Origin of the sequence: Bacillus sp. RC251 (assembly GCF_044908765.1) — a bacterium.
Classification (GTDB): domain Bacteria; phylum Bacillota; class Bacilli; order Bacillales; family Bacillaceae_G; genus Bacillus_A; species Bacillus_A wiedmannii.
On record NZ_JBIYDP010000005.1, the window covers coordinates 1 to 115,343 of the forward strand.

A 115,343-nucleotide genomic window follows, 5' to 3' on the forward strand; every position below is an offset into this window, starting at 1 on the left:
CTTGAGGCGCTCTTTGCCTCTCGGGAAGAAGCGAAGCCGCCGAACATTCTAGCCACTGTAGCTGGATTCCAACAAAAAGCGAAAGTGGCTCGCTCTCAAGCCACCAATAAAAAAGAAAAAGCCCCGCTTTTCATCAAAGCGAAGCCCTCCTTTTCTTACTTACGCTTTTTCTTTTTCTTCTTGAATCCTGGTACATTTTCGAAGAATGCTTTTTTCTTCTTGCCGTTACCATCTTTTTTTCCTGGCTGACTAGCAGATGAGGATGCAGATGAGGACGCAGACGCTGATCCTCTTCCTTTTCCTTTGCCACCACGGTCGGATTTTCTACCTGTACCACGTTCTCCGCCGCGCTCATCACTACGCTCGCTACGTCCACCGCGTTTCTTTCTGCCTGTTCTTGGCTGTTCGATAACGACTGGGCGATCTTTAAACTTACGACGAGGCGTACCTTTCATGCCAACGATTTCAAAGTCGATTGCACGCTCGTCTTTGTTTACGTTAATAACGCGAATTGTGATTTCGTCTCCGATGCGGAATACGTTACCTGTACGTTCTCCGATCATTGCGAAATGTTTCTCGTCATAACGGTAGTAATCATCCGTTAAGTAGCTAACGTGTACAAGACCTTCAATCGTATTTGGAAGCTCTACGAATAAACCGAAGTTTGTTACAGAGCTAATCATACCGTCATACTCTTCGCCAATCTTATCAACCATATACTCTGCTTTTTTCATTTCGTCTGTTTCACGTTCTGCTTCAACAGCACGACGTTCCATATTAGAAGAATGCTCTGCAATTTCAGGTAAGTTTTCACGCCATTTTGCTTGTGTTTCGTTATCGACTTTACCGTTAATGATGTATTCACGAATTAATCTATGAACGATTGTATCTGGGTAACGACGAATTGGTGATGTGAAATGTGTGTAGAACTCAGTTGATAAACCGAAATGTCCTAAGCTATCCGCATCGTAACGCGCTTGCTTCATTGAACGAAGCATTACTGTTGAAATAACTACTTCTTCCGGCTGTCCTTGAACCATTTCAAGAATTTGTTGCAGCGCACGAGGATGTATTTCATTCGCACGTCCTTTTACTGCATATCCGAAGTTTGTTACAAACTCGAAGAAACGTTCCAGCTTATCTTCTTTCGGATCTTCATGGACACGGTACATGAATGGTACGTTCATCCAGTGGAAATGCTCTGCTACTGTTTCGTTCGCAACAAGCATAAATTCTTCAATTAGCTTCTCTGATACAGAACGATCACGCATGACAACATCTGTCGGTTTACCTTCTTCATCTACTAATACTTTCGCTTCTTTAAAGTCAAAGTCGATTGCACCGCGGCGCATACGTTTTTCACGTAAAATCTGTGCCAATTGACCCATCTCTTTAAACATCGGTACGAGCGGCTCATAGCGTTTGATTAACTCTTCGTCCTCATCTTCTAAAATGCTTCTTACGTCAGCATACGTCATACGCTCTGTCGTTTTAATCACACTTTGGAAAATCTCATGCTTTACAACATCACCTAAGTTGTTAATTTCCATTTCACAAGATAACGTCAAACGGTCTACTTTCGGGTTTAACGAACAAATACCGTTAGATAGACGATGCGGAATCATCGGAATTACACGGTCAACAAGATATACACTCGTTGCTCTTTCCGCTGCTTCTACATCAATTGGAGAACCTTCTTGAACGTAATGACTTACATCCGCAATATGAACGCCAAGCTTGTAGTTACCATTCTCGAGCTTCGTTACTGTAACAGCGTCATCTAAATCTTTCGCGTCTGCACCGTCAATCGTTACGATCATTTGGTCACGCAGGTCACGGCGATCTTTTAAATCTTCTTCTGAAATCGTTTCTGGTACACTGTTTGCATGCTCCATCACTTCTTCAGGGAATGCTAAAGGTAGATGATGTTTATGGATAACTGATAAAATATCTACTCCTGGATCATTTTTATGACCTAGAATTTGAATAACTTCACCTTCTGCACTTAAACGATTCTCTGGATAGCTCGTAATTTTCACAACTACTTTATGGCCTTCTACAGCACCCATTGATGCACTTTTCAAGATAAAGATATCACTCGTCCAGCGCTTATTGTCAGGTACAACAAATCCAAAGTTTTTCGATTCTGTATATGTACCAACTAGTTCTTTCGTGCCGCGCTCTAAAATACGTACAATTGAACCTTCTTGGCGTGATCCACTTGATTGTGCGCTAACACGCGCTAATACTGTATCGCCATGAAGTGCACCGTTTAACTCTGTAGGTGGGATGAAAAGATCATCGTCTCCGGTTTTCTTCTCTTCTGGTACAACGAATGCAAAGCCACGTGCATGTCCAATTAATTTACCGCGTACTAAATTCATCTTTTCAGGAAGACCGTAACGGTTACTACGTGTGCGAATAACAAGTCCCTTCTCTTCCATCGTTACAAGTGCCTTTACAAAATCTTTAAAGCCCTCAGAACCTTCAATTCCAAATGCCTCTTCTAACTCTTGTATCGTTAGCGGTTTATACGCTTCTTCTCTCATAAATAATAACAACTTATCAATATTTTCTTGTATGATTTCTTCCAAGCAGAAATACCTCCTTTAAACCCTTATATTATTTAGTGTATCCGAAAGACCGGGGATGTATAAAGCGAAACTTTAATACTCCCCTAATGATTTTTACAGTTTTCACAAAAAATTCCTTATGAAAAAAAGAGGCAACTAGATCTTACCAATCTAGTTGCTCCAAGAAGTTATATACATCCTCATGTAGCTCGTCACGCTCTTTATCAAGTGTAATGACATGCGTAGAGTCTTCATACCATTTAATGTCTTTTAACGTAGATTCTACACCGTTATAAATAATGTTAGCACTATCTGTATTAATCATTTCATCATGACGCGCTTGTACAACAAATGTTGGGGCATAAATCATATCCACATTGTTACGTACGTCAGCAATTAATTGTTGTAATGCTTTTAATGTATTCATCGGTGTCTTTTGGAATTCCAACATTTCTTGTTCAATTTGCTCTGGTGATTTTTGCTCACGTTTTTTATATTCGCGGGCATATGCCAATATACCTTGGTACATCGTTTCTTCACTCTTAATATACATTGGTGCACACATTGGCACTACACCTAAAACCGGTACTGTATAACCTAATTTTAAAGAAAATACGCCGCCAAGTGATAATCCAGCAACAGCAATTTTCTCAAAGCCTTTATCTTTTAAAAGCTGATATGCTTCCATTACGTCTTGCCACCAATCTTCAGGACCTGTATGAACAAGCTCTTCTGGTGGTACACCGTGCCCTTTAAAAATTGGCGCATGACAAGTATAGCCTTTCTTCTCTAAGAAACGCCCTAACATACGTACATCAGCTGAGTTTCCTGTGAAACCATGTAGTAATAAAACAGCGCGGTCTCCACCCTCAAATGTAAATGGTTTCGGAGATGCTAATTTCATCATGTACTTCTCCTCTTTCTCTTCTGTAATCTAGTCGTATTCTTTCTATATCTAGTGTACCATATTTATATTTCTATAATCTAATTAGAAACATCTTTCAAATGGCAAAATAAAAAAAAGAAGAACCATTAGTACATCTTACTAACGCTTCTTCTTTCAATTCTATAAATTGAAGTACGTAACACCAATTGTTAATACAAAGAACAATACAGCTAAAACAATTGTAATACGGTTTAATACCGCTTCAATTCCACGTGCTTTTTGCTTACCAAATAATTGCTCTGCACCGCCTGAAATTGCACCTGAAAGGCCTGAGCTATTACTAGACTGCATAAGTACCATAACAATCATTAAAATCGATACAATAATAAGTAAAACGGATAATAACGTATGCACTTGGCGTACCTCCTACAAAGATTCAGTTATTTTAACTGTAGCATAAATTCTATAGAAAAGCGAGAGCTATAGGGTTGCTCTCGCTTTTCTTCTATTACATAAACATCATTGCAAATAACGGCCCGAGCAAACATGTCAAAATTGCTGTTAATGTCATTGTTACCGATCCAATAACACCTTCATGTTCATTATTTTTCATCGCTCTCATTACACCCATAATATGAGAAGCACATCCAAATCCGATACCTTTACCAACTGAGTTTGTAACACGGCTCCATTTTAATAAAAGTGGGCCGGTAATCGTTCCAGTAATACCTGCGATAACAACGAAAGCTGCTGTTAATGACGGTACACCACCAACTTGCTCTGAAACACTCATCGCAACTGGCATTGTCACCGATTTTGGTAAAGAAGATAAAATTAAGCTTTTATCTGTTCCCATAAGTGATGCAATGGCAAAATCACTTGCGATTGCAACTGTTGTCCCTACTAATACGCCACCAGCAATCGGTACAACATATTTTTGTAGAACGTGACGTTGTTTATAAAGAGGAATTGCAAATGCTACAACACCGGGTCCGAGCAGTTTTGCAATCCAGCCACCACCGCTTTCCATATAATGTTGATATGGTATATCAAGCATGATAAATAAGAAAGCCATTAACCCTGTTGCTACAAGCATTGGAATGGTGAATGGTGTTGGAAATAATTTATAGATTTTTTTAGATAATTGGTATAATAGCACCGTAAAAAGAACCCAACCGATTCCGATTAATATTTGGCTCATCGCGACTCTCTTTCCTTTCTATTCGCAAGATATTGTCCTGTATGTCCTGCGACAATAATAATTAAAAATGTACTCGCTACAATTGTAATGAAAAGAGAAATTCCTTTACTCATAAAAAAAGCACCGTAATTCATTAGGCCAAGCGTTGGCGGAATTAATAAAAACGGCATAATAGCAACGAGTGTTTCTGCTCCTAAATCGAACCATTTCACTGGAAGGACTTTTAGGCTAAGTAAAACAAGTAAGAGGAACATTCCAATCAAACTTCCTGGAATCGGAATATTTAACACTTCTTGTACCCAATTTCCAACCATATAAAAAACGTAAAGAGCTGCAATTTGGACAAGAATCTTTGTAAATTTCATGTTCATCATCCCTCATGTTTATACGATCTTCTCTTAATATCTTTATCATAGTATAAATTGTAAAAAGCTGCAATTTATCAACTTGACAGCAAAAACAGCTTATGTTAGACGCTTACAACCTTGATATGACTGGATTTCCACATAGAAATTAAGTCAAAAACCTTGACCTAATATAAAAAGTTTTTATTTTCTGAATTTATAACGTTGTTATTTCAATAAAATAATCTTTTTATCCTTAAGCTTACATATATATAAAGTGAAACTTTCATTAGTGGTGGTTTTCTTCATCCCCACAATCGGACTTTTACGGGATAAACAAGATAGGTGGTGAACATATGCCAAAAAAAGTTCTTATTTTTTGTGATCCTGGCATTGATGATACGATGGCTCTCCTCTTAGCATTCTTTATTGATGAAATAGAAATCGTCGGCATCGTTGCTGATTACGGCAATGTTCCAAAAGAAATGGCCGTACAAAACGCTCATTTTCTTAAGAACGAAGCAAAGGATAGAAATATCAAGATATTTGGTGGATCAGAACGCCCACTTACTGGCGCCCCTCCTACTTTCTTTACGGAAGTACACGGGAAACAGGGGCTCGGGCCAATTATTCCCAAGGGACATGTGACTAACGGAGAAATGGAGAATTTTTTCGAAGTTATTCCTCTTATTGAACAGTATAAAGATGAATTAATCATTGTTAGTTTAGGCAGACTTACCTCCCTAGCAATTTTATTCATCTTATGTAAACAGCTCATGAAGCAAGTTAAATCTTACTACGTAATGGGCGGTGCCTTTTTACATCCTGGTAATGTTACCCCTATTTCCGAAGCAAACTTTTATGGCGATCCTACTGCTGCTAATATAGTCCTTCAATCCTCACCTAACATGTACATCTATCCATTAAACGTCACTCAGTATTCCATCATTACACCAGAAATGGCTGAATACATTGAAGCAAAAGGAAAAGCTCCACTCGTCAAACCGTTATTCAATCATTATTACTACGGATATTATAAAGACGCCTTACCGCATTTAAAGGGGAGCCCCTTCCATGACACAATGCCAATACTCGCTTTACTTGATAACTCTATGTTTACATATCACAAGTCACCTATCGTTGTCATGACAGAATCTTATGCACAAGGAACAAGCATAGGGGAATTTCGTTCTTTAGGAGAATCTAAGCCATTTATTGATTGGCCGAGTCATCAAATCGCAATTGATTTTGATTATAACCGCTTCTTTAAACATTTCATGTCACTTATGACGGGTGAGCAATTTTAACATAAAGTGAAACTTTAATCAGTGGGGGTTTTACTGTCCGTTAACGCGGGATAAAAAAAACAGACCGTGATTTCTCACGGTCTGTCGTTATTTTCTACAATTATCGTTTGATGTTGTAGAAAGATTTGATACCATCGTAAACAGCGATTTCGCCTAGTTCGTCTTCGATGCGTAATAATTGGTTGTACTTAGCAATACGGTCAGTACGGCTCATAGAACCAGTTTTGATTTGGCCAGCGTTAGTTGCAACTGCGATGTCAGCGATTGTAGCATCTTCAGTTTCACCAGAACGGTGAGATACAACTGCTGTGTAACCAGCACGTTTAGCCATTTCGATAGCTTCGAAAGTCTCAGTTAAAGTACCGATTTGGTTAACTTTAATTAAGATTGAGTTAGAGATACCTTTTTCGATACCTTCAGCAAGTTTTTGAGTGTTAGTTACGAATAAGTCGTCACCAACTAATTGTACTTTATCACCGATACGCTCAGTTAATAATTTGTGACCATCCCAGTCGTTTTCGTCTAAACCATCTTCGATAGAGATGATTGGGAAGTCTTTGCAAAGCTCTTCGTAGAAATCAACCATTTCTGCAGAAGTTAAGCCAGTACGGCCTTCGCCCGCAAGGTCATATTTACCAGTTTCTTTGTTGTAGAACTCAGAAGAAGCAACGTCCATTCCTAAGAATACGTTCTCGCCAGCTTTGTAACCAGCTTTTTCGATAGCTTCGATGATTACTTCTAATGCTTCACGGTTAGAACCAAGGTTTGGAGCGAATCCACCTTCGTCACCTACTGCAGTGTTAAGACCTTTGTCATGTAATACAGCTTTAAGTGCATGGAATACTTCAGCACCCATACGGATTGATTCTTTGAATGTTGGAGCACCAACTGGTAAGATCATGAACTCTTGGAAGTCTACGTTGTTATCAGCGTGAGAACCACCGTTGATGATGTTCATCATTGGAGTTGGTAATTGTTTTGCATTGAATCCACCAAGGTAACGGTATAATGGAAGACCTACGAAGTCAGCTGCTGCGTGAGCTACTGCCATAGATACACCAAGGATAGCGTTAGCGCCTAGTTTACCTTTGTTTGGAGTGCCATCTAATTCGATCATAGCACGGTCGATACCAGCTTGGTCAGTTACGTCGAAACCAACGATTTCTGGAGCGATTGCTTCGTTAACGTTGTTTACTGCATTTAGAACACCTTTACCAAGGTAACGAGATTTGTCACCGTCACGTAATTCTACTGCTTCGTGCTCACCAGTAGATGCACCACTTGGTACGATAGCGCGTCCGAAAGCGCCGCTTTCTGTGTAAACTTCTACTTCTACAGTTGGGTTACCACGAGAGTCAAGGACTTCGCGAGCATAAACATCAATAATTGTTGACATAATAAATTCTCTCCTTTTTATATAAGCAAATTATTTAATAATTGTTTTACCTGTCATTTCTTTCGGTTGTTCCACATTTAAAAGCGTAAGCATTGTTGGAGCGATATCTCCTAAAATACCACCTTCACGAAGCTCTACATCATTTTTTGTAACGATGAAAGGAACCGGGTTAGTTGTATGAGCTGTCATTGGTCCACCATCAGCAGTTAACTCCTGATCAGCATTACCATGGTCAGCAGTAATAAGTGCTACACCATCTTTTGCAAGAATCGCTTCTACAACTTTTCCTAAACATTCGTCAGTTGCTTCTACTGCTTTAATTGTTGGTTCCATCATCCCAGAATGGCCAACCATATCACAGTTTGCAAAGTTAAGAATGATAACATCATGTTTATCATTTTCGATTTCATTTACTAAAGCGTCCGTTACTTCGTAAATGCTCATTTCAGGTTTCAAGTCATACGTTGCAACCTTCGGTGAGTTAATTAAAATACGCTCTTCTCCTGGGAATTCAGCCTCACGACCACCGCTAAAGAAGAATGTAACGTGCGGATACTTTTCAGTTTCCGCGATGCGAAGTTGCTTTAATCCCGCTTGCGCAACAACTTCACCTAATGTGTTATCAAGGTTCATTGGCTTGAATGCCACGTAACCATCTACAGTTTCACTGAAATGTGTCATACAAACGAATTCAGGAATGTGAGGTACTTTTTCACCACGATCGAACTCACGGAAGTCTTCGTTTGTAAATACACGAGCAATTTGAATTGCACGGTCTGGACGGAAGTTATAGAAGATAACTGCATCATCATCATTGATTGTTGCAACTGGCGTGTTATCTTCGTTAACAATTACAGACGGCAATACGAATTCATCATAGATACCGTTCGCATAAGAGTCTTCTACACACTCTTCTGCTGATTTATAAGTAGGGCCTTCACCATTCACCATAGCACTGTAACATTTTTCTACGCGATCCCAACGCTTGTCACGGTCCATAGAGTAATAACGACCAGAGATAGTCGCGAATTGTCCTACTCCTGTTTCTTTAATTACTTCATTTGTTGCATCGATATAACCTTTTGCTGTTTGTGGTCCAACATCGCGGCCGTCTAAGAATGCATGGATATAAACTTTCTCCACGCCTTCTTTTGCTGCTAAGCGAAGAAGAGCAAACATATGGTTCATGTGACTGTGCACACCACCATCAGAAAGTAAACCGAATAAATGAAGAGCAGTACCTTTTTCTTTTACGCTTTTAATTGCATTTTGGAAAGTTTCGTTCTGATCGAACTCACCTTCACGAATTGCAACGTTTACGCGTGTTAAGCTTTGATATACAATGCGGCCAGCACCGATATTTAAGTGACCAACCTCAGAGTTACCCATTTGACCTTCTGGAAGACCTACTTCCTCACCACAAGCTGTAAGCGTTGTATGAGGGAATTTGTTCCAGTAACCATCAAAATTAGGTTTCTTAGCTTGTGCTACAGCATTCCCATGAGTTTCTTCACGTAGTCCGAAACCATCAAGAATGATTAAAGCTGTTGGCTTTCTCATTTTACCGCCCCCAGAAGACCTAAGAACGAAGCAGGCTCTAAGCTAGCACCGCCAACTAAAGCGCCGTCGATGTCAGATTGTGCCATATACTCTTTAATGTTTTCTGGTTTTACGCTACCGCCGTATTGAATACGAACAGCTTCTGCAGCTTCTGGAGAAACAGCTTCTGCAACAACTTTACGGATGTGCGCACATACTTCGTTTGCATCTGCAGAAGAAGAAGATTTACCTGTACCGATAGCCCAGATTGGCTCATAAGCGATAACAGTTGCTTTAACTTGCTCTTCTGTTAAACCTGCAAGTGCTTTTGTCACTTGACCTGCTACTAGATCAAATGTTTTTCCGCTTTCGCGCTCTTCTAAAGTCTCACCACAACATACAATTGGTGTTAAACCATGTTCAAATGCTGCAAGAGTCTTTTTGTTTACTGACTCGTCTGTTTCAGCAAACATTTCACGACGCTCAGAGTGGCCAAGTACTACGTAGCCTACTTTTAAGTCGCTAAGTGCTACTGGGCTAATTTCGCCAGTGAATGCACCATTTTTTTCGAAGTGCATGTTTTGTGCACCTACTTGTAAATCAGTTCCTTCAGTTGCTGCTACTAAACGCTCTAAGAATAGAGCTGGAGAGCAAACTACTGCATCAACAGCTGAAGCTGCTGGGATTTGACCTTTAACTTCCTCTACGAAGCTAACTGCTTCAGATAGAGTTTTATTCATTTTCCAGTTACCTGCGATAATTGGTTTACGCATGCTTTGCACCGTCCTTTTTCTTTGGCTGCTACTTATTTGTCGTTAAGACAAACTACACCTGGAAGCTCTTTACCTTCCATGAATTCTAATGACGCACCGCCGCCAGTAGAAATGTGGCTCATTTTATCAGCCATACCGAATTTTTCAACAGCTGCTGCAGAGTCACCACCGCCGATAACAGAGTATGTATCTTCTGCATCTGCTAATGCTTGTCCTACTGCTTTTGTACCTTCTGCGAATGGAGTCATTTCGAATACACCCATTGGTCCATTCCATACAACAAGCTTAGAATTTTTAATTACATCTGCATAAATTTCACGTGTTTTAGGACCGATGTCCACGCCTTCCCATGTAGAAGGAATAGAGTCGATACCTACGATTTGAGTTGTTGCAGTTTCAGAGAATTCCTCTGTGATTACAACATCAACTGGCATGTAGAAGTTTACGCCTTTTTCTTTTGCAAGTTGCATAAATTCTTTAGCTAGTTCAATTTTGTCGTTTTCACATAGAGATAGACCAATTTCATGACCTAAAGCTTTAACGAATGTGTAAGCAAGTCCGCCACCGATGATTAAGTTATCTACTTTGTCTAATAGATGACGAATTACACCGATTTTATCTTTTACTTTCGCACCACCGATGATAGCTGTGAATGGACGTTCTGGGTTAGAAAGTGCTTTTCCAAGTACATCTAACTCTTTTTCCATTAATAATCCAGATACTGCTGGTAGGTAGTCTGCGATACCTGCTGTAGAAGCGTGAGCACGGTGAGCTGCACCGAATGCATCGTTTACGAAGATATCAGCAAGAGCTGCAAATTCTTTCGCAAGTTCTGCATCGTTCTTTTCTTCGCCCGCATAGAAACGTACGTTTTCAAGAACTAATACGTCGCCTTCGTTCATTGCTGCAACCATTTCTTGTGCAACTGGTCCGAATGCTTCGTCTGCTTTTTTAACATCTTTACCAAGAAGCTCGCCTAAACGTGCTGCTACTGGAGTAAGACGTAATTCTTCTACTGCTTGACCTTTTGGACGGCCTAAGTGACTTGCTAAAATAACTTTCGCACCTTGCTCTACTAAATATTGAATTGTAGGAAGAGCTGCACGGATACGAGTTTCATCTGTAATTTTGCCTTCTTTCATAGGTACGTTGAAATCAACGCGGCAAAATACACGCTTACCTTTTAAATCTACGTCACGAATTGATTTTTTGTTCATTGGATTTCCCTCCGACTACTAGTTAGGATTGACAAAACCCACTCAAAAGCTTAACACATTTGCTTTTAAAACGAAAGAAGAGAGAGAGGGAACAAACCCTCTCCCTCGTTTTGTCATTGATTACTTATATAATTAAGAATTAAAGACCTTTAGAAGTCATGTATGCTGCTAGGTCTACTACGCGGTTAGAGTAACCAGTTTCGTTATCGTACCAAGAAAGTACTTTAACCATGTTACCTTCCATTACCATTGTAGATAATGCATCGATTGTAGAAGAAGCTGTACATCCGTTATAGTCGATAGATACTAATGGCTCTTCGCTGTATCCAAGGATACCTTTTAATTCGCCTTCAGCTGCTGCTTTGAATGCTGCGTTTACATCTTCAACTGTTACTTCTTTGTCAAGTTCAACAACTAAGTCAACAAGAGAAACGTTAGCAGTTGGAACACGTACAGCGCCACCGTTTAATTTACCTTTAAGTTCTGGTAATACTAATGCTACAGCTTTAGCTGCACCAGTAGATGTTGGGATCATGTTTTCAGCTGCTGCACGAGCACGACGTAAATCTTTGTGTGGTAAGTCTAAGATTTGTTGGTCGTTAGTGTAAGAGTGAATTGTTGTCATCATTCCGCGTTTTACGCCGAATTTTTCGTTTAATACTTTAGCGAATGGAGCTAGACAGTTTGTAGTACAAGAAGCGTTAGATACTACGTTGTGGTTAGCTGCATCATATTGTTCGTGGTTAACACCCATAACTACAGTGATATCTTCGTCAGAAGCTGGAGCTGAGATGATAACTTTCTTAACTGATCCACCTAAGTGTTTTTCAGCGTCTGATTTTTTAGTGAAACGGCCAGTAGATTCTACTACTACTTCTACTCCGTAGTCGCTCCATGGTAATTGAGCTGGGTCACGCTCAGCGATAACTTTAATTTCTTTACCGTTAACAACGATGCTGTTTTCGTTAGCAGATACTTCTGCATTTAAAGTTCCGTGAACTGTGTCATATTTTAAAAGGTGAGCTAATGTTTTAGCATCTGTTAAGTCGTTGATTGCTACTACTTCTACCTCAGAGTTGTTAAGAGCTGCGCGGAATACGTTACGTCCGATACGTCCAAATCCATTAATACCAATTTTAGTCATTTGAATTTCCTCCTTGGGGGATTATATTAAAGGGTAATACCCTTTGTTAACTGTTTTGCTGCACCTTCATCTGTAATTAGAATTGAAGTGTGCCCTTGTTTAATTACAGCCTGTATTGCCTTTGCCTTTGAAGAACCTCCAGCGACTGCAACAACGTGAGATACATGTTGTAAATCCTCAAGTTGCATACCAACTGTTCTTACTTTATGAACAACACTTCCTTGTTCATTAAAGTAGTAACCGAAAGCTTCGCCTACTGCTTCGCTTGCTTGAATCTTTAACCAATCTGCTTCTGAAGTATTTCTGCGACGTGCCATTGTTAACGCATCACCTATTCCATGAATGACGATATTGGAAGATCGAATCAACTCAAGAACTTCTTTCACGGAAGGCTCTGTCACAATAGACGCATATGCTTCGCTACTAACATGGTCTGGAACATACAATAAGCGATAATTACTCATCGTATTTTGTGCCATCTTGGCACAAATGGTATTGGCTTCTAATTCGACACCCTCTCCAATTCCACCACGCGCTGGGACAAATAGCATATGTAAATCTTTGCAATCAAGCTGCATCATGTCCGCAGCAGCAGCTAGCGTAGTTCCTCCAGCCACAGCAACGATATTATTCGCTGTCAGACGGTCTTTTATACAAGTCACACAAGCACGGCCCATCTCCAGTTTGACCCAAGGTGATTCATCACTATCACCAGGGACAACGAAAACTTCATCCAAGTCTAATGTTTCCTTAAGTTGCTTTTCTAAAACCTTTAACCCGGAAATTTCTTTCATAAAGTCTTCCAAAGCAAGAACTAAAGCTGTTCCTTCTTCTGTCAAAGTCATTCCAGAAGAAGCGACGTGAACTAAGTTTTGTTCTTTCAAAACTTGAACTTCACTTCGCAATACTCGTTCTGTCATACCGAGACTTGCTGACAAGTTTCTTCTTCCAATCGGCTGCATGAGCCTAATGTATTGAAGAATTTGCATTCTCGTTTGCATAACAGGTAGCAGATCAGGTAATAATTTTTTTGTGTTCTGAATCCATGAGCGCATATCTTTTCTCCTCACTACATTGGTTCATTTTTCCTCATGGTCACTTTACGTCCCATAGTGACATTTTGTGTCCCACATAGGTTAAAAAAATAATCCCTGCTACGTGTATTATTGTAACAGGAGATAGAAACTTATTCAACTCTTAACTGCATTCTTTATATAGTTTATTATGACACCTTTGTGAATGTTACCATATTCTACTTGTTTTCCGCCTATTTCTACCACCGGAATCATTAGGTGATATTTTTCTAAAAGGTCATTATCTTCATATATATTTATTTCCTCGATTTGAAAAGAATATTCACATTGTACTTCCTCTAAAACTTGTTTCGCCTGCACGCAAAGGCCACAATCTTTTTTTGTATACAGTACAACTTTCATATTCTTCACCTATCCGATCGTTTTTCGTAATGATGACGCTGGAATGTGCATTTGTTCTCTATACTTCGCCACTGTTCTTCGAGAAATAACGATTTCATGCTCTTCTTCTAATAATTTTGAAATCTTTTGATCTGAAAGTGGCTTTTTCTTATTCTCCGCCTCAACAAGCGTTTGGATAAATCGTTTCACACGCTTTGTAGAAACTGCTTCATCTTCAGTAGTCGAAATAGCATTACTAAAGAAAGATTTCATCTCAAATAAACCATGTGGTGTTTGCACATATTTATTTCGCGTTGCACGACTAATTGTAGATTCATGCACACTTAACTCTTCCGCTACCTCTTTTAAAGCAAGCGGTTTTAAATATTCTGGCCCTTCCCAGAAAAAATCACGTTGTTTTTCCATAATAATAGTCATCACTTGCAGAAGCGTTTGTTTTCTCTGTTTTAAACTGCGCATAATCCACTGCACATGCTGATACTTTTCTGATACATAAGATGCTACTTCACTTTCACTATTATTCAGAAGCGCACTATACTCAGAATGAATTTCAATTCTCGGCATATTTCTCTCGTTCATTTGTAAAACGAGACGATCACCATCTTTTTTCACCGCCATATCAGGCACAATATAAAGCGGTTTATCAGAAGAAAACGCAAGACCTGGTTTCGGCTGTAATGACGTAATACAGTTCACCGCCGATTGCAATTCTTCATTACTACACTTCAACACTTGAACGAGCTTTCGCCAATCTTTCTTCACGAAATAAGCGAAGTGATCCTCTATAACCTCTTCCGCTAATCCATTCCGTCTTTGTAAGCGCTTCAATTGTAAAGTTAGACATTCCTGAATATTACGCGCCCCTACCCCTGCTGGCTCGAGTGATTGGACAAGCTCTACAAAGCGGGCGACTTCATGAATCGGTGCGGAAAGGAGATCCGCTAACTCTTCGTTCGTTTCTTGTAAATACCCATTTCCATCCATGTTCATAATAATGAAAGAAGCTATTTTTCGCTCTTCTTCATCTATTTTATAATACTGTATTTGATTTAATAAATGTTGCTGAATCGTTGTTGAATCCACACTGTAGATTTCCATCTGATTCTCGACTTGTTTGCTGGTACTTTTACTGTTGTTAGAGCTCTTTTTCTTCTCCCTCTCAAAACCACCTAACTCAATAAGGGGATTCTCTAACGATTGCTCATACAAAAACTCCGATAATTCTTGTACATTATACTGGAGCATTGTAATCGCTTGCCTTAACTCTTGTGTCATTGCCAAACGTAAGCTTTGTTCTTGTAAAAGACTTGCCTTCAAACTAATCTCCCCCTTGTTTCTATTGTACAATAAGTTTGGTAAAAGGAGAATGCTATCACAGACACCCATTCCAAAATATTATTAATTTATATGTATTAATGAGATTTACAACTTACAACCGAAATTTGAATAATATTGAAAGAAAATAATAGCGCGATATAATTATTACCACATACTAATAGTAAATCTTATTATCAGATATAACAAGTGTTAATAAAAAAGGTCTGCACTTATATTTGTAAGTGCAGACCTTTTTATGCAGATAGATTCATTATGCTTCGTTAAATATAACATCCCCTTCTTCAGCAGGCCATTCACCTTCTAATTCCATGTCGTCTAACATCATTTCAGCCGTAAAGACAATCGCTATTAAATCCTTATGGTAGTCTCCGCTAGGCAAATAGTGACTAGGTCCAAAACAATCCCTATCAATTCCTTTATATTGCAATTCCATATTTAACATGAATTTCAACATTTCATCGCCTGTAATTTCACCAGAATCAGATACAGCAACGGTTCTACGTTCGTTATCCCCTAAAATACTTAAATATCCACTAATTTTACGCACCTGCAATCCCCTCATACTATAATTTTTAGATAATTTTAGTATAAACTCATTACAAAATTAACAGAAGTACCTTGTTGGACCATAACAAAAACCCCCTATACACGATTATTTCTAATCACATACAAGAGGTTGTTTTAAATTTACTATTTATTTTCAACACGTAACACCAACAATACATAACGCGCCCAGAGGGATTCGAACCCCCGGCAGACGTGGTACCGGAAACCACCGCTCTATCCGACTGAGCTATGGGCGCATGATTATAAAATATACTTCATTTTCTCTCCATAATAATAGCAATAAAAACCATTTAAATCAATAAAAACTCTTTGATAGCACATTGTATATACGATATTTTCTGCATAAAAATGCCCCCTATTTTCTACATTTAGGAGGCAATTCTTAACGGTCTTATTTATCTAGTTTCTCTTTAATCTCTTTTGGAATTTCATCCGGTTGTACTTCTTGGTACGTTTCGATATACTCACCTTTCGTTTTAACTTTTACATATGCTCCTTCTCTAAGCCCACGAGGTGCATAAAACTTAACATCTCTTCCTTCGCCCGAAGTGTAATAACCGGTAAGTTTATAGTCTCCAGCTACCTCTCCAACTGTAGATAGTCGGCCAGATTCTTTCGCTTTTACATATACAAAGTCTTCTTTCACAAGCGGATTATATCTATCAGTCACCTCATTATGAGAAAAGCTTGCCACACCAATAACTAATATAAAAAGTCCAATTAAACCTAATAATAATTTCTTCATTTTTCTCTCCTTCAAATGTCCTTTTGACTTGCTTTACTTTCTTTATTCTAGGAGAAAAAGTTTTTTTCCACTATCGCTTTTCCTTACATATTCATTACAAAATTGTAATCCACACATGTAACACTCCTAAATTTTCCAATCATAAATTCACCCCAACTCACAAATTATAATCTTTGAATTGATATTCCAAAGGGGGCTTCATTCAATGACTGTAATTACAAAATTAAAGCAAACTGTTTCTGGATTAAAAAGTGCACAAGCTAGCTTAGAGGGATTCGCTCTTGATACGGATAACCAACAAGCTAAGCAACTTTTCCAAACAGCTGCAGAGCAAACGCAAACGATTATCGATTCTTTAAATCCACGCGTTGAAGAAGTCCAACAAGAAGAACCACAATACTCACAGCAATAACGAATTAGTCATGCTGTGAAATAGAAAAAGGATGATATGCAGTCATCCTTTTTCTATCACATTACATATTGCAACAGAAATGGAATGATAATCATGCGAAAACTCGGCCTCATAACCGCGTTATTTGCCCTTCTATGTAGCTCTTTTGCCGGATGTGATAATAGTCCCTTAGATAAAAAAGTGAAAGAAGAAGCAAAACGAACGGAGAAAGAAAAAGGTCCCAAACTAACAAAGACGAGTACAGAATCCTTTAATCAATCTATATCACAAGGAGCCAAGAAAAGGGCTCTCGCTATGGATGAAATTACAAAAAGCACAGCGGTGAATTCAAATTTGGATCTCTACATAGCAGTTCTGCCTGAGCATCACGAAAGGTTTGGATTAAAGCCTCTGCGTAAGAAGCTTCAAAAGCAGCTAAGTGATGAGCATCCTACTTTCGATGTTCGTGTAAGTACTGATAAAAAAATCTTTATGTTACTCGAAAAGCTTGAGAACAAAATTAAGAAAAAAGAAGTATCTAAAGACGAGATCAATAAGCAATTAAAACTCATTGGGAAAAAAATGGAGTCTAACACTTAACGCTTTTTAATAGAAAAGGAAGGATCGCAATGTCTAGTAAAGATAAGAACTTAACCCCTGTGCAACAAGAGTATAAAAAATTCGAGCAAGAACGCGAACCGAAGCGCCCTGTCTTGAAAAATTGTATTAAAGCCTTTTTCGTCGGTGGTTTTATTTGCTTCATCGGACAACTCATTTCTACGTTTTATATCACATATTTTGACTTCACTGAGCGTTCAGCAGGAAATCCAACAGTCGCAACTCTCATTTTCATTTCCATGTTACTAACTGGTTTCGGTATATATGACCGTTTTGGGCAGTTTGCTGGAGCAGGCACAGCTGTACCCGTTACTGGATTTGGTAACTCTGTTATTGCCGCATGTATCGAACACCGAACAGAAGGGTTCGTACTCGGCGTTGGAGGAAATATGTTTAAATTAGCCGGCTCTGTTATTTTGTTTGGTGTATTTTCAGCTTTCGTCATCGCACTTATTAAAACGATTCTCGTTCAATGGGGAGGGCTATAAATGTTACAAGGACACCGAACGTGGGTATTTGAAAATAAACCCGTTATTATTTCGACAGGAGTCGTTGGTGGACCGTTTGAAGCAAAAGGAAACATTCCAGAAGACTTCGATATCCTCCATGAAGATTTATGGCTCGGCCAGGATTCCTATGAAAAAGCACATAAAATTTTATTCGAAGAAGCTTGTAGCCGCGCTACTGAAAAAGCCAAGCTTCGTAAAGACGATATTCAATTCGTACTTGCAGGAGATTTAATTAATCAAATCACTCCAACAAGCTTTGCCTGCCGTACACTCGGAACACCATATCTCGGATTATTCGGAGCATGTTCTACTTCCATGGAAGGATTAGCGCTCGGGGCAAGTATTGTAAATGCAAAAGGCGCAAAATATTTATTAACCGGGGCATCTAGTCATAACACCGCTGTAGAGAAGCAGTTCCGATATCCAACTGAATACGGCGGTCAAAAACCTCCTACCGCACAATGGACAGTAACTGGAGCTGGCGCAGCTATTTTAAGCGACACTGGACATGGTCCTAGAGTAACATCTGCAACAATCGGACGAGTGGTTGATATGGGACTAACGGATCCGTTTAATATGGGCGGTGCGATGGCTCCAGCTGCCGTCGATACAATTGAAGCCCACTTGCGCGAACGACAAATTGATGCCTCTTACTACGATTTAATCGTAACAGGCGACCTAGGACATGTCGGTCGCGAAATTGCTTATGACTTACTACATAAACACGGAACGAAAGTAACGAGCGAACAGTTTCAAGATTGCGGCATACTCATTTATAGAGAAGGGCAACCTGTCATAGCTGGTGCTAGCGGACCGGGATGTTCCGCAACAGTCGTGTACGGTCATTTATTAAACCGAATGAAAAGAGGAGAGTTCAAAAAAATACTTGTCGTTGCGACAGGCGCTTTACTATCTCCACTTACATTCCAACAAGAAGAAACGATTCCGTGTATCGCTCACGCCGTTTCGATTGAATTTGGAGGTGCAACGCAATGATTTTTTTCTGGGCTTTCGTCATCGGCGGACTCATATGTGTAATTGGCCAACTTATGTTTGATGTTGGCAAGCTAACACCCGCTCATACAATGGCAACACTTGTTGTTGCCGGTGCTATACTGGACGGATTCAACCTGTATGAACCATTAATCGATTTTGCTGGAGCCGGGGCAACTGTACCTATTACAAGTTTCGGTAATGCTCTCGTTCACGGCGCAATGGAAGAAGCTGCAAAACACGGCATCGTTGGCGTCATTACCGGAATGTTTAAAGTAACAAGCGCTGGTATTTCTGCTGCTATCATATTCGGATTCATTGGTGCATTACTATTCAAACCGAAAGGATAAGAGGTGTTTGTATGACAGTTATCGCTAGCGTTAAAACCTGCCTTGCTAGTGTAAGGGGCGCTCAAGCAAGTTTAAGCTCCCTTTCACTACATTCACAGGACGCGGAATCAAAACGCGTATTTCATGAATGTATGTTAGAAATGGACAGCATCATCGCTGATTTACAGAATAGAGTTTCATTATTAGAACGTGAAGAACCTCAATATAAAGGGTTTTAAGTAGACTGGAGGAAATGACTATGTCTCACCTGCCGGAATGGACACTTGTCATTCTTCGCTCTGTATTCATATTAATTATTTTATTCGCTATTACGAAATGGTTAGGGAAAAGACAAATCTCTCAGCTCTCCTTTTTTGAATACATAGCCGGAATGACAATCGGTGACATCGCTGCCCAAGTATCTACAGGGCTCGATTCAAAATTTTTCCACGGCGTCTTTGCGATACTCATTTTCGCTGTGGTACCTTTTTTCACAGGAATCCTCTCCTTAAAGAACAAAACAGCTCGCGACTTCTTTGAAGGGAAATCTACCGTATTAATAAAAGATGGAAAAATACTCGAAGATAACTTAAAGAAAGAAAAATATACAAGTGACGAATTACTGGAACTACTCCGTGGAAAAAATGCTTTCAGCGTAGCTGATGTTGAATTTGCCGTACTAGAACCGAGCGGAGAATTAAATGTATTATTGAAGAAAGATCGCCAACCACTTACAGCAAAAGACGTTGGCTTAAAAGTACCGAATGAAAAAGAACCACAAACTGTTATTATGGATGGCAATGTCTTAGATGAACCTCTATCCTCTAGTGGACATAACCGCGCTTGGTTACATTCTGAACTAGAAAAGCTCGGTGTTGTTATTGAAAATGTCTTTCTCGGTCAAGTGGATTCATACGGACAACTTACTATCGACATTTATAATGACAAACTACAAATGCCTTCTCCTCAAAACAAGCCTTTATTATTAGCATCTTTAAAAAAATGTCATGCTGATCTTGAACTATTTTCCCTAGAAACAAAGTCGAAATCAGCAAGCGAAATGTATAGTAAAAACGCGAAACACATCGAAAAGATTTTAAATAAAGTAACCTATCTTTTAAAAGAATAGATATCACAAGAACGCTTCAGTAAAAAGGCGTTCTTTTCTTTTTACTACAGATTTCATGACGTTTAAATTTATGTAATTCGGTTATGATGTTGAAGATACATAAGCAGGGAATTTCAAAAACATAGCGAATAATTCATGGTACAACTACATATTTTTTTGATTTAAAGTGGTTTCGTTTGACCTTTATTGACCATAATTGTATTATAAGACTAAGAAAGCTTTAGAAGGAGGAAATAACAGATGAATTTAATTCCTACAGTAATTGAACAAACAAATCGTGGAGAACGCGCTTACGATATTTACTCTCGACTATTAAAAGACCGCATCATTATGCTTGGTAGTGCAATTGATGACAACGTAGCTAACTCAATCGTTTCCCAGCTTTTATTCTTGGAATCTCAAGATCCAGAAAAAGATATTCACATCTACATCAATAGCCCTGGTGGTTCTATCACAGCAGGTATGGCAATTTACGATACAATGCAATTTATTAAACCACAAGTATCAACAATCTGTATCGGTATGGCTGCATCTATGGGTGCATTCTTACTTGCAGCAGGTGAAAAAGGAAAACGTTATGCACTTCCAAACAGTGAAGTAATGATTCACCAACCACTTGGCGGAGCACAAGGCCAAGCGACTGAAATCGAAATCGCTGCAAAACGTATCCTATTCTTACGTGAAAAACTAAACCAAATTCTTGCTGACCGCACAGGTCAACCACTTGAAGTACTACAACGCGACACAGACCGCGACAACTTCATGACAGCTGAAAGAGCTCTAGAATACGGCTTAATCGATAAGATCTTTACAAATCGTTAATAGATTTAAAGCGGAAGCGGCTCGTTTAGAATGGGAGGAGGATGGAGCTTCTGACAAAGAGGTGCTTTTTACCTCGTCGGAAGAAGCGAAGCCACCGACCATTCTAGCCGCTGGAGCTGGATAGATTTAAAGCGGAAGCGCCCTATAATTGGGCGCTTCTTTTATATATTGTCCCCCGCTCACATACCCCACCTAGTATACCCCTAAATATATCGGCGATTTTTCAAATATATCGACCGTAACTCCAATTATATCGGCGATTATTTTAATATATCGACGATTCGACACAACTTATCGACTTACCGACAACCCTCGACAAGCACGCGCCCCCTACATACCCGACTCCCAACACCAAATAACAAAACAAAAAAGCTATCGCACATGCGCGATAGCTTCTTATTGTATATATGCAGCTAATGCTTCTAAAGCTTCTTCTGCATCTGAACCTTCTGTTGTAATTGTTATCATGCTACCAGTTCCAATTGCTAAGCTCATAATCCCCATTATGCTCTTTGCATTCACTGTCTTTCCATCTTTCTCGATGAAGATATCTGCATGAAAGCGATTGGCCTCTTGTACAAACAACGCAGCCGGACGTGCTTGTAAACCGTTTTTTAATGAAACTTTAACTCGTTTTTGAACCACAGCTCCATTTCCCCTTTAACCTCTTATTTTTTTGCTACAGCTTCCCCCGCGCGTAATTTCTCTGCAATCTCATCGATTTTACGCAAACGATGATTAATACCCGATTTACTAATTTTCCCCCCGGATACCATCTCGCCTAACTCTTTCAATGTTACATCTTGATAATCTCTTCGTAATTGTGCAATTTCTCGCAGTTTATCTGGTAATATATCAAGACCAACTGTCTCATCAATATAACGGATATTTTCAATCTGCCTTAGCGCTGCACCAATTGTTTTATTTAAATTGGCTGTTTCGCAGTTCACTAAACGATTTACTGAATTACGCATATCGCGAACGATTCGAATGTCTTCAAATCTTAAAAGTGCATTATGAGCGCCTATAATATTTAAAAACTCCGTAATCTTTTCTGCTTCTTTCAAATACGTAATGTACCCTTTTCTTCTTTCCAACGTCTTACTATTTAAATCAAATCCGTTCATCAATTCACATATAGCATCATTATGTTCCTTATATAACGAAAAGACCTCTAAATGATAAGATGATGTTTCTGGGTTATTTACTGAACCACCTGCTAAAAATGCACCTCGTAAATACGATCGTTTACAACATTTCTTCTCGATTAATTCCTGGGATATATTTCGAATTAACGAAAAGTCGTCTCGAACAATATGAAGATCAGCTAATATTTCGCGAGACTTCTCAACAAGCCGCACAATATATACATTATTTTTCTTCAATCGCATTTTTTTACGAACAAGTAATTCTACCGTCACGTCATATCCTTTTTTCAAAAGCGTATAAATCCTTCTTGCAATTGCCGCATTCTCCGTTTGAATATCGATAGATAGACGACGGTTTGAAAAAGAAAGCGATCCGTTCATTCGAAGTAACGCTGATAATTCTGCTTTCTCACAGCATTCCTTCACCTCAAGATTCGTTAGCTCTTTCTTTGTTTCTGATGCAAATGACACAGTCAACACCTCCTTATACGATTACTTTGGAACAAAAATCTTGTCCTATATGAAATGATGAGCGTTACCTCAAAAGAGGCAACGCACATCTACAACAGTGAATATAAAATAGAAGCTAGTTTTAATGTATCGTGCCTTACAACACGATCATCATACTTCGCTAATTGATCTTGAATGACATCAATATTGCTCTCTGTAAAACGCTCTTCATCTACTACAACTGGTGCCGACATTTCTTCCTCATACAACTGACGTAATTCACAAGGAATATCACGGTTATTTACAATTGCAGTATCGATAAATGGTTTACCTAAATGATCATGTAACGCCTGCACATGGTCAAACGCAGTATATCCCATCGTTTCACCAGCTTGCGTCATAACATTACAGACATATACCTTCTTCGCTTTTGCAGCAAGAACAGCGTCCCCGATTTTGTTAACAACTAAATTCGGTAATATACTCGTATACAAACTTCCTGGACCAAAAACAAGTAAATCAGCTCGTTTAATCTCAGCCAACGTTTCATGTAAAGGCTCTACATCTTCTGGAGTTAAAAAGACGCGGTTAATCTTCTTCCCAGAATAAGGAATCTTTGATTCACCTGTTACAATTTCTCCATCTTCTAGTTCCGCATGAAGTACCGCACTTTGGTTCGCTGCAGGTAACACACGTCCTCTGACATTTAACACTTTACTCGTTTCCGTAATCGCATGGAAGAAGTCTCCTGTAATCGAGGTCATACCCGCTAATAATAAATTTCCTAACGCATGACCTTTCAGCCCGTCTCCCGTTGTGAAACGATGCTGAAATAAAGCTTCCACCAGCGGCTCTACATCTGATAATGCAACAAGTACGTTACGAATGTCACCTGGGGGTGGAATTTCGAGCTCATCACGTAATCTACCTGAACTGCCACCATCATCAGCGATTGTAACAACTGCTGTAATATCAACTGGATATTGTTTTAATCCTCTTAATAAAACAGAGAGTCCAGTACCGCCTCCCATGATAACAATTTTAGGTTTTCTCTCTTTTTTCATCCCTTAATGGCCCTTTCTCTTCTCCACATCACGATGAGATACATGAACGCTATACTCTGGTTTCAAATGTTTCCCAAGGTATTCTGTAAGCGTAACAGAACGATGCTGTCCACCTGTACATCCAATCGCAATTACAAGTTGACTCTTGCCTTCTCTTTTATAATGAGGCAGCATGAAAGTAATAAGATCCGTCAATTTTTCTAAAAACTTATGTGTCTCATTAAATTTCAGCACATACGATGAAACTTCTTCATCTAGTCCTGTTAATGGCTTCATATGTGGAATGTAATATGGATTTGGTAAAAAACGAACATCAAATACTAAATCTGCATCAATTGGAATACCGTACTTAAATCCAAACGACATAACATTTACACGAAATGCTTGCTCAGTTTCAGTTGAAAACAGGTGAACAATTTTTTCACGTAATTCTTTCGGTTTTAAATCCGATGTATCCAGCACAATATTCGCTCGTGCCTTCATATCAGTTAATAAGCCACGCTCCATCTCAATTCCCTTTAACGGTAAACCAGTTGGTGCAAGTGGATGCGAACGTCTCGTTTCTTTATAACGAGTTACAAGCGTGCCATCTTTCGCATCTAAGAATAAAATATGAGGAATAATCCATGTACGTTCTGATAAATCATCAAGTGCTCCCCATAAATGTTCGAAAAACTCTCGGCCACGTAAATCAACGCCAAGTGCCACTTTATTCATTTTCCCTTTTGAATCCGCCATAAGTTCAATAAACTTCGGCAATAACATCGGTGGTAAATTATCTACACAGAAATATCCTAAATCTTCAAAACTTTGTAAAGCTACTGTCTTTCCAGCTCCAGACATTCCTGTAATAATTACCATTTTTATATCATTATTCTCTGTCATCGTATCCTCTCCTTGACGGTTTAACTCGGATCTAATCGATATGAAAGCAACTCAAAATCTGGGGTATATACAAATGTACCGTAGATTATGCCATTTCCTTTAATTAAATAATCAATAATGTGATAATCTCCTGGTGCCATTGCTAAATCATCAATTTTGTCAAATGTATGCCAACCAATGATGCCTTCTTCGCTCTCTAGTTTGTTTTCTCCTGCAAAATCTGTCGCTAAAAAGGAGAACATCATCCATTCAGAAACAACTTTATCACCTTCTTGGATGACAAAGGTGAAGACCCCTTTTAACGCTGGGTTCTTTAAATAAATACCTGTTTCTTCACGATACTCGCGAACAACGGAATCTCTTACTGTCTCACCACGCTCCATTTTCCCGCCTGGTGCAACCCACCAATTTCGGCGAGGTTTTTGGAGTAAGAGTACTTCATTATCTCTAATTAACACACAGTTTGTCACTCTTTGCATGTTTCTTCACCTCAGCTACTTGCAGTAAATTTCTCACTGCATACTCATTTCATTATACTATCAAAAACAGTTTGCTACAACGAAGGAGCCAGTCCTCTTTCGCTAAGCACATGCCACTCAACAATTTTAAAAAAGCTTTCTAGAACAAGCAATGTAAATGCTTAGACTTTCAATGAATAGCATGAAAAATCCCCTTAACGATTTTTATCGCCAAGGGGATTAAAGTACTTATTTCTTACCGAAATAAGTAACAATCGCAAATCCTAAAATAAAGGTAATAATTGAACTTATAATTGAAAATCCTCCAGTTGGAATACCAGGGAACACAATTACAATCGAGCCGATAACAAGTCCAATAATTGCCGCAAATGTCATACTTTTATAACGATCTAACAAGAAACTAATTCCTTTACTACTTACAACAAACCCCGCCATAACACCAGCACCGATAACTACGATTAAAGGTAAGTTCAGTGTAGTTAAAGCATTAATTGCTGTCGGATACACACCAATAATTAATAAAATAAATGATCCGCTAATTCCAGGAAGCAACATAGCCATACTAGCCATCCAGCCCGCGAAAAATAAGCCAATTGCATTTAAAATTGTTAACGTCGTAATTGGATCTGCTGCCTTATCTGGTTTAAAGAAAGCTGTGATCGCAACAAGAATTGCTGCAACTATTAATAAAACAATGTGCTTACCTTTAAACGACGACTTTGCATCAGCTTCTCTCATTAACATCGGTAATATACTAATAATTAAACCGAGGAAGAAAAATTGAGTCGGTTCATAATGATTTGCAAGTAAATATTTAATAACGTGACTTAGCGTTAAAAACGCTGCTGCCACACCAGCTGCAAGGGGAATTAAAAACCCTAAATGTTTTTTCCATTCACGACTAAAGAATCCACTAATTGCCGCAAGCAATTGTTCATAAATCCCTAACACAACAGCGATTGTACCGCCGCTCACACCAGGAATTAAATCACTAACGCCCATACAAAACCCACGATATATATTACGCCATTCCATACTGAATAAATTCCTCATTTCTTATAGTGATTTTTCCGTAAAGTCCAGTATATCAATAAGAAAGCTTATAATCCCAATATTTTTTGACAAAACTTTGACATTTTCATAAAAAAAGAAAGCTCCTATCGGTAGCTTTCTTCTCAAAAGGCATATTATCCCTTATTTTTCTGATACTGTTTTTAGTTCTTCTAATAATTCTTCTACGTAATGTTGTGCACTTTGTGCTGCGATACTACCATCACCTGTTGCAGTTACAATTTGACGTAGCATTTTTTCACGAACATCTCCAGCTGCGAAAATACCAGGAACTTTCGTTTCCATACGCTCATTTGTTTCAAGGTAACCATTTTCATTTGTAATACCTAGTTCAACAAATGGTTTTGATAGTGGTAACATACCGATGTATATGAACACGCCATCAGTTTTGACTTCTTTCTCTTCTCCACTGTTTACGTCTACAAGTGTTACGCTTCCCACTTTACCATTTGCATCGTTAATTTCTTTTATAGTGTGATTCCAAATGAAATCAACTTTCTCGTTTTGGAAAGCACGATCTTGTAAAATTTTCTGTGCACGAAGAGTGTCACGACGGTGAACGATTGTTACCTTTGATGCGAAGCGTGTTAAGAATACACCCTCTTCAACAGCAGAATCTCCACCACCAATAACTACAAGTTCTTTTCCTTTAAAGAAAGCCCCATCACATACTGCACAATATGATACACCACGGCCGCCAAGTTCTGTTTCGCCTGGCACACCAATTTTTTTATATTCTGCACCGCTTGCAACGATAATTGCACGTGCTTTATATTCTTTTTTACCAGCAATAATTGTTTTGTATTCTTTACCATCGATGACTGCTTTCACATCACCGTATGCATATTCAGCACCAAATTTCTTCGCATGCTCGAACATTTTATTTGATAAGTCTGGTCCTAAAATAGACTCATAACCTGGGTAGTTCTCTACATCCTCTGTGTTTGCCATTTGGCCACCTGGGATACCACGCTCAAGCATTAATGTGCTTAAATTCGCACGAGATGTATATACTGCAGCTGTCATACCAGCTGGTCCTGCACCAATAATAATGACATCATAAATTTTTTCTTCTGACACACTATTCACTCCTATTCATTCCTACACAATTAAGTTACCCTCATTATACTGTTAGCATCATTTTTTTCCCAATGATTTGCTTACCCTATGTGTGCGTACGTTTAACAGCCTGCACATACTTTCGAACAGTCGCTACAGATACATTATATACATCCCCAAGCTCCGACTGTGTCATCTTATTTCCTTGTTCGCTGCGTACAATATATTCAACAGCAGCTGACCAGCCGTATACATTTGTAAAAACTGCCCCAGATGTATATAAACGTATGAACGTACAAAACCAAAATTGTAAACACTCTTCGATTAATTCATCATCTTTTTTCGTATAATTATATAAAGCATCCGCAATTTGCGCGCACTGTTCAAATTGCTGTAAATCAGCTGGAATGCTCTTATGGCTATTAAGTAAAAAGAAATACTTTGCAAGTTGCGATACGATTGGAACACCGTTCTTCGCCTGCGTTACATCAAAGAAGAATCCCACCTTCTCTGGCGTTGATAATTCATTCATTAAATATAAAGCTAGCATTTGTTCCTCTAGCGTCGCACTTTGTTGAAATGATTTTCGTAATTCTTCAAATAATACGTTTTGTCCTTCATCTGCTAAATTCAGCGCATTCCACGGTTCTTTTCCCTTTTTATCAGGGTGCAATTCTACAACATGCTGCCACATTTTTTCAGCTACTTGCTGATCTTTCACCATATAAGCAGAATATGCAAACCAATAATAAAAACTAACGTCTCCCTCATATCCTTGACGCTTTAATACTTTGAACCATTTATATGCAGGCTCAAAATGACCAATTGTTGCAAGTGTCGTTCCAAGTTTCAAACGATGCTCGAACGAAATCGGATATACTGAAACTAACTGCTCCGCTAACGCTTCTACTTGTTTATGCTCTCCAATTGAATATAGGAAAATAAGCGTATTACAAAGCGCATGTATATTACCAGGATTTTTCTCTAAAATCATTTCCGTTAACTTCAGAGCTTTATCTACATTACCAGATTGAAAATGTGCAATAGCTAAATTATTATGACCCGACCAAAATTCCGGATAATCTTTTGTAACAATTTCCAATGTAGCAATTGCTTCTTCCAATTGTCCGTTACGAATATAACGATTCGCTTCTTCTTGCATAACAATTAGATCGTCCTCATCCTCAATCTCTTCCTCACCCATCGCTTCTTCTTCCATAATTTCAAGTAATTCTAATGTATCTTCTACAAATTCCTTCTCTTCTGCAACTTCTAAATAGCGATCCGCATACTTTTTCGCCTGCTGAAATAGCCCCATATATGCATAATTATTTGCAATAAAATAATAGCATTGTTCAAGTTCTGGATTAGATCTAACAAGCTTAAAGAAGATTTGATTCGACTCTTGATATTCACCAGCCTCAGATAATACTGTTGCTAATTGGCATAAAATAAACGGCTCCTTCTCACTTTGTGCCGCTCTTCGAAAATATTTAATTGCATCTTGCAATTTCTGTCCTTTGTAAGCCCTCATCCCTTTTTTATAAAAGAAGTCCGATAATTGATTAAAAGAGATAACTTGTCCGTTCTCCTTATATATTCCTTGATTTTTCCCCATATATCCTCCAGTTTTTTGTTTTCTTCGTTCACACATTCTTCTATCTATAAGTATAAACGATTCCGTAAAAAACAAAACAGTATATTATACTCAATTATTTCCTTTTTATTCATTAAAAAAGAAGAGAAATGTTACATTTTTAGCATCAACCTTCTCTAGCATCCATTTCTTCTTTCGTATAAATAACACGCATTGGATTTCCACCCACGAAAGCACCACTTGGGACATCTCTATGAACAAGTGTGCCAGCTGAAACAATCGCGCCATCTCCAATTTTCACACCTGGTAATATAGTCGTATTTGCTCCAATCATCACTTCATTTCCTATGACGATCTCTCCAAGTCGATATTCGCGAATTAAATATTCATGTGCTAAAAGCGTTGTATTATAGCCAATAATTGAATTCTCTCCCACAGTTATCTTTTCTGGGAACATAATATCCGGCACTACCATAAGCGCAATTGATGTTTTCTTTCCGACTTTCATCCGTAAAAATGTACGGTACAACCAATTCTTGACGGATAAAAATGGTGTATAACGCGCAATTTGGATAATAATAAAGTTTTTCATTACCTTCCAAAAAGAAACTGTTTTATACACATTCCATAATGAATTTTCTCCCGAAACAGGATAGCGCGTTGTCCGTCGCACTTAACTCGCTCCTCTACTAAAAAGTGAAACTGTAAGTTAGTAGGGAAACAGACCCCTACTAACTTACTTGGACCTTTATGAACGGTTCATATCAGACAAAATCGGTAGCAAATCACTCATTTTATCTAACATAAAGTCCGGCTTGTAAGCCTCTAAATACGCTCTACCTTTCAACGTCCATGAGACAGCAGCTGTTTTCGTGCCCGCATTTTGTCCACCAACAATATCATGGTGATTATCCCCAACCATCAATGCTTCTTCCGGTTTCGCATCTAATAACTCAAGCGCTTTTTGAAGTGGTTCTGGATGTGGTTTCACATGCTCCACATCATCAATTGTCACGACCACATCAAAAAATTCATCAAGCTTTGACAACTTTAATCCCATCTCAACTGTTTGTCTCGCTTTCGTTGTAACAATACCAACTTTATAGCCTTGCTTCTTCAACTCTTGAACTGTTTCATATACAGTTTCATATTCTTCCACTAATTCATCGTGATGATCATGGTTAAATTGACGATAACATGTAATCATCTCTTCAACCTTGTTTTCATCAATCTTGCTGAAAGTATCATGTAAAGAAGGGCCAATAAATGACAATACATCTTCACGCTTATATTGACTTGGATAATATGTATGTAACGTATGTAAAAAAGAAGAAATAATAAGTTCGTTTGTATTAATTAAAGTTCCATCTAAATCAAATAACACTGTATTTATTCTCATTGCCTTAGTCCCTTCTCTTTCCTGAATATGAAAGAAGCAGCATCTTATAATAAGATGCTACTTTTCTCTAATTTTCCGAATATCTTTTATCAGCTTGCCCCATTTTTCGTCTCACGATAATGAAAATAATAGAAATAACAACAAGTCCAATTGACATTACTTGTGCGATACGAAGTGGTCCTAACATTAAACTATCTGTACGTAAGCCTTCTACGAAGAAGCGCCCTATTGAATACCAAATTAAATATGTGAAGAATAATTCCCCGCGTCGTAAATTCACTTTTCGTAATGCAAGTAATAAAATGACACCTGCAAAATTCCATAATGACTCATATAAAAACGTTGGGTGATAGTACACACCCTCAATATACATTTGATTAATAATGAAATCCGGTAAATGAAGTCCTTCTAAAAACTGTCTCGTTACTTCATCACCATGCGCCTCTTGGTTCATAAAGTTTCCCCATCGACCAATTGCTTGTCCTAGTAAAATACTTGGCGCAGCAATATCAGCCAACTTCCAGAATGAAACCCCGCGTCGTTTCGCAAAAAGAATCCCTGTAATAACAGCCCCGATTAAACCACCATGAATCGCCAAGCCACCTTGACGAATATTAATAATTTGACTCGGGTTTTGCGCGTAATATTCCCATTCAAAAATAACATAGTACATTCTCGCAAATAGAATAGCGATCGGTACTGCAATTAATACAAGGTCAACAAATGTATCTTTTGGAATACCTAGTCTTTCTCCCTCGCGAGTTGCTAGCCAAAGACCTAATAGCACGCCTGTACCGATAATAATCCCGTACCAATATACAGGAAACGGCCCAAGTTGGATCGCTACACGGTCAAGCTGTGGTACAGAACCTAACAGCATATGTATGACCTCCCTCTCCAAAGTTTACTCCTGATTTCCTAACTCAATCGCACTCATTAATCGTTCAGAGAACTGTTGTGCTGCATTGACTCCCATACGTTTTAAACGGAAGTTCATCGCTGCTACTTCAATAATAACAGCCAAGTTTCGACCAGGACGAACTGGAAGTGTAATCTTCGTAAGCTCTGTATCAATAATCTTCATCTTCTCTTCATCAAGACCTAAGCGATCGTAATTTTTCTTTTGATCCCAAATTTCAAGATTAATAACAAGTGTAATACGCTTATAATTTCGCACTGCCCCTGCACCGAATAACGTCATAACGTTAATGATACCTAGACCACGAATTTCTAATAAATGCTCAATTAAATCTGGTGAGCTTCCTACTAATGTGTCTTCATCTTCTTGGCGAATTTCTACACTATCATCCGCAACAAGACGGTGACCACGTTTTACAAGCTCAAGAGCTGTCTCACTTTTACCGACACCACTTTGACCTGTAATTAAAACACCAACACCGTAAATATCTACTAACACACCATGTACAGCTGTTGTTGGTGCTAACTTACCTTCTAAATAATTTGTTAAACGACTTGATAATCTTGTTGTCGTTTGAGCAGAACGTAATAAAGGCATGCCTGATTCACGCGATGCATGCAGTAACTCATCTGGTACATCTTGATTACGAGTTATAATAATACATGGCGTCTCCTCAGTACAAAGCGCTTTCATTCTCTCTTGTTTTTGCTCTGACGTTAACGTGTCAAAGAACGTAAGCTCCGTCTTTCCAAGAAGCTGCACACGATCAGCTGGATAATATGTGAAAAATCCTGCCATTTCAATTCCAGGTCGTGATAAATCACTTGTATCAATCGGACGATGAATTCCTTCTTCACCACTTATTAACTCCAATTGAAATTGTTCAATTAAATCTTTTGTCCTTACTTTCGGCATATGTATAAACCTCCACTCCGCTGCGGGTTCAGTCTCATTTGATGTAAAATTCCATTCTACCGGATATTGTACCATTTTTTTCTGGAAACAAGAAATACGGTTTCTAATAAATAGAAAAAAACATTTCATATACATCATGAAATGTTTTTCTTTTTGTCATTTTCTCTTTTTTTCATATAAAGGTTCCACAATTGCCTTTTCAATAATCATATTAAAAATTGAAATACAAATTGCCGCAACGATTGCTACGCCAAACCCTGATATATTAAACGCATCTCCTAATAATGAATCTGCTATTTTTAACGTAATCGCATTAATAACAATTAAGAAGAATCCGAAAGTTACAAGAGTAATCGGTAGCGTAATTAAAATTAAAAACGGTTTTACGAACACATTTAAAACAGCCAAGATAATACTCGCAATAATTGCAGTTTGTATATTTGCTACGTAAAACGCGTCTGGCGCAATCCCTTTTAAAAGTCCCGATACAGCGATTAACACAACGCTATTTACAAGAAGTGATACAATCCATCTCATTTCGTTACACATCCTTTTAAACATATATATTTCATCATACGCTAATAGATAAGAAACGCAAGTATCATGCAAACACTTATATCAACTTATTCTACTCTTCATGCTTGTATACCTACTAACATTTCTTTGTGAAATAGGGACCACACCATCTATGTTCATGAGTTTTTACAAAAGTCCAAGTGAACTCTTTATCTACAATATAGATATCGCCTTTATACATATCGTTCCGCTCACACAATATATCCTCCATATGTAACAACCTCGTATCTTTTATTAGCAGTACATCATCACAATTTTGATAGAATATATAGCAATCCCTTTTCACTACATTATGAAACGTGTTCTCCGCTTCTTCACCCTCTAAACACTTCTTTTTCTCATAACTAAATATGTGCCAAAGATACCCACATGCATACTTATCTCCATACAGAAAGATGTCTTCCTTTTCCTCATCACTTACATGGTTTGCAAAATGATCCTCCCAGCGCTTGCGAAAATAAACACCCCAACTTTGAAACTCTCTTACCTTCATGTTTTTCTTTCTTAAAACATCTGTAAACTCCATCTTTTCCCCCTATGAACGAAAAACCGAGTGTCATTTCCACTCGGTTTTTCGTAATACACTTATTGAGATAACTCTACTTCTTTTATTTTCTCTTTCATTCTTGCTTTATCGCGATTTAAAATCTCTTTTAAATACTTACCTGTATACGAGCGTTCTTCTTTTACTACTTGCTCTGGCGTTCCGGAAGCAACGATTTGCCCACCTTTATCTCCGCCCTCTGGTCCAAGGTCAACGATATAATCAGCTGTTTTAATTACATCTAAATTATGTTCAATAACAAGAACTGTCTCGCCACTTTCAACAAGGCGTTGCAGCACTTCTAGAAGACGCGCGATATCATGTGCATGCAAACCAGTCGTTGGCTCATCTAAAATATATAACGTACGCCCAGTAGAACGACGGTGTAATTCAGAAGCTAGCTTCACGCGCTGCGCTTCACCACCAGATAACGTCGTAGCTGGCTGTCCTAATTTCATATAACCAAGACCTACATCTACAAGCGTTTGAAGTTTACGCTTAATTTTTGGGATATTAGCGAAGAACTCTACTCCATCTTCAATTGTCATCCCTAACACTTCAGAAATGTTCTTATCTTTATACTTCACTTCTAACGTTTCGCGGTTATAACGTTTACCATGACAAACTTCACACGGAACGTATACGTCTGGTAAGAAGTGCATTTCGATTTTAATAATTCCATCACCACGGCACGCTTCACAACGTCCACCTTTTACATTAAAGCTGAAACGTCCTTTTTGATATCCACGCACTTTCGCTTCATTCGTTTGTGCAAACACATCACGAATATCATCGAATACACCTGTATACGTCGCTGGATTAGAACGTGGTGTACGCCCGATTGGCGATTGATCAATATCGATTACTTTATCTAAATGCTCAAGACCTTTAATTTCTTTATGCGTACCTGGCTTCGCTTTCGCTTTATATAACTTTTGCGCTAATGATTTATATAGTACTTCATTAATCATCGTACTTTTACCGGAACCAGATACACCAGTTATCGCTACAAACGTACCAAGCGGGAATGACATCTTTGCATTCTTTAAGTTATTCTCTTTTGCACCGACAATTTCCACTTTACGTCCGTCACCTTTACGTCTTTCAAGTGGAACTGGAATAAACTCTTTACCGCTTAAATACTTCCCTGTTAGCGAATTCTCATCTTGCATCACTTCAGCTGGCGTACCCGCTGATACAACTTGACCACCGTGAATACCTGCACCAGGTCCGATATCAAGTAAATAATCAGCAGCCATCATCGTATCTTCATCATGTTCAACGACAATTAACGTATTCCCTAAATCACGCATCTCTTGCAACGTACGAATAAGACGATCGTTATCGCGCTGATGCAAGCCGATTGAAGGCTCATCAAGAATGTAAAGTACGCCAGTAAGACGAGAACCGATTTGTGTCGCTAAACGAATACGCTGCGCCTCACCACCTGATAAAGTTCCTGCGGCACGACTTAACGTTAAATAATCTAAACCGACGTTCACTAAGAATCCAACGCGCTCCTGGATTTCTCTTAAAATTAAATGAGCAATTTTTTGTTGTTTCTCCGTTAGCTCCACATTCGAGAAGAATTCCTGTACTTCTTGAACAGAATACTTCGTTACATCAGCAATCGTTTTATCACCAACGAAAACAGCTAAACTCTCTGGCTTTAAGCGTCCACCTTTACACTTCGGACAAGCTTGCTCTGCCATATATTTCTCCATTTGCTCACGAACATAATCAGAACTCGTTTCACGATAACGACGTTCGATATTTGGAATAACACCTTCAAATAAAATCTCATTTTCCTTTACTTGACCAAATTCATTTACATAGCGGAAATAAACTTTTTCTTCTCCGCTTCCGTACAACACTTTATCAAATAAATCTTTCGGTATATCTTTCACAGGTATATCCATATCAACACCGTAATGATTACATACAGATTGTAAAAGCTGCGGGTAATATTGTGAGCTTGTCGGCTCCCAAGGCGCAATCGCATGTTCATTTAATGATAAATCCCAATTCGGAATGACAAGTTCTAAATCTACCTCTAACTTTGAACCAAGTCCATCACAAGAAGGACATGCCCCGAATGGACTGTTGAATGAGAACATGCGCGGCTCTAATTCTCCGATTGAAAAACCACAATGCGGACAAGCATGATGTTCACTAAATAGAAGTTCCTCTTCTCCCATTACATCAATTAACACTCGGCCCCCGCCAAGCTTTAATGCACTTTCAAGAGAATCCGCAAGACGGCTTGCAATCCCTTCTTTTACAACAATACGGTCAATTACAACTTCAATGGAATGCTTCTTATTTTTATCTAGCGCAATATCTTCAGATACATCTAACATTTCACCATCAACACGTACACGAACATACCCTTGCTTCTTAATATCTTCAAGCACTTTCACATGTGCACCTTTACGCCCAGAAACGATAGGAGCTAACACTTGTAATTTCGTACGTTCAGGATATTCAAGTACACGGTCTACCATCTGCTCTACTGTTTGTGATGTAATTTCAATACCATGATTCGGACAAATTGGCGTACCAATTCGCGCAAATAATAAACGTAAATAATCATAAATCTCCGTTACCGTTCCAACTGTTGAACGTGGATTACGACTTGTCGTTTTTTGATCGATTGAAATCGCTGGAGATAAACCTTCAATCGTATCCACGTCAGGTTTATCCATTTGTCCTAAAAACTGGCGCGCATACGCAGATAACGATTCTACGTATCTGCGTTGCCCTTCTGCATAAATCGTATCAAACGCTAATGATGATTTCCCTGAACCAGACAATCCCGTCACAACAACAAGCTGATTTCTCGGAATGGTTACATCAATATTTTTTAAGTTATGTGCTCTAGCACCTTTTACGACAATAAAATCCTTGCTTATGCTCACTCTGTTCACCCTTCCGCTTTTAATTCTAATAGTAAATCTCTTAATTCAGCTGCACGCTCGAAATCTAACGCTTTTGCTGCTTCTTTCATCTCTGCTTCCATCTTCGCAATTGTCTTTTCACGCTCTTTTTTCGTCATCTTCTTAGCTGGTGCCGCTTCATACATTTCCGGCTCTTCAGCAGCTGTCGTTGCACGGATAACATCACGCACGCCTTTTTGAATCGTTTTCGGCGTAATACCATGCTCTTTATTGTAAGCTTCTTGTATAGTACGACGACGCTGTGTTTCTTCAATTGCAATTCCCATTGATCTTGTTATACGATCTGCATACATAATAACGCGTCCGTTTTCATTACGTGCTGCACGACCGATTGTTTGAATTAATGAACGCTCTGAACGCAAGAACCCTTCCTTATCAGCATCTAAAATAGCTACAAGTGATACTTCTGGAATATCTAATCCTTCTCGTAATAAGTTAATACCGACAAGTACGTCAAACTTACCAAGGCGAAGGTCACGGATAATTTCAATACGTTCTAACGTTTTAATTTCAGAGTGGAGATAATTCACTTTAATTCCTACATCTTTTAAGTAGTCTGTTAAATCCTCTGACATTTTCTTCGTTAAAGTCGTAATTAATACACGTTCATTTTTGGCAATGCGATCTTGAATTTCTCCTAATAAATCATCAATTTGCCCTTCAATTGGTCGTATATCAATTGGTGGATCTAAAAGCCCTGTTGGACGAATAATTTGTTCTATTACTTCCGGTGCCTGCTCTAACTCGTACGGTCCTGGCGTTGCCGAAACGTAAATAACTTGATTCGTTTTTCCTTCAAACTCATCAAACGTAAGCGGTCTATTATCTAAAGCTGATGGCAAACGGAACCCATGATCCACAAGTACTTGCTTACGTGCTTGGTCCCCGTTATACATCGCTCTTACTTGTGGTACTGATACGTGTGACTCATCCATAACAATTAAGAAATCTTCCGGGAAATAGTCTATTAACGTATATGGCGTTGCACCCGCCGGACGAAGTGTTAAATGACGGGAATAATTTTCAATCCCTGAACAAAAGCCCATCTCACGCATCATTTCTAAATCATAACGTGTACGCTGTTCTATACGCTGCGCTTCTAACAACTTGCCATTATCATTTAATTCCTTTAAACGTTCTTCTAATTCTTTTTCTATATTTTCAATAGCGACCTTCATTTTTTCCTCACGTGTAACGAAGTGAGATGCTGGGAAGATTGCTACATGATCACGTTCTGCTAATACTTCACCTGTTAACGCATTTACTTCGCGAATACGATCGATTTCATCGCCAAAAAATTCAATTCGAATACAATGCTCATCAAGTGATGCTGGGAAGATTTCAACTACATCTCCGCGCACACGGAATGTACCACGCTTGAAATCAATGTCATTACGTCCATATTGTACATCAACAAGTTCACGAAGCAATTGATTGCGGTCCTTTTCCATACCAACTCTAAGTGAAACAACTAACTCGCGGTATTCTTCTGGAGAACCTAAACCATATATACACGAAACACTCGCAACAATAATCACATCATCCCGTTCAAATAGTGCAGATGTTGCTGAGTGACGCAATTTATCGATTTCATCATTAATCTGCGCATCTTTTTCAATAAACGTATCTGTTTGAGGCACATACGCTTCTGGCTGATAATAATCGTAATAACTAACAAAATATTCAACTGCATTATTCGGAAAAAAATCTTTCAGCTCACTATATAACTGTCCTGCTAACGTTTTATTATGAGCCATAACAAGTGTTGGCTTCTGCACTTCTTTAATGACATTTGAAATCGTAAATGTCTTACCCGTTCCTGTTGCTCCAAGCAACACTTGCTTTTTCTTCCCACTATTAATTCCCTCTACAAGCTTTTCTATAGCTACCGGCTGATCACCTTGCGGGGAATAAGCTGAGATAATTTCAAATTGATGTTCCAAACAAAACCGACCTCCTCGTAAAAAATCTGTATTCCCATTTTACCACGAATGCTCATAAAAAAACCAAGAAAACGAACAGATATTCGGTAAAATTTTCGACAATATATACATAGAAAAAGGAAGGAGTAAAAACTTCCTTCCTCTACTAACTCTATTTTTTAGGTACATATAATAAATCATATCCATTGCGCCCATTTTTACTCGTACAATCTATTAACCTATAAGTGATTTCTAATTCTCCCTGCTCTTTAACAATACTTTTGCAACTATCTTTATGTAATCCTTTATGCTCACCAGCAAATTGGTCTTTTCTATTATCTAACACATAAAGTATATCGTTCTCACTATGCTCTACCGTTTGAAAAATCGGATCACCTTCATGGGTATACTGCACAATTCTTATTTTATCAACTTTCCCTTGGTCAACATTCAAAACGAACTTTTCAAAATTATCTAGATTGGAAATTACTGCTCTCTTTACAATGACATCATTCTTCTTATCAATGTCAATGTTAGGTTGTGAGCATGCTACTAAACTAAAGAGAAATAAGCATATAAAACCTGTTTTTCCTATTGTTATCCTCTCCTATACAAACTATTGGTATACTAGAAAAAGCTACTTTCCTCTATGAAAGTAGCTTCTCTTTTTCTTTTTCCTTCTTCGGGAAAAGAACATATGAAAATGAAATAACTGTATCCACTAAAAGTATAATCGCCCAAACTTGGCTAACACGACTTGCTTTTTCATTTAAAACAATCCCCGTTTCTAACCAATTATGCCATTGTTCAAACGGGACAAAACCGTACAGAAAGAAAAAGAAAATATGCGCAACAACGAATAAAACAAGATGTAATAACCAATTTTTTATTTCCTGTTTCGCATAGGCCATACCTGTTAATTCTACGTGCTCTTCCATAGTTGGCGCTGGTTCATTCCGCCATTTCGCAACTAGCTTTTGCGCAAACATATCAAGCTTCTTCAAATCCTTTTTCCCGTAGAAAACTGCATACAATAAAATAATTACCGTAATGATTTGAAAGTTAGAGAACTTCCCTGTTTGATAATAGTCCACTACCCCTAAGGTTAAAATAAACACTTCATTTACGAGGAGTACAATCCCCATAATAAAGCTCGCCTTCTTCAAACGGAATCCGTAACGAAGTAAAAAGAAGCCGATAGCCGATAACCAAAATACAATCTCTGCCCCAATTAAAAAATACCAACGATATTCTGCAAGTATACTCATTTATCCATCTCCTTTTCATCATATATACGAAAAGCTTCTTCCATATATAATAAAAGTTCTTCTTCAATTGGATACATGCTCATTTTCTGTGAATCTTCCTTCGATTTTCTAACTTCCCATAACTTATCTAAAAACGCTTCGTCACCATTGGCCATTTCTAAACATTTCTGCATTAATCTCTTCGTTGCCCCTTGTACCTCATCACTCGCTGCTTCTTTGCCGTCTTTCATAAAAGTACGTAATTGCTTTAATAAATCTACCCATTCTAAAACATTCGGATCTTCTTCACTCATATTTGGCAAGTTATGAAGCAATTTTTGTTCTTCCTTTGAAAATACTTCATTTTGAAATATTTCACGTATACGAGACGACTGTTTCGAAAGCTGGATCAGTTCAAACATAACTTTCCAATCAAGTTCCCCTTCCACATCTACCGAATAAACAACAGCTTGTAATACGCGCTCCATTCGATTGAATTTCTTTTGTTCTTCCTTTACAAATCTAAGTTGTTTTTCAAGCGAATCCTTTAAGTTAAGCTCACCTTTTACTAACATATTCGCAGACTCTTTTAATGAAAATCCCATTTCCTTTAAAAATAAAATTTGTTGCAGCCTTATTACGTCAGCTTCACTATATAAACGATGCCCGCCTTCTGTTTTCCCGCTCGGCTTTAATAAATCTATTTGATCATAATAACGTAATGTACGTACTGTTACCCCTGTTTCTTTCGTCAATTGTTGTATTGAAATCACTACCATCACCTCTTCCTCTTCATTATAAAAGATGACGTAACGTCACTTTCAAGCCTTTTGTAAAAAAAATACAAAAAGCTGTTTATACTCTTCGTATAAACAGCTTTTACGGAAATAACCCTTTTTGTACAGCACGCCCACAAAATAAAATAAGTGCGCCAACAACAACACTCGTTGCTGTTTTATGATAATGAGCTGAAACTAATAAATAATATGATAAACCTACAGTACCAAGCATAATAAAAATACTCGGTACTGGATTACGAGAGAAATTCTGCATTCCCCAAAACAAAGCAAAAATAGCCGTAGCGACACATAATACCGGTAATCCCATCCCAGTTCCCCTTTTTTCTACCTATTCCTTGTTGCTAACACACTCGTCGATGCCATACTTATTAATAAACCAAAAATGACAATATATAATAACTCATTTACATGTACTGCTTGCCTATCTAAATACTTATTTACACAAAGATACATAATGAACAAGAACACGAAGCTTGTAATACTAATCGTAAAATATGACTTCATCTTATTCACAACTCGCTCATCAATCGACGGTACTCCCTCTTCTTTCAAACGCTTCTGTTCTCTATATTCCGCAATACTATATAAAATGACTAGTGCTACATTCGATATGAAGATTGTTCCCCACGAAATACTTAAAATCATTAAACTCACATTTAAAATAAGACCCGCTAAAAATAAACTGCCTATGAACCGTATAATATCTTGTTTACTCATACATGATCAGCCTCTTTTTGATTTCTATATTTCCACTTCGGCCAATAGTTTACGAGAAAATACACCCACTGCCCTAGTACAAATAAAACAAACGGCATACCAGCATTTCCATCAACAATTAAATTATATAAACTCCATATCGCTAAACTAATCGAAAAAAATAACCCTACATATTTAAACGCTTTATCTGACTGAAATCTCTCAAACTCATCTTGCATTTTTCATTCCTCCTATCGCTATGCTCGTTTCCCTATCATGACTCCTATGATGAGACTACCCGCAAATAAGGAACTACATATCATAAATATTTCTTGCACTGGTATAACAGCTCTGCCTATCGCTTTACTCGCAACAATATAAACAATAAGCAATAGAAACGCGAATATAAATGAGACATTTACATATTTTTTTTTATTTTCATTTACTCGCTCATCTATATCTGGAAGTTCTTCTTTTTTGTACTTACGCTTTTTGTAATACGAATACACCATTAAAAATACAATTGCTAAAACGTTACTCACGACGAGCGGTAAAATTGGTATAGCCGGATTCATACTATGAACTACAATGTCTCCCAAAAACAATCCAAAAGTCGCACCGATAAATAACTTTTTAGTATCGTTCATTTTTTCTCCCCTTACTCTAGCGTAAATATTTCCTCCACCTTCACCCCAAAATATTTGGCGATTTTTAGGGATAACTCTAGACTCGGGTTATAATGATGGTTTTCAATCGCCACAATCGTCTGCCGCGTCACCTGCATCGCCTTTGCCATTTCAACTTGCGTTATATGATGTTGCTTTCTTAACTCTTTTATTTTATTTTTCACACCCATAGGCTCCACCTTCGAAAGTAAAGATATCTTTACTTTAATTATAAATATTTTCCAATTATAAGTAAAGATATCTTTACAAATTTTAGAAAAACGTTTCACGGATCACCTTCTCTAACAAAGTACAAGCGTAATTAAATTTATATCAGCTATTTTTTTAATATATCGACACCCGTAGCACTATAAACATAAAAAAGCTGTCCAAAAATATCTTTTGGAACAGCTTCTTCGTCCTACTACATAAATCCTAATGCATATACAAGAACGTATCCAAGAATAGAAAGGAAAACCGAGCCGATCAGCCCCGCCACGAATGCCTTACTTCCTAACTTACGGAACGTTTTAAACTCTACATTTAAACCAAGCCCCGCCATCGCCATTGCAATAAGCATGTAAGCAAGAACAACAATATATCCAGCAACAACTTCTGGTATAACCCCGAGCGAATGCACTGCACTCATTGCTAAAAACCCGAAGATGAACCACGGAATTGGAAGGTCGCGCCACGATTTTTTTTCCTCGCTACCTTCACTCTTACCAAACCATAATCCAATTAAAATCGCTACTGGCACAAGCATTGCAACGCGCGTTAATTTCACGATAACTGCGATGTCTACAGCCGTACTTCCTCCTGGTGCCGCAGCTGCGATGACATGGGCGATTTCATGCAGCGTCGCACCTGAGAATACACCGTATCCATACGGTGAGAAGCCAAGCACTGGGTATAATAGCGTATAAATAAGTGTAAATATTGTACCTAAAATTGCAATAATCGCTGCCCCAACTGCCGTTTCTTCATCCTTCGCTTTCACTTGCGGTGCAATTGCCACGACCGCAGCCGCGCCGCAAATTGCTGTTCCGCACGCTGTTAAAATTCCGAGTTTCTTTTCTACCTTAAATACTTTCGTTAGCCCATATACAACGAAAATCGTAAATGTAATAACAGCGGCAGCGATGACCAATACTTTCGGCCCTGCCTTCGCAATATCAACAAGATTTAACCGCATTCCAAGTAAGATAATCCCAAAGCGAAGCAACTTCTTACTCGCAAAGTTCGTCCCGGCAATCGCATCATGAGGAACTCCAATTGCCGCACGCCAAACCATCCCAATTAGAATAGCAATCACTAATTGTCCCATAATATTTAAAAATGGAAGCTCTGCTAAATATTTCGCAGCAATTGCGATTAATAATGTAATCCCAATTCCTTGTGAAAATCCAAAGCCCTTCTTCTTTTGTATAACAAGTGTTTGTTCCACTTTGTACCACCCCAATAATCGTATTGGAACATGCATGTTCTTTCTACTTATATTATAAGAGAGTTTCTATAATAAGTTTAATATCAATATTGAATCTCTATCATTAGAAATACTTATGATAAGATGATAGAAAAAGAAAGGAGCCCATTACATGAACGTAGACATTTTAAAAATATTTGTTACTGTCGTTGAACAGAAGCATTTCTCCCGTGCAGCAGAATTATTAAACCTTTCACAGCCTGGCGTAAGTATGCATATACGCAACTTAGAAAACGAATTTGGCACTACACTTATTCAGCGCTCTCCGAAGCACGTTCAAGTGACGGAAGCTGGAAACATATTATATATACACGCAAAACAAATGCTCTCTCTTTATGAAGATGCTAAGCAAGAAATTAACGAGCTACATAACGTTGTAACAGGAACTCTTCGCATCGGTGCTAGTTTCACAATTGGCGAATACTTACTTCCAAAAATACTGGCTAACTATGCGAATGAAAATCCACACGTTGAAGTTCATACCTTTATCTCAAATACAGAAGACGTTTTGCAAAGCCTTCGCTCTAATCAAATCGATATCGGCTTAGTCGAAGGGCAAGTCGTATACGCCGACGTGGACGTTGAAACGTTTATGCAAGATGAAATGAAGCTCGTCGTCCCGCCAAATCATCCACTGCTCCGCACAAATGAAATAAATGAAAGCACACTCCAAGATCAAGTATGGGTATTAAGAGAAAGTGGTTCTGGAACACGCGCTTATAGTGACCGCTTTATTCATCAACACCATTTAAAATTGAAGCGCTTCTTTACATTCAGTAGTATCCAAAGCGTGAAAGAAGCAGTTAGTGCTGGGCTTGGCATCGCTATACTTTCTGATTGGACTGTACGGAAAGAGTTACTGGCAAAAGAGCTATTCCACGTCGAAGTTCCAAATGAACAACTCATCCGTCCATTCTCCATCGTGCGCGGCAAATACTTCATCCCGTCTAAAGCTATTCAAGTGTTTTTAAATCATGTAGATTCTTTTGCGAAAAAACAGAGTTGACCCTCACATTAGTGTGAAGGTTTACAATACATGTAGAAGGAGTGAAACGCATTGCGAATCGGGGAGTTATCAAAAGAAACTGGCGTTAGCGAAAGATCACTAAGACATTACGAAGAAAAGGGATTACTCCCTTCGAAGCGCCTCGCAAATGGCTATCGTGATTTTGATGAAAGTGCCATTGAAAAAGTGGAGCTTATTCAAATGTACTTACAAATTGGCTTAAATTTAGAAGAGACGGCAAGGATGCTGCGCTGCCTCGAAATAGAGCCGCACCTGTACGAAAATCCTTGCAGCAGTATCCTTACGCTTTATGAAGATAAACTTAATGAAGTAACGAAGCAAATCTCATTACTTTCTAGCATTCAAACGAATTTGCAAAAACACGTTTCACTCCTAAAGCAAACAAAAGAAAAGGGATGATTACATGTTTGTTATACATGGCAGTTCAAGACAAAACGGAAATACAGAAGCTTTAACACATATGGTGATTGATGGAATTGAAACAGAACAAATTTACTTGCGTGATCATATCGTCCACCCAATCATAGATCAGCGCCATGATGCAGAAGGATTCCAACCTGTAAATGATGACTACGAGCAGTTAATCGAGCGTATGTTAGAGCACGACACAATTATCTTTGCTACACCGCTATACTGGTATGGAATGAGCGGTCATATGAAAAACTTCGTCGATCGCTGGTCACAAAGCTTGCGCGATACATCTCTTCATTTCAAAGAAAAAATGAAAGGTAAAAAAATGTACGTTGTCATCGTTGGCGGAGACAATCCAAAGCTGAAAGCATTACCGCTTATTGCTCAGTTCCAATATATCTTTGATTTTGTTGGTTCATCATTTGAAGGGTATGTTATTGGGGATGCGAATGGATTGGATGAAATCAAAAATGATGCTGAGGCTCTAGCAAAAGTACAATTGTATAATAATAAGTTCAAAAATAGTAAATAGAAATAAGTTTGACAAACCATTTTGTATGCGCATACAATAAAAGTAACATTATGAAAGGAAGGTACTTTGACCAATGAAGTTCTAATTCTCTTATTTATTTCATCCATCACAAATAGTGAACAAAAAATGATGAAAACTAGCAGAGGATTAGTCTGTCCATTTGTCGATACTTTCTTTCGAAACGATCATGTAAAAAAATCGTTTATTTATGTACGATTTTTTACATGCAAGGGCGACGTTTATCCTCTCTAGTGAAACTAGGGAGGTTTTTTTATGACTATTTTATTCGCACGCAATATTGAAAAGAGCTTTGGTGATCGCACACTATTTACGTTACCGTCACTGGAAATTCAAGCACAGGATCGCATAGGGATTGTCGGAGTCAACGGAGCTGGTAAATCTACGTTATTACAAATATTAAGTAAAGAAATAGAAGCTGAAAAAGGCATAGTAACTCATCATAGTTCTATCAGCATCATTCCTCAACTTAGCGAGGAACTACCGGAAACCACTTCTGCTCTCGCAAAAGGAAAATGGAGTATTTCAAACGTTACAGATGCAATGAGCGGTGGTGAACGAATGCGGCTAAAGATTGCTCATGCTCTCGAACAAGATGCAGGAATTTTATTTGCTGATGAACCAACAAGCCACTTAGATATGGTTGGTACAGAGCAATTAGAAAAGGCACTTTTATCTTATAAAGGGTCACTTGTTTTAATATCACATGATCGTGAATTTCTAGATAATATATGTACAAAAATTATTGAAATTGAAGACGGGACGATTCAAGAGTATAAAGGAAACTATTCCAACTATCGAAAGCAAAAAGAACGTGAACGAACACAAAAACAAGCAGAATATGATCAATATATACAAGAAAAAAATCGTTTAGAGCAATCAATTTCACAAAAAAAGCAACGTGCTTCTAATATGACAAAAATCCCAACTCGCTTCAGTTCATCTGAATCTAAACTTTATAAGTTAAGCGGGGCTCATGGCCAAGAACAGGTTAGCAAAGCAGCGAAAGCATTAGAAACACGTCTCGAAAAACTAGAAAAGAAAGAAAAGCCAAAGGATCTTTCTCAGACTCAGTTTGACGTGCAATACCATACACCCATTCATAGTAAAGTGGCAGTACAGTTCAATAAAGCAACAAAGAAAATAGGCGACCGCACACTATTTAAAAATATGAATGGAACTATTACCCCTGGTGCAAAACTTGCTATTTTAGGTGCAAACGGAAGCGGCAAAACAACTTTGTTCAACATGCTTCTCGCAAACGAGCGTGGCATTCAGCTTTCGAAAAGTTGTAAAATTGGATACTTTGAACAAACACTATCAATTTTAAAAACAGATAAAACCATTTTAGAGAACGTTCTAGAAGAAACCAACTATACAGAAGCATTCGTTCGAACAATACTTGCACGGCTTTTATTCCGCCGTGAAGATGTTCATAAACCTGTACATGTCTTAAGTGGCGGCGAACGAATGAAGGTCGCACTCGCAAAAGTATTTTTAGGAAACTATAATATGCTTCTGCTCGATGAACCGACAAACTATTTAGACTTAGCGACGCAAGAAGAATTAGAAATCCTGTTACAAGAATATCCTGGCACAATACTTTTCATTAGCCATGACCGTGCCTTTATTCGCTCTGTTGCAGACCATATTCTACAAGTAGATGAGAGTGAACCAAAAATATTCCACGGTAATTACGAGCAATACACAAAAAGAACCACCGGGGATTCTGTAAACGTAACTGAACAAGAATTATTACGATTACAAACAAAATTAACAGAAATTATCGGCCGAATTTCCATGCCAAATCATCACGATGATATCCCATCTCTCGAACAAGAATACGAAACATTATTAGTTCAAATCCAGAAATGTAAAGAAGCGCTCTAATGTCTTCCCTATATATCGACAGGGCCTTCCGCATTTCCCAAGAAATATTGGAACTTCGACATAGAATAGCATCAATAACAGTAAAAAGCCGTGCTAATGCACGGCTTTTTACTTTAAATACGGACAGCAGTCCCGCTCACCGCAACCATTAGCATTCCTTCACGAACTACTTCGTAATCCACGTCGATACCAACAATTGCATTCGCATTTTTTTGTCTTGCGAAAGTTTTCATCTCTTCCATTGCAATGTCGCGCGCTTCTTTTAATTTACTTTCATAAGCGCCCGCACGACCGCCGACAACGTCACGGACAGAGGCAAAAAGGTCACGAACGATATTCGCGCCCATAATCGCTTCTCCATTGACGATATCGATATACTCAATAATTTCTTTTCCTTGAATTGTAGACGTTGTTGTTACAATCATGCTTCATAGCCTCCCATATAAGATTTTCACTTACTTATGGTGCACTAATTCAGCAGAAATTATATTTACGAACTGAACTGTGCTTCGTATAACCTGCTGTATCCTCCGCCTTGTTCAATTAGTTCCTCATGTGAACCTTGTTCTGCAATACCATCTTTATTTACAACGACGATACGATCTGCATTTTTAATCGTTGCAAGTCTGTGAGCGATAACTAATGTTGTACGGCCCACAGATAGTTCAGCAAGTGATTTTTGAATCGCCAGTTCCGTCTCTGTATCTAATGCGGAAGTCGCTTCATCTAATATTAAAATTGGCGGGTTTTTCAAGAACATACGAGCAATCGCTAGACGCTGCTTCTGTCCACCAGAAAGTTTCACCCCACGCTCACCGATAACGGTATCTAAACCGTCTGGTTGTGAGTAAATTAAGTCTTCTAACTGTGCACGTTTTACTGCCTGCCAAATTTCAGCTTCTGACGCCTTTAAGTTTCCGTAAGCAATATTTTCACGAATTGTTCCTGAGAATAAGAACACATCTTGCTGCACAATTCCAATTTGCTTACGAAGTGAAGATAACGTCATATCTTTCGTATCAATACCATCAATTTGAATCGATCCAGACGATTGTTCATAAAAACGTGGTAATAGACTACATAACGTCGTTTTTCCAGCTCCTGATGGTCCTACGAAAGCAACTGTTTCACCTGCATGTATTTTCAAACTAATATCATTTAAAATCGGTTCTTTATTTTCATATCCGAATGTAATGTTGCTATATTGAATATCACCATGTACATGTTTAACTTCCATCGCATCTTTAGAGTCTACAATATCTGGCTCTGTTTCAAGAAGCTCTACATATCTCTTAAAACCAGCGATCCCTTTCGGATAGCTTTCGATTACCGCATTAATTTTTTCAATTGGACGGAAGAAAATATTCGTTAATAGAACGAATCCGATAAATCCACCGTACGTTAATTCACCTTGCAGAACAAACCATGTACCGCATATTAAGACGAAGAGCGTTACGAGACGCATGAGCATATAACTAATCGATGAATTTAACGCCATAATTTTATACGCCATTAATTTCGTTGTACGGAAACGAGCATTGTTTACAGCAAATTGCTCTTTCTCAAACTTTTCATTTCCGAATGCTTGTACAACACGGATACCGCCAACGTTGTTCTCAATACATGCATTGAAATCAGCAACGTCTGAGAATAAACGTCTAAACGTACCTGTCATTTTTTTATTGAAGTAAAGTGCCAACCACAATAGGAATGGAATAACGAAGAACGTTAATAACGCTAACTTCCAGTTGATCATCATCATAAATGAGAATGCCCCAACTAAAGTCATAACAGCGATAAATAAATCTTCTGGCCCATGGTGAGCAATTTCCCCAATTTCCATTAAGTCGTTTGTAAGACGTGAAATTAAATGACCTGTTTTATTATTGTCAAAAAATCTGAATGATAGCTTTTGAATGTGATCAAATAATTTCTGTCTCATATCCGTTTCAATGTTAACACCAAGCATATGTCCCCAATATGTAACGACATATTGTAAGCCTGCATTTAATATATACACTGCAAGTAAACCGAAACAAGCCCATAAAATAAGCGTCCAGTTTTGTCCTGGCAATAACTTATCAATAAATTGATTTACGATAAGCGGGAAGCCAAGTTCTAGTAACCCTGCGACAACTGCGCAAGAAAAGTCGAGTATAAATAAACCTTTATACGGTTTATAGTAAGAAAAAAATTTACGTAGCATATCTTACCTCCATTTTCCAAAATTAAAAAGACTCCCTAAATGATAACCATTATCAAATAATTATTCAAGTTATCCGTCTATGAAACTTCAAAAGAAGGTTTGCGATAGTTGTCGTTTTTTGCCGGAAAGTCGATATATTTGAATAATCGCTGATATAATTCGAGTTGCGCTGATATATCCCGATAATCGCCGATATAATTCAAGTTACGCTGATATCTCCCAATAATCGCCGATATAAATTTCGTTTACTACTCTACTGCCCTCATCCAATACAAAAAGGGTATCACCTATTGGTGACACCCCACTTCTATTACATAGCTTCCGAATCCCACTCATGCTCCTGCTGAACAAATACAATACCTAATTCGTGATGTCCTCCGGCGTATAACGCCGTTTGAGCAAGGCGAAGCTCTCCGTTTGTATCTAATACTTCTAATTTACAAAATGCTCCTGTCGTCTTCGTTTGAAGTGCATCATAAAACTCTTCTGTGCTTCTTGGAATGACTCCATTTACTTTCGTAATCATTTCTCCAGGTAGTAAATTCAGCTCTGCCCCAATTGTATTCGGGATTGTATCTAATACAACGAGTCCATCATTACGTGCAGCGAAGTACGCTGGTCTTGTTTCATCCGCAATTTTCTCTTGCATGGAAATTGTGAAACGTCCAAGCATCGCAACGCCCATCGCAATAATTGCAAGTACATGCCACCAATAACTTGCGATTCCTAAAACTAGCACAAGTCCTGCTAATCCGTATACACGTCTTCCTGTAAATAATAAAGCTTCCGTCGGTTCATAACTTCTAATCCTTCTCATAAATCCAATTAAAAATGGAACGAGGAATAAAGAATATGTATGTGAACCAATTGAAACGACAGGCCACCATGAAATAAACTGCGTTACTGCATCACCTGGTACAAGAATAAAAATAGGCACAACCCATAAACGCTTTGATTCGTGTAAACCAATCTTTAGCCCACGCTTACCCTTCCTAACCTTCGGCGTAGAATATCCTACTGCATTTTTAGAAATCAACAAGCCCTCTACAACAAGCATGACGCCTAGTAAAATAGCAAGAGATACAATCGTACTCTCTTCCCCTTCTCCAAGCTGTAAGAAGGAAACTGGTAGCTTAGAAGATAATAGAACACATACAATCGCGATACTAAATGTATAAGCTGCTGATAAATATCGATACATAGCAGTTAATCCAAATAATAACGTCCAAAGTAAGATGACCCATAAGCTCGCTTTGGAAATGACAAGGCCAAGTCCAATTGTAATAATAGATACGATTAATCCGTATCCAACTCCCGCAAATAGAGATGTTCGCAGTTCAAACCAAATATCATAAACTTTAAAGGAAAAATCCTTTCGTTCTCGTAACATACGTAAGTATCCAACGAAGATACTACTTATTAAAAATACATAGACAGCAGGGTGTAAGAAAAAACGTCCAACCGCCCGCATTATTTCAAAAATCCATGCCTCCACGAATCCATTCACCACCATTTATATCATTCTTTCTTTTTATATTATCATAACTGGACAAACGTTTGTTTAACACAAAAAAATACAGGCAGCAAACTGCCTGTATTTCTTTTTATCCCGCTTTAATGGGCAGTAGGACCCCCACCTCAAAATTTAGCGAAAGCAAAGAATTTAGGTGGGGGATCCACTGCCCATAAAAGTCCGATTGGTTCAACTAATAATCAGTTGGGATGAAGCAAACCCCCACTGATTAAAGTTTCACTTTATTTCACTATTAATTTTAATGCGGACTGTAATTGTAGATCATTTTCTCCAGAACGGATTTTTTCAATAATTTTAGTTTGAATCGCCTCAGCTGTCTTTTTATCCAGCTGTCCTGTCGCTTCCATCTCATTCGCATTTTGGAATGCTTTCAGCGCTGATTCTGTCTCTTTACTAAAGTATCCATCTTCACGCCCCGGTACATATCCTAAACTCTTAAGCATTTCTTGCGCGTGTTTTACTTGCACATCATTTGAATTGTATGAAAGTGTTTTTTCAATTTGAATTGGTGTCGCATGATAATAATCTGGTTGCTTCACTTCTACTGTTGGCACGATTCCTTTTTTATGAATCCAGTTTCCATCCGGTGTTAACCATTTAAACATCGTTAATTTAATGTTGCTGCCATCTTTAAATGGAACGGCTTGCTGAACAGTACCTTTACCAAACGTTTTTTCACCAATTAAATCGTATCCTTCTCCCTCTTTGAGCGCACCCGCTAAAATCTCTGAAGCAGAAGCACTTCCGTTATCAATTAATACTGAAATTGGATATGGCTTTTTCTCTTTCAGTTCCGTAGAGAATTTCTTTTTCTCACCATTTCGTTGCTCTACTTGTAGCATCGGCTTTTTATCCGTCATAATTTCCCCTAGTATCTCTTCTACACTATTTAAGTAGCCACCAGGATTACCACGCACGTCAATAACTAAGCCTTTTATGTTTTTCTTCTCTAACTCTTTTAACTGATCCTTAAATTCTTTCGCTGTATTTTCAGCAAAAGAAGTGATTTGCATATAACCGATATCTTTTCCGCTCTCTTGTTTCACAGAACTAAACACCGTGAAGATTGGAATTTTTTCACGCTTAATTTTAAATACAATCGGATCAGCTACTCCTGCACGCTTAATTTCAATCGCGACAGTCGTTCCTTTTTTACCACGAATCTTTAATACTGCTTCTTCACGTGATAAATCTTTCACACTATTTCCATCTACAGATAAAATTTGGTCATTCGGTTTAATTCCAATCTTTTCTGCCGGTGAGCCTTTAATTGGAGATACGATAATAAGCTTACCGTCCGTTTTGTTCACCTCAGCCCCGATCCCCTCTAGCTCAGGATCAAGTGATTCACTAAACTGTTTAGCCGTTTCTTTATCCATATACGTGGAATAAGGGTCCTTCAGCGTAGACAACATGCCTTGTATTGCACCTTCGACTAACTTGTCATCCTTCACGTCTTCCACATAACGTGAATCAATTAGTGCATACGCCTCATTAATTTTTGCCAAATTCCCTTGTGAGGTGCTAGCGTTTCCACTCGAAATCGTTTGCGTTACTTCTGCTGGGTTAACCCCAAATAAAGACATACCTGCAAACATTCCGCCAGCACCAATTAAAAATGCAACAACCATTCCAATAATTGCAACTCTACGTTTCAATGCGGAATTCCCCTTTCCAAAACACACAGGTGGTGTAGCAAAAGGCATCACACAGTGTGTGATGCCTTTACCTATTTCTACTATATGATAAGCTTGTACGAATTATGTTTGCAACTTTTTATACTTTTAAGAAGCGACGAATTGACATTACACTTCCCCACATACCGATTAAAGCCCCGATTAACACTAGTAAACCAGCTAATTGGAATACGAAAGGACTGTATGGTAGAAGTTCGAAAATTGTTCCGCCAAGTTTTTCGTTAAACACACTTTGTAGTGAATTATACGTAACTAGAATTAAGCCAATTGGAATAATTGATCCTAATACTCCTAGGAATAATCCCTCTAATAAGAACGGCCAACGAATAAACCAGTTTGTTGCACCTACCAGTTTCATAATTTCGATTTCTGTACTACGAGCATAAATTGTAATTTTAATTGTATTAGAGATTAAGAACATCGCTGTGAATAAAAGACCTGCAATTAACGCAATCCCGATATTACGTCCTGTTTTTACAGTATCAAATAATTTTTCAACTTGACCTTTACCGTATTGAACATTACTTACAAACTGCATTTTCTCAATCTTTTTCGCGATTGTCGCTGTATCTGTTGGTTCTTTTGCTTTTACAATGAATACGTTTTTAAGTGGGTTATCTTGTTCAAATAACTCAAACGTTTTTCCGCTATCACCTAAGCTTTTAATTAAGCGTTTTAGCTCTTCTTCTTTAGAAGAATATTTAATAGATTCTACTTTTGCAATCTTACTCATATCATCTTCTAATTTCTTTTGATCAGCTTCTTTTGCTGCTGGATCAATGTGTACACGAATTTCTACATCTTGCTCTACTTTCGTCGCAAAATGGTTCATATTCATAATCGCTGTTAAAAAGACACCTACAAGTAATAATGTAACTGTTACTGCACTAACAGAAGCAAATGTCATCCATCCGTTACGTGATAGATTCTTTACACCTTCTCGCAAATGTCGACTAAGGGTCTTAGCCTTCATATCCGTATCCTCCCTCAATCTCATCTCGAACAATTTTTCCGCCTTCAATCGCGATTACACGATGACGAATTGTATTTACGATATCTGAGTTATGTGTCGCCATAACAATCGTTGTACCACGCTCGTTAATACGCGTAAAAATCTTCATAATATCAAGAGCTGTTTCAATATCTAAGTTACCTGTTGGCTCATCGGCAATTACAACCTTTGGTCTATTAACAATTGCTCTCGCAATCGCAACACGTTGCTGCTCTCCACCCGAAAGTTCACTTGGTAGTGCGTCTGCACGATCCTCAAGACCGACAAGACCTAAAACTTCTGTTACACGCTCACGAATGGCTTCTTTTTCTTCTTCAATTACTTCTAAGGCAAACGCAACATTCTCATATACCGTTAACTTAGGTAGTAATTTAAAATCTTGGAAAATTACGCCTAATTGACGACGGAAATATGGAACATCTCTTTCTGCTAATGTTTCAATAACAAGTCCATTTACATTAATTGATCCTGTAGATGGCTTCTCTTCACGATACATCATTTTAATAAATGTAGATTTCCCGGCTCCACTCGGTCCAACTACGTATACAAACTCACCTTGTTTAATGTTAACTGTGAGACCAGCAATGGCTTTCATACCATTCGGGTACTCCTTATAAACATTCGTCATTTTTATCATTATTTATCACCCAATACTTAATGATTTTTTTCGAAATACTTTTCTGTACATCTGAAAATAAAAACTTTATTCTCACTTAACCATTCTTGTTGAAGGTAGCTTCTATTCATGCTTTTTATTAGCAGCGCTACTCTATGTAATATATTTCAGCAAAATTCTACAAACCCCATTGTAACATCAAACGGTTTCCAGTTCGGATACATTTTTGTTACAGTTATGTTACACTCAAAAAAAAAGGAAACGAGTCGTCATAGTTCTTACCCAAAATCATTTTGGAATAAGATTATATAACCAACTCGTCCACTTTACCTTTTTTATTTATGTTCAGCTAACCACTCAGCTACTTTTTTCGCATCCTCACCTTGAATGATTCCTGGTGACATGGAACCGCGACCTTTTTCAATAATCTTTTCAATCTCTGCTGCATCATATTTCTGTCCCACTTTTCGTAAATCCGGTCCAGTTGCTCCCGATAAATCTTTCGCATGACAACCTATACAACTTTTTTGGTAAATTTGCTCTGCGCTATCTGTGCTTGCAGATTGTTTCGAAGGCTTACTCTCTTCTTTATTTCCACATGCTCCTAAAGCAAAAACGACTGATGTTCCTAACGCAATAGCCAACAATTTCTTTTTCACTTCTATCGCTCCCCATTGTTGATATTCTTTTCATTCCTAACACACTCATTTTCATTATAAGCATTATCTTTATATAGAAAAACTAAGGTATATTTCATATTTTTCAAAAATACAGTAAGAACCCTGGTAATATAAAGCTTTCATAATTTGTTTCAATTCTGTGAACAACGTAAAAACTTCTATAAAGAATTCTTGTTGAACAGAAAATCAGAAAAGTTCTGTTCAAGTCTTACTCTATTGCCGCTCTGTTTTACTATTCTCTACTTTTTACAATACAATATACAACATTGTATGCTACATATAATCTCATCAAAAAGAGAAGTTGTCGTTTCCAACTTCTCTTCCTCTTTATTTCATCTATAGAAATAAAATCAAATTCTTTATATCCTCGATTATCCTCAGCATACGCCGACAACTTTGTTGGCTTTTTTTCGCTTATTAGATGCGAGAACGTAAGTAAGCATCAATAAATGGATCAATTTCTCCATCCATAACTGCTTGTACGTTACCAACCTCTGTATTTGTACGGTGGTCTTTCACAAGAGAATACGGGTGGAATACGTAAGAACGAATTTGGCTACCCCATCCGATTTCTTTTTGTTCACCGCGAATTTCATCTAACTCCGCTTGTTGCTCTTCTAATTTCTTTTGGTATAATTTCGCTTTTAACATTTTCATCGCGTGCTCACGGTTTTTAATTTGTGAACGCTCTGACTGACATGTTACAACTGTGTTTGTTGGTGTATGTGTAATACGAACTGCTGAGTCTGTCGTATTAATATGCTGTCCACCTGCACCACTTGCACGGTACGTATCAACTTTTAAGTCTTCTGAACGTATTTCGATTTCAACTTCATCATTGAACTCAGGTACAACTTCACAAGATACAAACGATGTATGACGACGGCCTGAAGAATCGAATGGCGAAATACGTACAAGACGGTGTACACCTTTCTCTGCCTTTAAATAACCGTAAGCGTTATGACCTTTAATTAATAAAGTAACACTCTTAATACCTGCTTCATCACCTGGTAAGTAGTCAACCGTTTCTACTTTAAACCCACGTTTTTCAGCCCAACGTGTGTACATACGTAATAACATAGAACCCCAGTCTTGTGACTCTGTTCCACCAGCACCTGGGTGTAATTCTAAAATAGCGTTATTTTTATCATAAGGATCGCTTAGTAGTAACTGAAGCTCATACTCATTCATTTCTTGAATTAAACCCTTCACTTCTGATTCAAGCTCCTCATGTAAATCTTCATCATACTCTTCTTTTAAAAGCTCATGCGTGATTTCTAAATTTTCAAACGTCTCATCTAACTGACGGAACTTTCCAACCATCTCTTTCAGTGCATTAGCTTCGTTAATTACAGCTTGTGCGCCTTGTTGGTCATCCCAAAATCCTGCACCCATCATTGTCTCTTCTAAATCTGCAATTTGTTTCTCCTTAGTAGGAAGGTCAAAGAGACCCCCTAAAAGCCGCTAATCGCTTAGCCATTTTCTCTAATTCTTGTCTAATTTCTACTAATTCCATTTCCTTCACCTCTATGTAATTGCTGTTACTTTCTTATGAAAACAAGGGAAACTCTCTCCACTTATGACGGAGAGAGTTTAATCTTTCTTAATTATACATTTTTAATGTAAAATTTTGCAAAGTAATCTGGGCTACCGCCCTGTATTACTTCCCGATACCACAGCAGTTTTTATATTTTTTACCGCTACCACATTTACATAAATCGTTGCGGCCTACTTGGTCACCTTTTACAACTGGTTTTTTCTTCGCTTCTTCGCCATCGCTAGATGGATGAACAGCTTCACCTTGAACAACTTCTTGACGCTCTAAGTTTTGTTCAATTTCAGCTTTCATAATGTAACGAGAAATTTCCTCTTCAATAGAAGCAATCATTGACTCGAACATTGCGAATCCTTCCATTTGATACTCACGAAGTGGATCAATTTGACCGTAAGCACGTAAATGAATACCTTCACGAAGATGATCCATCGCATCAATATGCTCTGTCCATTTCGTATCTACTACACGGAATACAACAACTTTTTCAAACTCACGCATTTGCTCTTCTGGCAGAAGCTTTTCTTTGTCGTTGTAACGCTCTATTAATTTCGCGATAATTGGCTCGCTCATTTCCTCTGGAGCAAGACGACGTAACTCTTCTTCTTTTATATCGCCTTCTTGCAGAAGGTTGGCATTTAAGTAGTCAACAAGACCTTTAATGTTCCAATCTTCTTCAATTTCCTCTTGTGTATGAAGCGCAACAGCACGTTCTACTGTAGATTTCATCATACCTTCAATAATACTGCGTAAGTTCTCAGAATCCATTACTTCTTGACGCTGTTTGTAAATAACTTCACGTTGCTGACGAAGTACATCATCGTACTGCAGTAACTGCTTACGTGCATCATAGTTATTTCCTTCTACACGTTTTTGTGCAGATTCTACCGCACGAGAAACCATTTTACTTTCAATCGGCTGTGAATCATCCATACCAAGACGATCCATCATCGCTTTCATATTGTCAGAACCGAATCGGCGCATTAGTTCATCTTCCATAGACAAGTAGAACTGCGTTACACCAGGGTCCCCTTGACGACCAGCACGACCACGTAACTGATTATCAATACGACGGCTTTCGTGACGCTCTGTACCGATAACTGCTAGACCAACGTTTTTAATATCGTCTCCAAGCTTAATATCCGTACCACGACCAGCCATATTCGTCGCAATCGTTACAGCACCTTTCATACCAGCTTCTGCAATGATATCTGCTTCACGCGCATGGTTTTTCGCGTTTAAAATGTTATGGCGTACACCTTTACGTGTTAACATTTTTGAAATAAGCTCTGACGTTTCAATTGCAACTGTACCAACAAGAATAGGTTGCCCTTGTTTATGACGATTTACAATATCCTCAACAACTGCATTGAATTTGCCTTCCATTGATTTGAAGATTAAATCAGCACGGTCATCACGAATAATATCTTTGTTCGTTGGAATTACGATAACATTCATATTGTAAATACTACGGAATTCTTCTTCTTCCGTTTTCGCTGTACCAGTCATACCAGATAACTTTTCATACATACGGAAATAGTTCTGGAACGTAATTGTTGCGAGTGTCATACTTTCATTTTGAATTTCTACGCCTTCTTTTGCTTCAATAGCTTGGTGCAAACCTTCGCTATAACGACGACCTTTCATAAGACGACCAGTGAATTGGTCTACAATTACGATTTCGCCTTCTTGTACAACATAATCTGTATCAAGGTGCATGACAACGTGTGCACGAAGTGCCTGATTAATATGGTGAAGAAGTGCGACATGTTTTAAATCGAATAAGTTTTCAATATGGAAAGCTTTCTCTGCTTTCGTAATACCATCTTCAGTTAACATTACATTTTTCGTTTTCACATCAAATGAATACTCTTTTTCATTTTCTAATGTACGAACGAATGCATTTGCAAACATGTATAACTCTGTTGATTTTTGAGCTTGTCCCGAAATAATAAGCGGTGTACGTGCTTCATCGACTAAAATAGAATCAACTTCATCGATAATAGCAAAATGAAGTGGACGCTGAACGCACTGTTCTCTATATAAAACCATGTTGTCACGTAAGTAATCGAATCCAAGCTCATTATTTGTGCTATACGTAATATCAGCAGCATAAGCCTCTTGTTTCTCTTCGCGTGACATGCTGTTTAAGTTAATTCCTACTGTTAAGCCTAGGAACTCATGAAGTTGTCCCATTTCGCTCGCATCACGTTGTGCTAAGTATTCATTGACTGTAACAACGTGAACACCTTTTCCTGTTAAAGCATTTAAATATACAGGTAATGTAGATGTTAACGTTTTACCTTCACCCGTTTTCATCTCAGAGATATTCCCTTCATGTAAGGCAATACCACCCATTAACTGCACGCCATACGGACGCATTCCAAGAACACGAGTCGCAGCTTCGCGAACAACTGCAAAAGCTTCAGGAAGTAGATCATCTACTGTCTCACCTTTTGTTAAACGTTCTTTAAATTCAAGCGTCTTTCCTTTTAATTGCTCATCTGTTAGTGGCTTAATAGATGATTCTAATGCATCAATTTGCTCAACTGTCTTCTGCATACGTTTAATTTGGCGTTGATTTACATCAAATACCTTTTTTAAAATACCGATCATAGGAAATACGCTCCTCTTTTTTATTAAAATAAAACTTCCGATTGTTTTTTCTTTTTCTATTACAATCAGTCGTTATAAAAATCAAATGTATGTTATGCCAATTTTTCTCCTAATTAAAAAAACTAAAATGTATATACCTAATGATAATTGTAACACTTGTCTTATAACTATGACAACAATCGGCCGAATGTCTCGTTCTAAATTAAGAAAAATTTTTAAAAAAATCTATTTTCAGCAAAAAAAGCGCAGCCATTTCGGCTGCGCTTTTGAATTATTATTTAGTTTCAATTAAACCATATTTCCCATCTTTACGGCCGTATACAACATTAGTTTCATTTGTATCAGCATTTGTGAAGACGAAGAAATTATGTCCTAGCATATCCATTTGTAGGATCGCTTCTTCAACGTCCATCGGTTTTAAATCAAATCGTTTTGTACGTACAAGTTCTAATTCATCCTCTTCTACCGCATCCAGAACAGCTACTGCTTCTGGAAGGATAAAGTTCGTTTTCATAGAACCTTTCTCACGTAACTTACGATTTACCTTTGTTTTATGTTTACGAATTTGTCGCTCAAGTTTATCAACTACTAAATCGATAGCAGCGTACATATCGCTATTAGTTTCTTCTGCACGAAGTAATAAATCAGTAAATGGAATTGTTACCTCGACACGTTGCTTGTCAGAGTATACTTTTAAATTAACTTTAATCTCTGGGAATGTATCAAAATAACGCTCTAACTTACTTAGTTTTTTCTCTACATATTCCTTTAATGCTGGAGTTACTTCAATATTTTCACCACGAATGTTGAATTTCATAGATGAATTCCTCCTTTCAAGCCTATGTACTATAATTTCGACATTGGCTTAAAAACTCCTTCTAACTTTTTTAAAAAAATTAGTGGAATTGCGATTTTTTTATCGTTTTTTGTTGAAATGAAAAGATGCATCGTTTCTATCTTTATTTTACCCTATTAACATCGTGAATAACGAATATAACTGTGGACAATTCGTTACAGAAAAGAAACAACTTTTTGACAACTTGATTCATAACAAAAACCCCTTGCAAAAAACAAGAGGTTCTACCATATATATAACGTTGCCACAAACGCAGCTCTCTCTTCCCAAAAACAATATTCCTACAGTTTTACAACATTAGCTGCTTGTGATCCACGTGCTCCATCTACAATGTCAAACTCAACTTGTTGCCCTTCTTCTAATGACTTATATCCATCTTGTTGAATAGCAGAAAAATGAACAAATACATCATCACCATCTTCACGCTCAATAAACCCAAATCCCTTTTCTGCATTGAACCATTTCACTCTTCCTTGCATGTTCATTCCATTCCCTTCACTCTAAAAATCAGGGCATTCGCCCCATACTTTGACTATAACGAATGACAACTTACGAAGTCAAAGAAGACTTATCGTCTTTTTATTATCCCTTTCGACAGTTACAGATCAACTTCTACAAAGCGTCAAACTAGAAACTTCCCTTGCTCCTCTATCGTATAAAAGACTTCCAATTTGTCTAACTGTAATTCCTGTCGTATATACATCATCAACGAGTAAGATATGTTGATCATGAAACATATCTTCTCCCTGAAAATAAAAAGGATTACTTCCCGAAAGCCTTTCTTTACGTGTCTTCTTACTTTGCTTTTCTGTTTCCCTTCTTCTTAATGAGGGATAAGAAATTTTGACAGGTAAACATGCTGCTAATAACTCTGCCTGATTAAAACCACGTTCATATTCCCGTTCCCTACTAAGCGGAACAGCAATAACACTTGAAACGCTCGTAAAATACTTTTGAAATAGCTCTCGAAACGATCGATGAAAAATATGAACTAACTCCGCATCTCCCCGAAACTTAAACTGTGTTAATATTTCTTTCATCTCATCATCGTACACGTGCAAAGAACGATTTTTAAAAGGACGATAATTCTCCTCATTTATCCACCTTACGCAATCCATACAAATATCATTTTCTTTATATTCGGAAGGCAAGTCCTCTAAAGGTCGCCCACACTCCATGCAAATCTCTCCTATAATATAGGAAAGTTTCCGCTCACACCCATCACATATATATTTTTTGTGAGACTTTACAAAGAAGGTGTACCAACTAACTGTTTCCAACATATACTCATCGCAAAGTAGACAATGCATTAATCGATTAATCCTTGTTCTTTCGCCTTTTTGTTCATACTTTGAATATGCCTTTTCGCGCGTACCATCGCCTCTGTCTTACCGCAATGAAAATAAACGACCTCGCCATAAGGTTCTTCAAAACTACGACCTGCTCGGCCGGCAATTTGTACGAGCGCACTTTCTGAAAAGATTTCTTCTTCCGCCCCTAACACCGCAACTTGTAAATTCTTCACAGTTACTCCTCTCTCTAAAATTGTCGTTGTAACTAATAACGGAATTTCTCCCTTTCTGAAAGCTACTACTTTTTCTTTTCTCATCGGATCTTCTGCATGTACACCATCGATTCTAGGATCCAACGTTTTCAATATCAGGCTCAATTCTTCTATATATCGCACATGAGGAACAAATAAAAAAATGGGATACTTTTTGCTTACGTACATTTTTAACCATTGTAGTAACACTCGAGGAATTCTTTTATGGTGGAGACTTTTCTTCCAATTTCCGCACCAGCAAAATAGAGGAACTGGTAACGGATGACGATGGTATCGTCCAGAGACAATGATACCTTTTTGTTTACCACTTCTGAAATTATGTTTCCACTTTTCATCGGGAGTTGCCGTTAAATAAATACGCGCCGCTTTCTCTTTCATCGCTTGTTGCACTGCATACTGTAACATTTGATCTGCATAATACGGGAAGGCATCGATCTCATCTACAACCATGACATGAAACGCTCTATAGTAACGTAACAGTTGATGAGTCGTTGCAACGACTAACGCTGCATCTTTTTCCCGGTCTACACTCCCTCCGTATAAAGCAGCTACATTTATATGTGGAAACACTTCTTGTAATCTCGGTGCTAATTCCAGTACAACATCTGTTCTTGGTGTTGCGATACAAACTCTTTCTCCTTTTTGAAGTGCCTCTGCAATACCGTAAAATAGCATTTCAGTTTTTCCAGCCCCGCACACAGCCCAAATAAAAAAAGAGTCTTTCTTTTTAATAGCTTCTATAACACCTTGCGCCGCCAACTCCTGACCAGTAGACAAGGCCCCATTCCACTGTAACGAATTTAAACCTTTTTCTCCTTTTCTTTCAGCGATTCCACGAACGAGTACCGCACATTCACTTACCCTCCCCATCGTTATACACTTCCGGCAATACGTACATACTTTACTGCACCTTTTACATAAAAATGACGCAAATAGTCGCTGCTCTATATTTCCGCAGCGCTGACACATATATTTAGAAGCTTTCTTTTTTACACCTTGTACACATACGACCTTCCGCTTCTTTTTCAAATCTTGTAATGTATCCCGTAAATCTGAAGAGAGTTCCTCTAATAGTAACTGTTTCCCTGCTAACATCAGCAACCACCTCCAGCACTACTATAAACCTTTCTCATAATCTCGTAAAAACTCAAAAAAGCCGATAACCTACTTATAAAATAGTAAGCTATCGACTTTATACACGTTTTTTTATTGAATTGTAATCCTATAATCTTCCGTAACCTAAGAAATGTTTTTGGTTATAACTACTGCTTAAGCTAGCGTAAGCAATCCCTTTATCACCAGCATGAATCATTTGGCCATTCCCAACGTAAATACCGATGTGAGATGGACCTGGTTTATAAGTACCTTGGAAGAATACTAAATCTCCAGGTTGTGGGCTACTTACTTTAGAAACTGAATTCCAGTAACCTGCAACGTCTTGACGTCCTACACCATAGATGTAAGAAATAAATCCACTACAGTCAAAACCACCGTTTGATGGAGATGCACTTCCCCAAACATATGGTAAGCCTAAGTAACCTTGTGCTTTACCAATTACGCCACCCGCATTTGGAGTTGGTGCTGGCTCTGGTTTTTTCGTTTCTGGCTTAGGCTCTTCTTTTTTAGGTTCTTCCTTTTTAGACTCTTCTTTTTGAGCTTGTCCACCATTGTTTGCTGGTGTAGTTTGTGCTGCAGGTGCTTGTGCTGTGGGCGCTTGCGCATCTTTAGCAGCTTGTTCTGCTTGTTTTTGAGCAGCAGCTTCTTGTGCCGCTTTCTCTTGTGCTTCTTGTTCAGCAATACGTTGTAATTGCAGTGCTTGTTTTTCAAGATCTTTCAATTGACTTTCCGTACTTGTCATTGAAGTTACAACTGTGTCCATTTTACCGCTTAAATCGTTTACTGCTGTTGCTTTTTTCGCTTTTTCAGCGTCAAGTTCTTTCTTAGCAGTTTCAATTTGAGCTTGTGCTTCTTTTAATTCTTTTTGCTTTGTTTTTACCGTTTCAACATCTTTTTTCACGTTCGCTTGGTCTTCTTGTTGTGTTTTCATGATATCTTCGTCAGACTCAAGAATTTTAGAAACAGAAGTTAAACGATCAACTAAATCTGCAACGTTTTTAGAGTTTACAAGAACTTCTGTTACAACGTTCGTGTTTGGTTGCTCTTGAAGTGCAACTAAACGTTTTCTTAATAACTCTTCACGTTTTGCAATTTTCGTTTGTAGTTCTGCAATATCTTTATTTTTATTTTCGATTAATTGCTCAGTATCCGCAACTTTTTTCGTTGTTTCATCAAGTTTTGAAGCATTCTCTTGAACAGATTTATCCAAACCTTGAATTGTTTTGTTTAAGTCATTCATTTGCTTTTGTAATACATCACGTTCTTGTTGTTGTTTATGTAAAGTGTCATTTTGTGTATTAATTTGTGATTTCACGTCAGAAATTTTATCTTCTGCAAATACATTTGGTGTTAGTCCTGAAAACATTAACCCTGCAACTAATGCGCAAGATGCCATTTTTAGCTTTTTCATTTTATTTTTTACACCGCTTTCTTTTGTCTTTTTCCGTATATAACCTATAAAATTTATACCATAATTCGGGATTTTTTTTGCTAATGTTACGCTATTGTAAAACAAATGTAATATTATATGTAACTCTATCGCAAAATATGCATATTTTTGTATATACGTGTAGAATTTTAAAAGCATTTTATAAGCAAAGAAAAAACGCAAGGTTTCCCTTACGTTTTGTTAAATACACTAATACGAATGAAATCAAAACGTTATTTCATCCATTTCTCAGCCCAATTTTGGACTTCATCCATAACACTTTCTAATGCTTTCCCTTTTTCAGTTAAGCCGTACTCGATTCGAACTGGTACTTCTGGATAAACATTACGAACTACAATGCCTTCACTTTCCAATTCCTTTAAACGCTCTGATAACATACGATCGCTCATATTCGGTATAATATCTGCGATTTCTCTAAAACGTTTTGACTCTTCAAGCAAAGATTTAATAATTAAGCCAGTCCATTTTTTACTAAGCAAAGTAAAAGCTGACTCAAACTTTGGACATAAACAAGAATTATGCTCCATATGTTTCACCTCTCTTCTATTATAATATAGTTTCTTGTAAAAAGTAAGTTATAAAACTTTCCTCATTATTTTATTTTACGTACATTTTACCATTTCCAAATATTAACTTGTCAACTACACGTAAAATATCCGTAAAAAAACCCTCTTCAAAAAGAGAGCTTTTTATATCTTATTACTTCGTATACCATCCAAGTCCTAGTGCACCTTCGCCTAAATGCGTACCAATTACAGCACCGAAATAACCTGTGCGGATTGTAACATGGGGATATTTTGCTTCTAATTCTGCCTTCCATTCATTCGCTTCCTCTTCACGTTGTGCATGAATGATAACTGCTTCCATAGGTACACCTTGACTTGCTTGCTCATCAAAAATTTCAACAATTCGTTTTAACGCTTTTTTACGTGTACGAATCTTTTCAAATGGAATAATGATTTTATCTCTAAAATATAAAACTGGCTTCACTTGTAACAAACTACCAATGAAAGCTTGTGCACTATTTAATCGTCCTCCACGTTGTAAATGATGTAAATCATCCACTACAAAATAAGCGTCCATCGTTTCCTTCATTTCATCAAAACGGGCAACGATCTCTTTCGGATCTTTTCCTTCACTTGCTAATTTTGCCCCTTCACGTACATAGAATCCTTGTACTTCACAACTAATTTCAGAGTCGTACGTATATACATCAATACCCTCTACCATTTGCCCGGCTGTCGTTGCCGTTTGATATGTACCACTAATCCCACTTGAAAGATGAATGCTAATAACCGCATCATAATCCTTAGATAGTTCTTCAAATAACTCAACAAACTTTCCGATTGCTGGCTGAGAAGTTTTCGGAAGTTCTTCTTGCTCACGTACTTTTACATAGAAATCATCTACTGAAATTTCAGCTTCTTCTTGATAAGATTCCGTTCCAAACACAACGTTTAATGGAATCATATATATATTGAGTTCATCACGAATATGCTTCGGTATATATGCTGTACTATCAGTAACAATAGCTGTTTTCATTTGCGTACCTGCCTTATAAAAAAGTTTTTATTCCCTAAGTTTACACGAAAACTAAAAATGGTGCATCCATACATAAAAATGCCGATTTGAAATAGTACTTACCATCTCGACAAATTACAACAAAAAGTTGAAATACTCACCAAAAATTTCAACTTATTTATAAAAAATGTTTGAATATAAAAACGCTCGCTTTTAAAATGTAAAGTACTAGTCATTTTGGTAGATAGGGGCGTATACGAGTGTTATTACAATATTTAACAATCAAAGACTACGGTGAGCACGAAATTGTCATTCAAAAATCAAGATTTATTTGTTATGTTAGCAGAGCTACAACCGAAGCAGAAGCTCAAGAATTTATACAAAAAATAAAAAAACAGAATTGGAATGCCACACATAATTGTTCTGCGTATTTGATTGGCGAACAAGATCAAATCCAAAAAGCAAATGATGATGGAGAACCTAGCGGTACAGCTGGCGTACCTATGTTAGAGGTACTAAAAAAACGCGGTTTAAAAGATACCGTCGTTGTCGTTACACGTTATTTTGGTGGCATCAAACTTGGCGCAGGTGGATTAATTCGCGCATATGGAAAATGTACAAGCGAAGGCATTAATCATGTCGGTGTTGTTCAGCGAAAACTAATGCGTGTTATGCAGACCGAAATTGATTACACATTACTTGGCAAAATTGAAAATGAATTACGTAATTCGAAATATGCCATTAAAGATATACATTATCTCGAAAATGTCACATTTGATACGTATGTAGAAGAAGACGGAAAACAAGCATTCACAGATTGGATGATTGAGTTAACAAATGGGAAATGTACAATTACAGAAGGAGATATGTTGTACTTAGAACAAGATGTTATCTAAGAATAACTACATCCTCAACTTTAAAGATTAATGTAGTGAATTACTTTCCTACAAATGAACTAAGGAGATTATATATGGAAGAACGTTATTATCATCTCCAAAATAGCAGAATAAAAAAGAAACGAAGAAGAAAGTTTTTCTACTTCCTTATTTTCGTATTTTTATTTGGTGGTGTAGGACTTTATATATTAAATTCCTACTCTTCTCTCATGGGGATGTATAGTGGTTTTACTCGTCAAAAATCGGACTTGAGAACCGAAGATGTAGAAATTACAAAGGAGCCTTTTACACTCCTCATTATGGGTATAGAAGATTATGCAACGGACGGTCAAAACGGTCGTACAGATTCATTAATGTTTGCGACCGTCAATCCTAAAACTAAAAAGATTTCGCTTATGAGTATCCCTCGTGATAGTCGCGTTCCAATTGTTGGTAAGAACAAAGAAGACAAAATTAACGCTGCGCACGCTTACGGCGGAGAAGAAATGGCAATCAAAACTGTCGAAGGTTTTCTAAAAGTTCCTGTAGACCATTATATTAAAATTGATTTCCAAGGCTTTAAAGGAATTGTTGATGCTGTTGGCGGTGTTACTGTTGATGTCCCCTTCGATTTTTGGGAGCGTTCAGACGTGGATTACTACAAAAAAATCGAATTTAAGCAAGGACAACAAGACTTAAATGGGGAAGAAGCACTCGCATACGTACGTATGCGAAAGCAGGATCCAAACGGCGATTATGGTCGGGCCGCTAGACAAAGACAATTACTAGCCGCTGTTGCTCAAAAACTAAATTCAGCCTCTACCGTATTTAAAATTAAAGATTTAACAGCAGTCGTTGGAAAATATATAAAAACTGACATTCCTATTTCAGACGGACTGGCTCTTTACAATAAACTATCTGGATTTGATCCTTCTACAATGCAAACGTTCAAACTTGAAGGAGAAGACAAAAAAATAGGTGGTATTTATTACTTCCTTCCAGATCCAATCGGTGTAGAGACAGTACGTAACGAAATTAAAAAAGAATTAGGAGAAACAGCAATCACTCAAGAAAATCCAACTACAAAAACCGAATCAAACCATTCTTCAAATTCTAACTCTGACGAAAAGGCAAAGAAAGAAACGAATCAGAATCAGAACAAAACACCAACTGAACCACCTCCTTCTACGAATGCTCATGCAGAGTGGATTATGAGAAATCAGCAATAACAAAAAGAGCCAAATCACATATGATTTGGCTCTTTTTTATTTACTTATTAAAGTGTTGTAAAATTGCTTCTACAATGCGCTCTGATGCACGGCCATCACCGTAAGGATTAGATGCTTTTGACATCTTATCATGAGCTTCTTTATCTGATAACAACTCATCAGCAAGACCAAAGATTGTCTCTTCGTCTGTTCCTGCTAATTTCAATGTACCTGCTTCAATACCTTCTGGGCGCTCTGTTGTATCACGAAGAACAAGAACCGGTACACCAAGTGACGGCGCTTCCTCTTGTACACCACCAGAATCAGTTAACATTAAATATGAACGAGCTGCAACATTGTGGAAATCAATTACATCTAGCGGCTCAATTAAATGAATGCGGCTATGATCGCCTAAAATATCATTCGCTGTCTCACGAACAACTGGGTTCATATGAACCGGATACACAACTTGTACGTCTTCATGCTTATCAACAAGACGTTTAATTGCACGGAACATATTACGCATTGGCTCTCCTAAGTTTTCACGACGGTGAGCTGTCATAAGTACAAGACGATCGTTTCCAAGTTTCTCTAGTACAGGATGACTATATGTTTCTTTTACAGTCGTTTTTAGTGCGTCAATCGCTGTATTTCCTGTTATGAAAATGCGTGACTCATCTTTATTTTCTTTCTGTAAGTTCGTTGCTGATTTTGTTGTAGGTGAGAAATGAAGATCTGCCATGACGCCTGTTAATTGGCGATTCATCTCTTCTGGGTATGGAGAATATTTATCCCATGTACGAAGTCCTGCTTCAACATGCCCTACTGGAATTTGATTGTAGAAAGCAGCTAAACTTGCAATAAATGTTGTCGTTGTATCACCATGTACAAGTACAATATCCGGCTTTGCTTCTTTCATTACTTTATCCAAACCCTCTAAACCACGCGTTGTAATATCAATTAAAGTTTGGCGGTCTTTCATAATATTCAAATCGAAATCTGGCGTAATTCCAAAGATACTTAATACTTGGTCTAACATTTGACGATGTTGCGCTGTTACAGTCACAATCGACTCAATTTTTTCTGGATGTTTTTGCAACTCTAACACAAGAGGTGCCATTTTAATTGCTTCTGGACGTGTCCCGAAAATTGTCATTACTTTTAAACGTTCAGTCATTTTATTACCTCTTTTCTTTCACTAGTTACAATTTCCCACCTTACATATATCACCATACCTAGATACACGCATTTTTTAACTAATAAAAAAAGTATTACTATTACGGATGCTTTTTCGCCCGATCGAGTAATAATCTAATCCCTGCTTCTTGGCATCCTCATTAGTATAGCAATTTCTCCCATCAAATAGAATGGGCTCCTTCATAAGCTTTACATAATTCTCTAACGGATAAGTTCGTATTGATTCCCATTCTGTTAAAATAAAAACAGCATCAGCTTCTCTAATCGCTTCATCTATGCATCCGGTGTAGCGTATAGTCTCTCCAAACACACCTTTTACATTTTGAATAGCCTGCGGGTCATATAGAATCACATCTGCATCCATATTAATTAATTCTTCTATTATAACAAGGGACGGCGCTTCTCTTATATCGTCAGTATTCGGTTTAAACGCTGCGCCAAGAACTGCAATCTGCTTTTTATTCATATCTATTATTTTCTTTGCTTTTTCAACCAGTAACAACTGTTGTTTATTATTCACTTCAATAACCGCTTTCAACAAACGAAAATCATGAGAAACATTCCCTGCAATTTGCACAAGGGCTTTCGTATCTTTCGGAAAACACGAACCCCCATAACCAATGCCCGCATTTAAAAAAGACGCTCCAATTCTCTTATCCATTCCCATCCCTATAGCTACATCTAATATATCTGCATCTACCTGCTCACATATATTAGAAATTTCATTTATAAAACTAATTTTCGTAGCTAAAAAAGCATTAGATGCATATTTAATCATCTCTGCACTTTTTATATTTGTAACATACGTTTTTAAGCGTAATTCACTATACAAATTCTCCACTTTTCGTGCCGCTTCCTCATTATCTGCTCCAATTACAATACGATCTCCCTGAAAAAAATCGTAAATCCCTGAACCTTCCCGTAAAAATTCCGGATTCGATACGATATGTAATTCATATCTATTTTGTAATTTCTCCTCAATCCATCCCCTCATAACATCATTTGTACCTACAGGAACCGTACTTTTCGTAACGACAATAATGTCATTCGTCGTATATGTTCCAATATCGTCACAAGCACTTCGAATATATGTTAAATCCGCTGTCCCATCTAATAAAGATGGCGTTCCAACTGCAATAAATATAAATTCTGCATCGTAAAATGCTTTTACTCTACTTGTTGTAAAAGTTAAACAATCATTCTCACGTGCATCATTTATTAATTCATATAAACCCGCTTCATAAATAGGCAGATCTCCTTGCTTTATCCGTTCAATTTTCTCATCATTTATATCAAAACATGTGACTGAATGGCCTAACATTGCCAATCCTACTCCTGTAATTAATCCAACGTATCCGGTACCTATTATCGTAATTTTCATTTCCTTTTCGCACAGGAATATACAATAGAAAATATACGAATACATAGAATTCTCCCTGTGCTTCCCCCTCTCACATTAAAAATGAGAAAACTCTTTTACTTCTTTATTATATGAATTACTTTTTCCATTCTTTTTTAAGTTTTTGTAAAATTACATGCAAGAATATAAAATAAAACTTTATTCAGTGCGGGGCATTCATCCTCTACTAATTATTAGTTAAACCAATCGAGATTTTACAGGAATTAAGGTTCCCACCTAAATTCTTTGCCTCAACTAAATTTTGAGGTGGAAGCCTTACTGCCCGTTCATGTGAATAAATTCCCACATTTTAACATGGAATTTACTCATTTCTACGTGTAATACTTATAATACTGAAATAAAAATATTCATTATCGAAGAAACAGATAAAATGTCATATTCTAAAGTACAATACGATTAACCTTCTCAAACGATTCAACATTCTTTATACAATTGTCATATATTCTATCTGCTTCCATTTGCCGTACAAAGAAAAAAAGATTGAATTCTAATCTTTTTGTGATACCATATGTTATGAGCCTGTAAATAATCATCGAAATTTTCAGAAAAAACATCTAAAAATTACGTTTAAATATAAAAGGTGGGGTATTAATGGACTCACAAGTGATTTATGCCATTTTGGCATCCTTTATCACTGTACTCGGCGTTACTCCTTTCGTTATTAAATTAGCATTTAAGATAGGAGCAACAGATAAACCAAACGCGCGTAAAGTACACCAAAAAATCATGCCCCGTCTTGGCGGATTAGCAATTTTTATCGGTGTAGCTGTAGGTTTTGTTGTTGGTGGGTTATACGAACAAAGAATGTTATCAATAAGCTTAGGCGCTATCATCATCATTATCATTGGGATTTTAGATGATATGTATGAATTATCAGCAAAAGTAAAATTTGGTGGCCAGCTATTAGTTGCTATATTAATTGTAAAAAGTGGATTATTAGTACAGGTACTATATATACCAATTATCGGGGATACTGAACTTGGATGGCTCGCATATCCAATTACAGTTTTTTGGATTGTAGGCATTACAAATGCCATCAACTTAATTGATGGTTTAGATGGATTATCCGCTGGAATTTCATCAATCGTTCTAGCAACATTGGCTTACATGGCCCTCACCAGCCCTATGGGTACTGGTGCAGTTATTATCTTGCCATTAGCACTTATCGCACTTGCAAGTACGCTTGGATTTTTATTCTATAATTTCCATCCAGCAAAGATTTTCATGGGAGATACCGGCGCCCTATTTTTAGGTTATTGTATTTCCATCCTATCTTTATTGGGATTATACAAAAGTGTAACGCTATTTAGTTTCCTTGTTCCAATTATCATTTTAGGTGTACCTATATTTGATACAACTTTTGCGATTATTCGTCGTATTGTAAATAAAAAACCAATTTCAGCACCAGATAAATCTCATTTACATCACCGTCTCCTAGCAATGGGATTCTCTCATCGTACGACGGTGCTCATCATTTATGCATTTGGTATTTTTTTTAGTGTAAATGCTATTTTTTTCACTAAAGCGACGCTATGGATATCAATGATTCTTCTGTTTGCTTTAATTTTCATTACTGAAATAGTCGCTGAAGTAATCGGTCTTGTACACGACCGTTACAAACCAATTATTTCCTTCTATAAAAAGGTTAAAAAAAGAGAAGACTAATTGTAGTATAGACTTTACAATTATGAAATATTCAAATAGCATCCTCTTTCTTATAAGAGGATGCTATTTTTTATTCATCATTTTATATTTCCAAAATATAGATTGTTTGAGAGCTCCACTATTGGAGAAAGATATACATAATAAGAAAAGGATTATATTTTCTTTTTTACATCTTGATTGTCAAACTGAGGGTGAATGTTATGATCAAGCGAGTATTTCAATACGTTATTTTATTTTTAACAATTACTATGTACGTGTCATCTCATGCAGGAGCAACTACAATGCCCCCTGCTGAACATCATCCAAATACTGAAACTACCTCTCCTATCCAAAAAATCGCGTACTTAACATTTGATGACGGACCAAACAAATATACTACGCAAATTTTAAACATCTTAAAGGAAAAGAACGGAAAAGCAACTTTCTTTGTTATTGGCGGAAAAGTACCACATTATAAAAAAACAATGCAACGATTAATTAAAGAGGGGCATTATATCGGACTTCACAGTATGTCACACGATGTAAAACGCCTTTACACTGGTGATCCATCCGCTTTAATTACAGAAATGGAACAAACACAAAATATTGTTCAGCAAGTTACAAAATTAAATACACATCTCGTTCGTGTCCCGTATGGTAGCATGCCTTACTTAAAAAAGAATTACCGTGATGCACTTGTATCCGCCCAGTATAAAATGTGGGATTGGACAATCGATACATATGACTGGAAAAGCTATGACAATCCTTCTGCCATACTAGAAAGAGTACGTAATCAGAGTGATGAACAAGTCGAAGTGATTTTAATGCATGATTCGAGTGTAACCGTACAAATACTGCCTAAAGTAATTGATTACTTACAGTCACAAGGATACAAACTTCTTCCCTATAATCCATCTTCTCATCTCGAAGTGAACTTTTGGAAAGACACAAGATTGTAACAGCTTTAGTGCCTATATGCTAAAGCTGTTTTATTTTTCTCTTCCCACCCTTCCCATTTTTGTGTAAAATTTTAAATAGTGATGAAGTTTCGAGGTGAATAGAAATGAAACGAATAGATCTCATTTTTAACGCAATACAAGAAGGCAATTATATAGAAGGTGTAACCGCATCAGAACTCGCTACCTTGTTGCAACTAGATCGTGCCAATGTAAGTAGCGACTTAAACAAACTTGTAAAAGATAAACGTTTATTAAAAACAAATACGCGTCCTGTTCGTTTTTATATAGAAACGAACGCTTCGTTGGAAACGCATTCAAAGGAAATGACTTCATTAGATACATTTGCAATTGAAAATACAAGCCTTAAAATCGCAATCGAAAAAGCGAAAGCTTCTATTCTCTATCCTCCAAACGGTATGCATACTTTACTGCTAGGAGAAACAGGGGTCGGAAAATCTATGTTCGCTTCTTTAATGCACGAATATGCAATTGAAGTTGAACAGCTTCCTAAAAATGCACCATTTATCGTCTTTAACTGTGCCGATTACGCAAATAATCCACAGCTACTACTGGGGCAGTTATTTGGGATTAAAAAAGGAGCTTATACAGGGGCAAGTGATCAAAAAGGGTTAATTGAAAAAGCACATGAAGGGATCCTTTTCTTAGATGAAGTACATCGCCTTCCTCCAGAGGGACAAGAAATGCTTTTCACCTTTATTGACCGCGGGGTATACCGCCGCCTTGGAGAAACAGAAAACGAGCGTAAAGCACAAGTATTAATCATTACTGCAACAACAGAAGAACCAAATTCATTTTTATTAAAAACATTTACAAGACGTATACCAATGACTGTTACGCTGCCACCACTTCGTGAGCGTACACATAAAGAACGATTTGCTTTACTGCAACTATTTTTCACAAATGAAGCAATCCGTCTGCGAAAAGAAATTCACGTTAGTCCGAATACAATGCGCGCTTTCGTCTTTTACAATTGTCCCAATAACATCGGGCAATTAAAAACGGATGTACAAATTGCCTGTGCGAAAGCCTATTCTGACCTTGTGACAAAGAAACGTGACTCTGTCTATGTTTCAAGTACAGATTTACCTTGGTATATGAAAGAAGGGTTATTCATTGAAAGAAAGAGCCGTCATCTATACCAAATACCAAATGAAACATTTATATTTACAGGTGATGAAGGTTGGAGTAATCATAAAATTGAGAATGAAAAACGGTCTTCTATTTACGATTATATTGATTATAAATACGAAGAACTTCAAGCTCGCGGTATTGAAGAAGACGAATTAGAATTACTAATAGAAAATGATATTCAAAGCTTTTTCGTACAATATTTTAACCAAATTTCTAAAAAAACAAGTCATGAAAATGTTTTTAAAATTGTGGATCGTAATATCGTTTCCGTATGTGAAAGAATTGCGGAACTTGCTGAAAAGCATTTATCTAAGACGTTTGATGAAAAAGTATTTCTCGCTTTAAGCTTACATGTACAGACAACTCTACAACGTTTGCAAGCTGGGAAACAAATTCATCACCCACAACTAAATCAAATTCGTACGAAATATAAAGACGCTTTTTCCGTAGCTATGCAATGCATTCAACTACTGGAGGACGAATTACAAATAACAATGCCTATTGATGAAGCAGGATTTTTAACAATGTTCTTCGTTGTTGATCCAATTCCTGCCTCACAAACAGAAGTAAAAGTATTAATATTAGCGCACGGCAACGGCATCGCAACAGAAATGGCAAACGTCGCAAACGAACTGCTCGGCATTGAGGAAGTAACCGGTATCGATATGCCGTTACATGAATCGCCGAAAGATTTCTTAGAGCGTGTGAAAGTGTATATGAAAACACTCCAAAATGTAAATGGACTTCTCTTACTCGTCGATATGGGCTCACTCGCTTATATTGGTGATATATTAGAAACTGAGTTCAAAATTCCGGTACGTGTTCTTTCCATGACAAGCACTCCACATGCACTAGAAGCAGCTCGAAAAGCTCAACTTGGCTACTCGTTAGATGCATTGTATGAGACAGTGAAGAACTTAACACCGTTTTACTTAAACGTACAAGAAGAAAAGAAAAAGCCACTATCACCAATGAAGTCTGTTATTTTAACAGCTTGTTTAACTGGGGAAGGCAGTGCTTTAGCTATTCAAAAAATGTTAGAGAACTATTTGCGATTTGACAAAGACTTAATTGAAATTATTCCGATTAGTATCGTCCATGAAAAAGATTTAACGAAAATGATTGAGAACATAAAAAAAGAGCGGAATATCATTTGTATCGTCACAAATTTCGATGTGCAGGTGCCATGCTTAACATACCATTTCCAAGACATTGTAAACTACACAGCGATTCAGCCGATTCAAGAATTAATTACGTATGAAGAAACATATGCAAAAATGGCTGATATTCTGGAACAACAAATGCAGCGGAACGACGGAGCATTACTTATTAAAACAATTCGTTACGCATTAAATACAATTCAAGAATTAATTTCCTTACAGCTAACTCCTGACAGCTTAATGGGTGTGATTCTGCATATGAGCTGTATGGTTGACCGTCTTCAAAAAGGAGAAAGCCTCCTCCCTCATCCAGATAAAGAGAAACGAAGACAAGATGAGTACTGGATGTATATGAAAGTAAAAAAAGCATTACAACCAATTGAAAATACATTTGAAATACAAATACCTGATGATGAAGTGTTTTATATCATGGACTTCTTCATTAAAAATCAGCCTGTAAAAAATTAATTGAAGCAGTGTTTTAAATATATCGACCGTAACACGAATTATATTAGCGATTTTCACAATATATCAATTTACCGACAATAACCGCTAAAATTTGCACCTTATAGAAAAAAAGGCTGTTCCAAAATGGACAGCCTTTTTTCTACTTCTTTACTTTTCTGATTCTCCCCCTGATTTCGCCCTTCTTATTCGACTTCGTATAAACATTTACATATACATTTGCCTGAATGATTTCTTGAAGTAGGTTATCAAACGCTCTCCCCTGTAAAGGCCCTTCAAAATCCTCCACATTGACTACACCGGTCACGACTCCTTCATTTACACTAATACCTTGCTTTATTGGGCCAAACAAATTTAAAACCACTGGACCAATTTGATCCGCTTTTCCTAAATGAATTTGGCATGATGTAACTTTTTCGATGTTTTTCAATATGATCCGATATTGTAATTTCTTTAAATCATCACTAAATATAAACTCTGTTACACCATAAGCTTCTGTATTTACAGGAGGTAGTTCCCTCTTCCCTGTTAACCTCGCAAAGAAATGTGTTGTCATACGGGCATTCTCCTTATATAAATTTCCCAGCACTACTTCTACTACTTTATGGTTTATACATAATCATTTATGACTTTTTCAAGTTTTAATTACGAAGAAAAGATTCACACAATCTTTACATTAGAATCGTTCCTTTCGCTTTACTATCTCTTGTATAATGCACTTAGAAAAACATTCTAGGAGGTCATTTTGGAAAATAACAAATACACTTTTCACACATTATTAGAGATTTTTCTCGTCTCATTTAAATTAGGACTTACTTCATTTGGTGGTCCTGTCGCCCATCTTGGCTATTTCCACCACGAATACATACAAAAAAGAAAATGGATGGATGAACGAAGCTATGGAGATTTAGTAGCACTATGCCAATTCCTTCCTGGTCCTGCTAGCAGTCAAGTCGGTATGGGGGTTGGATTATTAAGAGGCGGGGTATTAGGAGCTATTATTTCATGGATTGGATTCACTCTACCGTCTGTGCTTGTTTTAGTTTTCTTCGCCTCGTTCCTTAATCAGTTCAACCTTGGAAGTGCTGGCTGGATTCATGGACTAAAGCTTGTAGCAGTCGCCATTGTTGCTCATGCCATATGGGGAATGGCGCAAAAATTAACGCCAGACCGAAATCGTGCGACGATTGCTATCGTAACTGCCGCAATCGCCTTATTATGGCCAAGTAGCTGGACACAAGTCATTCTCATTATAGTATCTGGCTTTATCGGCTGGTTTTTATATCGCAACCAACCAATTAGTCAATCTCAACATATAAAAGTACCTATTTCAAAAACGATAGCAGTTTCTTGTCTCATCTTATTCTTCGGACTATTACTGTTGCTACCAATATTAAGACCGTTCTCATATTACATCGCTTTATTTGATAGTTTCTATCGCTCTGGCGCACTTGTATTTGGAGGCGGACACGTCGTGCTACCCCTTCTTGAAGGTGAGTTCGTACAAAACGGAATGATGACGAAAGAACAGTTCCTAACTGGATACGGATTAACACAAGCCGTACCAGGTCCACTATTTACATTCGCTTCTTATATAGGAGCTGTGTTAAACGGGACGCTTGGGGCAATACTCGCAACAATTGCGATCTTTCTTCCTGCTTTCTTGCTCGTTATTGGTGTTTTACCATTTTGGGACAGTGTGAGAAAAATATCTTACATACAAGGCGCACTACTTGGAATCAATGCAGCTGTTGTCGGTATTTTATTAGCAGCTTTTTATGATCCTATTTGGACGAGCACAATTATGAACGCTATAGATTTTGTTTTTGCATCTCTTCTATTTTGCTTGCTCGCTTTTTGGAAAACACCACCTTGGGTTATCGTTATAATCGGGGCCTGTGGTGGATATGTTCTATCCATTTTGTAAATAAAAAAACGACGGCATTATGTAGCCGTCGTTTTTCTATTAAAACTTCACAAGTTCTATTCCTTCAGGCAACTCGCTCTCTGTTAAAATACGCAATTCTTTCACACGATCCATTACGTAAGAAGAACGCTTCACAAGCTCTGGGTCAATATACGCTGGATGAACCATAATTTCTACCGTTTGTTCACCTTGTACTCTTTCTTTTAACCTCACAAAGTAATCTTCCGTCACACCATCCGCATAAAAATCACTGTAAAACACGTCAGAAAACGGGCGCACTGCTCGCTCTTTCTCACAACGACGAATCGGAACATTATATTTAGTTGCTAATCTCTCAAGAACATCGTGCAAAATCGGTAATCCGTGCACATGATGATGACTATCTAAATGAGTTGGTGTTAATCCGTAAGATAAGAACTTCTCAATTTGAGCAGTCCATTCTCGCTCGACTTCTTCCGGATTTACCTTCCCTTCCCATACGACACTTTGTTTATGAAACACTCCATCGCTACTTACGAGTGATGGTACGTCTCCAAGAAGTGGTTCTCCTGCCGTTAATACGAGATGTACGCCTACTCCGAGTAGGTTATACTCTTTTGCTAAGCGCACCGCATGCTCTGTTCCTGGCATATTCATCATCATCGTCGTTGAATTTACCAGTCCATTTATATGTCCATCAATAATGCCGTAATTTGTACCTTCTGTAAGACCGAAATCATCTGCATTTACAATTAACTTAATCATCGTAATACCTCCTAATAAAATAAAAAGCGGGCTGAATAGCGCCGCTTTATTTCTCTACCTTTTTGAAGAACTGTGGAAGATATTCTTTATGTGCTTCCAACATTTCATCTAAAATTTGTTTTGCAACTTTATCTGATGGTACAAGTGGATTAATTGTCATAGCAAGCAGCGCTTTATGATAATCCCCTGTAACAGCAGCTTCAATTGTTGTGCGCTCAAATGATTTAATTTGCTGTACTAAACCGCGAACTGGTACGGGAAGGTCTCCAACTGCAATTGGTTTTGGACCTTCTTTCGTAATAATACAGTTCACTTCAACAGCCGAATCATGTGGTAAGCTTGCAATTGTTCCATTGTTTCGTGTATTAACAGGCTGGATATCACCTTTATTATTGTAAATAGACGTAATTAAGCTACATGCTGCGTCACTATAATAAGCGCCGCCACGTTTTTCTAATTGTGGTGGTTTAATATCTAAGTTCGGGTCTTTATACAACTCGAATAAATCATCTTCTAATTGTTTTACTACTTCTGCACGTGTACCTTTTTCAACTGAAGCTTCTTTCTCTTCTTCTAACATTTCACGTGTTTTGTAGTAATAACGATGGTATGGACATGGAATTGCACGAAGGCCGCGAATAAAGTCTGGCTCCCAGTTAAGCGCTGCAATATTTTCCATCGTAATTTGCTTTTCTGGATCTGTTACAAGCTCTAATACACGATCCATTACACTTACGCCATCCAAGTATACATCTAGTCCGTATACCATATGATTTAAACCTGCAAAATCAACGTGGACACGACTTGCATCTACTTCAAGTAATCTTGCAAGACCCATGCGGATTCCGATTGGAACGTTACATAGACCAACTACTCTTTGAATATTTGTATAACGAAGGACAGCTTCTGTTACCATACCTGCTGGGTTCGCGAAGTTAATTAGCCATGCATTCGGACAAAGCTCCTCCATATCCTTACAAATATCTAAAATAACAGGAATCGTTCTCAATGCTTTGAATAAACCACCAGGACCATTCGTTTCCTGACCGATTACATCATATTTTAACGGGATTGCTTCATCTTTTGCACGAGCTTCTAATAAACCTACGCGAAGCTGCGTTGTTACGAAGTCAGCACCTTTTAATGCTTCACGACGATCCAGTGTTAAATGTACCTCGATTGGTAAACCAGATTTTTTCACCATACGCTTCGCTAAGTTACCAACGATTTCTAACTTTTCTTTTCCTGCCTCAATATCTACTAACCAAATTTCACGAACAGGAAGCTCATCATAACGTTTAATAAATCCTTCAATTAATTCTGGTGTATAACTAGATCCACCGCCGATTGTAGCAATTTTAATTCCAGTCATGCTTTATTCCCCTTTCGCTTCTAACTTTTTATAAAGATCAATAAATTCTGCTGCTAATTCTTTTACTGTAATCGCATTCATTAAATGATCTTGTGCATGAATTAAAAGAACACTAATCTCTGTTTTTTCTCCTCTTGCTTCTGATTGTATGAGCTCTGTTTGGAAATGATGCGCTTCATTAATCGCTTCTTTCGCCTTTACCATCGCTTCATCAGCCTCTGCCATTTTCCCCTGTTTGGCAAATTGAAGTGCCTCCATTGCAAAGCTTCGTGCATTACCACTATTTAAAATTAATTGGAATGGAATTTGTTCTGCTGTAGTCATCATAATTACCGCCCTCTCTATTTTGGTTCAACCGATTTAAATACCCCTTCAGTTTGAACATTTCTATTAAATTATTATTTTATGAATGATAGTTTGGTGTTCTTGTAGATGGATCTCATCTTTTTGAACATGATATAAAGGTAATTGTTCTCACAGATAATGTTATCTGTGAGAACAATTACTATGTTACATAGGTACAGAGTTGTTATTTCCTTGTGCTGCTGCTTTTTCAGTACGAACAACAGAACGGTCGCATAATACTACGAATGGATAGTAGATTGCCATCGCAATTACAAAGTTGAATAACTGTAGAAGTGCACCTGAAAGATGTCCACCTGTTACAAGATAACCACTAATAATTGGTGGTGTTGCCCATGGAATCATCACAACTGTTTTTGGTACCCAACCAATAGATATAGCTGTATAAGAAGTAATTACTAATACAATTGGTGTTATGATAAACGGTAAGAATAAAATTGGATTTAAAATAATTGGTGTACCAAAGATTACTGGTTCGTTAATATTGAATGCACCTGGTCCAATTGATAAGCGAGAGACACCGCGTAATTGTGCACTTTTTGCTACAAGTAATACGACCACTAAGAACGCTAATGTTGCACCAGAACCACCAAGATATACAAAAGTATCAAAGAATGGTTTTGTAACAATGTTTGGAACATCAAATGCAGATGTACCACCTTGGAATAACTTCATATTTTTCTCTAATGCCGGTAAGTATAATGGCTCAATAATACCACCAACGATATTTGGCCCATGTAAACCGAAGAACCAAAGAAGATGAACAAGGAGTACAATGACAATTGCACTTGGTAATGTCCCTGCTAAACTTTGCAGTGGTGATTGAATCGTATTAAAGATAAATTCATGAACACTTGTACCAGCTAATTTCACCGCTAATTGAATACCTGCAACTACTGTTAAGATAACAAATGCTGGAACTATAGCTGCGAAAGATCTTAAAACTGCTGGTGGTACTCCATCAGGCATTTTTAAAGTAATGTTTCTTTGTACAAAGAAACGGAATACTTCAGTAACAAGGAGTGCCACGATAATTGCTACGAATAACCCTTGTGCACCTGTCCAAGCTAAGTTCAATCCGCCTTCTTTCGGTGTTGTTGGCGTAAGAATAATTAACGCACCAAATGAAATAATACCTGCTGACAAACCATCAACGCCGTAAGATTTTGCTAAGTTATAACTTGTTGTAAATGCTATGATCAGTGCTAGAATTGCGAAAGAACCAGTCCACATTCCACCGCCAACTTGTTTCCACGTTTCACCAAACAAACCTTTCATGAACTCTTGGAAAGCTTCAGACGGAAAACCATTAATTAGTGATGCCAATGCACCAACTAAGATAAGTGGCATAACTGCAATAAATCCGTCACGGATCGCAGCTAAGTGACGTTGCGATCCGATTTTACCAGCGACAGGAACAATATATTTCTCCATGAATGCAATAAACTTTTGCATTTCGCTTCCCCCCTAATTATTTTTTAAGTGTTAACGCGTGATCTAAAACTGCTTCTCCATTCATCATGCCGTAGTGCATTGGATTGATAACGTCGATTCCAACGTTTCTCTCATCAGCAAGCGTTTTCATTGAAGAAAGCATGTAACGAACTTGTGGTCCTAGTAATAATACATCTGCTTGATCGATATTTGTTTTTACTGCATCCCCAGATACAGCCCAAATCTTTCCTTCTAGACCGCGAGCTTTTGCAGCCGCTTCCATTTTTGTAACTAGTAAACTTGTAGACATCCCTGCTGAGCAACATAATAAAATATTCATTTGAAAATCCCCCTTGTGTAGTATAAAAAATTTATGTTTATTTATTTTTCTTTACGCTATTTATTAATGCAATTATCGTGCCAACTTTTTTAAAACCACTAAAATCAGCACTTTTTCGACTGTTTTCTTTGTGTGTTAACGCTTTCAATTAGTGTGTCACCAAAAAAACACACAGTGTGTTATAAAACAACAAGCTTTTAACACATAACTGTATGAAAATAGATTAGTGTTTAGTTGTCTAGTTGTATTTAAAACAAAAAATACACTAAAAAAATTTTTTGCGCGTGAAAATCTAGTAAAAATAAACCTCTCTTCAATACACTCTTCTATCTATTGTCCAAGCCAACTCTACTAAATTACATAGAATAGAATAAAATAACACAATTCGAAAGGGGATTCCTATGCCAAAACATAGAAAAAAGAACAAAATAAAGATTTATAGAATAACAAGCTATAAAAAAGACAAGCGCTCTGAATTAGACTCTGATAAATTTGAACTAGAACAACAGGAAATGGAAAATAAACAGGACAAGCAAGATAAACAGGATAAGCAGAACAAACAAGAACAATCGGAAAATGTAATCATAGTACCCACAAATTCACACAGCTTAGATATATGGGATGAAATTTCTCTTAAAGAAATACAAGCTGGTGAGCATACAAATTTATTTGCAAAACAAAGTAATTATCAAAATATTACTTTGTTACAAGTAAGTGATGTCCGTTTATATTTGGACAAGCAATTACAATTTAGTTCCGTCGATGAGCAAATTTATCATGAAGCACTTGTTCATCCAATTATGTCAAAGGTAATTGATCCAAAACGTGTTCTTATATTAGGTGGTGGCGATGGTCTTGCCCTGCGAGAAGTTTTAAAATATGAAACTGTGCTACATGTAGATCTTGTTGATTTAGACGAGGCGATGATTAATATGGCACGTAATGTTCCGGAAATAGTTTCTTTAAATCAAAGTGCATTTTTTGATAGTCGTGTAAATGTACACGTATGCGATGCAAAAGAATTTCTAAATTCTTCTTCCCCTCTATACGATGTAATTATTATTGATTTTCCTGATCCAGCAACAGAAGTTTTAAGTACTTTATATACAAGCGAACTTTTTGCTCGGATAGCTACATTTTTAACAGAAGATGGAGCATTCGTCTGCCAATCTAATTCACCTGCTGATGCACCTCTTGTATATTGGAGCATCGGTAACACAATCGAACATGCTGGATTGACTGTGAAAAGTTATCATACAATCGTTCCTTCTTTCGGAACTGACTGGGGATTTCATATTGCTGCTAACTCTGCCTATGTACTCGATCAAATTGAACAATTATATGTTGTGCCAACTCCCCGAACATTACCTTCTCTTCTTGCTCCTTTGTTTCAATTTCAAGAAGAACATTTAGAACAACGTAATCTCGCTCTTTTAAACTCAGAATCAAACCTTATCCTACATCAATGTTACAAAAAAGAAATGGAGTTTTGACGATATTATAGTGAGGAGTGCTACCTTATGGAATACTCTACTTTCGGTAAGCATATAATAGTAGATTTATGGGGAGTGGACTTTTCTTTATTAGATGATGTTCACTTTTTAGAATATCATTTAGTTACCGCTGCTGATCGCTCTGGTGCCCATGTTTTAAACGTAAGTACAAAAGAATTCGATCCGCATGGCGTTACTGTTTTAGTTTTACTATCTGAAAGCCACCTTTCTATTCACACTTATCCAGAAAAAAACTTTGCAGCCATTGACTGTTATACGTGTGGTACGACCGTTGAACCGCAAATAGCGATTGATTATATCGTAAGTATATTAAAACCAAATGAGATGCATATAAAAAAGCTAATCCGTGGTATAGGGGAGATTGTTCCTACCGATTAAATATCACTCTTACTCATTTGTAAAAATGAGGATTATAAATACCATCAGTGGAACGAACACTCCACTGATGGTACAGACACATACATAAAAAAACCTTGCATACGCAAGGTTCATTCAGACATCGACATCTTCCTATATAATTCTACAAATTCACTCGCTAATTCCTTCACCGTTATTGCATTCATTAAATGATCTTGCGCGTGCACCATCAGAAGGGTGACTTCGGTCTTTTCGCCACCAGCTTCTTTCTGTATGAGCTCCGTTTGTACACGGTGCGCCTCTTTTAATTCCTCTAACGCTTCTTGTAATTTCGCTTCTGCTTCTGTAAATTCTCCACGCTTTGCGCAATCAATTGCTTCCATTGAACAACTTCGTGCATTTCCCCCATGCAAAATTAAATGAAAAGCCTTCGTTTCTATCGTATCCATTTTAGTTCTTTACTCCCCCTTTTCTTCCGCCAACTTTTGTTTATCCCATATTTTTAAGAACGGTAAATAAATGAAGAATGCAAGCGCAAAATTAACAAGTTGTAACACAACACCTGAAATTTTCCCGCCCGATCCTAAATATCCACTAAAAAGAATCGGTGTCGTCCAAGGTACAGCAGCTCCGCTCGGACGGGCAACTAACCCCCATTCCATCGCAAAGTAAGAAACAATCGTTAACACAACCGGAACCAATATAAATGGAATTAGTAAAATTGGGTTCATGACAATCGGCATACCAAAAGTTACCATCTCATTAATATTAAATATACCAGGGGCAATTGACAATCTACTTAAACTTTTTAATTGCTGACTTCGTGCAAACAATAACATTCCAATAACTAAAGCAAGTGTCGCACCAGATCCGCCCATATAAATCCATAAATCAAAAAACTGTGCAGTAATCGTATTTGGTATATCTTGCCCTGCTTGGTAAGCAACTCGGTTTTGATCCATTAACGACAACCAAACCGGACTCATTACACCACCAACAATAGTAGCTCCATGAATTCCACATGACCAAAGAACATGAACGAGAATAACAGCTATTATTGCGCCCCAAAGACTAGCACCAAGTACACTAAGTGGTTCCTGTAAAATTTGCCCCACAATATTATGGATACTGCCAAAAGAAGTATTTTCTATAATTAAGCGTAAAATCCAAATAACCGTTACAACAATAAATCCTGGAACAAGCGCGGCAAATGAACGTGTCACAGCTGGCGGAACTGTCTCTGGCATCTTTATAATTATCTTTTTTTGTACAATAAACCGATAAAGTTCAGTAGATATAAGTGCAATAATCATTGCTACAAATAACCCTTGGCTTCCCATTAACGCAGCTGGGATAGCACCTTCTACAAGTACACTCTCTTTTGTACTTGGTATAATATATGCAACTTGAAATGGCGTCGCAAGTAAAAACGTCACAAGCGACAATGCCCCGGATGCTAAAGCGTCCACTTTATAATATTCTCCAAGTCTGTAAGCGATTCCAAAAACAGCTATTAAAGCCATTATATTAAAAGTTGCACTAACTGGATACCCTAAAGCCCTCTGCCAATTCTCCCCAAACAAACCTGCCATAAAATCATTATAACCTGGTATTGGTAAAGCACTAATGATGAGGAAAAATGATCCTATAATTAAGAACGGCATCGTCAAAACAAGTCCATCACGAATTGCTAGCAAATGCCTCTGTTCTGCAACCTTCCCCGCTACTGGCATTACATATTTCTCTAAAAACCGTATCATCTATCCCACACTCCTCATGGTTTCATTAACAAAGCTGCTTGCAAGATAGCTTCTCCATTACAAAGCCCGTAATGGACCGATTGAATGACATCAACAGGTATTCCCTTCTCCTTACATAATTCTTTCATTTTCGGTAATAAATAACGTACTTGCGGTCCTAGTAAAAGTACATCAGCTTCATCTATGTGACTATTGACTTCAGAACCTGATACAGCCCAAATCTTTACCTCTATCCCTTTTGCCTCTGCTGCTTTCTCCATTTTTGTAACAATCAAACTGGAAGACATTCCCGCTGCACAGCAAAGTAAAATATTCATCCCTTTTCCCTCCCCCTTTTTCCAAACCTAAGTTACAGTGCATCCTTTGCCACCACTAGGTTACAAATATATATGTCTAGATTTCCTGCTGTATGCCGAGCTTAAAAACAAAAATTTCTCGGTTTTCACGCTATTCCATCTATCATTATTCTCCTAGTAAAGAGGACTCTAACTCGCTATAATAATTCAGTATGATTTTTTTAATTGATAGGAGGATATATTTATGAAGGCATATCGCTTTCCACTTATTTTATTATCTTCTATCCTAATTGGTGGTTTCATTGGTTATTTCATGGGTGCCGATGCAGTTGCTTTAAAGCCGCTTGGTGACATTTTCTTAAACTTAATGTTTACGATTGTTGTACCTTTAGTGTTCTTTAGCATCGCGTCATCTATTGCTAATATGGATGGATTAAAACGTTTCGGTAAAATTATGTCGAGTATGGCTGGGACTTTCTTATTTACAAGTATTTTAGCTGCTATTTTTATGATTATTGTCGTGAAAGTATTCCCACCAGCACAAGGTGTTGTATTAGAACTAACACAACCTGACAAGGCTGAAAAAGCGGTTAGTGTTGCGGATCAAATTGTTGGTATTATAACAGTATCTGACTTCTCGAAGTTACTATCTCGTGAAAATATGTTAGCTCTTATTTTCTTCTCTATTTTAATGGGGGTTGCAACTTCAGCAGTTGGTGAAAAAGGAAAGCCATTCGCTACATTCTTACAAGCTGGTGCAGAAATTTCAATGAAAGTTGTATCTTTCATTATGTACTACGCTCCAATCGGACTTGCTGCTTACTTCGCGGCATTAGTTGGTGAATTTGGACCACAACTTCTTGGAACTTACTTCCGAGCAGCAATGGTATACTATCCAGCGTCTCTCATTTACTTCTTTGTATTCTTCACGTTCTATGCATACCTTGCCGGTCGCAAACAAGGTGTACAAATCTTTTGGAAGAACATGGTCTCTCCTACAGTTACATCACTAGCAACTTGTAGTAGTGCCGCAAGTATTCCAGCGAACTTGGAAGCAACGAAGAAAATGGGTATCTCTTCTGACGTTCGTGAAACAGTTGTCCTTCTTGGATCTACACTTCATAAAGATGGATCTGTTTTAGGTGGCGTATTAAAAATTGCTTTCTTATTCGGTATTTTCAACATGGAATTCGAAGGACCGAAAACATTAGCAATTGCACTTGTTGTTTCTCTATTAGTAGGAACAGTAATGGGCGCCATTCCAGGCGGTGGTATGATTGGTGAAATGTTAATCGTTTCTCTATACGGCTTCCCGCCAGAAGCATTGCCAATTATCGCAGCAATTAGTACAATCATTGATCCTCCTGCAACGATGTTAAACGTAACAGCAGATAACGCTTGTGCCGTAATGACAGCTCGCCTTGTAGAAGGTAAGAACTGGATCAAAAATAAATTTGCTTAATAAATAGAAAGAGGATGCTCATTTTGAGCATCCTCTTTTGTTGTTATTTGTTGATAAGTCGATATAATCCATTCCGCCACAAATTTGTTAAAACCTTCACAAATATTCCACACTCATTATCCATTCTCCGTACTATAATCATGTATGGAAAAGGAGATGGACAATATGACTCAAAGCGCACCAGAATTTAAAGTTTTGCAAAGCATTGCATTCCTCGCTGTCGTTTTGCAAAGTTCCTTATTATATACAATGAATCAAGGAAATGTTTCACTTGAGCAATCCCTCATTATGGGCATGCTATTCAACCTTGCAAAATTTTCGGCACCTGCATTCATATTTATCGTTGGCTTTCACTTAATTCGGCAATATACGAAGCAACTGGTCTACACAGAATATATTTATGAAAAAGCCGCACATTTACTCATTCCTTATTTCTTCTGGTCTATGCTTTACTTATTAACAACAAACGATATGATTACACTACAAAACGGAATCAAAAGTTTATTACTCGGAACAGCCGCGCCCCATCTTTGGTACGTTATTATGATGTTCCAAATTCACTTATTGTTCCCTTTGCTATGCACACTATTTTATTGGTTTCAAAAACGAACAGAAAATAAAAAAGACATATATAAATATATGACCATCTTTGCTTGTCTATATTTCCTCTTAATGTGGTATTCTTCCCACTACATTTTTAATGGAGAGAAATTGACTAGCTCAACCATTTTACATTATACAGATCGTTCCTTCTTCTTCTACTCATTCTATTTCGTCATGGGAGGAATCGCTGCTGTCGCACTAAAAGCGTGGCGTACATTTGTCATGAAACATATCCCGCTTATAACAATGTTATTTTTCGTCTTATTTCTATTCATCAATTATGAGTTATTTAGTTTTTACGGAGCAAACTCTATTCATTTAACCGTTTCGACTTATTTAAAACCGTCTATGTTTTTATATATCGTATGCGAAATTATTATACTTTACGTGCTGTCTATTACAATCGTACAACGACGAGGTTTCTTATATAAAGCTTTACGATTTATTGGGAGTTACACGTATGGTGCTTATTTAGCTCATTTTTTCTTCTTGCAACTATGTACAAAATTCCTTTCTTTGTTCACACTGCAAGAAAACACAATATTATATAGCCTATTATTATTTACAATAACGGCCACAATCTCAATTTCAGCAATGGTCATTTGTAGTACACTACCATTTCATACATGGATTACAGGACCTTCTCCTACGAAAAATGTGAAATGGGCTAAGATTGTACTTCGGAAAAATCACGAAAAGGTATTCAAACCATATCTTTGATATAATAGAATTCCATACAAGAAAAGAAAGTAGGACACACCTATGATTAATCAAATTGGACAAATTATGTTATATGTAAATAATCAAGATGAAGCAGTACAATTTTGGACTGAGACAGTAGGATTCCAAATTATTGCGGAAGAAAATAACGGACAAGGCTTTCGCTGGATTGAAATTGCACCAACGAAAGAAGGAGGCACAAGCATCGTCCTTCACGATAAAGCGTTAATTGCGAAGATGCAACCTGAATTAAACTTAAATACACCTTCACTTATGTTCTTCTCTAATAACTTAGATCAACTGTATAAAGATCTTTCTGAGAAAAACGTTACAGTTGGACAAGTTGTAGATTTACCTACTGGTAGAGCATTCAACTTTGCTGATAATGAAAACAATTACTTTGCGGTAATGGAACGCAAATAAAAAAGAAGCTATCCGTTTTTTCGGATAGCTTCTTTCATTTTAAGAAACTTGTTCTGCATTTGTTTCCCTATGTTGTATATGACTCGTGATCCAAGCAATTCCGCCGGCAACAACGAGATAGCATAACAATATTAAAATTTGCATTTGTAATTGCGACCAATCTCCTAAAGAAATCACATCTTGTAGCCCTCTAAGAGAATGGGACATTGGAAGAAACTGTCCAATTTTGCTAAGAACAGCTATATTTAATTCTCCTGGGAAAGTCCCCCCGCTCGTCGCTAATTGCAGGACGAGAAGCGTTACCGCTAAAAATTTTCCAACAAGACCAAATACCGTTACTAACATGAGAATAAATGTCATGAACGTAAAGGAAATAACAATACTTGATAAAACAAAGAGTGGCACACTTGCAACTTCTAATTTCATAACTCCTAGCACAGCCACATCCACAAGTAATGCTTGAATAAGTCCAATTACATATACCAATCCTAGTTTATTAATAAAATGTACTGTTCCGCTTACCTTCATATTTTGTCTACGGCCAAGAGGTAAAATATTCGATGCCATAATTCCGCCAACATAAAATGCAAGGGATAAGAAATATGGCGCAATACCTGAACCGTAGTTAGGTACGTCCGAAACTGTTGACTTCACTAACTGAACTGGCTCTGAGAACATCGTATTGCGTGCATCATCATTGCGAACATCCGCTATCTTCTCTGCACCCTCTCCCAATTTCGTAGAAAGTTCTTTCGCACCATCGTCAAGTTTAACAAGTCCGTTCGTTAATTTATCAGCACCATGATTCAGCTCTGTTCCGCCACTCGCAAGGTGATTTACACCTTCTTGTAATGATGTAAATCCATTTCCCCATTTCGTAAATCCGTCAGCTACATTCGCAGCACCATCTGCTATCTTTTTCGTTCCAGCAGTAGCTTCGTTTAACTTAACTCCGAATGTATTCATACCTTCTTCAATCTTATTCTGACCGTCAGCAAGCTTCTTCGCACCTTGTGTCAATTGTTGTTGGCTATTATTTAAAGTGTTTGCTGCTTTAGCTAATCCGTTAGAAGTAGCAATGATCTTTTGAAAAGCAGGATCTTGTTGCACTTCTGGATGACTTTTCACGTACTCTTCTAATTGTTGCTTTACACTATTTGCTGCATTGTCCGCTTTCACTTGCCCTTCAGCAAGTTTCTCACTTCCGTTCACCCATTCATTTGTACCCGCACTTAATTCACTAACCCCTGATTGTAGAGTTTTTTCACCTTGCACCAATAATTCCATCCCGCTATGAAGCGAGTTTGCTCCTTGACTTAGCTCGTTTGCTCCGCCAGTTAAGGCTGATTGGCTAGCAGCAAGTTTTTCACTTCCCTCTTTCACTTTGGATGTCCCGTCACTTAAACGATGAATACCATCTGCAAGCTGATTGGCTCCGTTTCTTGCATCTGTCGTTCCTTCATGTAACTTCTCAGCCCCATTACTTGCATCACTCAATCCTTGTGCTAAGTCTTGAAACTTTGAAAAGACACCTTCTGTATAAGATTTCGTAATACTATTTGAAATTTTTGTTTTCATATTTTCAACAGCTGTCGTTCCAATTTGAGCTGCTACAAAGTTTTTACCTGGATTTACTTTGTACTGAAGCTGTGCTGGCTCTGGTTTCTCATCCATTAGTGTACTTACCTTTTGAGAGAAATCCTCTGGAATCGTAACAACCATATAATACTTATCTTCTTTTAACCCTTCATCAGCATGTTTTTCTGATACGAAATGAAAAGCTAGTTCCTTATTCTCTTTTAAATTTTTTACAAAATCATCTCCTGCATGAATTGTTTTTTCATCCATCGCAGCACCCTTATCTAAATTTACAATCGCAACAGGTAATTTATCTAATTTTCCATATGGATCCCAGTATCCAGCTAAAAAGAATCCTGAATAAATTAAAGGAACGATTAATAGAAAAATTAAAGCGATACGTCCATGTTTATGGTGCCACATCGCTTTCCAATCTTTAAATATAAGTTGAATTCCGATACGATAAACTTAACTAAATCTATACAATTCAATCAAATTTACACGAGTTAGTGCTTCATTGTGTTCTCGCAACCCCGAAGGGACGAGGGGTATAACACTCCACACGAGGCAGTATCGTTACCTCCTATTATCAAGCATTTATTTTACCCATCTTGATAAATTTATCGAAGCATTTGCATCCCTATCATGATGGCTATTGCATGAAGCACAACGCCACTCACGTATTTTTAAACTCCACTGTCCTTCTGGTTGAACGGAATGGTCGTATTTTACTCCACAACATGAGCAAATCTTGCTTGAGGCGAACCATTTATCAGCTTTTACATACGCAATGCCATATTTCTCGCACTTGTATGATAAACATTGAAAGAAGAAGTGTAATTTTTGAAATGAAAATGCTTTCGATAGTTTTTTGTTTTTTAACAGGTTTGAGATAGATAAGTCTTCCACAACAATCCTCATTGGTTTGGTTTTCACCAATTTAGCTGTTGCTTGATGGATATGGTTATTTCGGATATTCGTAATTTTCCTAGATAACCGCAGGTGCTCAGCTTTCGCTTTTTCATATCCGGCAGATTGAATTTTCATACCTTTTTTAAATCTCCTAGACATATCTCTTTGCGCTGACTTTTTCCTTTTCAAAAGTTTTTTAACCTTGGCATCTTTGTTTATATTTCGTTCTTTCATACCATTAGAAGCTACAAACAGCTCTTTTAACCCAACATCCACACCAATCGACTCATTGGTTAGTTCTTGGAATTCAAAATCTTCTTGGAACCCTACACTAATCCACCAGTGACGACCATCAAAGGTAACTCTTGGATTGGATGGCTTTTTGTTTCTTGGTAGTTGTTGGCTTGTTTTCACTTCCCCAATAGACTGAATATGAACTACTTTCTTTCCTATAATCAGCCTTTCATAATTGGCATAAAATCCTTGGATTAAATCTTTTTTGGATTTATAAGAAGTGTGATAACCATTTTTGTACTTTTTGAACGAATGTTTTCTCGCCTTATCAAAATCTTTTGAAGCCTGTTTGGGAACTTGTGCATTAATGTCTTTTAACCACTCATATCTCTTTCGCTTCTTAATCTTTGTAAATCGTTTCTGTAAAGCTAACTGTGAAACAGATTTTCCAAATAGCTTATAGTATCTATCACTCATTCTTTTACAATAGTTATAAGCGAATCTTGCAGCACCTGCATGGTTTCTAAGCACTTTTTCTTGTTCAGGCGTTGGAATCAATCTAACTTTCTTCGCCAATATCATCAGAATGTAACTCCTTTAATGAAAGATTTGTTCTTCTGAATAGTAGCGTGTTCCACCAGCATTCTCTTAAGACTACTAGGATACAAACCTGTTAATTCCGATACTTGACTAACTCGTAAAAATTTCATTATTATTCTTACCTCATTAAACCTACAATAGCACACATGTTCGGTACGTTCAATGAGGTTTGATAGATTTAATTAAATGTATCTCGTTCAACTAAGGGCGCAATTCCTTAGCCAGTTCTCTTATGAACTTCTCATGTTTTCACATGAGCGCAGACTATATGTTTATCTACTTAGAGATAGAGGATTTTTCCACCACCATAGGCTTGTGGTGTACTCTCGTCAGTTATACGAGATAGTCGTTGAACGTTCATCTTATCCATTTTGACTTAGATGATTCGAGGCGGAAGACCCATTGTTCTAGTGTTTAGGATTTAACCTTGCACCATCTGATTGATTTTTTCTGCTTTCGCGACATTCACGCTCGCCATTTCTAGCCACGTTGTAGCTCAATCAGCTTTAGGGATTGCCCGCAGTTAACCCTCACTACTAGCCAATCACTTGACTAGCAGGGCTTACTGATATATTTAATTAACTTTCGTTATAATTGGTTAAATAAATCGTAACAGTTAGTTACCCTTCATGAAACATACTCCTTCTCCTAATTTCACACCATTACAATGGTTTAACAGATTTACTATACACGCCACTTTTCATACTGTATAATACATCTTTAATTATCAATTCATTCCTTTTGGTCTATAGAAAGGAGAGTCAAAATGGAACTTCTGCAACTAAAATACTTTCAGACAGTCGCACGATTAGAACATATGACAAAAGCGGCTGAAGAATTGCATATCGCACAACCTTCGCTCAGCAAAACAATCGCTAGATTAGAAAAGGACTTAGGCGTCCCGCTATTTGATCGCCAAGGTCGACAGATTACATTAAACTCTTTTGGAAAAGTATTTTTAAAACGAGTAGAGCGCATTTTTCATGAATTAAGTGAAGGTGAACGAGAAATTAAAGATTTAGCTGAATTACAACAAAGCTCTATTACACTGGCAGTTTCTATTCCGAGAATATTACCAGAACTACTCGGTTCTTTTTTACTAGAGCATCCTAACGTTCGATTCCAACAATTTCTCGCATCTACTCCTTCTATGAAGCGACAACTAGATAATATAGAAATTGACTTTTGCATTTCTTCTGTACCAATTGAAGGCGAGGAAATTATGTGGGAACCACTTATTACAGAAGAAATTTTCTTAGTCGTCCCTTCAGGTCATCGTTTATCAGGACGCGACAGTATTCACCTGCATGAAGTAAAAGATGAACCATTTATTAGTATGAACACTGGTTACGGATTTCGGCACTTAACAGATGAATTTTGCAAGGAAGCTGGTTTCACTCCACATATCGCTTTTGAAGTAGATGAACCAACCGTAATTAGCGACCTTATTAAGCAAGGTCTCGGCATCGCCTTTGTCCCAAGTTTAACTTTATTAAAAAACTCTACTTTAGCATTAAATAAGTTACGTATTATTGAACCCAATTGCGAGCGAACTATCGGATTAAGTTGGTCGAAGAAACGCTACTTATCAAAAACCGCTCAGCAATTCCGTAAATTCGTAATTGACTACTTCTCCAATATTAGAACGTAAAATTATATCGACTTAGTAAAAAATAAAAGGTGCCACCTTCAGAGGATAGCACCTTCTATTTCTTATTCTTCTCTAATTCCATTTCCGCTAAAAGTGGCAATACGTTATCGAAAATATGTGTATTATTATTTTCGCCTGTTACGTATCCACCGTAATATCTACTAAATACGTTGTCATTTCGGAATGTGGCCATATGATCATATAATTCCTTTGCAAACTTTGTATCACCTGTTTGTAGTACGTACAAGATCGTTAGTCCGTATGCAGCTGGCGATTCATAATTCACAGTTTGTTTTCCCGTTTCTAAATTGTAACGACCGTATAGCTTTCCATCCTCATGGAATTTTTTCTTTATAAATTCCATGTAAGCATCTGATGAAAGGCCACCTAAACTACGATGATATGCGACGTATGATTGGTCAATAAGATTCACTTCTTTATCGTACGTAAAAGTACCATCTTCTTTATACTCTTTCGGGAATGCCCAGCCATGCCTTGGGTAATCCGCTAAAAATTGAACCACGTCCTGATATTGCTGATCAGAAACTTTCCCGTACTTTTTCATATACGAGAATGCGTGCGGATTTAAGTATGATGTTGTTGCAAAATTATTTTGTTTACCTGCATCTGCATCATAATAATCAACGTAATAATTATCTTTCTTATTATAACGAATTACAGCGTCACTCAATTGATCTGCCAAGTTTTTATAACGCTCTTCCTTGTACATTTCATAAGCGCGATATAATTGTTCTATAATACGAAGATCATCTATAAGTGCATTTGTAGCTGACTGTATTTCTCCCTTTTCAGAGATTTTCCATAAAACAATTTGGTCCTTATGTACAAAGTTATTTTGAATAACCTTAACTTGTTCATCGAATAACGCTTGATCGTCTTTATCCAATGTATATTGTAGCCACAGTCCTGCTGATTCCGATAAAGCTTCACGGCCTTTCGCTTCACCCGTACCTGCCTTTGTATCCGCTAAACGATATGTGGCAAGCGTCCCATTTTCATTCACCATATGTCTTAAAATAAAATGTTCTGTACGGTTTCCTTGTATAGCTGACCAAAATACAATGCCACCTAAAGCGATTAAGAGAATAACTCCAATCCCTATATATAAACGTTTCCGCAATCTTTTCACCTCCCTAATAAGGCTAGCCTTAATTTTACCAGAACATACGTAAAATTAAAAAAGACAATCTATTAGATTGTCTCCCTTGCCTCTATCCCTCACAAGCCTCTTTAGAAGGTCTATATAGCGATGCCACAAGTCGATCATATTCACGACGCGTAATCTCTTTATTATACAGCTTCAATAATAAATCTCTATGCTCTTTTGAAAATGCCATCTTTTTAATGACTTCAGGATACATAAAACATCCTCTCCATTTCACATAAACTTCTTCACCTCGAAAAACAGAACTTATGTTCGCATAAAAGATTATAAAATATTCCTTACTAAAAAACAAACAAAATATTATTAAAAATTAACTTCTTTCTATTTAGAATATTCAAACATTATATTACCATATCCACTTTTTAAATACATATATATTTTTGGTAGTTTTTCTGAATAAATCTTCCAATTCAATCAGAAAATAATGGCAAAAAGAAGAGGAGTTTACATATGGATACGGTAACATTAGCAAGAGCATTTTTTGGTTCTTCATTAGCATTTCACATTATCTTTGCAACACTTGGTGTCGGACTTTCATTAATGATTTTTATAAGTGAAATACTCTATCACTGGAAGAAAGATTCCGATTACGCCATTATGGCGAAAAGATGGACGAAGGCTTTTGCCATCCTTCTCGGTGTAGCAATTCCAACTGGAACAATTGTTGGTGTGCAAATCTCACTTCTTTGGCCTGGTTTTGCCAAAATTGTTGGGCAGGTTATTTCTGTTCCCTTTCAAATTGAGATTTTCGCCTTCTTTTTAGAGGCGTTGTTCATGTCTATTTATGTATATGCAGCTGACAAACTACCTCCATTCATGAGATTAATCTCGCTATTCTTCGTCATGATTGGTGCCACGGCATCTGCCGTGCTTATTACATCAGCAAATACATGGATGAATACACCCGCAGGCTTTTCAATGGGGCCAGATGGATCAGTTTTTAACGTTGATCCATGGAAAGCTTTCTTTAATCCGAGTTTTGGTACAAGCGCATTCCACGTTGTGATTACAGCCTATACAACTGGAGCTGCCGTCATTGCCTCTATCGCTGGATTTAAATTATTAAAGAAGAACTTAAGTAAACGTGAAATTGCTTATCATAAAAAGGGACTACTGTTAGGACTCGTCGTGACATTTATTACAGGTGCTACGATGTGGCTTTCGGGACACGAATCGGCGATTGCCTTACATAAGCATTCTCCTGAAAAACTTGCATCTGCTGAAGCTTTATTTGAAACGACATCACATGCACCGTTATCAATTGGCGGAGTTGTAGACCCTAACACACTTGAACTAAACTATGCACTAGAAATCCCGAATATGCTTAGCCTACTAGTGGGACTCGACCCTAGCACCGTCGTAAAAGGACTAAAGGAATTCCCACAAGAAACATGGCCACCATTTTACACACATACACTATTCAACTTAATGGTCGGCACCGCTGCCTTTACTTTTGCAGTTGCAGCAATCGCCCTCTTATATTGGTACTTTGTTTACCGAAAAAAAGGTGCAGAATTACCGAAGTGGCTTCTTTGGGGAGCTGCAGCATGTGGACCAATTATGATGCTCGGTATTGAATTCGGGTGGATTTTCAGCTGTAGTGGTCGTCAACCATGGACCATTTATGGTATGCAACGGACAGTGGACGCTTCTACACGCGCTGATTTTGTCGGTCCTTTATTTATTCTATTCATCATTTTATATATTGGACTCGGCATTTTAACAGTTTTTGTACTACGGACATTCTTTAAGAAACATCCGCTTACAAATGATTTACATCACGAAGGAGGCGATTCTCGTGCATGAGGAAAGTATTGCAATCATCATCTTATGGGCTCTTATTTTCGTATACAGTATATTAGGGTCCATCGATTTTGGAGCAGGTTTTTGGGGCATGGTATACGCAAAACATCCAACGCTCGCTGCCAAACTTGCCAATCGATACTTATCACCAACTTGGGAAGTAACAAATACATTTCTCGTTTTTGTCGTTGTCGCTTTTCTCGGTTTCTTTCCGAAAGCTGCTTTCACCCTTGCGACAGTGATGTTCGTGCCAGTTATGTTAATTTTAATACTCATTGCAATTCGCAGTACATTCATGGTATTTGCTTACTCTCTGCCAAAGTATCAATTCCTCCTTCGGGTGATTTCAGGTATTACTGGGCTCTTAATTCCAGCCTTATTAATTACTGTTTTACCCGTTACAGAGGGGGCTTATATTACAATTTCTGAAGGAAAAGAAGTACTCCTGTATGGAAAACTTCTTTCTAGCCCGGTTATCTACTGCTATATGCTCTTTGGGCTAACTTCGGAACTATTTCTCTCCTCTCTCTTTCTTGCTGATTTTGCGAGAGAGCAAGGTTCAGAAGATTCGTATAGAATTTATAGAAGAAACGCCATCATCCTCGGTCCTGCAACACTCGTTACGGCGATTATCGCCCTCGTTGTAATGGATCCGGAAACACACTGGCTTATGCAAGGACTAATAAAGCAATTCCCATGGTTTACAGTTTCTATCGTTTTATTCGTTATCGGATACTCTTCTCTTTGGTGGACAAACAAGAAGTACGGCACACTAGGATACCCTCGCATCGCCGTTTTAGCGGTCGTCGCTCAATATGCATTTGCAAGTTACGCTTACGGTGTCGCGCATTTACCTTATATTATTTATCCTGATGTAACTGTATTTACAAGTTTTACAACGACAGAAACATTCTATGCATTGCTTATCCTATACGCAATTGGAATCGCAATTTTACTACCAGGATTTATTTTCTTCTGGAATTTATTCTTGAAGGATCGAACTTTTTTGAAGGGAAAATAATATATTCGGGGGAGTCTGTTCCAAAAGGCATTTGGGATGGGCTCCTTTTGTCATGTTTTGTCGATAAGTCGATATATTTTAAAAATCGCTAATATATTTTGAGTTGCGCTGATATATTTTAAGCTGCACCAATATATCTCCATAATCGCCCATATAAATTTCATTTACTATCTTACTGCCACTCTAATTTATAGACTCCTCTCATAATAGTTATTTCACTATTCGTGACACTTGTCCTTTCGCTTGAAAAACACATATTCACTTCATTCTATTATATGCCTAGTTCTTCTTATTTTTTGCTGAATATACTACCAATACAGACCTTGAGACAAGCTACATTGGTTTAAGGAAAAGTAGAAAGGTAGGTAAAATATGAGCATTGAAATATGGATTACTATTATTGTATTCTTCTTAACGATGATTGTTATCTTTTGGCGACCCCGTGGCTTAAATGAGGCTTGGCCGGCAGCAATTGGCGCTGGCATTATCCTGATTACTGGACTTGTATCAAGACCAGACGTCATAGATATTATTAGTAAAATTGGCGGTGCCTCTATAACAATATTAGCGACCATCGTTATGGCGGTTATATTAGAAAGCTTCGGCTTCTTCCACTGGTCCGCAGCGAAACTTGCAAATTTAGCAAAAGGCTCTGGTCGCCGTCTATACTGGTATATTCAATTATTATGTTTTCTTATGACTCTTTTATTTAATAACGACGGTAGTATTTTAATTACAACTCCAATTTTAATTCTTCTTCTAAAAAACCTTCAATTAAAACCACATCAACAAATTCCTTATTTATTAAGTGGTGCTTTAATCGCTACTGCATCTAGTGCACCAATTGGTGTAAGTAATATCGTAAACTTAATCGCATTAAATATCGTGAATATGACTCTTTACATGCATACTGCTATGATGTTTGTACCTGCAACATTAGGACTATTGTTTATGTCATGGCTTATGTATACAGTGTTAAAGAAAAAACTTCCAAAAAAATTACCTGTTTCTTCATATGATATCGAAGAAATATTCTTCACGAAAAACTTCCATCCGTTAAAAGGAAAAAATTCAGTTGATACGAAACAAAAACGGACAAGATTCATGCTAAAAGTATTAGGCTTCGTCTTCCTTATGCGCTGCCTTCTATTCGTTGCATCCTTCTTATCGATTCCAATCGAAATTGTTGCTGTACTCGGTTCACTCGTTCTTCTCATCTGGAGATGGTACTACTTACGAACAAACCCAGTCGATATTTTGAAAAAGACACCGTGGCACATTTTAATTTTCGCATTCTCTATGTATGTAATTATTTACGGGCTTCACAATGCAGGGTTAACAGCGGCGCTTGTAAGTTGGCTCGAACCAGTTGTAAGTCAGCATCTACTCTATGCTAGCTTTGCAATGGGCGGACTTGTATCTATCCTCTCTAACGTCTTTAATAATCACCCTGCACTTATGATTGGTACCATTACGTTAACAGAAATGGGCCTAGATCCAGTCACATTAAAAACTATCTATCTCGCAAATATCATCGGTAGTGACATCGGTTCACTATTATTACCAATCGGTACGCTAGCTTCCCTCATTTGGATGTATATCCTAAGACAAAACAAAATTAAAGTGAAATGGAAAGATTATTTAAGCGTATCTCTCATCGTAATCCCACTTACAACAGCCGTCACATTATTCCTCTTATACTACTGGGTACAATTATTCTTCGCCTTATAGAAAATAGAAGCCCCCTTTGCTACCGTCTTAGCAAAGGGGGCTTCTTCTATATTTAAGTTAGGTACTACAGTGTGATCAATCAAGTAAAGAGGTGTAACGTATTATTGGTATAAATGACTACCAGTGTCTTTAAATTCTTTCGCTTTCTCTTTCATCCCTTTTTCAATTGCTTCTGTCGTTTCTAAATCATTGTCTTTCGCATATTCACGAATATCATGTGAAATTCTCATACTACAAAACTTCGGTCCACACATTGAACAGAAATGAGCCGTTTTCGCGCCTTCTGCTGGCAATGTTTCATCGTGATATTCCATCGCACGTTCAGGGTCTAAAGATAAATTAAATTGATCGCGCCAACGGAATTCAAAGCGAGCTTTTGAAAGTGCATCATCACGCTGATGAGCCGTTTTGTGCCCTTTCGCAAGATCAGCTGCATGTGCAGCAATTTTGTACGTAATAACCCCCGTGCGAACATCATCTTTATTCGGCAAACCTAAATGTTCTTTCGGCGTTACATAACAAAGCATCGCCGTTCCGAACCAGCCAATCATCGCCGCTCCAATTGCCGATGTAATATGGTCATAACCTGGTGCAATATCTGTCGTTAACGGCCCAAGTGTATAGAACGGCGCACCCTGACAAATATCAAGCTCTTTCTCCATATTCTCTTTAATTAAATGCATCGGTACATGCCCAGGTCCTTCAATCATCACTTGCACATCATGTTTCCAAGCAATCTTCGTTAATTCACCAAGTGTTTCAAGCTCAGAAAACTGTGCTTCGTCATTTGCATCTGCAATCGAACCTGGACGTAATCCATCTCCAAGAGAGAACGAAACGTCGTACTGCTTCATAATTTCACATATCTCTTCAAAATGAGTGTATAAGAAGTTTTCTTTATGATGGAATAAACACCACTGTGCCATAATTGAACCACCACGTGAAACGATACCTGTTGTACGCTTTGCAGTAATCGGAATGTAACGAAGTAATACGCCCGCGTGAATCGTAAAGTAATCAACACCTTGCTCAGCTTGCTCAATTAACGTATCACGATACACTTCCCACGTTAAATCTTCTGCAATTCCGTTTACTTTTTCCAGCGCTTGATAGATCGGTACAGTCCCAACTGGTACAGGCGCGTTACGAATAATCCACTCACGCGTCGTATGAATATTTTTACCTGTAGATAAATCCATAATCGTATCCGCACCCCAACGCGTTGCCCACGTCATCTTCTCTACTTCTTCTGCAATTGAAGAAGATACAGCAGAGTTTCCGATATTTGCATTGACCTTCACGTGAAAGTTACGGCCGATAATCATCGGTTCTGCTTCCGGATGGTTAATATTCGCCGGTAAAATGGCACGACCTTCCGCGATTTCCTTACGAACAAACTCAGGCTCTACTCCTTCACGAATCGCAACATATTCCATCTCAGACGTAATGATGCCATTACGCGCATAATGCATTTGCGTAACGTTTGCCCCTTGCTTTGCTCTAAGCGGCTGACGATCCATTTGCGGGAAAACAGGCGTATGTTTCAAAGCCACTTTCACACCGTCATCCTCTGGTTTCACTTCGCGCCCTTCGTATGCTTCTACATCTCCGCGCTCCAGGATCCAAGAGTGGCGCGGCGCCTGCAATCCCTTTTCCAGTTCCACCTTATACGCAGGATCAGTATAAGGACCGCTCGTATCATATACACGAATTGGCGGATTCGGAATACCGTTCGTTTCGCTTTGTTCAATCTCACGCATCGGCACTTTCATACCCGCGCATGGTCCATCCACATACACTTTCTTACTTCCTGGTAAACTCGATTTCAATTCAATTTGCTCAGCTGAAACAGGCTGTTTCATAACCTTTGTTGCCCCCCTGTACGTGACAAGGACGAGATATGGCCAGCGTATGCCAAAATAAAAAGAGCCAGGTCCATAAAAAAATAAGGACCTGGCTCATAAAGACATCATTATGTAAAGCCGTTAACTTCCCTACGCTGGTACGAGCCAGATCAGGTCCAAAGGGTTAAGAAGTTCACACGCTTCTCTCTCAGCCTACGCATACGTTAGGCACCCCTAGTTTATCACTGATTTAATTTTCAATACTTTCCCATCATACACTATAATCTGAAAAATACAAACTTTATTTCTTTTGTTGTTTATGGAATCATCCACGTTAAATAATATGCCTGTACATACGTCATAATACCAACAATAATTACGAAGAATAAACTATGCTTCACTGTAAAGCGGAATAAATCTGATTCTTTTCCAGCAAGTCCAACTGCCGCACAAGCAATTGCAATCGATTGCGGAGAAATCATTTTTCCTGTTACACCGCCCGTTGTATTTGCTGCAACAAGAAGTACTTCAGATACACCGACTTGCTGCGCTGTAATCGCTTGTAAATTCGAGAACAGTGCATTCGCTGACGTATCGGATCCTGTTAAAAATACACCGATCCAGCCTAGGAATGGTGAGAAGAACGGGAATAGTCCGCCAGTTCCTGCAAGTGCTAATGCTAATGTAGAAGATAGACCAGAATAGTTTGCGATAAACGCAAATCCTAATACGAATCCGATAGATAGAATTGGCATCTTAAGCTCATTTAACGTTTCTTTAAATGTTACTACTGCATCTTTTGCACTCATTTTCAAAATAAAGATAGAAATGATACAAGCAATTAAAATTGCTGTTCCCGTCGCTGATAAAATATCTAATTTCAAGATTGCTTCATAAGGCGTCGGTTTATTTACAATTGGCTCTGCTTTCATTACTAAATTGTGTAAGCCTGGAACTTCAAACTTAAACACAAGGCTTTCCAAAGCACCGCCTGGAGCAAATAACGCTTTAAAGAAACTTTGGCTCCAAATGACTACCATCACAGTTAAAATAATGAATGGAGACCATGCTTTTACTACTTTTCCTACCGTTAGTTTTGGCATAGATGTTGCCGTCGTTGTCGCAGCTACTTCACTATTTGCTTGTTTAGACTGATAAATTTCTTTCGGCTGCCAAACTTTTAAGAATAGCGATAAACTCACTAAACTTACTAGTGCTGACGTAATATCCGGAAGTTCTGGTCCTAAGAATGTCGCTGTAATGAACTGCGTAATTGCAAATGAGCTACCTGCTACAAATAGAGCAGGCCATGTTTGTCTTACCCCTTTAAATCCATCCATTAAAAATACGATAAAGAACGGAACAAATAATGATAAGAACGGTAATTGATGCCCAGCCATTTGTCCAATTTTATGCGGATCAATACCTGTTACTTGTCCAGCAACTGTAATCGGAATTCCCATCGCTCCGAACGCTACGGGTGCCGTATTTGCGATTAAACAAAGACCCGCTGCATATAAAGGATTTAACCCAAGACCTGCAAGAAGCGCTGCGGTAATCGCTACTGGTGCACCAAATCCTGCTGCCCCTTCCAAAAATGCTCCAAATGAAAAACCGATTAAAATAACGAGTAAACGATGGTCATTCGTAATGGATAATACAGATGCACGAATCACATCGAATTGACCTGTTTTCACAGATATTTTATATAAAAATACCGACATAATGATAATCCAAGCAATTGGCCATAGTCCGTATAAGAAACCATATCCCGTCGCTGCCATCGCCATCGTGAACGGCATCTTATAAGCGAATAATGCAACTAAAATTGTAAGTACAACTGTAATAAATCCTGCCACATACCCCTTCATGCGGAAAACTGCTAAAGCTAAGAAAAAAAAGATAATCGGAATAAGTGCGACCACTGCCGAAATCCAAATGTTTCCGAACGGATCATAAACTTGTGTCCATGTGTTCATTGTTCTCTCCCCCTAAAGAATCCCCTTTTAAATAGAATAACCTCATCAATAGACTATCAGGTCATCATACCTTTAAGCCTAAAAATAAAAAAACGCCAAAGAAAACGTTTTCATTAATTTTATCACAACAATTTCCACTAAAAAAGATTTTTTTGAAAATTTTATTATTTATCATGGAAATCTTACAAAAACGTCACGTTCTTGTAATGTTCATCGATAGGAAGCTCGCTACATTTCCTGCATAATAAAGGTATAACAACGGATATTATTTATGAGGTGATATATATGAATGGAAACAAAATATTAGCAGCTTTATCATACTTTAGTGTATTATTTGCCCCTATCTTATTCCCTATCATTGTGTGGATTGTGGGCGATTCTGAAACGAAACCGCACGCAAAACGCGCTCTATGGACACACATCATTCCAACCATCGCGGCATTTATTGGATTTATTATTCTAGGAATTATGGGTATCGGATCGAATCAACCAGACGTAACACTTGGCATTGGAGCAATGATTGTCTTATGTATTTGCGGCATTATTAGCTTATACTACTTCATTTGGAACATCGTAAAAGGTATTAAAGTGCTGAAAGCTTAAGTTTAAACAAACGTTTGATTAAAACAGTACGCATCATAATAAATGAAGTTTTATCGGCGATACGACAATCTTTTAATAAGAAAAAAACCGTCCCAAAATACCTTTTGGGACGGTTTTTTTATCTTCTGCGTCTCTTCTTTTTTCTCATCATTTTCTTGCGGCGCGTATTCACTTTATCCGCTATAATGTGAAGCGTACTTGCCACAACAATTCCCATTATGAACGTTACAATTTCAACTTCATGTTCCTTCGCAATTTCTATTAAATTCCCATCAAGCGCGATTACATTTAATAGGAATAAAAACGGAGAAAACACAATTAACATGTATGCAATACGAATCACATCACCAAGTATAATTGTATGTGTAAAGAAGGATCGATGCGGCATGACCTTCTTATACGGATACCAAAATATACGTAGGAACCCCCATTTATTATACGCATTACTATATGTATCTAAATCCGGCGTTAAAAATGAAGTACCTACTAAAAAGCCAATTGCAAAAGTTAATAAAAAATCCAAGTTTGTTAATCCATACGAAAAGAGCATAAACAAAACAACCGGAAGGGATATTAAGTTTATTTTCGTATGCGTTCTTCCTGATGGCATAATGCACTTCCTCGCTTACGTTCGCCCTGTCACCATATGACAGTTCTCACCTATTGATCTAATTTCTGATCGATAAAGGATGTGTCTATATCCGAACCAAACCATTCTGCCAACTTCACTCGTGCCTTATCTTTCACCTCTTCATTGACGTATAACGACGCTTGTAATAGAGCAGCCATTAACGCCCCTAAATCATCTGTATAACCAACTCCAGCAATGAAATCTGGGATGGCATCAATTGGTGCAATAAAATAAGCAAGTGCTCCAATCACAATAATTTTCACTCGCTTTGGAACATCAGGTCTTTGCAAAACATAAAACAATAATAGACTTGCATAAATGACCGACTGTCCCGCTTGCTTTGAAACATGTTTTGCTTTCTTCCAAAACGCTTCAACTGAAAATTTTTGTTCCATGTAAAAGCCTCCCTATTTTTTTAAAGAAATAAGCTACAATATGTTATCAGTAAAAGTTCATCAAAATTACACATAATCTATCAATGAACTTTCATTGTAACAAACAAACGAAAAAAGAACAAGTGTTCGTTAATTTTTACATACTTCCCTTCATATAATAGGTTTCTAGATAACCACTCACCCATTGTCATTTCTTATTTCTCAACAAGAAAATTTTCACTTTCACTGAACATTCTGCTCTACCTTTGTTATATTTTCTAGTTGACGGACATATAAACGAATGTTAAAGTTTTCTCTGGTAGTGACAAATCTCATACAAAAAATGTAAAATGTTATAGTGTTTCTCAGAAATGAATTTTGTTGTATAATACAGAAATGACGTTATGCTTATGAGCAGCACAAGAAACCAAAAGGGTATGCATAGTTATAGTCGTATATGGGTGAATATAGAACCTCTAATTATGGCCAAGAAAACTATGTATTTTTTATTTTAGCATTTTTCGCTCCAAAATCGACCAAGCCTGATAGAGAAAGGGTGGAAATGAATGAAAGAAACCTTGAAATCACAATTTCAAAATGTGCGTTTCACTGTATTCGTAGCTTTAGCTTTATGGCTGAAGACGTATCTTATTACACGCACAAGCTTTGATTTAAAACTTGAATCTTTCATGCAAGAATTCATTTTATTCCTTAGCCCATTAGCAGCATCATTACTGCTTGTTGGTCTTGCATTATTTGCAAAAGGGAAAAAACGTAACTATATAGCACTTGGAATTAATTTTGTTTTAACAATCGTTCTTGTTGGTAACGTAATGTTCTACGGATTCTACAATGACTTCGTTACTTTACCAGTACTAGGACAAACATCTAACTTTGGAAGTTTAGGTTCTAGTGTGAAAGAATTGTTTAACTACAAAATTATCCTTGCATTTGCTGATATTATTGTATTCTTCATTTTATTGAAGAAGATGAAGAATTTTGCACCGACAGAACGTGTAGCACGCCCAATGCGTTCCCTATACTTCGTGTCAACAGTTGCTATTTTCTTCGCAAACTTAGGACTTGCAGAAGCTGAACGTCCTGAACTATTAACACGTTCATTCGACCGCGTTATGCTTGTTAAAAACTTAGGTTTATATGTACACCAAGTGTATGATCTTGGCTTACAAGCAAAATCAAGTTCACAAAAAGCTTTTGCTGACGGTAGTAAATTACAGGAAACAGAGAACTACGTAAAAACAACGCAAAGCAAACCAGATCCAAATATGTTTGGTACTGCAAAAGGGAAAAACGTAATTGTTGTCTCTCTTGAGTCATTACAAACATTCTTAATTGGTGCAACAGTTAACGGACAAGAAGTTACACCATTCTTAAACCAATTTACGAAAGAAAGTTATTACTTTGATAACTTCTTCCATCAAACTGGGCAAGGAAAAACATCTGATGCTGAATTCTTAGTAGATACTTCCATGTATCCACTAGACCGTGGTGCTGTATTCTTCACACACGGTAATAACGAATATACAGCAACACCAGAAATTTTACGTGAGCAAGGATATCACACATCGGTATTCCACGCGAACAACGCAACATTCTGGAACCGTAACATTATGTATCCGGCACTTGGTTATGATCGTTACTACAACGAGCTTGACTACAAGATTACGCCAGAAACAAAATTAAATTGGGGATTAAAAGATATCGAATACTTCGATCAATCTATCGATATGTTAAAAGAAGTGAAGCAACCGTTCTATACTCGCTTCCTTACTTTAACAAACCATTACCCATTCACTTATGATGACAGCACGAAATTAATCGATGAATATAATTCTGGTGATGGCGTATTTGACCGTTACATGGTAACTGCTCGCTATTTAGATGAAGCAATGAAACACTTTATTGAGCGTCTAAAAGCAGAAGGTATTTACGACAACTCAGTTATCGTATTCTACGGTGATCACTACGGTATTTCTGAAAACCATAACCGTGCAATGGCACAGTTCTTAGGAAAAGAAGAAATCACTGCATTTGACCATATGAACTTACAAAAAACGCCGATGTTTATTCACGTTCCAGGTCAAAAAGAAGGTAAAACAATTTCAAAACCAACTGGTGAAATTGATATTAAACCAACAATTCTAAACTTACTTGGTGTAGATTCTACGAATCAAGTTCAATTCGGTCATGATGTATTCTCACCTGATAATAAAGGATTCGTTGTTCTTCGTGACGGTAGCTTCGTTACAGATAAGTACATGTACACGAACAGTACATTCTACGACCGTACTACTGGCGAAGTTGTACAATTACCAAAAGAAGAATCTCAACCACTCATTGATCGTGCCCAAAATGAATTGAACATGTCTGACAAAATCATTGAAGGTGACTTACTTCGCTTCTCTGAAAGTAATAAGACCAAAACTGGTGAAGTAAAGACGGCTATTAAAGAAGAAAAGAAGAGCGCTGAGTAATCTCAGCCTCTTTTTTTTATATTTCTCCATACAATCACTTATATTCATTAACTTTAACATTACATAACCTTTACCAAATATTCACATAGGATTAACGAAACATCTCTATAATAAAATATGTAAGCAAGGTTCTATATATTTCTTATCTCTCATCTGTAATAAGATCCCTTAAAGAAATATATGAATCGTTTATTTCTACTTTCTTATAATTGTCTTTCAATATGTTTTGTTTCCATACACAAAACATTCAATAAGACGATGTCCCTATGAAAGATAGCTACCCTCCTTGTGCAGCATTCCATCAGAATGTTGCTTTTTTTTATTCAAAAGCAGGATTCTTATTTCTCATTTTCGAATTTGTATATACAAAATGCTGTAAAAGTGAAACTTTAATCAGCCCTCACCAATCGGGCATTTACGGGCCGTTATTCGCCCTCTTCACTTCTTTGCTCCAGCCGAATTTTTAGCAGGAGTTTTACTGCCCACAAATAGCGGGGTAAATCATTACTACTTCTCTACCATTTACAAATACATATACGTCATATGTAAAGAAGTACTCACATAGAAATTACTATAGTGATTTTTATTCCGAATGAAAGCTTCACTTTACTTATGCACTTACGAAAGGATGGGACGGAAATTGGCATATGAAAGATTTGTACTTTGGAATGATGCAGTTATTGATACAACGAAACAAAAAACGTACATAGAACTTGAAGAAAGAGGCTTGCAGTTTGGAGATGGTGTCTACGAAGTTATTCGCCTATATAAAGGAAACTTTCACTTATTAGATCCGCATATCACAAGACTATATCGCTCCATGGAAGAAATAGAATTATCACTCCCTTTCTCAAAAGCAGAACTTATTATCCTACTTTACAAACTAATTGAAAATAATAATTTCTACGAAGATGGAACGATTTATTTGCAAGTATCTCGCGGTGTACAAGCTCGTACCCACACATTCTCATATGACGTCCCTCCGACAATCTATGCCTATATTACGAAGAAAGAAAGACCAGCGTTATGGATTGAATATGGTGTACGTGCTATATCAGAACCAGATACGCGCTGGCTACGCTGTGATATCAAATCATTAAATTTATTACCTAATGTATTAGCCGCTACGAAAGCTGAACGTAAAGGTTGTAAAGAGGCTCTTTTCGTACGAAATGGTACTGTAACTGAGGGAAGCTGTTCTAATTTCTTTCTCATAAAAAACGGAACTCTCTACACACATCCAGCCAATCACCTTATTTTAAATGGCATCATTCGTCAGTATGTCCTTTCTTTAGCGAAAACCCTTCGCATTCCGGTAAAAGAAGAACTGTTTAGCATTCGCGATGTTTATCAAGCGGATGAATGTTTCTTTACAGGAACGACGATTGAAATTTTGCCGATGACTCACCTTGATGGAACTGCAATTCAAGATGGTCAAGTTGGCCCTATCACAAAAATGCTACAAAGGTCATTTTCTCAAAGCTTGTTACAATCCAATATGTCATCTTCTTAAATACGAATAATTTCTAACCTTTCTACATTCAATATATGTATTTAAATGGAAATCAAGGTGTAATTTATGCCTTGATTTTTTCTTGTAATCTTTTTGTCATATTCAGATTCCCGCATAAGTCTTGACAGTAATCGACATGCTCTTTAGAATTTTTAACAGTTGGTAAATATTTCTTAACTACATTACAGACAGAAAGGAATCGACAAATTATGAAAAAATACCTTGCCGGTCTTGCGGCAGTGTCTGTAGCAGGAGGAGCAGCACCTACACTTGATAGTGTTCAAGCTGCCCCTGAACAAAATACACAAAAAGCTGCTACAACTGTCCTAGCTTCTGCATCAAACAGCTCATCTTATACGGTAAACGCTAGCGTATTACATGTTCGTGCAGGATCAAGTACTTCTCACGACATCATCTCTCGCGTTTATAACGGTCAATCACTAAACGTGATTGGCGAAGAAAATGGTTGGTTCAAAATTAACATTAATGGAAAAACAGGCTTTGTTAGCGGTGAATTTGTATCAAAAAATGGTGCAAGCAATTCCAATGTAAGTACAACAGGTGGAAACAGTAAAGTTACTGCTGATGTATTACGTGTACGTACCGCTCCTAACACTTCTAGTTCTGTTTCAGGACGTGTATATGAAGGACAAGCATTAAACGTAATTGGTCAAGAAAATGGTTGGGTGAAAATCAACCATAATGGACAAGTTGGCTATGTAAGTGGCGAATTCGTATCTGGTGTTTCTTCTAATGCAGGTTCTTCAAACAACAATACGAATAATAACAACCAAGAATCTGTAAAACCAGCAAGCGGAAACTATACAGTAAATGTATCTTCCCTTCGTGTTCGTACAGGTCCTAGCACTTCTCACACAACTGTAGGGTCTGTTACAAAAGGACAAGTCGTACAAGTTGTTGGCGAAGTTCAAGATTGGTTCAAAATCAATTACGCTGGACAAGCTGCTTACGTAAGCAAAGACTACGTAACAAAAGGCGGTTCTAGCGACAACGTTACACAAGGTAACAAACAAGAACAAAATAATAATGTAACCGTTCAAACTGGTGGTACTTACGTTGTTAACGCAACATCTCTACGCGTTCGTACAGGCCCTGCTGCTTACCATAGTGTAATTGGTGGCGTGTTAAATGGGACTACATTAAACGTAGTTGGATCTGAAAACGGTTGGTTTAAAGTAAACTATCAAGGAAAAACAGGTTTCGTTAGTAGCGAGTTTGTAAAATTCGTTAAAGGTGGCACTGCTACTCCTGAACAACCAAAACAACCTGAAAAGCCTAACCAAGGCGCAATTGGTGACTACTACATTAATGCTTCTGCACTAAATGTACGTAGTGGCGAAGGTACAAATTATAGAATCATAGGAGCACTTTCACAAGGACAGAAGGTGCAAGTAATCTCTGAAAACTCTGGATGGAGTAAAATTAACTACAGTGGTAAAACTGGTTACATCGGAACACAGTTCCTATCAAAAACACCAGTTGGCGGCGCTGTAAATAATAAACCTAACAACAATACTAATCAAAATAACAATAATACAAGCAATAACAACAATACAGGTAATAACAGCGGTGATGTTTCTGCCATTCTTGCATATGCAAAATCAATGCAAGGCGTACCATACGTTTGGGGCGGTAGTTCTGCTAACGGTGTTGACTGCAGTGGTTATATCTACCACGTATATAAGAAATTTGGTCATAAAATGAGCCGTACAAATGTTGCAGGATATTGGAATAGCTTACCGAAAACTTCAAATCCACAACCAGGTGACTTAATTTATTTCCAAAATACTTATACAGCAGGACCTTCTCACATCGGTATTTATCTTGGGGGCGGATCATTTATCCAAGCCGGAGATAAAGGTGTCGCAATCGCTTCATTAAGCAATTCTTATTGGAGTAAGCACTTCTTAGGTTATACGAAAGCACCTTAAGTTATATTTTAGAGCCTTCTAGATTACTAGAAGGCTCTTTTTAATATATGTCACCTATATCCCCGAAAAAAATAATGTATCTATTTCCCTATTTCATACACTATATTCTACAAAAATACTCCATAACGTTATCATAATGTATATTTTTACATAAAAAACATAACCTATTTCATGTTTAATCATTTTATATGTGTTTTTTTAAAGAATTTTCTTTTTATTTAAACTTTTCGTTAGACGTTTGACCTCCGATGTCCATTATGATAAGTTACTTAAGATGTTATATTCGTAAACGTATAGACAACTGGTTTATACACTTTTTTTACTATGAGGAAGGAGCATACACTGCATGAATCTTTTATGGGGAATTGGCGGCGTGATTGGAGTATTAGCAATTGCTTTCTTACTATCTTCCAACCGCAAAGCTATTAATTGGCGCACAATTTTAATCGCGCTAGCATTACAAATGTCATTTTCATTTATCGTATTACGATGGGATGCCGGAAAAGCAGGTTTAAAATACGCTGCAGATGGCGTTCAAGGATTAATTAATTTTTCTTACGAGGGAATTAAGTTCGTTGCTGGGGATTTAGTCAACGCAAAAGGCCCTTGGGGATTTGTTTTCTTCATTCAAGCACTACTTCCAATCGTATTTATTAGTTCATTAGTTGCAATCTTATATCATTTCGGTATTATGCAGAGATTTGTTAGTGTCGTTGGTGGCGCATTAAGTAAACTTCTTGGAACTTCTAAAGCAGAAAGTTTAAACTCAGTAACAACTGTATTTTTAGGACAAACTGAAGCTCCAATCTTAATTAAACCTTACTTAGCACGTTTAACAAATAGTGAATTCTTCACTATTATGGTAAGCGGTATGACAGCTGTTGCCGGATCAGTTCTTGTCGGCTATGCAGCAATGGGTATTCCGTTAGAACACTTATTAGCAGCAGCGATTATGGCAGCTCCATCAAGTTTATTAATTGCAAAACTAATTATGCCAGAAACAGAAGAAGTAGATAATAACGTTGAGCTTTCTACAGAACGTGAAGATGCAAACGTTATTGATGCAGCTGCACGTGGTGCATCTGAAGGTATGCAACTTGTTATTAACGTAGCAGCAATGTTAATGGCTTTCATCGCATTAATCGCTTTATTAAATGGATTATTAGGATGGGTTGGTTCTTGGTTCGATATTAAACTTAGCCTAGATTTAATCTTCGGTTACTTATTATCACCATTTGCAATCTTAATCGGGGTTTCTCCTGGTGAAGCTGTACAAGCAGCAAGCTTTATCGGTCAAAAACTTGCAATCAACGAATTCGTTGCATATGCAAACTTAGGACCACACATGGCAGAGTTCTCTGCAAAAACAAACTTAATTTTAACATTCGCAATCTGTGGATTCGCAAACTTCTCTTCTATCGCAATTCAATTAGGTGTAACAGGAACGTTAGCTCCTACTCGCCGTAAACAAATTGCACAGTTAGGGATTAAAGCAGTTATCGCTGGTACATTAGCAAACTTCTTAAATGCAGCAGTTGCAGGTATGATGTTCCTATAAAATGACGCAAAGTCTCCTCTTTCTAAAGAGGGGGCTTTTTATTATATGTTTTATATTTTTTTGTTATATATTAAATACTTTATGCTTAAATATAAGAACATTATGATACAATAATTAGTAAGTCTGTTTATTTTTTCTTGCAAAAGAGAGATACTACTTGTTGTTGCTCTCCAAAATAACCTAGTCATCCGGTCTATTTCTTAATAATTGCGCATACTACAAGTATCCTTGCATGAATTACCTTTAAGGAGGAAAATTTTGTGAAAAATAATTTCTATAAAGTCCTCTCTATGTGGATTTTACAAATTTTATTTTATTTTACAACTGTACATGTAACGCAATATGAGCATGCTCTCATTTTTACAATTATATATGTAATTGTTAATGTACTATTTCTATTATTAACTGATAAAACCGCATTTGTTCTTTTTATATTAGGAACCATTACTTCGGTATTCTATCTGTTCTACCAAGCATGGCTTTACTTATGGAGTACATCAGAACAATGGGAATACATTATTACTCACTTCCTAATGGCAGCAAACTTCTTCATCGTATATATCTCCACTCATTTATTAAAGAAGGTTATTCATGAAAATAAAGAATTAACCGAACGTGTGAGAATATTAGAACAATACATTGGAGAATCAAAATTATTAACAAGACAAGAATTCGAAAGACGACAAGCATTATTAATCACTGCAATGAATCGTCGTAATGAAACAGGTGTTATTATTTACTTTGATTTCAATTCCTTTAGTAAATATACAAAGGAAAGTGTTATGAACCGTGTAGCTTCATTATTAGTTGAAACGATAAGAGATGACTTTGATCTTGCTGCTGAATACGATAATAATAAGCTAGTTATTTTATTACAAAACACAAATGAAGCCGGTGCTGACATTGTAATGAACCGTCTAAAGCCAAAAATGGAGCAATGGCTTGCTGCTGAAGCGATCCAAGATATACAAATTTCACGCGAGCAAATTGGGAACAAAGGAAAGACGTTATTATGATGACACTCGTTATACTGCTTTTATTCCTTCTGTTTTGCGTACTCGTTTTTTGGATTAGTATCACATTTTCGATTAAGTATATACTTATCTTTACAGCCTTTCTATTCTCTGCCTTACTTGTTTACTATTCTTTCTTAACACTCGCAGGTTTAGTTCACCGAAATAGTAAACGAAAGGATCGTACGCTAGAACATTATCCAAGCGTCGACATTTTAATACCAGCCCACAATGAAGGGGTCGTTATTAAAGATACTTTAGAGGCGATGGCAAAGATTGAATATCCAGGTAAACTAACTGTTTATTTATTAAACGATAACTCTCAAGATGAGACACCTGAAATTGGTGACGATTTTGACAAAGCTTATGCTCATATTCGTCACATTCGTGTTCCAGCGGGTGAACCAAAAGGGAAATCGCGTGTATTAAACTATGGTCTTAGTATTTCAGATGGTGAATACTTCTGTGTGTATGATGCAGATAACCAGCCTGAACCACATGCACTGCGAATGCTTGTAGAACACGCTGAAACAACCGAGGATGCTGTTGGAGCTGTTGGTCACGTTCGTACTGTAAATGAAAACAGAAACTGGCTAACACGAATGATCTCATTAGAATTTCAAATCTTCCAGCTCCTTATGCAATCAGGACGTTGGTTACTATTCCAAACAGGTTCACTAACAGGAACAAATATGCTTCTTCGTCGCTCTGCATTAGAAGAACTTGGCGGCTATGACCCGTATGCAATTGCAGAAGACGCTGAATTAACATTACGAATTACACAAAAAGGCTATCTCTTACCGATCGTTCCAGAATCAATTACATGGGAACAAGAACCTGAGCATTTAAAAATCCTTATTAAGCAGCGTACACGTTGGCTCCAAGGGAACTTGTACATTTTAGAAAAAATGTTTTCTTCCTTAAGTTTCTTTAAAGGAAAACTTCTCGTCCATTCCTTACAACAAGTTTTAGTGTATGTTGTATTTTGGCTATTCTTAATCATTTCGAACGTTTGGTTTGTAATTGGGTTACTCGGGATATTCCAAATTCAATATAGCATTCCGCTACTATTTATGTGGTATGTCGCATATATTACATATGTTTCTCAATTATTTAGTGCCCAGAGTGTGGAACGAACCTTTACACCAACTAATATTTTTATTAGTGTTATCATGTACTTTACGTACGCACAGCTCTTTACGTACTTATTCATTCGCAGCTTAATTTTATACTTACGTGCAAAGAGCAAGAAACAAGTCATTGGCTGGGATAAAACAGTTCGATTCAAAAAAGAAAAGTAAAACTTTAATCAGTGGGAGTTCTCCCACTGATTTTTATTTTGTAAATAAAAATCAGCACAGAGCGCCGTATGCTCTGTGCTGATTTATTGCCGTATAAATTATATATATCAGACAATACCCCTTAGCTGAAAGTAATTTCACGTCCATCCCCCAACGAACGATTGACCTTCATTTATATACGAAAAAGTGATTGCTATTTTTGTAGAACCAATTGCTTCTCTTGCTGTTCTTTGCGCGTTTCAGTCTTAGGTTCCGTGCTTTCTTGGACACTACGATGTGCCACACGTTTCAAACAAATATGCTTCCACTTTCTTTCGTAACGTTTCATTATTCTAGATGTCCCCCTTGAATGCGCTTTAAAACTATTTGAAATCGCTTACAGGAAATAATATAGCACATATACATAAACGTGACAACACATTTCCGACAATTTTTTGTCAAAAATACAAATAGAATCCGCAAGATATCGAACATTGTCGAAATTCATCGATTTATCTTCGTATAAAAGGCATACTACTTATATAGTAAAGTATTT

General features: G+C 37.5%; 110 protein-coding genes, 1 tRNA gene and 1 riboswitch. Of the genes, 35 read left to right on the top strand and 76 right to left on the bottom strand.

Features of this window, described 5'->3' with window-relative positions; all coding sequences use genetic code 11:
• Window positions 1-155 precede the first annotated feature (155 nt).
• The 5 genes from rnr to ABH961_RS17895 form a co-directional block, all read right to left on the bottom strand.
• The gene (gene rnr / locus ABH961_RS17875; RefSeq protein WP_098078557.1) at window positions 156-2,594 is read right to left on the bottom strand and encodes a ribonuclease R; all 2,439 of its coding nucleotides are present in this window, start codon (window positions 2,592-2,594) and stop codon (window positions 156-158) included.
• Between the two features lie 142 nt (window positions 2,595-2,736).
• Window positions 2,737-3,477, bottom strand: coding sequence for a carboxylesterase (gene estA / locus ABH961_RS17880; protein WP_165775569.1), 741 nt, complete (start codon window positions 3,475-3,477; stop codon window positions 2,737-2,739).
• A gap of 162 nt (window positions 3,478-3,639) precedes the next feature.
• The gene (gene secG, locus ABH961_RS17885) at window positions 3,640-3,873 is read right to left on the bottom strand and encodes a preprotein translocase subunit SecG (RefSeq protein WP_000557264.1); all 234 of its coding nucleotides are present in this window, start codon (window positions 3,871-3,873) and stop codon (window positions 3,640-3,642) included.
• A gap of 94 nt (window positions 3,874-3,967) precedes the next feature.
• Window positions 3,968-4,660, bottom strand: coding sequence for an LrgB family protein (locus ABH961_RS17890; RefSeq protein ID WP_000078299.1), 693 nt, complete (start codon window positions 4,658-4,660; stop codon window positions 3,968-3,970).
• Entirely contained in the window at window positions 4,657-5,025 is a 369-nt protein-coding gene (locus ABH961_RS17895) for a CidA/LrgA family holin-like protein (protein WP_000673212.1), read from the bottom strand. Before ABH961_RS17895 ends, ABH961_RS17890 begins: the two co-directional genes overlap by 4 nt.
• Before the next feature lie 335 nt (window positions 5,026-5,360).
• Between ABH961_RS17895 and ABH961_RS17900 the strand changes: the two genes are divergently transcribed.
• Window positions 5,361-6,311 carry a nucleoside hydrolase gene (locus ABH961_RS17900; RefSeq protein WP_098078561.1) on the top strand — a complete coding sequence of 317 codons (951 nt, stop codon included), beginning with the start codon at window positions 5,361-5,363 and terminating at the stop codon, window positions 6,309-6,311.
• A gap of 100 nt (window positions 6,312-6,411) precedes the next feature.
• Here the strand turns inward: ABH961_RS17900 and eno are convergent, their stop codons facing one another.
• The 11 genes from eno to ABH961_RS17955 form a co-directional block, all read right to left on the bottom strand.
• Entirely contained in the window at window positions 6,412-7,707 is a 1,296-nt protein-coding gene (eno, locus tag ABH961_RS17905; RefSeq protein ID WP_000103948.1) for a phosphopyruvate hydratase, read from the bottom strand.
• Between the two features lie 30 nt (window positions 7,708-7,737).
• Window positions 7,738-9,267, bottom strand: coding sequence for a 2,3-bisphosphoglycerate-independent phosphoglycerate mutase (gene gpmI, locus ABH961_RS17910; RefSeq protein ID WP_001231145.1), 1,530 nt, complete (start codon window positions 9,265-9,267; stop codon window positions 7,738-7,740).
• On the bottom strand, window positions 9,264-10,019 hold the full coding sequence (tpiA, locus tag ABH961_RS17915; RefSeq protein WP_001231042.1) for a triose-phosphate isomerase: 756 nt from the start codon (window positions 10,017-10,019) through the stop codon (window positions 9,264-9,266). The genes gpmI and tpiA overlap by 4 nt, the downstream gene beginning before the upstream one ends.
• A gap of 32 nt (window positions 10,020-10,051) precedes the next feature.
• Window positions 10,052-11,236, bottom strand: coding sequence for a phosphoglycerate kinase (locus ABH961_RS17920; RefSeq protein ID WP_002198882.1), 1,185 nt, complete (start codon window positions 11,234-11,236; stop codon window positions 10,052-10,054).
• Window positions 11,237-11,375: 139 nt separating this feature from the next.
• A complete protein-coding gene (gene gap, locus ABH961_RS17925) occupies window positions 11,376-12,380 on the bottom strand; it encodes a type I glyceraldehyde-3-phosphate dehydrogenase (protein WP_000161234.1) in 1,005 nt (334 codons plus the stop codon).
• A 26-nt stretch (window positions 12,381-12,406) separates the two neighbouring features.
• The gene (gene cggR / locus ABH961_RS17930) at window positions 12,407-13,435 is read right to left on the bottom strand and encodes a gapA transcriptional regulator CggR (RefSeq protein ID WP_098191860.1); all 1,029 of its coding nucleotides are present in this window, start codon (window positions 13,433-13,435) and stop codon (window positions 12,407-12,409) included.
• Window positions 13,436-13,570: 135 nt separating this feature from the next.
• Complete coding sequence (locus ABH961_RS17935) at window positions 13,571-13,816, bottom strand: glutaredoxin family protein (protein WP_000869731.1); 246 nt, start codon at window positions 13,814-13,816, stop codon at window positions 13,571-13,573.
• A 9-nt stretch (window positions 13,817-13,825) separates the two neighbouring features.
• Window positions 13,826-15,133: an RNA polymerase factor sigma-54 gene (gene rpoN / locus ABH961_RS17940; protein ID WP_088123730.1), complete on the bottom strand. Its 1,308-nt coding sequence runs from the start codon at window positions 15,131-15,133 to the stop codon at window positions 13,826-13,828.
• 271 nt (window positions 15,134-15,404) lie between these two features.
• Window positions 15,405-15,701, bottom strand: coding sequence for a hypothetical protein (locus ABH961_RS17945; protein ID WP_048542483.1), 297 nt, complete (start codon window positions 15,699-15,701; stop codon window positions 15,405-15,407).
• Between the two features lie 180 nt (window positions 15,702-15,881).
• A tRNA-Arg gene (locus ABH961_RS17950) sits at window positions 15,882-15,957 on the bottom strand.
• Between the two features lie 155 nt (window positions 15,958-16,112).
• Window positions 16,113-16,466, bottom strand: coding sequence for a YxeA family protein (locus tag ABH961_RS17955; RefSeq protein WP_098221558.1), 354 nt, complete (start codon window positions 16,464-16,466; stop codon window positions 16,113-16,115).
• 205 nt (window positions 16,467-16,671) lie between these two features.
• Here ABH961_RS17955 and ABH961_RS17960 point away from each other — a divergent pair, with 205 nt between their 5' ends.
• From ABH961_RS17960 to clpP, 8 genes are all read left to right on the top strand, one after another.
• On the top strand, window positions 16,672-16,878 hold the full coding sequence (locus ABH961_RS17960) for a DUF1657 domain-containing protein (RefSeq protein WP_000216160.1): 207 nt from the start codon (window positions 16,672-16,674) through the stop codon (window positions 16,876-16,878).
• A 93-nt stretch (window positions 16,879-16,971) separates the two neighbouring features.
• Window positions 16,972-17,457, top strand: a complete 486-nt coding sequence (locus ABH961_RS17965) for a YhcN/YlaJ family sporulation lipoprotein (protein ID WP_098047311.1) — start codon at window positions 16,972-16,974, stop codon at window positions 17,455-17,457.
• 29 nt (window positions 17,458-17,486) lie between these two features.
• Window positions 17,487-17,963, top strand: a complete 477-nt coding sequence (spoVAC, locus tag ABH961_RS17970) for a stage V sporulation protein AC (RefSeq protein ID WP_000095399.1) — start codon at window positions 17,487-17,489, stop codon at window positions 17,961-17,963.
• A complete protein-coding gene (spoVAD, locus tag ABH961_RS17975; protein ID WP_098068792.1) occupies window positions 17,964-18,980 on the top strand; it encodes a stage V sporulation protein AD in 1,017 nt (338 codons plus the stop codon).
• Window positions 18,977-19,327 (top strand): stage V sporulation protein AE, encoded by a 351-nt coding sequence (spoVAE, locus tag ABH961_RS17980; RefSeq protein WP_000575918.1) that lies wholly within the window; start codon window positions 18,977-18,979, stop codon window positions 19,325-19,327. Before spoVAD ends, spoVAE begins: the two co-directional genes overlap by 4 nt.
• A gap of 11 nt (window positions 19,328-19,338) precedes the next feature.
• On the top strand, window positions 19,339-19,545 hold the full coding sequence (locus ABH961_RS17985; RefSeq protein ID WP_000215899.1) for a DUF1657 domain-containing protein: 207 nt from the start codon (window positions 19,339-19,341) through the stop codon (window positions 19,543-19,545).
• A 20-nt stretch (window positions 19,546-19,565) separates the two neighbouring features.
• A complete protein-coding gene (locus tag ABH961_RS17990) occupies window positions 19,566-20,435 on the top strand; it encodes a DUF421 domain-containing protein (RefSeq protein ID WP_046955590.1) in 870 nt (289 codons plus the stop codon).
• A 240-nt stretch (window positions 20,436-20,675) separates the two neighbouring features.
• The gene (gene clpP, locus ABH961_RS17995; protein WP_001049163.1) at window positions 20,676-21,257 is read left to right on the top strand and encodes an ATP-dependent Clp endopeptidase proteolytic subunit ClpP; all 582 of its coding nucleotides are present in this window, start codon (window positions 20,676-20,678) and stop codon (window positions 21,255-21,257) included.
• Between the two features lie 396 nt (window positions 21,258-21,653).
• On the opposite strand, the gene ABH961_RS18000 is transcribed toward clpP, so the two are convergent.
• From ABH961_RS18000 to ABH961_RS18120, 25 genes are all read right to left on the bottom strand, one after another.
• Window positions 21,654-21,902 (bottom strand): HPr family phosphocarrier protein, encoded by a 249-nt coding sequence (locus tag ABH961_RS18000; RefSeq protein ID WP_000250305.1) that lies wholly within the window; start codon window positions 21,900-21,902, stop codon window positions 21,654-21,656.
• A 23-nt stretch (window positions 21,903-21,925) separates the two neighbouring features.
• Window positions 21,926-22,876 carry a DNA-binding protein WhiA gene (gene whiA / locus ABH961_RS18005; protein WP_000006569.1) on the bottom strand — a complete coding sequence of 317 codons (951 nt, stop codon included), beginning with the start codon at window positions 22,874-22,876 and terminating at the stop codon, window positions 21,926-21,928.
• Between the two features lie 89 nt (window positions 22,877-22,965).
• A complete protein-coding gene (locus ABH961_RS18010; protein WP_000712182.1) occupies window positions 22,966-23,919 on the bottom strand; it encodes a gluconeogenesis factor YvcK family protein in 954 nt (317 codons plus the stop codon).
• 3 nt (window positions 23,920-23,922) lie between these two features.
• Window positions 23,923-24,804, bottom strand: coding sequence for an RNase adapter RapZ (rapZ, locus tag ABH961_RS18015; protein WP_000138461.1), 882 nt, complete (start codon window positions 24,802-24,804; stop codon window positions 23,923-23,925).
• Window positions 24,805-24,824: 20 nt separating this feature from the next.
• Window positions 24,825-25,283, bottom strand: a complete 459-nt coding sequence (locus ABH961_RS18020) for an NUDIX hydrolase (protein WP_001190080.1) — start codon at window positions 25,281-25,283, stop codon at window positions 24,825-24,827.
• Between the two features lie 228 nt (window positions 25,284-25,511).
• A complete protein-coding gene (locus ABH961_RS18025) occupies window positions 25,512-26,318 on the bottom strand; it encodes a DUF368 domain-containing protein (protein WP_000455195.1) in 807 nt (268 codons plus the stop codon).
• Between the two features lie 159 nt (window positions 26,319-26,477).
• Window positions 26,478-27,434, bottom strand: a complete 957-nt coding sequence (gene trxB, locus ABH961_RS18030) for a thioredoxin-disulfide reductase (RefSeq protein WP_001288065.1) — start codon at window positions 27,432-27,434, stop codon at window positions 26,478-26,480.
• An 85-nt stretch (window positions 27,435-27,519) separates the two neighbouring features.
• Window positions 27,520-29,031 (bottom strand): tetratricopeptide repeat protein, encoded by a 1,512-nt coding sequence (locus ABH961_RS18035; RefSeq protein WP_048542490.1) that lies wholly within the window; start codon window positions 29,029-29,031, stop codon window positions 27,520-27,522.
• Window positions 29,032-29,176: 145 nt separating this feature from the next.
• Entirely contained in the window at window positions 29,177-29,683 is a 507-nt protein-coding gene (locus ABH961_RS18040) for an acyltransferase (RefSeq protein WP_048542491.1), read from the bottom strand.
• A gap of 75 nt (window positions 29,684-29,758) precedes the next feature.
• Window positions 29,759-30,409, bottom strand: coding sequence for a pyrophosphatase PpaX (gene ppaX, locus ABH961_RS18045; RefSeq protein ID WP_048542493.1), 651 nt, complete (start codon window positions 30,407-30,409; stop codon window positions 29,759-29,761).
• Window positions 30,410-30,476: 67 nt separating this feature from the next.
• Window positions 30,477-31,289 carry a prolipoprotein diacylglyceryl transferase gene (gene lgt, locus ABH961_RS18050; protein ID WP_000924234.1) on the bottom strand — a complete coding sequence of 271 codons (813 nt, stop codon included), beginning with the start codon at window positions 31,287-31,289 and terminating at the stop codon, window positions 30,477-30,479.
• A gap of 24 nt (window positions 31,290-31,313) precedes the next feature.
• Entirely contained in the window at window positions 31,314-32,243 is a 930-nt protein-coding gene (gene hprK, locus ABH961_RS18055; protein WP_001127245.1) for an HPr(Ser) kinase/phosphatase, read from the bottom strand.
• Between the two features lie 156 nt (window positions 32,244-32,399).
• The gene (locus ABH961_RS18060; RefSeq protein WP_001267307.1) at window positions 32,400-32,780 is read right to left on the bottom strand and encodes a phage holin family protein; all 381 of its coding nucleotides are present in this window, start codon (window positions 32,778-32,780) and stop codon (window positions 32,400-32,402) included.
• 115 nt (window positions 32,781-32,895) lie between these two features.
• Entirely contained in the window at window positions 32,896-33,345 is a 450-nt protein-coding gene (locus ABH961_RS18065) for a DUF4275 family protein (protein WP_098847222.1), read from the bottom strand.
• 59 nt (window positions 33,346-33,404) lie between these two features.
• Complete coding sequence (gene uvrA / locus ABH961_RS18070; protein WP_141497529.1) at window positions 33,405-36,275, bottom strand: excinuclease ABC subunit UvrA; 2,871 nt, start codon at window positions 36,273-36,275, stop codon at window positions 33,405-33,407.
• A gap of 11 nt (window positions 36,276-36,286) precedes the next feature.
• The gene (uvrB, locus tag ABH961_RS18075) at window positions 36,287-38,263 is read right to left on the bottom strand and encodes an excinuclease ABC subunit B (protein WP_098721103.1); all 1,977 of its coding nucleotides are present in this window, start codon (window positions 38,261-38,263) and stop codon (window positions 36,287-36,289) included.
• Between the two features lie 151 nt (window positions 38,264-38,414).
• Window positions 38,415-38,843, bottom strand: a complete 429-nt coding sequence (locus tag ABH961_RS18080) for a DUF4362 domain-containing protein (RefSeq protein ID WP_048542499.1) — start codon at window positions 38,841-38,843, stop codon at window positions 38,415-38,417.
• Window positions 38,844-38,889: 46 nt separating this feature from the next.
• Window positions 38,890-39,510, bottom strand: coding sequence for a hypothetical protein (locus ABH961_RS18085; protein WP_048542500.1), 621 nt, complete (start codon window positions 39,508-39,510; stop codon window positions 38,890-38,892).
• Entirely contained in the window at window positions 39,507-40,268 is a 762-nt protein-coding gene (locus ABH961_RS18090; protein WP_098088767.1) for a MerR family transcriptional regulator, read from the bottom strand. Before ABH961_RS18090 ends, ABH961_RS18085 begins: the two co-directional genes overlap by 4 nt.
• A 100-nt stretch (window positions 40,269-40,368) precedes the next feature.
• Complete coding sequence (locus ABH961_RS18095; protein ID WP_098047304.1) at window positions 40,369-40,596, bottom strand: hypothetical protein; 228 nt, start codon at window positions 40,594-40,596, stop codon at window positions 40,369-40,371.
• 17 nt (window positions 40,597-40,613) lie between these two features.
• The gene (locus ABH961_RS18100) at window positions 40,614-41,006 is read right to left on the bottom strand and encodes a hypothetical protein (protein WP_048542503.1); all 393 of its coding nucleotides are present in this window, start codon (window positions 41,004-41,006) and stop codon (window positions 40,614-40,616) included.
• Window positions 41,003-41,224, bottom strand: a complete 222-nt coding sequence (locus ABH961_RS18105) for a hypothetical protein (protein ID WP_048542505.1) — start codon at window positions 41,222-41,224, stop codon at window positions 41,003-41,005. Before ABH961_RS18105 ends, ABH961_RS18100 begins: the two co-directional genes overlap by 4 nt.
• A gap of 18 nt (window positions 41,225-41,242) precedes the next feature.
• The gene (locus ABH961_RS18110) at window positions 41,243-41,632 is read right to left on the bottom strand and encodes a hypothetical protein (RefSeq protein WP_404519739.1); all 390 of its coding nucleotides are present in this window, start codon (window positions 41,630-41,632) and stop codon (window positions 41,243-41,245) included.
• Between the two features lie 11 nt (window positions 41,633-41,643).
• On the bottom strand, window positions 41,644-41,841 hold the full coding sequence (locus tag ABH961_RS18115; protein WP_000538359.1) for a helix-turn-helix transcriptional regulator: 198 nt from the start codon (window positions 41,839-41,841) through the stop codon (window positions 41,644-41,646).
• Between the two features lie 233 nt (window positions 41,842-42,074).
• Window positions 42,075-43,097, bottom strand: coding sequence for a YeiH family protein (locus tag ABH961_RS18120; protein ID WP_048542509.1), 1,023 nt, complete (start codon window positions 43,095-43,097; stop codon window positions 42,075-42,077).
• A gap of 151 nt (window positions 43,098-43,248) precedes the next feature.
• Between ABH961_RS18120 and ABH961_RS18125 the strand changes: the two genes are divergently transcribed.
• From ABH961_RS18125 to abc-f, 4 genes are all read left to right on the top strand, one after another.
• Complete coding sequence (locus ABH961_RS18125) at window positions 43,249-44,142, top strand: LysR family transcriptional regulator (RefSeq protein ID WP_048542511.1); 894 nt, start codon at window positions 43,249-43,251, stop codon at window positions 44,140-44,142.
• 51 nt (window positions 44,143-44,193) lie between these two features.
• A complete protein-coding gene (locus tag ABH961_RS18130; RefSeq protein WP_046955576.1) occupies window positions 44,194-44,562 on the top strand; it encodes a MerR family transcriptional regulator in 369 nt (122 codons plus the stop codon).
• 4 nt (window positions 44,563-44,566) lie between these two features.
• Window positions 44,567-45,106, top strand: coding sequence for a flavodoxin family protein (locus tag ABH961_RS18135; RefSeq protein WP_088064794.1), 540 nt, complete (start codon window positions 44,567-44,569; stop codon window positions 45,104-45,106).
• Window positions 45,107-45,379: 273 nt separating this feature from the next.
• Window positions 45,380-47,014 (top strand): ribosomal protection-like ABC-F family protein, encoded by a 1,635-nt coding sequence (gene abc-f, locus ABH961_RS18140; protein WP_404519742.1) that lies wholly within the window; start codon window positions 45,380-45,382, stop codon window positions 47,012-47,014.
• A gap of 113 nt (window positions 47,015-47,127) precedes the next feature.
• Here the strand turns inward: abc-f and ABH961_RS18145 are convergent, their stop codons facing one another.
• The 16 genes from ABH961_RS18145 to ABH961_RS18220 form a co-directional block, all read right to left on the bottom strand.
• Window positions 47,128-47,439 carry a heavy metal-binding domain-containing protein gene (locus ABH961_RS18145; RefSeq protein ID WP_000637523.1) on the bottom strand — a complete coding sequence of 104 codons (312 nt, stop codon included), beginning with the start codon at window positions 47,437-47,439 and terminating at the stop codon, window positions 47,128-47,130.
• Window positions 47,440-47,504: 65 nt separating this feature from the next.
• Entirely contained in the window at window positions 47,505-49,220 is a 1,716-nt protein-coding gene (locus tag ABH961_RS18150) for an ABC transporter ATP-binding protein (RefSeq protein ID WP_000944610.1), read from the bottom strand.
• 310 nt (window positions 49,221-49,530) lie between these two features.
• The gene (locus ABH961_RS18155) at window positions 49,531-50,715 is read right to left on the bottom strand and encodes a PDZ domain-containing protein (protein ID WP_141520011.1); all 1,185 of its coding nucleotides are present in this window, start codon (window positions 50,713-50,715) and stop codon (window positions 49,531-49,533) included.
• 260 nt (window positions 50,716-50,975) lie between these two features.
• Entirely contained in the window at window positions 50,976-52,412 is a 1,437-nt protein-coding gene (locus ABH961_RS18160) for a S41 family peptidase (protein ID WP_098133486.1), read from the bottom strand.
• Window positions 52,413-52,530: 118 nt separating this feature from the next.
• Window positions 52,531-53,424 (bottom strand): permease-like cell division protein FtsX, encoded by an 894-nt coding sequence (gene ftsX / locus ABH961_RS18165; RefSeq protein WP_000645020.1) that lies wholly within the window; start codon window positions 53,422-53,424, stop codon window positions 52,531-52,533.
• Window positions 53,414-54,100, bottom strand: a complete 687-nt coding sequence (gene ftsE / locus ABH961_RS18170; RefSeq protein WP_000594325.1) for a cell division ATP-binding protein FtsE — start codon at window positions 54,098-54,100, stop codon at window positions 53,414-53,416. Before ftsE ends, ftsX begins: the two co-directional genes overlap by 11 nt.
• 314 nt (window positions 54,101-54,414) lie before the next feature.
• Window positions 54,415-54,738, bottom strand: a complete 324-nt coding sequence (gene cccB / locus ABH961_RS18175) for a cytochrome c551 (protein ID WP_000727965.1) — start codon at window positions 54,736-54,738, stop codon at window positions 54,415-54,417.
• 438 nt (window positions 54,739-55,176) lie between these two features.
• Window positions 55,177-56,275, bottom strand: a protein-coding gene (gene prfB, locus ABH961_RS18180) for a peptide chain release factor 2 (RefSeq protein ID WP_097908205.1) whose coding sequence is annotated in 2 segments (ribosomal slippage) — window positions 55,177-56,202 and window positions 56,204-56,275 — 1,098 coding nt in all. Because the reading frame shifts where the segments join, the coding sequence is not laid out codon by codon here.
• A 144-nt stretch (window positions 56,276-56,419) separates the two neighbouring features.
• Window positions 56,420-58,927: a preprotein translocase subunit SecA gene (gene secA / locus ABH961_RS18185; RefSeq protein WP_048542521.1), complete on the bottom strand. Its 2,508-nt coding sequence runs from the start codon at window positions 58,925-58,927 to the stop codon at window positions 56,420-56,422.
• A 274-nt stretch (window positions 58,928-59,201) separates the two neighbouring features.
• The gene (gene hpf / locus ABH961_RS18190) at window positions 59,202-59,744 is read right to left on the bottom strand and encodes a ribosome hibernation-promoting factor, HPF/YfiA family (protein ID WP_000671189.1); all 543 of its coding nucleotides are present in this window, start codon (window positions 59,742-59,744) and stop codon (window positions 59,202-59,204) included.
• 320 nt (window positions 59,745-60,064) lie between these two features.
• On the bottom strand, window positions 60,065-60,262 hold the full coding sequence (gene cspC / locus ABH961_RS18195; RefSeq protein ID WP_033718063.1) for a cold shock protein CspC: 198 nt from the start codon (window positions 60,260-60,262) through the stop codon (window positions 60,065-60,067).
• Window positions 60,263-60,388: 126 nt separating this feature from the next.
• Window positions 60,389-61,093 carry a ComFC family protein gene (locus ABH961_RS18200; protein WP_404519745.1) on the bottom strand — a complete coding sequence of 235 codons (705 nt, stop codon included), beginning with the start codon at window positions 61,091-61,093 and terminating at the stop codon, window positions 60,389-60,391.
• Window positions 61,093-62,442, bottom strand: coding sequence for an ATP-dependent helicase ComFA (gene comFA / locus ABH961_RS18205; RefSeq protein WP_098080565.1), 1,350 nt, complete (start codon window positions 62,440-62,442; stop codon window positions 61,093-61,095). Before comFA ends, ABH961_RS18200 begins: the two co-directional genes overlap by 1 nt.
• A gap of 127 nt (window positions 62,443-62,569) precedes the next feature.
• Window positions 62,570-63,979 (bottom strand): C40 family peptidase, encoded by a 1,410-nt coding sequence (locus ABH961_RS18210; RefSeq protein WP_098047356.1) that lies wholly within the window; start codon window positions 63,977-63,979, stop codon window positions 62,570-62,572.
• A gap of 146 nt (window positions 63,980-64,125) precedes the next feature.
• Window positions 64,126-64,440 carry a winged helix-turn-helix transcriptional regulator gene (locus ABH961_RS18215; protein WP_000400858.1) on the bottom strand — a complete coding sequence of 105 codons (315 nt, stop codon included), beginning with the start codon at window positions 64,438-64,440 and terminating at the stop codon, window positions 64,126-64,128.
• 172 nt (window positions 64,441-64,612) lie between these two features.
• The gene (locus ABH961_RS18220; protein WP_048542527.1) at window positions 64,613-65,455 is read right to left on the bottom strand and encodes a DegV family protein; all 843 of its coding nucleotides are present in this window, start codon (window positions 65,453-65,455) and stop codon (window positions 64,613-64,615) included.
• A 239-nt stretch (window positions 65,456-65,694) separates the two neighbouring features.
• Between ABH961_RS18220 and ABH961_RS18225 the strand changes: the two genes are divergently transcribed.
• Window positions 65,695-66,330: a YigZ family protein gene (locus ABH961_RS18225; protein ID WP_000926678.1), complete on the top strand. Its 636-nt coding sequence runs from the start codon at window positions 65,695-65,697 to the stop codon at window positions 66,328-66,330.
• Between the two features lie 74 nt (window positions 66,331-66,404).
• Complete coding sequence (locus ABH961_RS18230; protein WP_404519748.1) at window positions 66,405-67,538, top strand: LCP family protein; 1,134 nt, start codon at window positions 66,405-66,407, stop codon at window positions 67,536-67,538.
• A gap of 40 nt (window positions 67,539-67,578) precedes the next feature.
• Here ABH961_RS18230 and wecB read toward each other — a convergent pair whose 3' ends face one another.
• Together wecB and ABH961_RS18240 are read right to left on the bottom strand one after the other, a co-directional pair.
• Window positions 67,579-68,694 (bottom strand): non-hydrolyzing UDP-N-acetylglucosamine 2-epimerase, encoded by a 1,116-nt coding sequence (gene wecB / locus ABH961_RS18235; RefSeq protein WP_000140139.1) that lies wholly within the window; start codon window positions 68,692-68,694, stop codon window positions 67,579-67,581.
• Window positions 68,695-68,769: 75 nt separating this feature from the next.
• On the bottom strand, window positions 68,770-70,140 hold the full coding sequence (locus ABH961_RS18240) for a UDP-glucose dehydrogenase family protein (RefSeq protein WP_098123591.1): 1,371 nt from the start codon (window positions 70,138-70,140) through the stop codon (window positions 68,770-68,772).
• A gap of 585 nt (window positions 70,141-70,725) precedes the next feature.
• Here ABH961_RS18240 and ABH961_RS18245 point away from each other — a divergent pair.
• The 3 genes from ABH961_RS18245 (at window position 70,726) to ABH961_RS18255 (ending at window position 75,517) form a co-directional block, all read left to right on the top strand.
• A complete protein-coding gene (locus tag ABH961_RS18245) occupies window positions 70,726-71,799 on the top strand; it encodes a glycosyltransferase family 4 protein (RefSeq protein ID WP_048542533.1) in 1,074 nt (357 codons plus the stop codon).
• A 200-nt stretch (window positions 71,800-71,999) separates the two neighbouring features.
• A complete protein-coding gene (locus tag ABH961_RS18250; protein WP_098047293.1) occupies window positions 72,000-72,737 on the top strand; it encodes a polysaccharide deacetylase family protein in 738 nt (245 codons plus the stop codon).
• A 104-nt stretch (window positions 72,738-72,841) separates the two neighbouring features.
• Window positions 72,842-75,517, top strand: a complete 2,676-nt coding sequence (locus ABH961_RS18255; protein ID WP_098047292.1) for a sigma-54-dependent transcriptional regulator — start codon at window positions 72,842-72,844, stop codon at window positions 75,515-75,517.
• A 139-nt stretch (window positions 75,518-75,656) separates the two neighbouring features.
• Here ABH961_RS18255 and exsM read toward each other — a convergent pair whose 3' ends face one another.
• Window positions 75,657-76,070, bottom strand: a complete 414-nt coding sequence (gene exsM / locus ABH961_RS18260; protein WP_098047291.1) for an exosporium regulatory protein ExsM — start codon at window positions 76,068-76,070, stop codon at window positions 75,657-75,659.
• A 189-nt stretch (window positions 76,071-76,259) separates the two neighbouring features.
• On the opposite strand from exsM, the gene ABH961_RS18265 reads away from it, so the two are divergent.
• Window positions 76,260-77,441 (top strand): chromate transporter, encoded by a 1,182-nt coding sequence (locus ABH961_RS18265; RefSeq protein ID WP_098643082.1) that lies wholly within the window; start codon window positions 76,260-76,262, stop codon window positions 77,439-77,441.
• 39 nt (window positions 77,442-77,480) lie between these two features.
• Here ABH961_RS18265 and chbG read toward each other — a convergent pair whose 3' ends face one another.
• The 5 genes from chbG to ABH961_RS18290 all read right to left on the bottom strand — a co-directional run bounded on the left by chbG (window position 77,481) and on the right by ABH961_RS18290 (window position 81,694).
• Window positions 77,481-78,185: a chitin disaccharide deacetylase gene (gene chbG / locus ABH961_RS18270; protein WP_098643083.1), complete on the bottom strand. Its 705-nt coding sequence runs from the start codon at window positions 78,183-78,185 to the stop codon at window positions 77,481-77,483.
• 46 nt (window positions 78,186-78,231) lie between these two features.
• Window positions 78,232-79,557, bottom strand: a complete 1,326-nt coding sequence (celF, locus tag ABH961_RS18275) for a 6-phospho-beta-glucosidase (protein ID WP_000145768.1) — start codon at window positions 79,555-79,557, stop codon at window positions 78,232-78,234.
• Window positions 79,558-79,560: 3 nt separating this feature from the next.
• Entirely contained in the window at window positions 79,561-79,884 is a 324-nt protein-coding gene (locus ABH961_RS18280; RefSeq protein ID WP_000989050.1) for a PTS lactose/cellobiose transporter subunit IIA, read from the bottom strand.
• A 183-nt stretch (window positions 79,885-80,067) separates the two neighbouring features.
• Window positions 80,068-81,375, bottom strand: a complete 1,308-nt coding sequence (gene celB / locus ABH961_RS18285) for a PTS cellobiose transporter subunit IIC (protein ID WP_048542544.1) — start codon at window positions 81,373-81,375, stop codon at window positions 80,068-80,070.
• A gap of 16 nt (window positions 81,376-81,391) precedes the next feature.
• On the bottom strand, window positions 81,392-81,694 hold the full coding sequence (locus tag ABH961_RS18290; RefSeq protein WP_001023569.1) for a PTS sugar transporter subunit IIB: 303 nt from the start codon (window positions 81,692-81,694) through the stop codon (window positions 81,392-81,394).
• A gap of 401 nt (window positions 81,695-82,095) precedes the next feature.
• Here ABH961_RS18290 and ABH961_RS18295 point away from each other — a divergent pair, with 401 nt between their 5' ends.
• Both ABH961_RS18295 and speD read left to right on the top strand, forming a co-directional pair.
• The gene (locus tag ABH961_RS18295; protein WP_098078600.1) at window positions 82,096-83,187 is read left to right on the top strand and encodes a polyamine aminopropyltransferase; all 1,092 of its coding nucleotides are present in this window, start codon (window positions 82,096-82,098) and stop codon (window positions 83,185-83,187) included.
• Between the two features lie 27 nt (window positions 83,188-83,214).
• On the top strand, window positions 83,215-83,586 hold the full coding sequence (speD, locus tag ABH961_RS18300) for an adenosylmethionine decarboxylase (protein ID WP_098078601.1): 372 nt from the start codon (window positions 83,215-83,217) through the stop codon (window positions 83,584-83,586).
• 110 nt (window positions 83,587-83,696) lie between these two features.
• Here speD and ABH961_RS18305 read toward each other — a convergent pair whose 3' ends face one another.
• From ABH961_RS18305 to ABH961_RS18315, 3 genes are read right to left on the bottom strand one after another with little or no spacing between them, the layout of a single operon-like run.
• Window positions 83,697-84,014: a PTS sugar transporter subunit IIA gene (locus tag ABH961_RS18305; RefSeq protein WP_087983153.1), complete on the bottom strand. Its 318-nt coding sequence runs from the start codon at window positions 84,012-84,014 to the stop codon at window positions 83,697-83,699.
• Between the two features lie 9 nt (window positions 84,015-84,023).
• Window positions 84,024-85,325 (bottom strand): PTS cellobiose transporter subunit IIC, encoded by a 1,302-nt coding sequence (celB, locus tag ABH961_RS18310; protein WP_098078604.1) that lies wholly within the window; start codon window positions 85,323-85,325, stop codon window positions 84,024-84,026.
• A gap of 14 nt (window positions 85,326-85,339) precedes the next feature.
• Window positions 85,340-85,642, bottom strand: coding sequence for a PTS sugar transporter subunit IIB (locus ABH961_RS18315; protein WP_048542554.1), 303 nt, complete (start codon window positions 85,640-85,642; stop codon window positions 85,340-85,342).
• A gap of 223 nt (window positions 85,643-85,865) precedes the next feature.
• Between ABH961_RS18315 and ABH961_RS18320 the strand changes: the two genes are divergently transcribed.
• The 3 genes from ABH961_RS18320 to ABH961_RS18330 all read left to right on the top strand — a co-directional run bounded on the left by ABH961_RS18320 (window position 85,866) and on the right by ABH961_RS18330 (window position 88,829).
• Window positions 85,866-87,083, top strand: coding sequence for a dicarboxylate/amino acid:cation symporter (locus ABH961_RS18320; RefSeq protein WP_048563422.1), 1,218 nt, complete (start codon window positions 85,866-85,868; stop codon window positions 87,081-87,083).
• A 165-nt stretch (window positions 87,084-87,248) separates the two neighbouring features.
• Window positions 87,249-88,406, top strand: a complete 1,158-nt coding sequence (locus ABH961_RS18325) for an acyltransferase (protein ID WP_098078607.1) — start codon at window positions 87,249-87,251, stop codon at window positions 88,404-88,406.
• Between the two features lie 42 nt (window positions 88,407-88,448).
• Window positions 88,449-88,829 carry a VOC family protein gene (locus ABH961_RS18330; RefSeq protein ID WP_046960095.1) on the top strand — a complete coding sequence of 127 codons (381 nt, stop codon included), beginning with the start codon at window positions 88,449-88,451 and terminating at the stop codon, window positions 88,827-88,829.
• Between the two features lie 39 nt (window positions 88,830-88,868).
• Here the strand turns inward: ABH961_RS18330 and ABH961_RS18335 are convergent, their stop codons facing one another.
• Both ABH961_RS18335 and ABH961_RS18340 read right to left on the bottom strand, forming a co-directional pair.
• Complete coding sequence (locus tag ABH961_RS18335; RefSeq protein WP_098847214.1) at window positions 88,869-90,830, bottom strand: YhgE/Pip domain-containing protein; 1,962 nt, start codon at window positions 90,828-90,830, stop codon at window positions 88,869-88,871.
• A gap of 174 nt (window positions 90,831-91,004) precedes the next feature.
• Window positions 91,005-92,135 (bottom strand): RNA-guided endonuclease InsQ/TnpB family protein, encoded by a 1,131-nt coding sequence (locus tag ABH961_RS18340; RefSeq protein ID WP_404519755.1) that lies wholly within the window; start codon window positions 92,133-92,135, stop codon window positions 91,005-91,007.
• A gap of 784 nt (window positions 92,136-92,919) precedes the next feature.
• On the opposite strand from ABH961_RS18340, the gene ABH961_RS18345 reads away from it, so the two are divergent.
• On the top strand, window positions 92,920-93,804 hold the full coding sequence (locus ABH961_RS18345; protein WP_098076482.1) for a LysR family transcriptional regulator: 885 nt from the start codon (window positions 92,920-92,922) through the stop codon (window positions 93,802-93,804).
• A 55-nt stretch (window positions 93,805-93,859) separates the two neighbouring features.
• Here ABH961_RS18345 and ABH961_RS18350 read toward each other — a convergent pair whose 3' ends face one another.
• The gene (locus ABH961_RS18350) at window positions 93,860-94,945 is read right to left on the bottom strand and encodes a transcriptional regulator (RefSeq protein WP_141519954.1); all 1,086 of its coding nucleotides are present in this window, start codon (window positions 94,943-94,945) and stop codon (window positions 93,860-93,862) included.
• Between the two features lie 91 nt (window positions 94,946-95,036).
• On the bottom strand, window positions 95,037-95,186 hold the full coding sequence (locus ABH961_RS18355; protein WP_000283173.1) for a hypothetical protein: 150 nt from the start codon (window positions 95,184-95,186) through the stop codon (window positions 95,037-95,039).
• Between the two features lie 254 nt (window positions 95,187-95,440).
• On the opposite strand from ABH961_RS18355, the gene cydA reads away from it, so the two are divergent.
• The 3 genes from cydA (at window position 95,441) to ABH961_RS18370 (ending at window position 99,545) form a co-directional block, all read left to right on the top strand.
• Window positions 95,441-96,796 carry a cytochrome ubiquinol oxidase subunit I gene (gene cydA / locus ABH961_RS18360; RefSeq protein WP_000381970.1) on the top strand — a complete coding sequence of 452 codons (1,356 nt, stop codon included), beginning with the start codon at window positions 95,441-95,443 and terminating at the stop codon, window positions 96,794-96,796.
• Window positions 96,789-97,814: a cytochrome d ubiquinol oxidase subunit II gene (locus ABH961_RS18365; RefSeq protein WP_098076488.1), complete on the top strand. Its 1,026-nt coding sequence runs from the start codon at window positions 96,789-96,791 to the stop codon at window positions 97,812-97,814. Before cydA ends, ABH961_RS18365 begins: the two co-directional genes overlap by 8 nt.
• A 372-nt stretch (window positions 97,815-98,186) precedes the next feature.
• Window positions 98,187-99,545, top strand: coding sequence for an arsenic transporter (locus tag ABH961_RS18370; RefSeq protein ID WP_098076491.1), 1,359 nt, complete (start codon window positions 98,187-98,189; stop codon window positions 99,543-99,545).
• A gap of 101 nt (window positions 99,546-99,646) precedes the next feature.
• Here ABH961_RS18370 and thiC read toward each other — a convergent pair whose 3' ends face one another.
• Together thiC and lldP are read right to left on the bottom strand one after the other, a co-directional pair.
• Window positions 99,647-101,407, bottom strand: a complete 1,761-nt coding sequence (thiC, locus tag ABH961_RS18375) for a phosphomethylpyrimidine synthase ThiC (protein ID WP_098643162.1) — start codon at window positions 101,405-101,407, stop codon at window positions 99,647-99,649.
• 112 nt (window positions 101,408-101,519) lie between these two features.
• Window positions 101,520-101,635, bottom strand: a riboswitch (TPP riboswitch).
• Between the two features lie 71 nt (window positions 101,636-101,706).
• Entirely contained in the window at window positions 101,707-103,368 is a 1,662-nt protein-coding gene (lldP, locus tag ABH961_RS18380) for an L-lactate permease (RefSeq protein WP_048542571.1), read from the bottom strand.
• Between the two features lie 285 nt (window positions 103,369-103,653).
• Between lldP and ABH961_RS18385 the strand changes: the two genes are divergently transcribed.
• On the top strand, window positions 103,654-103,971 hold the full coding sequence (locus ABH961_RS18385; RefSeq protein WP_098049196.1) for a magnetosome magnetite crystal formation protein family: 318 nt from the start codon (window positions 103,654-103,656) through the stop codon (window positions 103,969-103,971).
• 118 nt (window positions 103,972-104,089) lie between these two features.
• Here the strand turns inward: ABH961_RS18385 and ABH961_RS18390 are convergent, their stop codons facing one another.
• Complete coding sequence (locus tag ABH961_RS18390; protein ID WP_098643163.1) at window positions 104,090-104,581, bottom strand: metal-binding protein; 492 nt, start codon at window positions 104,579-104,581, stop codon at window positions 104,090-104,092.
• Window positions 104,582-104,631: 50 nt separating this feature from the next.
• Window positions 104,632-104,997 carry a YkvA family protein gene (locus ABH961_RS18395; RefSeq protein ID WP_098643164.1) on the bottom strand — a complete coding sequence of 122 codons (366 nt, stop codon included), beginning with the start codon at window positions 104,995-104,997 and terminating at the stop codon, window positions 104,632-104,634.
• A 545-nt stretch (window positions 104,998-105,542) separates the two neighbouring features.
• Between ABH961_RS18395 and ABH961_RS18400 the strand changes: the two genes are divergently transcribed.
• The 6 genes from ABH961_RS18400 to ABH961_RS18425 all read left to right on the top strand — a co-directional run bounded on the left by ABH961_RS18400 (window position 105,543) and on the right by ABH961_RS18425 (window position 114,808).
• A complete protein-coding gene (locus tag ABH961_RS18400) occupies window positions 105,543-107,471 on the top strand; it encodes an LTA synthase family protein (RefSeq protein ID WP_048542574.1) in 1,929 nt (642 codons plus the stop codon).
• Window positions 107,472-108,099: 628 nt separating this feature from the next.
• Window positions 108,100-108,984, top strand: a complete 885-nt coding sequence (locus ABH961_RS18405; RefSeq protein ID WP_002008975.1) for a D-amino-acid transaminase — start codon at window positions 108,100-108,102, stop codon at window positions 108,982-108,984.
• 209 nt (window positions 108,985-109,193) lie between these two features.
• Window positions 109,194-110,936 (top strand): C40 family peptidase, encoded by a 1,743-nt coding sequence (locus ABH961_RS18410; protein WP_098076497.1) that lies wholly within the window; start codon window positions 109,194-109,196, stop codon window positions 110,934-110,936.
• Between the two features lie 346 nt (window positions 110,937-111,282).
• Window positions 111,283-112,494, top strand: a complete 1,212-nt coding sequence (locus tag ABH961_RS18415) for a NupC/NupG family nucleoside CNT transporter (RefSeq protein WP_048542579.1) — start codon at window positions 111,283-111,285, stop codon at window positions 112,492-112,494.
• A 260-nt stretch (window positions 112,495-112,754) separates the two neighbouring features.
• Window positions 112,755-113,510 (top strand): GGDEF domain-containing protein, encoded by a 756-nt coding sequence (locus ABH961_RS18420; protein ID WP_000794329.1) that lies wholly within the window; start codon window positions 112,755-112,757, stop codon window positions 113,508-113,510.
• Window positions 113,507-114,808 carry a glycosyltransferase family 2 protein gene (locus tag ABH961_RS18425; RefSeq protein ID WP_000988744.1) on the top strand — a complete coding sequence of 434 codons (1,302 nt, stop codon included), beginning with the start codon at window positions 113,507-113,509 and terminating at the stop codon, window positions 114,806-114,808. Before ABH961_RS18420 ends, ABH961_RS18425 begins: the two co-directional genes overlap by 4 nt.
• Window positions 114,809-115,343: the final 535 nt, after the last annotated feature.

Bases quoted from the DNA above. Each gene is read 5' to 3' on its own strand.
- ABH961_RS18150 (WP_000944610.1), bottom strand. From the start codon at position 49,220: ATGCTACGTAAATTTTTTTCTTACTATAAACCGTATAAAGGTTTATTT.
- rapZ (WP_000138461.1), bottom strand. From the start codon at position 24,804: ATGACAGAGAATAATGATATAAAAATGGTAATTATTACAGGAATGTCT.
- ABH961_RS18250 (WP_098047293.1), top strand. From the start codon at position 72,000: ATGATCAAGCGAGTATTTCAATACGTTATTTTATTTTTAACAATTACT.
- abc-f (WP_404519742.1), top strand. From the start codon at position 45,380: ATGACTATTTTATTCGCACGCAATATTGAAAAGAGCTTTGGTGATCGC.
- ftsX (WP_000645020.1), bottom strand. From the start codon at position 53,424: ATGAAGGCTAAGACCCTTAGTCGACATTTGCGAGAAGGTGTAAAGAAT.
- secA (WP_048542521.1), bottom strand. From the start codon at position 58,927: ATGATCGGTATTTTAAAAAAGGTATTTGATGTAAATCAACGCCAAATT.
- ABH961_RS18090 (WP_098088767.1), bottom strand. From the start codon at position 40,268: ATGGTAGTGATTTCAATACAACAATTGACGAAAGAAACAGGGGTAACA.
- ABH961_RS17935 (WP_000869731.1), bottom strand. From the start codon at position 13,816: ATGAAAGTTGTACTGTATACAAAAAAAGATTGTGGCCTTTGCGTGCAG.
- ABH961_RS18230 (WP_404519748.1), top strand. From the start codon at position 66,405: ATGGAAGAACGTTATTATCATCTCCAAAATAGCAGAATAAAAAAGAAA.
- ABH961_RS18035 (WP_048542490.1), bottom strand. From the start codon at position 29,031: ATGGGGAAAAATCAAGGAATATATAAGGAGAACGGACAAGTTATCTCT.
- ABH961_RS17990 (WP_046955590.1), top strand. From the start codon at position 19,566: ATGTCTCACCTGCCGGAATGGACACTTGTCATTCTTCGCTCTGTATTC.
- lgt (WP_000924234.1), bottom strand. From the start codon at position 31,289: ATGCTGTTAGGTTCTGTACCACAGCTTGACCGTGTAGCGATCCAACTT.
- ABH961_RS17960 (WP_000216160.1), top strand. From the start codon at position 16,672: ATGACTGTAATTACAAAATTAAAGCAAACTGTTTCTGGATTAAAAAGT.
- celB (WP_048542544.1), bottom strand. From the start codon at position 81,375: ATGCAAAAGTTTATTGCATTCATGGAGAAATATATTGTTCCTGTCGCT.
- ABH961_RS18405 (WP_002008975.1), top strand. From the start codon at position 108,100: ATGGGACGGAAATTGGCATATGAAAGATTTGTACTTTGGAATGATGCA.
- ABH961_RS18025 (WP_000455195.1), bottom strand. From the start codon at position 26,318: ATGGAATGGCGTAATATATATCGTGGGTTTTGTATGGGCGTTAGTGAT.
- ABH961_RS18105 (WP_048542505.1), bottom strand. From the start codon at position 41,224: ATGCAAGATGAGTTTGAGAGATTTCAGTCAGATAAAGCGTTTAAATAT.
- ABH961_RS17985 (WP_000215899.1), top strand. From the start codon at position 19,339: ATGACAGTTATCGCTAGCGTTAAAACCTGCCTTGCTAGTGTAAGGGGC.
- ABH961_RS18395 (WP_098643164.1), bottom strand. From the start codon at position 104,997: ATGGAACAAAAATTTTCAGTTGAAGCGTTTTGGAAGAAAGCAAAACAT.
- chbG (WP_098643083.1), bottom strand. From the start codon at position 78,185: ATGATTAAGTTAATTGTAAATGCAGATGATTTCGGTCTTACAGAAGGT.
- ABH961_RS18280 (WP_000989050.1), bottom strand. From the start codon at position 79,884: ATGATGACTACAGCAGAACAAATTCCATTCCAATTAATTTTAAATAGT.
- celF (WP_000145768.1), bottom strand. From the start codon at position 79,557: ATGACTGGAATTAAAATTGCTACAATCGGCGGTGGATCTAGTTATACA.
- ABH961_RS18125 (WP_048542511.1), top strand. From the start codon at position 43,249: ATGAACGTAGACATTTTAAAAATATTTGTTACTGTCGTTGAACAGAAG.
- ABH961_RS17920 (WP_002198882.1), bottom strand. From the start codon at position 11,236: ATGAACAAAAAATCAATTCGTGACGTAGATTTAAAAGGTAAGCGTGTA.
- ABH961_RS18100 (WP_048542503.1), bottom strand. From the start codon at position 41,006: ATGAGTAAACAAGATATTATACGGTTCATAGGCAGTTTATTTTTAGCG.
- gap (WP_000161234.1), bottom strand. From the start codon at position 12,380: ATGACTAAAATTGGTATTAATGGATTTGGACGTATCGGACGTAACGTA.
- ABH961_RS18370 (WP_098076491.1), top strand. From the start codon at position 98,187: ATGAGCATTGAAATATGGATTACTATTATTGTATTCTTCTTAACGATG.
- celB (WP_098078604.1), bottom strand. From the start codon at position 85,325: ATGATACGGTTTTTAGAGAAATATGTAATGCCAGTAGCGGGGAAGGTT.
- ABH961_RS18330 (WP_046960095.1), top strand. From the start codon at position 88,449: ATGATTAATCAAATTGGACAAATTATGTTATATGTAAATAATCAAGAT.
- ABH961_RS17900 (WP_098078561.1), top strand. From the start codon at position 5,361: ATGCCAAAAAAAGTTCTTATTTTTTGTGATCCTGGCATTGATGATACG.
- spoVAC (WP_000095399.1), top strand. From the start codon at position 17,487: ATGTCTAGTAAAGATAAGAACTTAACCCCTGTGCAACAAGAGTATAAA.
- eno (WP_000103948.1), bottom strand. From the start codon at position 7,707: ATGTCAACAATTATTGATGTTTATGCTCGCGAAGTCCTTGACTCTCGT.
- ABH961_RS18400 (WP_048542574.1), top strand. From the start codon at position 105,543: ATGAAAGAAACCTTGAAATCACAATTTCAAAATGTGCGTTTCACTGTA.
- thiC (WP_098643162.1), bottom strand. From the start codon at position 101,407: ATGAAACAGCCTGTTTCAGCTGAGCAAATTGAATTGAAATCGAGTTTA.
- clpP (WP_001049163.1), top strand. From the start codon at position 20,676: ATGAATTTAATTCCTACAGTAATTGAACAAACAAATCGTGGAGAACGC.
- ABH961_RS18060 (WP_001267307.1), bottom strand. From the start codon at position 32,780: ATGAGATGGATTGTATCACTTCTTGTAAATAGCGTTGTGTTAATCGCT.
- ABH961_RS18200 (WP_404519745.1), bottom strand. From the start codon at position 61,093: ATGCATTGTCTACTTTGCGATGAGTATATGTTGGAAACAGTTAGTTGG.
- ABH961_RS18115 (WP_000538359.1), bottom strand. From the start codon at position 41,841: ATGGGTGTGAAAAATAAAATAAAAGAGTTAAGAAAGCAACATCATATA.
- ABH961_RS18355 (WP_000283173.1), bottom strand. From the start codon at position 95,186: ATGTATCCTGAAGTCATTAAAAAGATGGCATTTTCAAAAGAGCATAGA.
- ABH961_RS18215 (WP_000400858.1), bottom strand. From the start codon at position 64,440: ATGGAGCATAATTCTTGTTTATGTCCAAAGTTTGAGTCAGCTTTTACT.
- ABH961_RS18340 (WP_404519755.1), bottom strand. From the start codon at position 92,135: ATGATATTGGCGAAGAAAGTTAGATTGATTCCAACGCCTGAACAAGAA.
- ABH961_RS18145 (WP_000637523.1), bottom strand. From the start codon at position 47,439: ATGATTGTAACAACAACGTCTACAATTCAAGGAAAAGAAATTATTGAG.
- ABH961_RS18010 (WP_000712182.1), bottom strand. From the start codon at position 23,919: ATGAAAAAAGAGAGAAAACCTAAAATTGTTATCATGGGAGGCGGTACT.
- ABH961_RS17965 (WP_098047311.1), top strand. From the start codon at position 16,972: ATGCGAAAACTCGGCCTCATAACCGCGTTATTTGCCCTTCTATGTAGC.
- ABH961_RS18315 (WP_048542554.1), bottom strand. From the start codon at position 85,642: ATGAATATTTTACTTTGCTGTGCAGCGGGAATGTCTTCCAGTTTGATT.
- ABH961_RS18425 (WP_000988744.1), top strand. From the start codon at position 113,507: ATGATGACACTCGTTATACTGCTTTTATTCCTTCTGTTTTGCGTACTC.
- ABH961_RS18290 (WP_001023569.1), bottom strand. From the start codon at position 81,694: ATGAATATTTTATTATGTTGCTCAGCAGGGATGTCTACAAGTTTACTA.
- lldP (WP_048542571.1), bottom strand. From the start codon at position 103,368: ATGAACACATGGACACAAGTTTATGATCCGTTCGGAAACATTTGGATT.
- hprK (WP_001127245.1), bottom strand. From the start codon at position 32,243: ATGCCGAAAGTAAGGACAAAAGATTTAATTGAACAATTTCAATTGGAG.
- cggR (WP_098191860.1), bottom strand. From the start codon at position 13,435: ATGCGCTCATGGATTCAGAACACAAAAAAATTATTACCTGATCTGCTA.
- ABH961_RS18415 (WP_048542579.1), top strand. From the start codon at position 111,283: ATGAATCTTTTATGGGGAATTGGCGGCGTGATTGGAGTATTAGCAATT.
- tpiA (WP_001231042.1), bottom strand. From the start codon at position 10,019: ATGCGTAAACCAATTATCGCAGGTAACTGGAAAATGAATAAAACTCTA.
- estA (WP_165775569.1), bottom strand. From the start codon at position 3,477: ATGAAATTAGCATCTCCGAAACCATTTACATTTGAGGGTGGAGACCGC.
- ABH961_RS18320 (WP_048563422.1), top strand. From the start codon at position 85,866: ATGAAGGCATATCGCTTTCCACTTATTTTATTATCTTCTATCCTAATT.
- exsM (WP_098047291.1), bottom strand. From the start codon at position 76,070: ATGACAACACATTTCTTTGCGAGGTTAACAGGGAAGAGGGAACTACCT.
- hpf (WP_000671189.1), bottom strand. From the start codon at position 59,744: ATGAAATTCAACATTCGTGGTGAAAATATTGAAGTAACTCCAGCATTA.
- speD (WP_098078601.1), top strand. From the start codon at position 83,215: ATGGAATACTCTACTTTCGGTAAGCATATAATAGTAGATTTATGGGGA.
- cspC (WP_033718063.1), bottom strand. From the start codon at position 60,262: ATGCAAGGAAGAGTGAAATGGTTCAATGCAGAAAAGGGATTTGGGTTT.
- ABH961_RS18020 (WP_001190080.1), bottom strand. From the start codon at position 25,283: ATGCAAAGAGTGACAAACTGTGTGTTAATTAGAGATAATGAAGTACTC.
- ABH961_RS17890 (WP_000078299.1), bottom strand. From the start codon at position 4,660: ATGAGCCAAATATTAATCGGAATCGGTTGGGTTCTTTTTACGGTGCTA.
- ABH961_RS18085 (WP_048542500.1), bottom strand. From the start codon at position 39,510: ATGAGTATACTTGCAGAATATCGTTGGTATTTTTTAATTGGGGCAGAG.
- spoVAE (WP_000575918.1), top strand. From the start codon at position 18,977: ATGATTTTTTTCTGGGCTTTCGTCATCGGCGGACTCATATGTGTAATT.
- spoVAD (WP_098068792.1), top strand. From the start codon at position 17,964: ATGTTACAAGGACACCGAACGTGGGTATTTGAAAATAAACCCGTTATT.
- ABH961_RS17895 (WP_000673212.1), bottom strand. From the start codon at position 5,025: ATGAAATTTACAAAGATTCTTGTCCAAATTGCAGCTCTTTACGTTTTT.
- cydA (WP_000381970.1), top strand. From the start codon at position 95,441: ATGGATACGGTAACATTAGCAAGAGCATTTTTTGGTTCTTCATTAGCA.
- ABH961_RS18065 (WP_098847222.1), bottom strand. From the start codon at position 33,345: ATGGAGTTTACAGATGTTTTAAGAAAGAAAAACATGAAGGTAAGAGAG.
- gpmI (WP_001231145.1), bottom strand. From the start codon at position 9,267: ATGAGAAAGCCAACAGCTTTAATCATTCTTGATGGTTTCGGACTACGT.
- ABH961_RS18135 (WP_088064794.1), top strand. From the start codon at position 44,567: ATGTTTGTTATACATGGCAGTTCAAGACAAAACGGAAATACAGAAGCT.
- comFA (WP_098080565.1), bottom strand. From the start codon at position 62,442: ATGTTAGCAGGGAAACAGTTACTATTAGAGGAACTCTCTTCAGATTTA.
- ABH961_RS17955 (WP_098221558.1), bottom strand. From the start codon at position 16,466: ATGAAGAAATTATTATTAGGTTTAATTGGACTTTTTATATTAGTTATT.
- ABH961_RS18220 (WP_048542527.1), bottom strand. From the start codon at position 65,455: ATGAAAACAGCTATTGTTACTGATAGTACAGCATATATACCGAAGCAT.
- ABH961_RS18345 (WP_098076482.1), top strand. From the start codon at position 92,920: ATGGAACTTCTGCAACTAAAATACTTTCAGACAGTCGCACGATTAGAA.
- ABH961_RS18305 (WP_087983153.1), bottom strand. From the start codon at position 84,014: ATGGATACGATAGAAACGAAGGCTTTTCATTTAATTTTGCATGGGGGA.
- ABH961_RS18110 (WP_404519739.1), bottom strand. From the start codon at position 41,632: ATGAACGATACTAAAAAGTTATTTATCGGTGCGACTTTTGGATTGTTT.
- ftsE (WP_000594325.1), bottom strand. From the start codon at position 54,100: ATGATAAAAATGACGAATGTTTATAAGGAGTACCCGAATGGTATGAAA.
- ABH961_RS18295 (WP_098078600.1), top strand. From the start codon at position 82,096: ATGCCAAAACATAGAAAAAAGAACAAAATAAAGATTTATAGAATAACA.
- wecB (WP_000140139.1), bottom strand. From the start codon at position 68,694: ATGACTGAACGTTTAAAAGTAATGACAATTTTCGGGACACGTCCAGAA.
- ABH961_RS18335 (WP_098847214.1), bottom strand. From the start codon at position 90,830: ATGTGGCACCATAAACATGGACGTATCGCTTTAATTTTTCTATTAATC.
- ABH961_RS18325 (WP_098078607.1), top strand. From the start codon at position 87,249: ATGACTCAAAGCGCACCAGAATTTAAAGTTTTGCAAAGCATTGCATTC.
- ABH961_RS18095 (WP_098047304.1), bottom strand. From the start codon at position 40,596: ATGGGATTACCGGTATTATGTGTCGCTACGGCTATTTTTGCTTTGTTT.
- ABH961_RS18410 (WP_098076497.1), top strand. From the start codon at position 109,194: ATGAAAAAATACCTTGCCGGTCTTGCGGCAGTGTCTGTAGCAGGAGGA.
- ppaX (WP_048542493.1), bottom strand. From the start codon at position 30,409: ATGAGAATAAATACAGTGTTATTTGATTTAGATGGAACTTTAATTAAT.
- ABH961_RS18390 (WP_098643163.1), bottom strand. From the start codon at position 104,581: ATGCCATCAGGAAGAACGCATACGAAAATAAACTTAATATCCCTTCCG.
- ABH961_RS18240 (WP_098123591.1), bottom strand. From the start codon at position 70,140: ATGTATTCGTATATTTTCTATTGTATATTCCTGTGCGAAAAGGAAATG.
- ABH961_RS18255 (WP_098047292.1), top strand. From the start codon at position 72,842: ATGAAACGAATAGATCTCATTTTTAACGCAATACAAGAAGGCAATTAT.
- ABH961_RS18245 (WP_048542533.1), top strand. From the start codon at position 70,726: ATGGACTCACAAGTGATTTATGCCATTTTGGCATCCTTTATCACTGTA.
- ABH961_RS18385 (WP_098049196.1), top strand. From the start codon at position 103,654: ATGAATGGAAACAAAATATTAGCAGCTTTATCATACTTTAGTGTATTA.